Below are 115,343 nucleotides of genomic sequence, written 5' to 3' on the forward strand. Positions count from 1 at the left end.
CGAGGCGCTAGCCCCCCTGCACATCCCGAAGCACCCGCTCGACCTGGCTCGGTTTGGGCTCTCGGCCTTGCAGCCGGCCACGTTGCTCGCCAAGCGCTTTCAGGGGGAAAAAGCGAAAGGCCTCTTCGCTGGCATGGCTGCCCACGCCATTCAGCCGCTCAATAACGTGGCTACGTCGGCCATCGGGTTGGTGCTACTGCTGGCGGCGCACAGCCAGGGCTGGCCGCTGGCGCAGGGCGGCTCGCAGGCCATTGCCGATGCCCTAGCGGCCCACTTTCGGGCGCTGGGCGGCCACATCGAAACCGACACCTACGTGCGCTCGCTAGCCCAGCTGCCCGCCGCTCGCGCCGTGCTGCTCGACGTGACGCCCGCCCAGCTTTTAGAGATAGCCGGGCACCGCCTGTCGAGCCTCTACCAGTGGCAGCTGCGGCGCTACCGCTACGGCATGGGCGCCTTCAAGATAGACTGGGCGCTGGCCGAGCCTATTCCGTGGACGGCCCCCGAGTGCGCGCAAGCGGGCACCGTGCACCTCGGTGGCACCCTGGCCGAGATAGCCGCCGGCGAGCAAGCCACGGCGCGGGGCCAGCACCCCAACCAGCCCTACGTGCTGCTAGCCCAGCAAAGCCCGTTTGACCCCAGCCGGGCCCCGGCCGGCAAGCACACCGCCTGGGCCTACTGCCACGTGCCCAACGGCTCGCCCTGCGACATGACCGCCGCCATTGAGGCACAGGTCGAGCGTTTCGCGCCCGGCTTCCGCGAGCGCATCCTGGGTCGCCATACCTTCAACCCGGCGCAGATGGAGGCATACAACCCCAACTACGTGGGCGGCGATATCAACGGCGGCCTGCTGGATATCAAGCAATTATTTACTAGGCCGGTGCTGCGAGCCTCACCCTATCGCACGTCGGCGCAAGGTTTGTATTTGTGCTCGTCGTCGACGCCGCCCGGCGGGGGTGTGCACGGCATGTGCGGCTACTGGGCCGCTCGCCGCGCGTTGCGCGACGTGTGGGGGCTAGCGGCGTCGCCACTTTATCGGGGTGAGTAGCTACGAAGGTTTGTCTTTATTATTTTTTATAAAAGCTATGCTCCGTTTGTCATTGCGATGGCTGCACTCGCAATGACAAACGACTATTATTTACCTGAATGCTTATTCAACAAAAAGGCCTCCTAGCAACTAGGAGGCCTTTTTAATTTAGTAAAAACGAGTAGCTACACCAGCTCGCGTAGCGCTACTTTGGTGCTCATTTCGCGCACGGCCTGTGCTATGCCATCGGCATCAAAGCCGCACTCTTTATAAAGCTGGTCCTGAGTGCCGTGTTCGACTACGCGGTCGGGGATGCCCAGGCGGCGCACCGGCACGGCCAGGCCGTGTTCGCTCAAAAACTCGAGCACGGCCGAGCCGAAGCCGCCCGGCAGGCAGCCGTCTTCTACCGTCACGATGGCGCGGTAGCGACGAGCCACGGCCAGGAGCATTTCCTCATCGAGCGGCTTGCAGAAGCGCATGTCATAGTGACCCACATTGAAGCCTTCGGCGGCCAGGGCCTCGCTTGCTTTCACGGCGTAGTTGCCGATATGACCAATGCTGAGGATGGCCACGCCACCTGCCTCGCCCTCGCGCACCACACGGCCGGTGCCAATGGCCACGCGCTGCAACGGCGTGCGCCAGGCCGGCATTACGCCTTCGCCACGCGGGTAGCGGATGCTGAACGGACCCGCGTTTTCGGGCAGTTGGGCGGTGTACATGAGGTTGCGCAGCTCCTGCTCATTCATGGGGGCAGCCACCACGATATTGGGGATGCAGCGCATGTAGGCTAGGTCGTAGCAGCCGTGGTGCGTGGGGCCGTCGGCCCCGGCAAAGCCGGCGCGGTCGAGGCAGAACACCACGTGCAGGTTTTGCAGGGCCACGTCGTGCACCACCTGGTCGTAGCCGCGCTGCATAAACGACGAGTAGATGTTGCAGAACGGCACCATGCCCTGCGTGGCTAGCCCCGCTGAAAACGTGACGGCATGCTGCTCGGCAATGCCCACGTCGAAGGCGCGCTCGGGCATGGCGGCCATCATGATATTCAACGACGAGCCGCTCGGCATGGCCGGGGTCACGCCCATGATTTTGTCGTTGGCCTGGGCCAGTTCCAGCAGCGTGTGGCCAAATACATCCTGGTACTTGGGTGGCTGCGGGGCGGTGTGCGTTTTGGTGAAAATCTCGCCCGTAATCTTGTCAAACAAGCCCGGCGCGTGCCACAGCGTCTGGTCCTTCTCGGCCAGGGCATAGCCCTTACCCTTCACCGTGACGCAGTGCAGCAGCTTGGGGCCGGGGATGCTCTTCAGGTCATTGAGCACCGCCACCAAGTGCTGCACGTCGTGCCCATCGACGGGGCCGAAATAGCGAAAATTCAATGCTTCAAACAAGTTACTCTGCTTCAGCAGGGTAGCCTTCATGGCGGCCTCGACTTTGCGGGCAATCTGTTGGGGGTTGGGGCCAAACTTCGAGAGCTTGCCGAGCACGTTCCAGAGCTCGTCGCGCACTTTGTTGTAGGTGCGCGAAGTGGTGATGTCAGTGAGGTATTCCTTGAGCGCGCCCACGTTGGGGTCGATGCTCATGCAATTGTCGTTGAGCACGACAATCATGTTGTTGCGAATGTCGCCGGCGTGGTTGAGCGCCTCGAAGCTCATGCCCGCCGTCATGGCCCCGTCGCCGATTACGGCAATATGCTGGCGGTCAAACTCTTTCTTGTAGTCCGAAGCCACCGCCATGCCCAGCGCCGCCCCGATGCTGGTGCTGCTGTGCCCCACGCCAAAGGCATCGTACTCGCTCTCCGAGCGCTTGGGAAAGCCCGACATGCCGCCGTAGCGGCGGTTGGTAGGAAAGCGGTCGCGGCGGCCGGTCAGGATTTTGTGGCCGTAGGCCTGGTGGCCCACGTCCCACACCAGCTGGTCGTAGGGCGTGTTGAAGACGTAGTGCAGGGCCACCGTGAGCTCGACCACCCCTAGCGAAGCGCCGAAGTGCCCGCCGTAGATGCTCACCGTGTCGATGATGAACTCGCGCAGCTCTTGGCTGACTTGCACTAACTGCTCGGGCGCGAGCTTCTTAAGGTCGTCGGGCGAGGCTATCGTCGCCAGGAGCGGGCCGGGTTCAATCATCATCGGGGCAGGCAGAGAAGAGGGGGTGGTAAGCAACCACCGGGCGGGCTAAAGAGTTGGCCGGCCGACCTCAAAGGTACGACAACGCGGGCCAGGCGGTTGTGGGCCAAGCCGGCAAAATACGAGCCGAAGCGGATTAGCGCAATCGGCACTGTAGGGGGCTTAGTCGGCAGAAGCGGGGTTTCGGCCGACCATTTGCCGGAAATATAGCCTAGCAGTGCAACTATTGCGGGCCATTTGCGCACTTTGGCCGTTATGAATTTTATGAGCAAGTCTACTTTTCCGGCCAGCCTGGTCCTGGTCGGAGCCCTGGCCGCCAGTCCGCTACTAGCCCACAGCCAGGCCGGCCAGCGGCCGGCAGCCTCTACAGCGCCTCGCGCTACCGGCCGCATCAGCGGCACCGTGACCGATGCGACTACCGGCAAGCCAGTATCATACGCTACTGTCAACATAATTAACCCAACCACCAACAGCCCCGTGAATGGCGGCGTGGCCGGCGACGACGGCAAGTTTGTGCTGCCCGTACCGGCCGGCTCTTACCGCGTCGAAATCAGCTTTATTGGCTACACCACGCAGGTGAAGAACGATGTGGCCGTGGCAGCCGGAGCCAACGTGGCGCTGGGCAGCGTGGCCCTGCGCGGCGAAGCTCAGAAGCTGGGCGAGGTAGTGGTAACCGGCAAGAAGCCTCTCATCGAGGAGCGTGTGGACCGCACCATCTACAACGCCGACGTGGACAAGACTACGGCCGGCGGCGATGCTACCGACGTGCTCAAGCGCGTGCCGCTGCTGAGCGTGGACCTCGACGGCAACGTGAGCCTGCGCGGCAGCCAAAACATCCGGGTACTTATTAATAACAAGCCCAGCACCATTGCGGCCAGCAGCGTGGCCGACGCGCTGAAGCAGATTCCGGCCGACCAGATTCAGACGGTAGAGGTAATCACTTCCCCTTCGGCCAAATACGATGCCGAGGGCTCGGGTGGCATTATCAACATCGTTACCAAAACCAATAATCTGAAGGGCGGCTCGCTGGGCATCAATACCAGCGCGGGCCTGCGGGCCAGCAACCTGGGCCTGAATGGCAACTACCGCAACAACAAGTTTGGGGTGAGCCTCGGCGGCTTTGGGCGGGCTAGCTACAACCAGCCGGGCAGCTTCGAGAACTCGCAGACCAGCACCAACCTGGCCACCGGCAACCGCACTACCACCGCGCAAAATGCGAACACCCGCCGCAACGACGCCTTCGGGCGCTACACGCTGGGCCTGACCTACGACTTCGACAAGCATAACTCGCTGGCCGGCTCGCTGGCCTACGGCATCCGCAACTCGGACAACTACCAGGATGGCCTGCTGAGCCGCATCGCCACCAACGGCGGGACCCTGACGCCCAGCTCCTTGCGCGATGTGCACTCGACCAACAACTCGAATACCATCGACGCCAGCCTCAACTATACCCACACCTACCAGGTAGAGCAGCGCGAGCTGAGTGTGCTGACCCTGTTCAGCCGGAACAACCAGACCAACAACTTTACCAACAACAACTACGACCCTAGCGACTTGTCGAAGAGCCGCTACCTCGGCCAGCTGGGCAACAACAACGACAGCTACAATGAGGAATACACGGGCCAGATTGACTACCAGACGCCAACCGTGAAAAACCAGCTGCTGGAGCTGGGCGCCAAAGACATTGTGCGCCGCGTGAACAGCGACTACAGCTACTTCTACGACGCCGCGCTGGCACCGCCGGCCGGCTCGCCCTCGCTCAATAACTCGTTTCGCTACCGCCAGAACGTGGCCGCCGGCTACGCCACTTATACCATCGGGCTGCCCAAGGGCTTCACCGTGAAGCCGGGCGTGCGCTTTGAGTACACCTCCATCTCGGCCGATTTTACCAACGGTGCGGGCATTGTTACCCAGCCCAACATTCCGAACTACGGTATTGTGGCGCCGAGCATCAACCTCTCGCGCAAGCTGGAAAACGGCAACGTGCTGAAGTTCTCGTACAACCTGCGCATTCAGCGCCCGTCGCTGCAATTCCTGAACCCCAACGTGCAAGCCAGCAACCCGCTGAACGCCTCGTCGGGTAACCCCGAGCTGCGGCCCGAAAAAACCAACAACTTCGAGCTAGGCTACAGCACCACCGTCAAGCAGAAGGTGAACCTGAACCTGACGGCTTTCGTGCGCAACACGAACAATGCCATCCAGACGGTGCGCGTGCCGCTGCCCGACTCGCTTAACCCCAACCGCGTGCAGGGCGCGCTGCTGAGCACCTTCCGCAACGCGGGCACCGAGAACGCCTACGGCGGCAGCCTCTTCGCGGGCGCCAATACCGGCAAGCTCTCGCTGAATGGCAGCGTGGACGTGTACTACGCCGTGCTGCGCAACAACGACGCCACCACCATCTACAACTCCAGCAACCAGGGCTTTGTAACCAATGCGCGGGTGTTCGGCTCCTACGACCTGGGCAAGAGCTACTCGTTGCAGGCCTTCGGCTTTTACCGCGGCCAGCAAGTGCAGCTGCAAGGCTACCAGACCGGCTTCGGCATTTACAGCCTGAGCCTGCAAAAGAGCTTTGCCGAGAAGCGCGGGAGCATCGGGTTTGGCGCTGAGAACTTCTTCACCGGCTCCATCCGCATTCGCACCGACGTATCGACGCCCTACGTGGACAGCTACAACGGCGTGCCCCTCAACGGCCCAGTGCTGAGCCAGAACAGCACCAACGTCATTCATAACCTGAACTTTAAGATTAACTTCAGCTACCGCATCGGCAAGCTGACGGCCGGCGACACCGGCCGCCGCCGCAAGGGCGTGAACAACGACGACCTGAAAGAAGGCGGCGATGCCGGTGGTGGCATGGGTGGCGGGGGCGACATGGGCGGTGGCGCAGGTGCCGCCGGCGCCGGTGGCCAGGGTGGCGGCCAGCGCCCGGCCGGTGCGGGCGGACAGCGCCCCGGTGGCTACCCCGGCGCGGGCCAGCGCCCCGCCGGCGCTCGCCCGGCCAGCGACTCGACGCGCCGCGCCATCCCGGCCGACTCGCTGCAGATGCTGCGCAACCAGGCGGCCCCGGCCGCCACGCCCGGCACCAACACGCCGGCTAGCCCCGGCCTAGCGGCTCCTGGCCAGCAGCCCGCCGATAGCTCGGCCACCAAGCCTGCCACTTCGCCAGCGGTGAAGCCGGGCAGCACCACCTCGCCGGTGGGCCCGCCCTCGCCGGGCACTACCTCGCCCAGCGGCATCACGCCGGCCGGCAGCCCCGGCGGGCGGCCCTAGTCCGCTAGGGGGTCGTCGCTAGCCGGAGTTGAATTAAACGGGGCCTGCCGCGCTTGTCGTGGCAGGCCCCGTTTCACTTCACGCAATAGCCACGGTCGGCGGCGGTTGCTGGAGGGGCAGCTTACTTTTGTGCTATCCTTTCCGCGTTCTATGCCGCTAGCCTCTCCTCCCCCAGCCCCGGCCCGCCCCGAAGCCGACCTGCTGCACCAGCTACGGCCTTCGCGCATCGTGGTGCCGGCGCTCATTGGCCTGAGCGTGGTGGCATTCCTGTTCTGGCGCTCCTACAAGCCCGGCGACCTGGCCCCGCTGCTGCACGCCAAGTGGCAGTGGCTGCTCATCACGCTGCTTGTGCTGTGGGCCCGCGACCTGGGCTACATCTACCGCATCCGCAGTATTGCGGAGAAAGAGTTGAGCTGGCGCCAGGCCTTCGGCGTAATTGTGGTGTGGGAATTTGCCTCGTGCGTGCTGCCCTCGGCGGCGGGCGGCACGGCGGCGGCCCCGGTCATCCTCACCCGCGAGGGCATTCCGCTGGGCAAGGCCATTGCCTACACCATCGTCACGGCCTTTCTCGATAATCTGTACTACGTGCTGATGGTGCCCCTGGTGGTGTGGCTGGCCGGCGATGGCCTCTATCCCCACGGCCTGCAATCGGCCTTCGTGCAAACACTGCGCATCTTGTTCATCGTCAGCTACCTGGCGGTATCGGCCTACGCTGGCCTGCTCATCTACGCATTGTTTGTAAACCCGCGCTCGGTGCGGCGGCTGCTGGTGCGCCTCACCTCGGTGCGGGGGCTGCGGCGGTTTCGGCGGCTAGCCTACCGGCAGGGGCAGGAGATGGTGCTGGCCTCGGCGCACCTGCGGGGGGCGGGCGCGGCCTACTGGTGGCGCGCCAGCCTCAGCACCGTCTTTGTGTGGACGGCCCGCTACGCCGTTATCGGCTGCCTCATCGGCGCTTTCACGCCCATGACCACGGGCACGTTTCTGTTCATTTTCGCCCGCAACATCACCTACAAAGTGGTGCTGCTGCTGGCCATCACGCCCGGCGGCGCGGGCATTGCGGAGGGCGCGTTCCCCACATTCTTCGGCCGCTTCATGGGCTCGGCATCCATGACGAGCTTCCTGGTGCTGCTCTACCGCATCGTCACTTACTACTTCTACCTGGCTCTTGGCGTGGCCTATCTGCCGCGCTGGCTGGCCGGCTCAGCTAGCCCTGCCCACACGCAAAAAGGCCCCGCTCCGATACCGGAGCGAGGCCTCTAGCCGGGCATAGGCCCTCTTATAAACGCGGGGTTATTTAGCCTTCAGCATCAGCTTCGACTCGGGGCTGTTGGGGTTCACGAGCGTCAGCTTGCTGTCGGTCAGGGTTTCAATATTGAAGGTGTTGCTGGTAGTGCTGCCCTCGGGCGTCATCGTGATGGTTTTGGCCGTTTGGTCAAATACGTATTTGCCGCTCTGGGTGCCCGAGTAGGTACCGTTTGAGGCAAAGCTGATTTCCTGGTCTTTGGCGGCAGCATCCTGCTTCACTTTGTCGCCCGCAGCGTTGGTTTGCTTGTCGGTCACCCACACTTTGCTGCTGGAGCCATATAACATATTAACGCCTTCAACCTTGCCTTTGTCGCTGCCGCACGACGATACAATGAACAGCAAAGCAACTACGCTGAGCAGCGAGGCGAAGTAGGACCGGAAAGAAACTGGTGAAAGGTTCATGAGGAGAAAAGAAAGAATGTGAAAGAAAAGCCCGATAGCTTCGGCCCTGCTTACGCACACATTTTTTTTTAGTTATCGGCAGCAACCCTGGCCAAGCGGCACCGTAAAAGGCTCAAAAGCACTCCGCTTCACAGCGCAGCTTTTCTTTCACACTTTAACCGCACTTATCACATGGGCTTGCTCGATTTTTTGAATAACGAGGGTGATAAAAAGCCCGCCGCACCGGCTCAACCTGCCGCTGGTGGTACCGACTTTTTCGGTAACAACAACAATGCAGCTGCTGACTCTACTGCCGCCGGCTCTACCTACACGGTAGTTAGTGGCGACTCGCTCTCCAAGATTGCCAAAAACCACTACGGCGACGCTGCCAAGTGGCACCAGATATACGAGGCCAACAAGGCCATCATCGGCTCTAACCCCGACCACATTGAAGTAGGTCAGGAGTTAACCCTACCTAGTATCTAGGTACTTTTTGCAGAAAAAAGGTGAGAAAAGCCACTCCAATATTGGGGTGGCCTTTTTGTGTGTAGTGGCCAGCAGTGAGAGGGCTAGTCAAAAAATATTTTCGCATTTAGTAGTGTTTTCTTGCGCATTCAAGGCGCGGCGCTATCTTTGCCCTTACCAATCCGGTACTCCCCCGCAGCAGGCAGGGCAGTTTTAGTAAGTTTTATACAGAAGCGGCGAGAGATTAGGCTCTTTGACCCGCTGGCAACCTTCACCCGCTGAAAGGTGCCAATTCCTACCCCGGTAGCCGCCACGCGCCGCCCGGGGGTCTATAAATCGAGTACCCATGGCACATTCCGTTTTCTTCGCTATCCCTTCCACCTCCGCCACCACTGTGCGCGGCTTCGGAAAATTTTTGCTAGCCCCCACGGCTAGCCCGGCCCCCGCGAGCCTGCGAATGCGAATGTGCTGTTGTTGCCAAGGCTAAGCCTTCTGGCGCTTTTCAATTTTCTCCTTTTTGCGGGTAGTACAAGTGCAGCCGGCCTAGCCGCTGCTGCACTACACTAATGCAAGCACAGCAAACTCAACCTGCTGTTTAGCAAACGCTTGCAAACCAGCTGCTACCTGAGCAGCAACCCCGGAGAACGCGAAAAGCCAACAGCACGGAGTTTACCCAAACTTTTCTTGTCGCTATTTCTCGCTTCGCATGTCCGCTTTCATTCAAGATTCTGCTACCGCTTTTCAGCAAGAACTGGCCGCTACGGCCCAGCACCTAGCCACCGTATTGCCCGCCCCGGCGGCCCACACTATCGACGCGGGTATTGCCCACGTTGCAGCGGCGGGCCTCACCCGCCACGCCTTGGCCGCCGGCCAGCTAGCCCCCAATTTCACGCTGCCCGACGCCAACGGTGCGCCGCAAACCCTGACTGGCCTGCTGCAGGAGGGCCCGGTGGTGCTCACGTTTTACCGCGGCAACTGGTGCCCCTACTGCAACGTGCAGCTGCGCGCCTACCAGCAAGTGCTGCCCGAGCTAGCCCGCTACGGCGCCACGCTGGTAGCCGTATCGCCCCAAACGCCCGAGCTTACCAGCCTCACGGCCAGCGAGAAGGAACTGAGTTTCCCCGTACTCAGCGACGTGGGCAACACCGTGGCCCGGCAGTATGGGCTAGCCTATGGCGTAGGCACCGAGGTAGGCGACGCACTGCGCAGCGTGGGCATCGACCTGGCTGCTTTCAACGGCACGACCGATGACGAGCTACCGCTTACGGCCACCTTCCTCATCGGTACCGATGGCATCATTGCCTGGGCTGAGGTGGACGCCAACTTCAAGCAGCGCCCCGACCCCACGGCCATCTTGGCAGCCCTAGCCAAGCTACCCACCGCTATACCGGCCTAGCAACCAGCCTATTTACTCGATTTTCAATAACAATTTTTAAAATTTTCAGCCTCATGGCCACCCAGAACCTGCACTTCGAAACCCTGCAACTCCACGCCGGCCAGCAGCCCGACCCCACCACCGGCTCGCGCGCCGTGCCCATTCACCAGACCACCAGCTACGTGTTCAAAAACGCGGAGCACGGCGCTAACCTCTTTGCGCTGAAGGAGTTCGGCAATATCTACACCCGCCTGATGAACCCCACCACCGACGTATTCGAGCAGCGCATTGCGGCGCTCGAAGGCGGTGTGGCGGCCCTAGCGGTGGGTTCGGGCCAGGCGGCGCAGTTCATTGCCCTGAACAACATCTTGCAGCCCGGCGACAACCTTGTATCGAGCTCCTACCTCTACGGCGGCACCTACAACCAGTTTAAGGTGGCGTTCAAGCGCCTGGGCATCGAGGCCCGCTTTGCTGATGGCGACGGTGCCGACAGCATTGAGGCGCTGATTGACGACAAAACCCGCGCTATCTACCTCGAAACTATTGGCAACCCCAGCTTTAGCGTGCCCGATTTCGAGCGTATCGCGGCCGTAGCCAAAAAGCACGATATTCCGCTGGTAGTGGATAATACGTTTGGCGCGGGTGGCTTCCTGTTTCAGCCCCTCAAGCACGGCGCCAACATCGTGGTCGAGTCGGCTACCAAGTGGATTGGCGGCCACGGCACCAGTGTGGGCGGCGTAATCGTGGACGGCGGCACCTACGACTTCGGCAACGGCAAGTACCCCCAGTTTACGGAGCCTAGCGAGGGCTATCACGGCCTGGTTTTCAACGATGTATTTGGCAAGAATGGGCCGTTTGGCAACATTGCCTTCATCATTCGCGCCCGGGTAGAGGGCCTGCGCGACTTCGGCCCGGCCATCAGCCCCTTCAACTCGTTCCTACTGCTCCAAGGCCTCGAAACCCTGAGCCTGCGCGTAGAGCGCACCGTCGAAAACGCCCTCAAAATAGCCCAGTGGCTGGAGCAGCACCCGCAGGTGGCTAGCGTCAACTACCCCGGCCTGGCTAGCAGCCCGCACCACGCCACGGCCGCCAAATACCTGAAGCGCGGCTTCGGCGGCGTGCTGTCGTTCACGCTGCACGGCACCAAGGAAACTGCTGTGGCCCTGATTGACAACCTCAAGCTCATCAGCCACTTGGCCAACGTAGGCGACGCCAAGACGCTCATCATTCAACCCTCGGCTACCACCCACCAGCAGCTCAGCGAGCAGGAGCAGGCGGCTTCGGGCGTGACGCCCACGCTGCTGCGCCTGTCGGTCGGCATCGAGCACTTCGATGACATCAAAGCTGACCTGGAGCAGGCCCTGGAGGCGGCACGCAGCGCCGCCCCCAAAGGCGCCGACGAAGCTACCGATACCATTCCGGAGCCCGAGCGCGAGCATGCGCAGCCGCTGGAGGTATAAGTATAGCAAGTAGTTAGCAAATGGTGCCCCGGCCGCTGGCCAGGGCACCATTTTGTGTTGTAGCCCGTGGGTAGCCCGGGCCAGTCGTTCTGCCTTCCGCTTTTACTTTATTCTACGCTCGTTATTTTTTAGCCTGTTATGCCCGAGTTATTCTTTTCCCTGCCCGACCCATTGCCACTTGAAAGCGGCGAGCTACTGGCCGGCGCTAGGGTAGCCTACCGCACCTGGGGACAGCTCAACGCCACCCGCGACAACGTGGTGTGGGTGTGCCACGCCCTCACGGCCAATGCCGACGTGCTCGACTGGTGGCCCGGGCTGTTTGGGGAAGGCTGCTTTTTTGACCCGGCCGATTGGTTTATCGTGTGCGCCAACGTGCTGGGCTCGTGCTACGGCAGCACCTGCCCACTCGATGCCGACCCGGCCACCGGGCTCGGGCGCTTCCAGGATTTTCCACTGCTCACCATCCGCGACCTGGCGGCCGCCCACGAGGCCCTGCGCCAGGAGCTGGGGCTAGCCCACATTCATACCCTCATCGGCGGCTCGCTGGGCGGGCAGCAGGCCCTGGAATGGGCCGCCAGCCAGCCTGATGCTATTGGCCACCTGGTAGTTATTGCTACCAGCGCGCGGCATTCGGCCTGGGGCATCGCCTTCAACGAGGCGCAGCGCCTAGCCATCGAGGCCGATGCTACCTACCACGAAAACCGGCCCGGCGGCGGCGATGCCGGGCTAGCAGCGGCCCGCGCCGTGGCCCTGCTCAGCTACCGCGGCTACGAGGCCTACGCCAACACCCAGACCGAGCCCAGTGACGACGTGCTGCGCGACTTTCGGGCAAGCAGCTACCAGCGCTACCAAGGCAACAAGCTCGTGGCCCGCTTCGACGCCTATAGCTATGTGGTGCTCTCGCGGGCCATGGACTCGCACAACCTCGGCCGGGGCCGGGGCGGGGTAGCCGCAGCCCTAGCAGGCATTCGGGCGCGCACGCTGGTGCTGGGCATTACTTCGGACGTGCTGTTTCCGCTCAGCGAGCAGCATACCCTAGCCGAGGGCATTCCAGGCGCGGTGTATGCCGAACTGGATTCGAGCTACGGCCACGACGGCTTTTTGCTCGAAACTGCCAAAATCACGCAGGCCCTAGAGGCCTTTTACGCCGCGGCGCTGGCTGAGTAGCACGGTAGCGCTTACAGCAGTGAGCCATAAAAATAGCCCTAGCCGTACGGCTAGGGCTATTTTTATACCCTCTTTTCTACTTACTCCTTAGAATATCAGGCGCACATCTACCTCAGTAGAAATAAGCTGCGTGCCGTCTTCTAGTGTAATAAGGAAGAAAAAGCGTAGCTGATTGGGCGTCTGGGGGTTACTGTTGGGCGTGAGCGTGCCTTTACGCCGGGCCAGGTTTTCGGTAAAGGCATAGGCGGCTGTTTTGGTAGAGCCGGCCGGCAGGGTTGGAAAGGCCGCGTTGAGGCGCGTCACGTAGTTGCGCACCGCGTTCAGGTCTGAGCTGAAGGTAATCGTGTTGGAGCCGTTGCCTGCAACGGGAGTGGTCAGATAGTTGGGGTAGAGGTTGCTTTGTAGGTACTCCACGCCGCTGTTGCCGGTCGCAACCTTGGTAATTTCCTTAATCTTACCCTTATCGGCCGGAATGCTCAAGGTGATAGAAAAGCTCCCGGTGCTATTGGCCAGGCCATTAGTTGTGTCCACTTTGGCCGTTACGACGGGGAAGCGCTCGAAATATACTTGATTAGTGACCGTAATCGGGATGGCCGCCACACTGTCTTGCAAGGGGCCTAGCTTGTTGCCATAGTCCTTTTTGCAGCCCGCAAAGCCGGCAACTAAGACCAGGAGAAACAAGAACTGAATAGCTGATTTTTTCATGATAGAAAGCAGTAGAAAGTAAAAATCCGCCGGCCTAGTTGCTGGCCCACCACACTGGTTTGTCAATGGTCACATTCGTCTTCGGCATCACGTCGCCGTTGGCGGCTACCTCGGAGGGCGGGTACAGCAGGCGCTGCGGAATGTTGGGCGTGAAGGACACGTTCAGCGCCGGCTGCAGATGCGGCGAGCCCGTGCGGCGGTAGTCGTTCCAGGCTTCGTAGCCATTGCCCACCCAGGCTATCCATTTCTGGAACAGAATCTGATTTAGCTTGTGCGTGTCGGAGCCGCTAAGGGTGACGATGGTCGGATTGGCCGCGAAGTAGGTGTCGATATCATTGGTCGAAAGCCCTGTTAATTCCATTGACCGCCGAATACCTTCTTGATAAAGTGCGTTGGCATCGCCCGCAGTGCCTAGCCGAACGGCCATTTCAGACAGGATGAATGCGCGCTGGAAATTGGTGAGCAGGCGCACTGGTGCCTCGCCTACTGCCCCTAGCACGTAGGTGCTGTATACCGACCGGTTGGCTATTGCGGGAGCTGTAGCATTACTGCCGTTCTCAAACCCGGTGAATTTACCAAACGGGGTATTGTGGGTAGAAGTGGGGTTGCTGTTGGTGGTCGTGAAGAATTTGGGCAGGCGGGGGTCTTTGTATGCCGTCAGCGAGTCCAGAAAGCGCGTGCTAGCCATCTGGTCATTGGGGCGGTTCGTTATGTTATAGGCATAGAACGGGTTGGTGTTGCCCACCGCCGTGCCGAAAGGCACGGAGAAATCTTCCGAGTTGGCGGCGATAGCCGCGCTACCATTGGCGCCCTTGGCCAGCACCTCGTTTATCACTTTGGTGGCCAGAGCGGGGTCTTTGCGACTTACGGTACAGGCAAACTTGAGCAGCAGCATATTGCCTACTTTCCTCCACTTAGTGAGGTCGCCTTTGTACACAAAGTCGTCGCCGGCCGGCTTGAGCACGCTAGGCTTGTCGAGGTCGGCCAGCCCCTCGCGCACCAAGTCAAACAGGCTCTGGACGCCGGTAGCGCCCTCGTAGATATCCTGCTGGCGGTCGAAGGCGGGGTGAATATTATTCAACCCCTGCAAGGCCTGTGAGTAGGGCACATCGCCCCACATATCGGTAACCAGGGCAAAGTTGTAGGCTTTCAGCAGCTTGGCAATACCGGTGTAGGCGGGGTTAGCGGCGTTGTTGTTGATGAGCGTTTGGGCGCCGTTCAGGTTGTTGCCGTAGAGGTCGCCGCGCCACTCGTTGTCGTAGTTGCCGCTGATGGCGTATTTGTCTTCCGTAAACGGCTGGTTGGCAATACCAGCGTAGTGCTGAATAAAGAGGTCGCCGTCGCGGCCCAAGGTGTTGCCCACCACGAAGGCAGTGCCTACGGTGATGGTCGGCAGCTGCACCGACGGCTGCACCACTACCGGGTTGTTAGGGCTGACATTGACATCCAGAAACTTATTAGGCGAGCAGCCGGCGGCAGCCCAGCCCGCTAGGGCCAGCGCGGCGTAGCGCAGACGAGGAAGGTGCGATAGCGATAAAGTCATGACAGGAAAAAGGCTGAATTAGAAAGTGAGCCGCAGGTAGGCGCCGTAGCTGCGCACGCTGGGCGGGCCTTGCAGGTCGAGGCTGCGGATGTTGCCGGCACCCTGGGTGTTCACTTCGGGGAAGAAGTTGGCGTTGGGCGCGTAGTAAAACAGGTTGCGGCCCGATACCGAGATGGAGGCACTACCGAAGGGCGTGCGCGCGAGGAAGTCTTTGGGCAGGGTGTAGCCTAGCGACACTTCGCGCAGCGTGTAGTGCGTGCCGTCGAAGATGTTGAGGTCGCTCTGCAGGCCCTGGTTGCTCCAGTAGCTCTGGGCATCAACCTGGATGTTGTTAGGGCGGTAGGTGCCGTCGGCGTTCTGAATCACGCCCGGAATAACGCGCGGCTGGTCGCGGGCCACGCCGGTTTGCTGCAGCATACCAGCCGACTTATACGCCGCCTGCGTAAACGAGAGGATATCTCCTCCCACGATGGCATCGACGAGCACCGACAGGTTGAAGCCTTTGTAACCGAACGTGTTGGTGATGCCGCCCTGCCAATCTACGTTGGGGTTAGCCGTTACTTGCGAGCTCAGCTCCGTCACCCAAAGCCCGGTTTTGGGGTTAATCAGGTACTGGCCATCGGGAGCGGTAGCCTTCTTCTGGCCCAGAATAACACCGTAGGGCTGGCCCACCACAAACGAGGGTACCGAGCCGATAAACGAGCTACCGGGAATAGACGAGCTAACGACGCCTGGGTAAATCGACACCACTTGGTTGCGGATGCGCGTGTAGTTAGCCGAAATATCCCAGGTGAAGCCCCCGGCGCTGCGCACGGGCGAGGCCGTGAGCAACAGCTCAATGCCCTTGTTGTCGAGCTCGCCGGCATTAGTGTAAAAGCTGCTGTAGCCGGTGGTCGGCGCTATCGTAACCGGAATAATCTGGTTCGAGCTCACGGTCTTGAAGTACGTGGCGTCCAGCGTCACACGGTTGTTGAAGAAGCCCAGGTTCAGGCCGACTTCGGCCGACTTCGTAAACTCGGGCTTTAGCGTATTCAACACGTTTACGCCGCCGATAGTAGTGCTCGGCCGGAAACCCACCACGTTGTTGAAGGGGAAGGTTACGTTGGCTACGTTGTTGCCCTGGCCACCGGGCACAAAGTAGGTTTCCAGCACGTAGGGGTCAGCGTCGCGGCCCACTTTGGCGATGTTACCCCGGATTTTACCGTAGGAGAAGATGTCTGAGTCGATATTAAACGCATCCGTGAACACGAAGCCGGCCGACACTGAGGGGTAGAGGAAGGTGCGGTTGCTGGCGGGCAGCGTTGAAGACTGGTCGACGCGGGCGGTGCCTTCCAAAAAGAGGTAATTGTTGTAAGCCAGCGACAGGTCGGCGTAGTAGCCTAGCAGGCGGCGCGTATAGTTGGTTTCGCCGCTGCCCGTGAATACGGCCGCGTTGATGGTGTTGTAGAAGCCCGGCTGTGAGAGCGTAGCCGCCGACACGTACGTCTCGTTGCGCTTGCGCTGGTTGGTTTGCTGCCCGAGCAGCAGCGTCGCGTTCAGCTTGTCGAGAAAGATATTTTCCTTTTTGGCCGTAATCAGCAGGTCACCTGTAAACTCAGCGTACTGGATATTGTCTTGAAAAATAAGGCCTGTGGGGTTGCGCGCCGAGCTAATGGCCGCAATCTGCTTGCGGCGGTCGGCGTAGGTATCGAGGCCGGCCCGGTACACCACGCTCAGCCACGGAAAGAAATCATACCCCACGCTTGCCACGTTGATAAAGCGCGTGACATTGCTGGCTGTATTGCTGTTCAGCAGGTTATAATTCGGGTTATCGAGGCCGGGAAAATAGAGGTTAGCGCCGGTAGCCGTCTGGTAGGTCTGGTTCTGCAAATCGAAGCTACGTGGCACCGAGGACAGCGTGCCAAAGGCACTGCCACCGTTGCCGGTTTGGGGGGCTAGCTGGTCGGTTTGCGAAAAATTGACCGAGCCCGTCAGGCGGATTTTATTCTGCAACGTAGTGCCGCCGCCCAGCTGGATGTTGGTGCGCTGCAATTTTGACGACTCGGTGATGCCCTTCTGGGTCGTGCTGTTCACATTCAGCGAGAAGTTGGAGGTGCCGTTGTTGCCGGCCAGCTGCACGCCATTGGTCCACAGCGTCCCCGTTTTAAAGAAATCGCGGATGTTGTTGGGATAGGCCTGGTACGGCAGGTTGGTGCCATCAGCCAGCAGCAAGCCATTGGCGCGGGTGGGCGTAGTGCCAAAGCGCGGGCCCCACGAGTTGGTGCTGCCCGTGAAGATGTTACCGAGCCCGTTGGCGGTCGTAATCACGCCGCCCGTGCCCTGGCCGTAGTCGTTCTGAAAATCGGGCAGGCCCATCACCGTCTGGAAGTTAAAGCCGGTATTCAGCACCACTTCGAGCTTTTTGTTCACGTTAGCGCCCGATTTGGTCGTAATCAGAATGGCGCCCGACGAAGCACGCGAACCGTAGAGAGCGGCCGCCGCCGGGCCTTTCAGGATGCTGATATTGGCAATGTTCTCGGGGTCGATGTCGGCCGCGCGGTTCGAGGTTTGAGCGCCGTAGAGCGTACCGGCCGCGCCGCCGTTGGTGCGGTCGGTGTCGTTGCTCACCGGAATGCCATCCACCACAAACAGCGGCTGGTTGTTGCCGGTGAGCGAGGTAATGCCCCGGATGTTGATGTTGGTCGAGGTGCCAGCCAAGCCGCTAGCCCCCGTAATATTTACGCCCGACACCTTGCCTTGCAGCGTGTTCAGTACGTTGGGCTCCGACTTCTGGGCCACCGCGCCACCCTGGATTTCCTGGGTAGCGTAGCCTAGCGTGCGCTTGTCTTTCTCAATGCCCAAGGCCGTCACCACTACCTCACTCAGCTCACGTGAATTTGCAGTCAAGGCCACATTGAACGTACTGGCACTGCCCACGGCCTGCTCCTGAGTGTTCATGCCCACCGAGGAAAACACCAACGTGGCCCCGGCCGTTGGTACAGCCAGCTGAAACGAGCCATCAGCGTTGGTCGAGGTGCCATTAGTAGTGCCTTTCACAAGCACTGTCACGCCCGGCAATCCCTCGCCGGTTTTCTGGTCCGTAACCTTACCCGTTACTGTTTTCGTCTGTGCCAGGACTAGCTGGAACACCGATATCAGCAAGAGACAGGTTAGTAGTATGCGTCTTTTCATGCAAGTACAATCCTTTAGTTGATGAAAATTATGAGAAAAATCCAGACGCAAACTACTGCTTGTTAGTCAGTCATTTATAGTGAGAACTCAGCATCTACCCTAAAAAAGCAAAACGGCGCTCCTGTACAGGAGCGCCGTTTTGCATAAATTAACTGATTATCAAGGGCTATCACACCCTATCCTCCTCCTTTTTTTCCTCTATGAAATATTTGCACAGCCTATTCTTTTCAGGAATACATTAGTTTCTCAAATACTTCACTAACAGCATATTAACTGCTAAGGGGCAAAAAATACAGAATTCCATTTGGTAAACAACACCCCTTAACACATCGCCCTACTAAACACGTCCTTACGCGCAACCTACCGGTTTACGGGTCCGGCGTGCGCTATTCAAACACGACGCGCGCCGGCGCATAGCCAGCAAACTGGAGCAGGTAGACGCCGGCGGCCAGCCCATTGCGCGGCAGCGGCACTTGCTGGGCCAGCGGCGTGAGCCGGCGCACCACGCGGCCGGTCAGGTCGAGCAGCTGGGCATCGCCCAGTTCGCGCCAGTTGGCGGGCAGGGCTAGCTGCACGGCCTCACGGGCCGGGATGGGGTAGGCCAGCCCCACGGGGCTAGTGGCCAGCGCGGCACGGGCTGCCAGCGGGGTGCCGGCCTGCCGCAGCAGGGGCCGCAAAAAGTCGCGAATAGTCCAGAATGTGGTGTCGGCATACTGCGCATTGCTTTCGAAGGGAATGTGACCGGCCTTGCTGAGGCGCCGCAGCGTGTTGCGCACGCCCACGGCCGTAGCGCGCGGGTTGAGGCGGCCGCTGCCATACACATACTTGGGCGGCAAAAGCCCCCCTCCTATTTTGCCCTGCAGGTAGGGCACCGTAGCATCGGCCGTGCCGTGCACGCTGCACAGCGGCGCATTGCCGGCCTCAATAATGCTGGGGCTCTCGGTGGCGCCGCTCAGGTTGAGCACAGCGGCCACGGCGCTGCTGTAGGCAGCATTGCCGCCGGTGCCCTCTATGCCGCCCAGGGCCGCTAGCCCCACGTAGGCGGGCACTTCGCTGGGCTTGTCGAGGTAGCCGATTTCGAGGGCGATGAAGGCGCCCGCCGACGAGCCGCCGGCCACAATGTAGTTGCTATATATGTGGTAGGTTTTGGTGCTGGCCGCGTCGTTGCGGAAGAAGCGCACGGCGGCGCGCATATCCTGCATACCCCGAATGGCGGCCTGCGCCACCCCCACCGTGTCGGCCGGCTGCGCAACACCCGTAACCGAAAAACCCAGCCGGTAATCGATGCTGGCCGCCACGTAGCCGAGCCGAGCCATGCGCGTGCAGATGGCCACCATATACGGGTCGGTTTTTGAGCCCAGAAAGAAGCCGCCCTGATGCGCAAAAATGATGAGCGGCCGGCGCTTCACTGTGTCGCCGGCGGGCTGGTAAATGTCCATCGTCAGCACCTGGGCCGCGCCCGTGTAGCTAGGTGCCGTGGCGTAGGCCACACCGCTAGTGACGGTCACATTGGCAAAAACCGGCTGGTAATAGCGCCCGCCCGTGGTGTCGATGGGGGCTAGCTGAGCCGAGGCCAGCCCGGGGCTGGCCAGCAAGCCCAGCACAGCCAGGAAGCGGAAAAGTGCTTTCATAGGGGTAAATCCAGGCTGCTGTGACGCAACCAGTTGCGTGAGAGTTGCTTGTGCCAACGCGTTTTGGCGCGTAAGGTTAGTGCCGGGGCTATGGTTTCTTTGTGAACTTTCACCGCTAGCCCCCGCCTACCGCTTTATGCCCTCTATCGCTCCTCCTTTTTTGCAAGCCGGCCAGCGCGTGGCCATTGTGGCACCCGCCCGCAAAATCAGCACCGCCGAAATCGAGGTGGCCCGCCAAACGCTGCAAGGCTGGGGCCTGGAAGTGGCGCTGGGCGAAAGCATCGACGCCGCGCACCACCAGTTTGCGGGCGAAGATGCGCTGCGCCGCCGCGACTTTCAGCGCCAGCTCGACGACCCCGGCATCCGGGCCATCTTGTGCGCGCGCGGCGGCTACGGCACCGCCCGCCTGGTCGATGAGCTGGATTTTAGCGCCTTCGCCGAAAGCCCCAAATGGGTGGCGGGCTTTTCCGATATCACCGTGCTCCACAGCCACCTGCTGCGGCTGGGCTACCAAAGCATTCATGGCGTGATGCCGGTGCTCTTTTGCCAGGAAAACGGCGAAGCCGCCCTGACGAGCCTGCACCACGCACTGTTTGGCGAGCCGCTGGCCTGCGCGGCACCGGCCCACCCGCTCAACCGCCCCGGCACCGCTAGTGGTGAGCTGGTGGGCGGCAACCTGAGCTTGCTCCAGACCATTACGGGTACGCGCTCGCAGGCCAGCTTTGCGGGGCGCATTCTTTTCCTGGAAGACCTGGATGAGTACCTCTACCACATCGACCGCATGCTGCTGCACCTGCACCGCAGCGGGCAGCTAGCCGGGCTGGCCGGGCTTGTGGTGGGCCACTTCTCGCAAATGCGCGACAACGCCGTGCCCTTCGGCCAAACGGCCTACGAGATTATCGACCACTATGCCCAGCGCTACAGCTTTCCGGTGGGCTACGGCTTCCCCATCGGCCACAAGGCCACCAACGAGGCCGTGGTGGTAGGCCGCCACGTGACCCTTACCGTAGGGCAGGCCGGCAGCCGACTGGGCTAGTAAGCTACTGATTGACGATTACTTACGGCGCTGGCGCAGGGCCTGCGACACAGCGCCGGCCACCAGGCCGCCTACCGTGTACCAGGCTACGGTCATGGCCTGGGTCTGGGGCGTGCGGTTGCTGGGTGCCTCGCCCAGGCCCATCGGGCCAGGCAGTACCACGCCGCCCACGCCCGCCGTGACCCCTAGCAATAGGCCGCGCCGCAGGCTGTGCTTGCCGCTGCCCACTACCGTGTAGTAGAGGCCATTGCTGAGTATATCGCCGAGCATAGTAGCGGTGTAGAGTTCGCCTTCACTAGGCTGCGGCAAGTCGGCCAGGTTCAGTATTTTGCGCAGGCCGCGCTCACCCAGCACGTCCATGCGGGGTGCATCCTGGGGGCGCAGGCGGCGCGCCGCTTCGTGGAGCGCAGTGAGGGCAATGGCCCCGGCAAAGCCGGCAGCCAGTGAAGGTAGTAGTTTCATCTGGGCGTCTTTCGTGTCTGCTTTCAGACGCAAGCGGGGCGCTGGGGTTGCGCAATTTTTTTGCAAGCATTGCGCCGCGTTGGTCGGGCGGCGTATATTTGCAGCCCCAATGGCTACAAGCCACTGCGGAAAGCGCCGATTTAGCTCAGCTGGTAGAGCAGCTCATTCGTAATGAGCAGGTCGTTGGTTCGAGTCCAATAATCGGCTCTCCTAATACCCGGAAAACCGCCTCTTACCTTGTAAAGGCAGTTTTCCGGGTTTTTTGCGTCTGGCGGTATGAGCTCTTTCCGACGCGAAGCCGAGGGTTTGACGCAAGCGCCGCCCGTTACGCCCCTTGCCTAGCTGTTCAATATGGATTGCGCCGCAACAAGCTAGGCAAGGCCAAGCGCTGCGCTGCGCATCTGGCAGTGTGCTTTCATAGCACGAGCAGGGGCAATCTTACCCGCTGGAGACGAAGCGGCTACTATCAGGCACATAGCTAGGTCGACCAGGCAGCAGCTAGCTTCGAGGGCGGCGCAGCCGTCGCAGGCCGTAGGCAAGGCTGCTGGCGAGCAATAGCCCCGCTCCACCATCGAGGGGCACGGCAGTAGGGGCTGCCGGGGCGCCGGGGCCCCCGGTGGTGCCGCCATTGCCGGGTTGTGCTGTCGCCGCCCGGCCGGCAACCAGCAGGCTGCCCAGTACTACTGCGCGCAAAGCGAACGAAAACCAAGACATCTTCATGGTAGTGATTTAAAGTAAAAGCGAAAGGGAATATTTGCCGATAGGGGCCGGGCACCGAGGGCGGCCCGGCCCCGTCGGGCCTAGCGTAGCACTAGCCGCTGCGTGGGGAGTGTGCCCGTGGCCTGGCCCTGCGCATTGCGAGTGGCCAGGCGCAGCACGTACACGCCGCTTGGCAGTTCGGCCGTGGGCACGTGCAACTGCCCCGCGCCTTGGCGCACGGCTAGGGTATAGTTCCCGACCAACCGCCCCAGGATGTCGAGCAGCTGCACCTCGAGGGCCGCGGTGAGGGCCGGCAGCCCAGTTACGGCCAGCGTTACCTCGGCCGTAGTCGCGGCGGGGTTAGGGTACAGGGTGGCCTGGGCGCTGGCCAGGCTCGCACTGGCCGTAGCCAGCGGGCCAGCCGGCCGGAACACCAGCTCAAAGCGCCCGCTCGTGGCCGCGCCCGCTGCCACGCTGAAGGTGTAGCTTGGCTGCTGGCCAAGGTCGGTGAGGGTGCCGGCCAGGCCGTCGCGCAGGTACACGGTGGTGCCGCCGGCCAGGCTAGTGAAGTTAACCAGCTCGGTAGCGGTGAGCGAGTAGGTGCCCGCCGGCACTTGCAGCCACACCGGTATCACCTCATCGGCAGTCGCGCCGGCGGCCAGTGGAGCACGGCCATCCACCGATACCCCTACGGCGGGGCTAGCGGCGGGCGTGATGGCCGTAGCCAGGTAGTACCCATTGGAATTGAGCAGCTTGTAGGCGTCGAACCGGCTATCGAACCCGGCCGTGGCGCCCGCCTCAAAGTACACAAAAGTTTCGTCCTGGGCCGTGGCGGGGGTGGCGGGGGTGGCACCCAGCCCTAGGCTCAGGCGCAGTAGTGGGCGGGTGCTGGCCGTGCGCTGCACGGCGGGCTGGCCGGCCGCATAGCTGGTGAGGCGGTTAGCATTGGTGAGGGTGAGGGTGCCGGGGGTGCCCGCCGCACTGGTGCGCACGAAGAAGCCTTGCCCGGCGGCCAGCACGCCCGTGCCCGCCCCTACCCCATTCACGAAGGACCGGTAGCGGCCGGCATACGCACTGGTGCTCTGGAAGACGTAGGCCGCCGCATCGAGGCCCGCTAGGCCCGAGCCGCCGGTATTGGGGGCACCCACCGTGCCCCAGTCGAGCGGGGCCGGGTAAGGGTTGCCGAGCAGCTGCCAGCCGGCATCGGGGTCGGTGCCGCGGCTGAGGCCGGCCAGCGTGATGGGGCCATTGTTGAAGCTGCCGCGGAAATCGACCAGCTCCTGGTTGCCAATCTGCACGGTGTAGCCCCGGCCCACGGCTAGGGGGTCGCTGAGCGCGGCCGGCGAGAAGTACCCTTTATCAAACGCCGAGATGCCAGCGGCCGGCGAAGTAGCCAGGCGGGTTTCGTCGTAGCCAAATACGTTTGGGTAAGGCGTGACGCTGGGCGGCGTGGCGCTGGTGTTATAGGCCGGGTTCACGACGGGCGTAAAGGCGCCGCCGGTGGCCGTAGTGGCCAGGTCGGCCACGGTCGAGTTGCTGACCGGGGCGCTGTAGTGGCGGTAGCCGCTGGCGCCGGTGTTGCCGCTGGCGTCGATGTAGCGCTGCATGGTACCAGTGCCCACCACCGTGCCCGTGCCGCTATTGACGACGAGCGCCGTGCCGGCAGCCGACGACAGCAGCGTGAGCGACTGGCCATTGAGCACAAGGTTGCCCGCCCCGGCCACGGCCACTACCTGCGCCACTGCCACTGGGGCCGTAAGCGTGACGGTGGTGCCGCTGATGGTGCCCAGGTTGCGTACCTGGCGCGGCAAAGCGTCGCCGGTTACCTGCGCCGCCTTGCCAGTATATACGTAGCTGGCATCGGTCGAAAAGGTGCGGGTACCGGTGGTTTGCACGGCCCCCTGGCCGGCGGTCGTGCTCAGGCCCAGCGGGTCGCAGATGGCCAGGGTGCCACCGGCGGCCAGGGTGAAATCAGCCGTGCCGGTCAGCGGCTGGCAGTTGGTGTCGAATGCCCCATTGATGACGATGCTACCCGTCACGCTGGTGCTACCCACCAGCTGCGCCACGCCTGTGCTGGTGACGGTAATGGAGTGGTAGGTGCCCGCCGCCACGGCCGTGGGGCTAGCCTGCGTGCCGGTGCTAATGACAAGGTCAAGAGGGGCGCTGCCCTGGCCCAGGAGCACGGCTACCGAGTTGGTCCCCTGGCCAGTCGCGGCAATGTCCAGGCGGCCATCGCCATCCACGTCTCCTAGGGCCACGTCAAACGCTTGCGTATTAGCGGTGTTGAAATTCGTCTTGTTGCCGAAGGTACCGGTGCCGGTACCTAGCAGCACCGAAACGGAGCTGGCCGCATTGTTAGTCGTGACCATATCCAGGCGGCCATCGCCGTTCACGTCGCCTAGGGCCACGCCGCGGGGGCCGGCCGCAGTAGGGTAATCCGTTTTGGGACCGAACCCACCCGAACTCAACCGAAGCATGACGGAAGCCGAATTGCCATACTCGTTCGTTACGACGACGTCGAGCAGGCCGTCGGCATTCAAGTCGCCCAGCGCTACGCCAAAGGGGCTGCTACCAGCCGCATAATCCGTCTTGGGGCCGAAGCTGCCCGTGCCCGTGCCCAGCAGTACGGAAGCAGTATTGCTGCTTGCGTTAGCGGTTACCATGTCCAGGCGGCCGTCGCCGTTCACGTCCCCTAGGGCCACGCTCAGGGGGATGCCGCCGGTAGCAAAGTCCGTTTTGGCTCCGAAGCTGCCAGTGCCCGTGCCGAGCAGCACCGAGGCAGTGCTGGCATACGAGTTGACGGTCACTATATCCAGGCGGCCGTCGCCGTTTACGTCGCCTAGGGCCAGATGGTAGGGACCGATTCCGGTCACAAAATCGGTTTTAGCCCCGAAGCTGCCCGTGCCCGTGCCGAGCAGCACCGAAACGGTATTGACGCTGATGTTGCAGGTAAGCATATCCAGCAATCCGTCGCCATTCACATCGCCCAGAACAATGCCATCTGGGGCGCTCCCGGTCGCAAAGTCGGTTTTGGCCCCGAAGCTGCCCGTGCCAGTACCTAAAAAAACCGAAGCTGTGTTGCCGCTCCCCGTGACGCTGCCATAGTTGGCAGTCACCATATCCAGATGCCCGTCACCATTTACATCGCCCAGTGCTACTCCATCCGGGTATGGACCGCTGGAATAGCTTGTTTTACTTCCAAACGTGCCCGTGCCCGCCGCCGTGGCGGCCGTGAACTGAAAGACCAATGGTGTAGTCAGCGCTGCTCCACCAGCTGTAGCCGCCGTTGTCACCGTGCTGAACACCGTCTCACCCGGCTGAAAATTATAGGCTGAGGGGGAGAAAATAAGCGTGCTGCCACTCACCGTAGCAGAGGTGGCGGCGGTGCGCAGCCCGCCCCTCTGGCTGCTGAATACTTTCAACGCCGAGGCAGCGCTGGCATCCAACGCCTGATTGAACGTCACAACAACTGGAGCACTCGATGAGGCTGATGCGGTGTTGGCCGCCGGGCTGGTGCTCGCGATGGTAAGCGGGGCTGCCACCGTGAAGGTCACGCCATTGCTAGTGCCACCGGGCGTAGTCACGGTTACGTTGCCGGTGGTGGCGCCCGTAGGCACAGTAGCCGTTACAGTCGTGGCGCTCACCATCACCACATTGGTTGCGGCCGTGCCGTTGAAGCTCACGGCGGTGGCCCCTGTCAGGTTGGTGCCCGTCAGCGTCACGCTGCTGCCCACGGGTCCACTAGTCGGGTTCAAGCTAGTCAGCACGGGGGCGGCAATAACGGTGAACGGCAGCCCATTGCTGCTCCCGCCGGGCGTAGTGACGGTTACGCTGCCAGTCTGAGCACCGCTAGGCACTACTACACCGGTTATCTGTGTGCCGGTGGCGTTCACCGTAAAGCCGGTGGTTACGGTGTTATTGCTTGTGCCGGCAAACGTGATGCTGGACGTGTTGGTCAGGTTGGTGCCCGTAATCGTCAGGCTGGTGCCTACGGGCCCACTCAAGGCCGACAGGCTGCTCAGGGCCGGGGCCGGCGGGCTAGTGGGGCCGGTCAGGGTGAAGGGCAGCACCACGCTAGGGTCGGTGGTGCTGGCAAAGCCGGGGCCAGTGCCCGTAACGCGCACCGCTACCGCGCCGGGGCTGAGGCTAGCCGGCAGGTCGGCCGATACGGTCTGCTGGGTGCCGCTGGTGCTGGCCGTGAAATTCTGCCCGGCCACGCCGTTGAACGTCAGGCCCGTGGGGTTATTGCCGCCAAACAGCCAGCTGCCCGTCACGGTGACGCGCGTACTGGCCGGACCACTAGTCGGGCTCAGGCACGAAGCAAAAGGGCTGTCAATCTGCGGATTGAAGAAAAAGGCGTTGCCATTGTAGCCCTGCGGCGTCTGGCTGCCGAGCGTGGTCGTGATATTGACACCCGTGGTGAAATAGCCCAGGCCCGCCAGGTTATACTGAAACGGCACGTAGAGCATCGAGTCGTTCACAATAGTGGGAGTGGCCGCTAGGGTCATGGTCGAGCCGCAGCCGGTAGAGGCCCCGGCCACGAACGCCGCGCCGGTGGCACCCAAAAACCCGGAGCCGCGCACGTACACCTGGTCGCCGGTGTGCAGGCGGTAGAGCCCGCCCACCACCTGGCTGGGCGGCGTGTTATAACCCTGGGCGCCATCGTAGTAGCCCGTCACGTTGAATATGCGCAGCTTGGTAGCGCTGGCCGCCGAGCCGCCGGGGGTGGTCACGGCAATGAGCCGGCTGGTGAGCGGGTACGTAGTGCCGTTCACCATGTAAGAGGCGCCGGGCACGGTAGTCGTAATTTGAGTGCCGGCCACGTTCACCGTGAATGAGGACTGCACGGCCCCGCCAATTTTGAGCTGGGTCAGGCCCTGGAGGTTCTGGCCCGTAATGGTGAGCGCATCGCCGGGCTGCACGTAGGTCGGGCTGAAGGCGCTAACAACCGGCGCAGCAGTTACGCTGAATGTCAGGCTATTGCTGGTACCGCCGGGCGTGGTTACAGTCACGTTGCCGGTGCTAGCCCCCGTGGGCACGGCTACCGTCAGCTGCGTGCCCGCGCTGTTCACAGTATAGCCCGTTGCCGCCGTGCCGTTAAAGGCCACGGCCGAGGCACCGCTCAGGTTCGTGCCCGTCACCGTCACGCTGGTGCCCACCGGCCCGCTGGTCGGGTTCAGGGCGCTGATAGTCGGCGCGGGTGTGAGGGTAAAGACCACGCCGTTGCTGGTGCCGCCGGGCGTAGTCACGGTTACATTGCCGGTAGTTGCACCGCTAGGCACCACTACGCCGGTTATCTGCGTGCCAGCGCTATTCACTGCAAAGCCAGTGGTCACGGTATTACTACTGGTGCCAGCAAACGTGATGGTAGTGGCCCCCGTCAGGTTAGCGCCATTCAGCACAATGGTGCTGCCCGCCACGCCGCTCGCGGGCGCCAGGCTAGCCAGCGAGGGCTGCGCGGTCACCGTGAAATTGACGCCGTTGCTGGTGCCATTGGCGGTCGTAGCGGTCACATTGCCAGTCGTGGCGCCGCTGGGCACCACCACGCCCGTAATCTGAGTGCCATCGGCGCTCACCGCAAAGCCGGTGGTCACGGTGTTGTTGCTGGTGCCGGCAAAAGTCAGCTGTGTCGTGCCCTGCAGGTTGGCCCCGGTCACGGTGAGGCTGGTGCCCACCGGGCCGCTATTAGGCGTGAGGCTGGTAATGCTGGGCGTCAGGCACTGAAAGTTGAAGGCGCCTGCGCCCGATACCACCACGTAGTAGCTGCTATTTGAATTCTGAAATTGCAGGCGCAGCACCCGCGCCGACACCGGCGTGGCCAGCTTGCGCGCCACGAGCAGCGTCGTATTGGCCACGAGCGGCGCCACGTAGGTATCAATAGTCGTGAACGGCCCGGCCGCGCTGGCCGCCGTTTGTAGTTGAATTGTGGTCGAGTTGGCCGCGCTCACGGCCGTGAGCCGCACCCGCACCTCGCTGATAGTCTGAGTCGTACCTAAATCAGCCTGGAGCGTTCCAGCCGTGGAGAAATACGGCGAGTTACCGGTGCTGGGGCTAGCCGGGTCGGTGTTGAAGGCCACGCTGGGCTGGCTGCTGAGCGTACCGCTAGTGCTGGTGCCCACGTAGCTGGCGGCGGGCAGGCTAGCGGCGAAGTTGGCCGAGCTGGCGCAGCCGCTTTTCGTAAAGGCCGCGTTGCTCACCAGGCTCCACTTGCCGTTGGCATCGCGCGAGCGGATGAACAGCCGGTGCGCGCCATCGGCCAGGGTGTTCAGGTCAACGGCAAAGCCCAGGTTGGCCACGTCGGGGGCCGGCGTGGGCACCGGCACGCTGGTGGCGCTGCCAAAGCCGGGGTCGGTGTCGAAGTAATATTCGACGCGGGTAATGTTGGCCGGCGCCGGCGTGATAGCCGAAGCCGGCTGATAGTAAAAGCTACGCGTGGTAGTGAGACTCCACGTACCATTGACATCGCGCGAGCGGGTGCTGAGGCGGTGAAAGCCTACGGTCAGTGGCGTCAGGTCGACGACGAAAGCTAACCCGCTCACATCGGTAGCCGGGGTGGCTATCGGAATGTTCACCCCATTACCCAGGCCCGGCTCGGCGTCAATGAAATACTCGGCCTTGGTGATGTTGGCCAGCGTGGGCGAGCTGGTGGGGGCTAGCGGTAGGTAGAAGCTGCGTGTATTGGTGAGGCTCCACACCCCACCCACATCCTGCACGCGGGTCGAGAGGCGGTGGAAGCCCGCCGTTAGCGCGGCCAAATTGACACTGAAGGTGATGCCGCTCACGTCGGTGCCCGGTGTGAACGGCACGGCGGTGCCATTGCCCAGGCCGGGGTCGGCATCCACAAAGTATTCGAGGCGGTTGATGTTGCCCTGCGTAATGCGGGCGGTGCCAGCCGGTACAGGCTTGAAAGTTAGGCTAGTAGCGGCAGCCGGGTGGCCGGCCAGGCTGCCCAGCAGCCATAGCAGCGCTAACCCGACCCAGCGACTGGGGCGAAAAGTAACTAGTTGCATGACGAATAGAGACTAGGGCCGAATACCTTAATTATTGGCGCGGGTGCTCAGCGTCACGTTCAGCGAATTGCCCGAAATGGTCAGCGCCTCCTGGTAGATGGCCGGGATGTTGGGCAGCCCCCCTAGCTTGTAGGGCGTGGTGCCCCCGAAAGCGCCCACATCGATGCCGCCCTGCCCGGTGCCGCGCGCCGGGTTGGTGCCAGCTTTGAGCTGGTACCACGCATCAAAAGCCGTGGCGCCGGGCGCCAGCACGAACACCGAGCTTTGCGGCACATTGGCCAGGTTGCCGTTCACGTTAGGGTAAGCGGTGGTAAAAGCCTGCGCGCTGATGTTGTTGTTGAATGTATTCCCTGCCCCCCCTGGGCTAGCGGTGAAGTAGTTGTTGGTGACAAAAAGATTATTTAAGGTAGCGCTGGCTAATAATACGTTATTATAAAATCCCCCATTATAACTGGCAGGGATATTAATGCTACTAACAAATATATTATTAGTGAAAAGTATGTTATCCATACTGTAGTAGGCGTACACTTGATTGATATAGTTCTGCCTAATGATGACGTTGGTCAACGTCTGAGGGGTGCCTATTTGATTACTTCCATTCACGTATAAAGTACCAATGTTGCAGCGCTGTACCGTAACGTTACTGGCTTCAATATAAAAGGTACCCGATATCGTCAGCCCGGCTATATAGGCGTTAGCCCCACCAGCTTGCACTTCAATAGTGCTCACCGTCGCTGGCAACGGATTTGCCTGCAAGCCTGCATTCTGACTAGGGTCGAGGAAGTAGCCTGGCCCGACGATGGTCACGTTCTTATTGACGGCGATACCGCTGTAAGCCGTCCCCGACGGCTCGACCTGAATAATATCACCAGCCGCGGCGGCGGCGTAGGCGGCAGGCAGGTCGGCGTAGATGTTGGTGCCTGTAATACCGGTATTATTCACCCGGCGAATGGTTTGGGCCGCAGCCGGGGCCAGGCCGACCAGCGTCAGCAGAAAGCCCAGGAGCGAGAGAAAGGAGAGCTTGTTCATGGCAAAAAACGGGAAAGGGTGAAAAAGTAAAGGGGTCAAACAATGGAGCGTAGTGAAGCTGGCGGCTCAGTGCGGGGCGGGCGCCGGGCTAGCGGGCGGCGTTTCGGCCGGTGGGGCTGGGGTGGCCGGCGGTAGGGCTTCGGCCGGGGTGGCGGGGCTGGTGGTTTCGGGCGCAGCAGGCGGGCCGGCTGGCGCGGGGGCGGCGGGCGGGGCTACCTCGGTGGGTGCGGCGGGCGCCGGGGGCGCTGTTTCCACCGGGGCGGCGGGCGTGGGGGCTAGCGGCGGGGCGCAGCCACGGGTGGCCCAGGTGCCTTTTTCCTTGGGGCACTTGTCGTAGGCGTTGCTCACGCCGTCGCCATCGCGGTCGCGGCGGCGGTGGCGGCGCAGGGCCAGGGCCAGCCCGAAGTACACATCGGCCCCGGTGGCCGACTCAATACCCAGCAGCCCGCCCAGGTTGTCGGAGCCCACCACCAGCGGCCCTAGCCGCAGCATGGCGCCCACTTGCAGCTGCCGGTAGCCATTGGCCAGCAGCACCGGCACGGCCAGCTCGACCTTGCTAAACTCGACGCGCGGCGTGAGGGCCAGCAGGCTGGGCGTGCGGGCGCCGACGGTGCTGGGCGGCAGCACACTTTGCACCCACAGCAGGCCGGCGTAGAGGTGCCCGGCCAGGCGGTAGTCGGCCGTGAGGCGCAGCGCGGCAGGCAGGTAGGTCGTAAATGAGCGCGCCGTGCTGCTGAGGCCCACCGTGCGCTGCAAGGTATTTTCGACCGATTGTAAGGTGCTGAATTTCAACGTATCGAGCTGACCCAGGCGCACGGTACCGCTGCTAGCCACCTGGCCCTGGCGCACCCGCTGATTGTTGTTGTAGCCAATGGCCCCGATGTCGGTGAGGGCTAGCCCCAGGCGCAGGCGATACTTGTTGCGGCTGTCGTCGGGGCGACGCTGCCCGTCCATCTCGTAATCGTATGCTTCGTAGTCGGGGCGCCACTCGTAGGTCAGGCCCAGGTCGGCGCCGTAGCCGCGGCCTAGCTGCTGGTCGCCGTAGAGCGAGCCCAGCGAAAAGCCGTTTTCACCATACAGCTTGTAATCAGTAAGGCCGTAGCTGAGCTGGCGACTTTGCACTTCCAGCGTGTTCTTATCCAGCACCTTAAACTGCGTACCCTCGTTGCGCACGTAGCCGCCGCCCAGCCCCACCAGGTACTTCAGCGTGAGACCGCCCTTGAAGAAGTGCGTGGTGTTGGGCGTGAAGGTGCGGGCGTAGGTGAAGGCAAATTCGTGGTAGGCGCTGGCCTCCAGGTTGAAGCTGTTGTCGGTGAGCAGCTGGTTGGCTAGCCCCAGCTGGCTGGCCTGGCCCAGCCCGTAGCGCGCCAGCCGGGCCAGGCTGTAGCTCACGCCGCTAGCCTGCGCAAAGCCCCGCACCCGGCTGCTAAAGGCCACCGCTGAGCGCGGCCCCAGCGTTAGCAGCAGCGAAGGCAGACGCACTTCGGCCGTGGCGCTGGCGTATTGCAGGCCGGCTCCGCCTTGCTCCGTCAGGTTGTCTTTGCTGAGGCTAAACCCCGCCGACCACGGTTTCTGGGGCAGGTTGAGCTGCAGGTAAGTATTGTAGAAATTAAGGTTGGCCCCGCCCAGGTTGAGGTAGGCACTCAGGCGCGAGTCGGCAATGGCACTGGGGTTGACGTAGGCGCTATTAGTGCCGCCGTAGTTGCTTTGGGCCAGCCCCAGCCAGCCCTGGGCCGCGGCGGGGCTGGCAGCTAGTAGCCAGAGGCTGGGCAGCAGGCACGCGGCTGCCCAGCCCCGGCAGGGGGTAGAGGTTGTTTTCATAGCTCAGAGGAGTGGGTGAGTAACTAGCTGGCCAAGCACGAGGCAGGCGGTAAGTCAAGTAAGGGGCGGGCCGTTAAAAGCGTGTGTGGGAGCTGGCAGCTTGTTCGGGCGCTATATCTTTTTCAGATATTCGTGGATGTCGTAGCGGGCGCTGCGCAGCACCGGGCCACCTGCTTTGGGCAACGCGGCAAGCAGCAGGCTACTGCCGACGAGCCTGCTCGGGCAGGGGGCAGGGAGGCGCCCCCCTTTCCGTGCGCGGGCATGGCCGTAAACTGATAGGAAAACGTTTTTCATAAGGCAAAAAGCGAAGGGCGGCGGGGTATGCAAAAGTCCTTGGGGAAGGCGCGCCCGGCAATACCTATTTGTAGGTAGAAACAGTTGGTTTTCAGCTGCCCAGTGCACTACTCCGCAAGCCAATAGCTTACTTGCCGCCCTAAGCCGCTATCCCGGCGCAGTGGGCGCCCGCGCTGGCTACTGCTTGCATTTGTTTTACCAGGCTGCTGTTTGTGCTATGTCTGAGTCTACCCCTCCCACCGATGTCTTGGTGCTGAGCCTGCCCCAGGCTAGTGCACTGCCGACGCGGGCCCTGCAGCAGCAGCTGGCGGCTATTTTGCTCACCAGCCAGTTTGCCTATGTGTACGACCTGCCTAGCCAGTCGCTGGTGTTCGTTAGTGCCGGGGTAGAGGTGCTGCTGGGCGAGCGGCCGGCCCCCGACGAGCTGACGCTGGACTGGTTTGCCGCCCGCCTGCACCCCGACGATGCCGCCGCCGTGGCGCAGGCGCAGGCCCTGGTGCACCAGTATTTGCACGAGCGCACGCACGCTAGCCTGCCCAATTTTCTTTTTTCGCTCGACTACCGCCTGCGCCACGCCGACGGGCACTACCGGCGGGTGCTGCACGAGTGCCTGCTGCTGGAGCGCGCGCCGGGGCCGGGCCTCATTCAGCGTACGCTAGCCCTCTTCACCGACCTCTCGCCGCACAAGCTCACGCAGGAAGTACGCTACCACGTCAATCAACCCGACTTTGCGGCTTTTGCGGCCCGGCAGCAGCCCGCGGCTCCACTGCTCACGACCCGCGAAAAGCAGATTCTGGCCCTGGTGCTGCAAGGCCTCACCAGCCGCCAGATTGCTCACCGCCTCAAGCTGAGCGAAGCCACCGTGAAAGCTCACCGGCGCAACTTGTTGCGCAAGGCCGGCACCCACAACCTACACGGGCTGTTTTTGCGGTTAACTCCAGCGGATACTAGCATATAGCACACTAGCCGTCAGTAATTTGCCATTCATTCCTACACTTCGGCTATGCCCCCACCAGTACTGCCATCTGCTACCCCGCCCGTTGTGCGCCAGATACTGGACTCTAATCCACCGTCTGTCTATACTCAGCCGGAGGAATGCGACGCCAATCAATTTATCAGCGATATGGCCGCGCAACTTGCCCGGACGCCGCTTATTGGTCGTTTTTCGTACATCTACGATTATCGGGTTCGCGCGCTACTATTTGTAAGCCAAGGCATCGAAGAAGTTCTGGGCGCTAGCCCTCCCAGCGACCGGCAGACCGTAGAGTGGCTCTATGACCGGGTGCACCCCGATGATGCCCCCCAGGTAGCGCAGGCGTCTGTGCTTGTCAATACCTACATCCGGCAGTGCCCGCCGGAGGAAAGCTTTAGCCAGTTTGTTATGGCCATCGATTACCGCCTGCGCCATGCAGCGGGCTATTACCTACGTGTGCTTCGGCAGAACCTCATTCTGGAGCGCGACCTGACGGGAGCGGTTATTACAACAGCCGCGATTTATACCGATATCAGCCATCATAAGCTAACCCAGGACGTGCGGCTGCATGTCAACCGGCCTGATTTTTCGGCCTTCGTCATGCAGCAGGCCCGCACTAACATTACCGCCTATAAAGCGCTTTCCTCGCGCGAGCAGCAAGTGGCTTCCTTGGTGCTGCAAGGGCTTACCAGCTCGCAGATTGCCGCTAAGCTGCACACCAGCGTGCATACGGTGAATACCCACCGACGCAATATGCGGCACAAGCTTAGCGCGCCCAGCTACTACGACCTGCTCTGTCAGCTTGACAAACAGGATTTTGGCTGATTTACAAGTACTCTTAACGGGTACGTACCGCTTCTACCGGGCTCGTAGCGGCGGCAAAGTCCAGTACTAGCTGATTAAACACCGTCGGATTTTCCAGAAATGGCGAGTGCCCACTGCCCGGCACTACGTGCAGCACCCCGCCCCAGCGGCTAGGCGCGGCCAGGTCATCGAAATAAGCAAAATTGATGGCGTGGTCAAACTCCCCTACCGCCAAGGCTAGCGGCACCAAGGTCTTGCCTACATTGCCTACCTCATCGCGCATTTCGCCCGCCCCGATGCTAACCAGCAAGTCAGCGCGGGCGCGGCCATCGGCGCGGGCAATAGCCGCCGCCAGCAACGCTACCTCAGCAGGTGCCGGGTCGGGGCGCAGGCAATAGCGGGCCAATGCGTCTACCTGCGTTGCCGATAAAGAGGCTACGTAGAACAGCTTTCCGGTTTCACTGAGTTGAAATGCGGCCTGCATTTCGGCGGGCGTGCTCACCGGCGGTGCGCCAATAGTTAGCAGCCCCCGCAGGTTTGGCAGGTCTGGCAGTAGCTCCAGCAGCAGATTGCCGCCATAAGAATGCGCTACCACCAGCGCGTGCTCCAGCCGTAGGGCGCGCACGGCCTCCAGCACTATCGTTCGCATGGCCGCCACGCCATAGTGGCCCGGCGCGGGCGGCGACTGCCCGTGGCCCGGCAGGTCGAAAGCGACCAATCGGAAGCCTTGCAAGGCCGGCGCCTGCCACTGCCGCTCAAATACGTCGGCCGCTAAAGAATTGCCATGTAGCAATAGTAACGGCGGGCCGGCCGGGTCACCGGCTTCGTAGGCGGCGAGGCTCAGCCCGGCGGCCGGCAGTAAAAACGGTACGGGAAGCATCGTTAGCAGCTATTTTTAAACGGGTTAGCAACTTAAAGACAGCACATGTACGATTTATGAAGTCGAATATTGACTACTTATCCTAGCCGCTTATTTTTTGCACTGCCGGCAAGGCCGTGGGGCCTCCCAGCGTGGTGGGTGCAGCGAAGTAGATGGCCCACCCAATAGTTTTTTGATAAGCAGCAGACGGCGGCTACTGGCTGTGGCTGTGTGTAATAAGCACTTATGCCGGCTAGCGGCTGTGCCGGGCCGCCCAACCCCCGCCCGCCGGTAGCGTACATGTACGTTGCCTATGTCTGCAAACTCTTCCTCTAAGCTCTCGCTCTACGGCGGTATCGCCGCCAATGTGGCCATCGCGGTCAGCAAATTCGTGGCCGCCTATATCACCGGCTCGTCGGCCATGCTCTCGGAGGGCATCCACTCCTTAGTCGATACCGGCAATGGCGGCCTGCTGCTGTATGGCATGAGCCGCAGCCAGCGCCCGGCCGATGCGCAGCACCCCTTCGGACATGGTAAAGAACTGTATTTCTGGGCCTTGATTGTGGCCGTGCTCATCTTTGCCATTGGCGGCGGCATGTCGTTCTACGAAGGCGTGAAGCACCTCGACCACCCCGAGCCGCTCGAAGACCCCATGTGGAACTACATCGTGCTAGGGGTGTCCATCGTGTTTGAGGGGGCGGCGCTGGTGCTGGCGCTGCGGGCGCTGCTCGAAAAGCCCACGCCCGGCGTGAGCTTCTGGACCACGCTCACTACGAGCCGCGACCCGGCCGTTTTTGCCTCGGTGCTCGAAAATGCCGCCGCCGTGGCTGGGCTACTTATCGCGCTGCTAGGGGTGTATTTCGGGCATTTGCTGAATAATCCGCTTTTCGACGGCGGTGCCTCTATCATCATCGGCTTGCTGCTGATGGGCGTGGCCGTGCTGCTGGTGAGCCGCACCCGGGCGCTGCTCATCGGCGAGGGGGCTAGCGAGGCCACCACGCAGCAGGTGCAGGAGTTGGCGCGCCGCATACCCGGCGTCGCCACCGTGCGCCCGCCCCTCACCATGTACCTGGCTCCCGACGATGTGATGCTCGCGCTCGACGTAGAATTTGAAGACCACCTTACGGCTACTCAGGTGGAAGAAGCCGTGGAGGCCGTACAAAACAGCATCCGGGCGAAGTACCCCGAGTTTAAACGCATTTTTATCGAAGCCAAGTCGCTAGCCGGGCGCGCCTAGCGCTAGCCCCGGCAGGGCGACAACGGCAACCCTACCCTTACACCTATGAAATATACTCCGACTGATTCTCCGTTTGCTTCGTTTTGGTGGGGCGGCTACGAATGCACCGACCAGCTCAACGCCTTTGGCAATCGGGTTGATTTTCTGCCCCTTACCGGCCACCTGCCGCTCCTCGACCAAGACTATGCCGACCTGGCGCAGTTCAACGTGCGCACCGTGCGTGAGGGCATCCGGTGGGCGATGATTGAGAAAACGCCCTACCAGTACGACTGGAGCACCGTAAAGCTGATGCTCGACGCGGGCGAGCGCCACGGCATTCAGCAGGTGTGGGACATCTGCCACTTCGGCTACCCCGATGACCTCACGCCGCTGCATCCCATGTTTGCCCGGCGCTTTGCGGCGGTGTGCCGCGCGTTTGTCGATTTTTACCGCTCGGTGCGGCCCGAGGGCACGCTCATCGTCACGCCTATTAATGAGGTCAGCTTCATGTCGTGGCTAGGGGGCGATGTGCGCGGCACCTCTCCCTACTGCGTGGGCCAGGGCTGGGAGGTGAAGTACGGCCTGATGCGCGCCTATATTGAAGGCAGCTGGGCGCTGCGCGAGGCTGACCCCAGCATTCGCTTTCTAAGCACCGAGCCGCTCATCAACATCGTGCCGCCGCCCAACCCCTGGGTGAGCCACGTGCGCGAGGCCAAGCGCATGCACCGCGACCAATTTCAGGCCATCGATATTCTGTCGGGCCGCATGTGCCCCGAATTGGGCGGCCACGAAAGCCTGCTCGATATTATCGGCTTCAATTACTACTACGACAACCAGTGGCAGCTGCACCCGCACCGCCACTTGGGCTGGAACGACCCCGTGATGGACCCGCGCTGGGTGCCGCTGAGCGAGCTGCTGCGCCAGGCCCACAAGCGCTACAAGCGGCCCTTTGTGGTCACCGAAACCAGCCACCCCGGCGTAGACCGGCCGCTGTGGTGGAACATGATTGGCAAGGAATGCGCCAAGGCCCTGCACATGGGCCTGCCGCTGCTAGGGGCCTGCATCTACCCCATGGTAGACCGGCCCGACTGGGACCACCTCGACCACTGGCACCGCTCGGGCCTCTGGGATGCTGAGCTGCGGCCCGATGGCCCGCCCCGCCGCATCTTGCACGAGCCCAGCGCCCACGCCCTGCTAGAGGCCCAGGCCTTGGTGCAGGCTGCCCAGCCGCAGCCCAAAGTGCCCCGGCGGCGCCCGGTGCTGGTGGGCTAGGCAAGGACACGTTGAAAACGCCCGACAAGCTGTGCTTGCCGGGCGTTTTCATTTAGGGGCTAGTATCTTGCTGAAGTAGCCACCCTTCTTCCTCTGCCTATGCCAGCCGTTGCCCACCTGTACTCGCCCATTGGGATGCTGGCGCTGCATGGCTCCGATGCCGGGCTGCACGCCGTGCAGTTTCTCGACCACGACGTGCCGCCGCCCACGGCCCCGGCCGACCTGCCCGCCTGCCTGCAAGAGCCTCACCGCCAGCTCCATGCGTACTTCAACCGCGAGCTGCGCGACTTCGACCTGCTGTGCGTGCCCCTAGCGGGCACCGACTTTCAAAGACAGGTGTGGGCGGCGCTGGCGGGCATTGCGCACGGGCGCACGGCCTCGTACCTCGACGTGGCCAAGCTGCTCAATAATCCTAAATCGGTGCGGGCGGTGGGTGCGGCCAATGGCCAGAACCCGCTAGCCATTGTGTGGCCCTGCCACCGCGTGATTGGGGCTAGCGGCGCGCTCACGGGCTACGCGGGCGGGCTGGTGCGCAAGCAGTGGCTGCTGGCCTTCGAGCAACCCGAGCGCCAGGGCGCGCTCTTTGGGTAAGCCAAGCTGCTTACTTTAGCGGCGCTTACTTCTTCCTTTTCTTATGAAAAACCTTTCCATTCTGCTAGCCCTGCTGGCGGCCGGGCCCGCTGGGGCCCAAACCATGGCTGCCATTAAGCCCCTGCCCTACCCCAATACCCGCAAGGTCGATACCATAACGACCTATTTCGGCACCAAGGTGGCCGACCCCTATCGCTGGCTCGAAAACGACCAGGCTGCCGATACCAAAGCCTGGGTGCAGGAAGAAAACAAAGTAACGCAGGACTACCTGAGCAAGATTCCGTACCGCGAGGCCATTCGCCAGCGCCTCACCAAGCTCTGGAACTACGAGAAATATACCGCCCCGCAGAAGGAAGGCAAGTATACGTACTTCTCCAAGAACACCGGCCTGCAAAGCCAGTATGTAATGTATCGGCAGCTGGGCACGGGCGCACCCGAGGTGTTTCTGGACCCTAACACCTTCTCCAAAGACGGCACGACCTCGCTGGCCGGCCTGAGCTTCACCAAAGACGGGAGCCTGGCCGCCTATTCGATTTCGGAGGGCGGTTCCGACTGGCGCAAAGTCATCGTGCTACGCACCGACACCAAGGCTATTGTGGGCGACACGCTCAAGAACGTGAAGTTCTCGGGCCTAGCCTGGAAGGGCAATGAGGGTTTCTACTACAGCTCCTACGACAAGCCCAAAAGCGGCAGTATGCTAGCCGGCCAGAACCAGTTGCATCGACTGATGTACCACAAGCTGAGCACCCCGCAAAGCGCCGATGTGCTGGTGTTTGGCGGGGAGAAAACGCCGCGCAGCAGCATCAGAGGCTATCTGACAGAAGACCAACGCTTCCTGATTATATCGGCCAGCAACGGCGGCAACCGCAACGAGCTCTACCTCCAGGATTTGAGCAAGCCCGGGAGCGGGATTGTGACCGTTGTGGACAACATGAATAGCAGCAACCAAGTGGTCGACAACGTGGGCAGCAAGCTTTACATCATCACTAACCTCAACGCGCCCAACAACCGTGTAATTACCGTTGACGCTGCCACCCCCAAGTCCGCCAACTGGAAAGACCTGATTCCGGAAACCAAAAACGTGCTGGAAGTGAACACCGTGGGCGGCAAAATCTTTGCCCACTACCTCAAGGATGCCACTTCGCTGGTGGAGCAGTACGACATGACCGGCAAAAAGGAGCGGTCCATCGCCCTGCCCGGCCTCGGCACGGCAGGCGGTTTCAATGGCAAGCGGGAGGAGAAGGAAACCTACTACACCTTCACGTCCTACATCTACCCGCCCACCATTTTCAAGTACGACATCGCCACGGGCAAATCGACGGTGTTCAAAAAGGCCGGGGTGCAGTTCGACCCCACCAAGTTTGAGTCGAAACAGGTGTTTTATAATTCGAAAGACGGCACGCGCATTCCGATGATTATCACCTACAAAAAAGGCGTAGTGATGAACGGAAAGAATCCCACGTACCTCTATGCGTACGGGGGCTTCAATATCTCACAAACTCCTGGCTTCAACCCCGCCAACATCGTGTTGCTTGAGAATGGCGGCGTGTATGCGGTGCCCAACATCCGAGGTGGCGGCGAGTACGGCGAAAAGTGGCACCTAGCCGGCACCAAGCTGCAGAAACAGAACGTGTTCGACGATTTTATTGCGGCTGCTGAATACTTGAAAACCAATAAGTACACCGACACCGACCACTTAGCCATTGCAGGCGGTTCCAACGGTGGCTTACTGGTAGGGGCCGTGATGGCCCAGCGCCCCGACCTAGTAAAAGTGGCTTTCCCCGCCGTGGGCGTAATGGACATGCTACGGTACAACAAGTTCACCATCGGTGCCGTCTGGGCCCCGGACTACGGCACGGCCCAGGACTCGCCCGAGATGTTCAACTACCTCTATAAGTACTCGCCCTACCACGCCCTGAAGCCGGCTAGCTACCCGGCCACGCTCATCACCACTGCCGACCACGACGACCGCGTAGTGCCCGCCCACTCCTTCAAGTTTGCCTCCCGCCTGCAGGAAGACCAGCGCGGCCCGGCCCCGGTGCTCATCCGCATCGAGACCAAGGCCGGCCACGGCGCGGGCCGCAGCACCGCCCAGGTCATCAGCGAGCAGGTAGATAAGTGGGCCTTTATGTTTGAAAACATGGGCGTGAACTACAAGCCGGTGATGTAACGGGGCTAGCCATTTAGCGCCTGCAAGTATATAGTTTTATAAAAGCGAGATTGAAGCCTGCTATTGGCTTCAATCTCGCTTTATTTTTGAGTATGAAACACCTGATACTTCTATCTACTTTATTAGGCTTGGCTGCAAGCGAAGCAGCTGCGCAACAAGCCATTCCGCCGCTAAAGAAGGACTTTCTCGACTCGACGTGGCGCGTATTGCCTTCTGCCACTGGCGCTTTTTACCGCCGCGAAACTGAGTACACTGACAGCACGGCCGGCGTAGTGCGCGACTATTTTATGAGCAACGGCCAGTTGCAAAGCCGCATAGAGATGGACAACATTCGCCGACAGCGCCACCACGGCGTAAGCGAATACTTCACTAAGGATGGCCACTTAAAGACGCACGCCGAGTTTGACCACGGCCGACGTACCGGCGAGTTGGTGCTTTACTACCCTAGCGGGCAACTCAAGCGCCGCGAGCGCTACACCGATGCATTGCACGGCACCGGCGAGTGCTTTGCGCCCGATGGCACGCCGGTGCCGTTTTTTGAATACGAGGTAACGCCCCGCTACTCGGAGGGCGATGGCGGCTTTGCGGCCTTGGTCGGGGCTATTGGCCGCAATTTTAATTACACGAAGGAGGCCCGGCGAGCGGGTATTCAGGGTCGTATGCTCGTGACGTTCAGTGTAACGGCCCAGGGCTTGGTTGATGATGTAAAAATCATGCAGCCGCTGCACCCACTGGTCGATGCCGAGGCTATCAAGGCAGTGTACCGGCTCAAACGCTTTACGCCCGGCCTGCAAGACGGCAAGCCCGTGAAAGTGAGTTTCACCGCGCCCATTAACCTTAAGCTACAGTAGGCTAGCCAGCGTTACTCCGCTAGCCGCTTCAACTCCGCATACAACTCATTACCAGCCCAAAACAGCTGCGTGACCATGCCCACGTGCTTTTTGCCGGGCAAAATGGTGTACTTCGGCGCCTCGCCCAGCTGCGTGAGGCGCTGCCGAAATCTCTCGCTGCTTTCCTTGATGCTCGGGTAGGTATCGCCGCCAATGTAGATGCTCATGGGCGGTGCGCCGGCCCGCACATGGTAGAGCGCCGAGGCCTGCCGCCACACCGCCGGGTCTTTGCTGAAGGGCACGAGGTACTTCTCATCGCCCGCATATTGCATTTTGGTGAGGTAGTCGAGCATGTCGAGGCCGGCCGGGTCGTCGAGTAGCACCGCGTGCACAGCCCTAGCCGGCAGGCCGTGGCGCGCCAGCAAGGTGTCGGAGCCAGTGGCCAGCAGCGCGGCTAGCCCCCCGCCTGCCGAGTGACCCATAAGCACGAGACGGCCAGGGTCGCCGCCGTACTCCGCGATGTGGGCTACCGTCCAGGCCAGGGCGCGGGCGCAGTCGTCGGCTTGCTGGGGCACCAGCACCTGCGGCGCCAGCCGGTAGCTGATGACCACGCCCACAAAGCCATTTTTAGCCAGCCGCCGGCCGATGGCTTTATACAGAATATCGTCTTTGCTGCCGCTGTTCCAGCTGCCGCCGTGGATGAACAGCACCACCGGGCGCGGGGCGGCCGCTTTGGCACGGGGCTGATAAATATCGAGGCGGTGCCGCTTGTTGTCAAAGTCGGGCGCCGAAGCGGCCACGTAGGGCACGTCGGCCACGCGGCGGCTAGCCTGGGCCACGGCCCATTCGTTGGCCAGCAGCACGGTGGCGGCGGCCAGCAGCAGCCCGAGCGGCGGCAGGGCCAGCCAGCGAAGAATACGCATCATAATGAGGAGCTTACGCAGCTGGCACTAGCCTCGGCCCGCTGTAGCGAGCTGATACTTAACGGCACGATAATGGGAGCTGTCGCGTTTTCTACGTAAATTACCCTAATCCGGCCCGCTTATGAGGCCCACTATCCTATGCAACACTACACCGCCTCCCCGCAATCGTTTGTTACTACCGCCCGCACCCGCACCCACGAGCTGCAGCTCTGGACGCCCTGCTTCACGGCCGTGGCCGCCGGCACCAAGCCGTTCGATGTGCGCGAAAACGACCCCGATTTTCAGGTCGGCGACGCCTTGCTTATCCGAGAATACGACCCCGATACGAGTACCTACAGCGGCCGCACGCTGCTGCGCTGGGTCAGCTACGTAATGCCCGGTGGCGCTTTTGGCGTAGAAGAAGGCTGGTGCGTGCTGGGCCTCGGCAACGTAGCGCCGCTGCCCGCTGGCATCACCGATACGCGCCTCTGGTAGAGGCCGCTAGGCCCTGGGCGGGCGTCTAGCTTGCCGCCCCGGTATTTCAACCGGGGCCTTGCGTATTTTTGCCATTCCCAGCGGGGATATTCTTTTTACTCCGGCTTCTTAATCTCCTATCTGCGTGTTTTTTCGGCTACCTCCCCGCGTGCAGCGGGGCGCGTTTCTTTTTCTGCTAGGGGCAGCGCTCGCGCTGCCTGCTCATGCCCAAAAAGGTAAAAAAGATAACAAGAACACCCCGCCCCCCAGTGGCCCGCAGCGCTTGCAGCCACTGTACGGCGGCCTCACGGCGGCTCAGGCACAGCAGGCCGTGGGGGCAAACGTGCTGGCCGATGTAGACCGCAGCTTTGCGTCGCGGCCCGAGGCCAGCAAGTTTTTCAGCAACAAGGGCTTTGAGTACCTGCAAGAAAATCAGCCCGATACGGCTATCGTGCGCTTCAACCTGGCCTGGGTGCTCGACCCCCAAAACCCCGACCCCTACCGGGGGCTAGCGGTGCTGCTGAGCCGCCGCCCCGATGCCTCGCCCGAGGCCGTTCAGGCGCTGGTGCTGCAGGGCCTGGCGGTGGCGCCCACCAACCCGCTGCTGCTCGTCGACGCCGCCAATACGGCTCTGGGCCGCTACGAGCTGAGCAAGAAGAAAAAAGAGCTGCAGCAAGCCAACGACTACGTGCAGCGCGCTTTGCTGGCCGACAGCACCAGCGCCAGCGCCTGGCAAACCCAGGCCCACATCCACTATTACCAAGAAAACTACGCCGAAGCCTGGAAGGATGTGCGCAAAGGTCAGAGCCTCAGCCTTGCTAGCCTCGACTTTCAGTTCCTGACTGAGCTCATGGCCAAGATGCCCGACCCGGAAGGGAAGTTTAAATAGTGGTTAATTGACTGATGGTCAATTAACCATTAAAATAGCCCGGCTGCCACGCGCCGTATTGCTTCGGCCTTGCCCATGCTGTAGTAGTGCAGGCAGGGCACGCCGTGGGCCATCAGCTCGCGGCTTTGATTGAGACACCATTCAATGCCGATTTCGCGGGCGGCGGCGTTGTCCTTGGCCTGGTGAATGGCCTCGGCCAGCGCCTCGGGAATGCTGAGAAAGAAAGCCCGTGGCAGGCTGCTAAGCTGGCTCTTGGTAGTCAGGGGCTTAAGGCCCGGAATGATGGGCACCGTAATGCCGACCGCCCGGCAGCGCTTCTCAAACTTGAAAAACTCTTCGTTGTCGAAAAACATCTGGGTCACGATGTAGTCGGCACCGCGGTCGATTTTTTGCTTTAGAAAGCGGATATCGGAGCCATGATTGGGCGCCTCGAAGTGCTTTTCGGGATAGCCGGCCGTGCCGATACAGAAATCGGTGCAGAGCACGGGCTCAGCACCCTCGGGCTGGTACTGCTCGTCGTGGTCGTGGTAGCGGCCGTGGTTGAGCGAGTCAATCTGGCCGATAAGGTCGCAGGCGTAGGTGTGGCCATCGGGGTGCGGCTGGAAATGGCCTTCGCTCTTGATGGGGTCGCCACGAAGGGCTAGCACGTTGTCGATGCCCAGAAAGTGCAAGTCAATCAGGGCGTTCTCGGTTTCTTCCTTGGCAAAGCCGCCGCAGATGAGGTGCGGCACGGTATCGACATCGAAGCGGTTTTTGATGGCCGCGCAAATGCCTACCGTGCCCGGCCGCTTGCGCACGGCCTTGCGCTGCAAGAGCCCGCCCGGCCGCTCACGCAGCACAAACTCCTCGCGGTGGTAGGTGACGTCGATAAATGGCGGCTTGAACTCCATCAGCGGCTCGATATTGGAGAATAGGCTATGGATATTCTCGCCCTTGCGCGGCGGTAGCACCTCGAAGGAAAAGAGGGTTTTGCCCTCGGCGCGGCGCAGATGTTCGGTTACTTTCATTTTTTCAGCTATTTGCTAGTAGCTGCTAGCTAGTAGCTTTTAAGACAAAAACCGGTTGTCATTGCGAGCAAAGCGAAGCAATCGCCCCAGAACGAAGTTGTTCGGGTGTTGTGCAGATGCGATTGCCGCGCTGCGCTCGCAACGACAGATGAAATGGGTGACTGGGCTAGGCCGGGTCATAGTTCAAATTGGGCATCAGCCAGCGCTCCAGCTCGGCCAGGGGCATGTGCTTGCGCTCGGCAATATCGGCCACCTGGTCGCGGCCTATCTTGCCCAGGCCGAAGTACCGGGCCGCCGGGTGCGCGTAGTAGAGGCCGCTCACGGCAGCGGTGGGGTACATGGCCAGGTTTTCGGTGAGCGTGATGCCGGTCTGCTTTTCAGCATCTAGCAGGCGGAAAAGCGTGACCTTTTCGGTGTGGTCGGGGCAGCCGGGGTAGCCCGGCGCCGGCCGGATGCCCCGGTATTGCTCCTTGATAAGCTCCTCGCCGCTTAAGTTTTCGTTGGGCGCGTAGCCCCAGAACTCCTCGCGCACGCGCTGGTGCAGGCGCTCGGCAAAGGCCTCGGCCAGGCGGTCGGCCAGCGCCTTTATCATGATGCTGGAGTAGTCGTCGTGGTCGGCTTCGTACTTCTCGATGAGCTTTTCGATGCCCAGCCCGGCCGTGACGGCAAAGCCACCGACGTAGTCGGCGCGGCCGCTGTCGCTAGGGGCCACGTAGTCGGAAAAGGCCACATTGGGCACGCCGGGGCCTTTTTCGCCCTGCTGGCGCAGCGTAAAGAAGGCATCGCGCACCTGCTGGCGGGTGTCGTCTTCGTAAATCTCGATGGTATCGTAGCCTTTCGTATTGGCCGGCCAGAAGCCCAGCACGGCCCTAGCGGTGAGGCTTTTATCGGCGATAACTTCGGCCAGCATTTTCTGCGCATCGTCGAAAAGCCTGCGGGCAGCTTCGCCCAGGTTCTCATCTTCCAGAATGCGCGGGTAGCGTCCCTTCAGCTCCCAGGTGTGGAAGAAGGGCGTCCAGTCGATATACTGGGCGAGTTCTTCCAGCGGGTAGTTATCGAGCACCTTGGTACCCAAGAAGCTAGGCTTGATGATGGGCGCGGTCTCCCAGTCGGCGTGGTAGCCGTTCTGGCGGGCCGCCTCGATAGGCAGGTAGCTTTTCTCGCGCTGGCGGCTGGCGTGGTCGTCGCGCAGGGCCGCGTATTCATCCTTAATAGTTTGGCTGTATGCCACTTTTCCCGAGCCGAGCAGGCTAGCCGCCACGCCCACCGAGCGCGACGCGTCATTGACATAAACCGCTGAGCCCGAGTAGGCCGGCGCGATTTTTACGGCCGTGTGCAGGCGCGAGGTAGTGGCCCCGCCAATGAGCAGCGGCACTTGCAGCTTGCGCCTTTCCATTTCGCGGGCCACGTACACCATCTCATCGAGCGAGGGCGTAATGAGGCCGCTGAGGCCGATGATGTCAGCGCCCTGTTTCTGGGCTTCGTCCAGGATGCGCTCCAGCGGCACCATCACGCCGAGGTCTACTATCTCGAAGTTATTGCAGGCCAGCACCACGCCCACGATGTTTTTGCCGATGTCGTGCACGTCGCCTTTCACGGTGGCCAGCAGTATTTTACCGGCCGTTTGGCGGGCGGCGCCGGCCTTCTCGGCTTCGAGATAGGGCTGCAGGTAGGCTACGGCCTTTTTCATGACCCTAGCCGACTTCACCACCTGGGGCAGGAACATTTTGCCGGCCCCGAAGAGGTCGCCCACTACGTTCATGCCGGCCATCAGGGGGCCCTCTATCACGTCGAGCGGGCGGGCCAGCTGCTGACGCACCTCCTCGGTGTCCTGGTCGATAAAGTCGGTGATGCCGCGCACCAGGGCGTGCTGCAGGCGCTCGGCTACGGGCAGCGAGCGCCAGGCATCGGTTACCACCTCCACTTTGCCCTTTTGCTTCACCGTTTCGGCAAATTCGATAAGGCGCTCGGTGGCGTCGGGACGGCGGTCGAGCAGCACGTCCTCACAGAGTTCGAGCAGGTCTTTGGGTACCTCGTCGTACACGGCCAGCTGGCCGGCATTCACAATGCCCATGTCGAGGCCCGCCGCAACGGCGTGGTACAGAAAGGCCGCGTGCATGGCCTCGCGCACCACGTCGTTGCCCCGAAACGAGAACGAAATGTTGCTGACGCCGCCGCTGGTGCGGGCGCCGGGCAAATTTTCCTTTATCCACTTCACTGCCGCGATGAAGTCGAGTGCGTAGCGGCGGTGCTCCTCCATGCCCGTGCCTACCGTCAGGATGTTGGGGTCGAAGATGATATCTTCGGCTGGAAAGCCAACTTCTTCGGTCAGAATGCGGTAGCTGCGCTCGCAGATTTCGATGCGGCGCTCGTAGTTATCGGCCTGGCCATTTTCGTCGAAGGCCATCACCACCACGGCCGCACCGTATTGGCGCACCAGCCGGGCGTAGTGCTTGAAGCGCTCCTCGCCTTCTTTCAGCGAAATCGAGTTGACGATGCTCTTGCCTTGTGTGCACTTGAGGCCAGCCTCGATAACGCTCCACTTCGAAGAGTCTATCATGAGCGGCAGGCGCGCGATGTCGGGCTCCGAGGCAATGAGGTGCAGGAAGGTCGTCATCACGGCCTCCGAGTCGAGCATGCCCTCGTCCATGTTGATGTCGAGCACCTGCGCGCCGCCCTCCACCTGGGCGCGGGCCACCGCTAGGGCCGCCTCGTAGTCGCCCGAGCGAATAAGCCGCGCAAAGGCCCGTGAGCCGGTCACGTTGCACCGCTCGCCGATATTGACGAACAGGCTGGCGGGCGTGATGTTGAACGGCTCCAGGCCCGCGAGGCTCAGCGACGAGTGCGGGTTCAGGGCCGCGGCATCGACGATGCCATCCACGGCTACCTCGGCAGCTGCGGGCTCAATGGTACGCGCTGGGTACTTGTCAGCCAGCTTCTTGAGCTCGGCAATGTGCTGCGGCGTGGTGCCGCAGCAGCCGCCCACCACGTTGAGCAGGCCTTCTTTGAGGTAGTCTTCGACCACGCCGGCAAACTGCTGGGCGCTCTCGTCATAGCCGCCAAAGGCGTTGGGCAGGCCGGCGTTGGGGTAGGCTGACACGGGCACATCGGCGAGCCGGGCCAGCTCGCGCACGTAGGTTTTGAGCTGGTCGGCCCCTAGCGCGCAGTTGAGACCCACGCTTAGCAAGGGCAAGTGCTTGATGCTGTGCCAAAATGCCTCTACCGTCTGCCCGCTCAGGGTGCGGCCCGAGGCGTCGGTGATGGTGCCCGAAATCATAACGGGAACCACCCGGCCGCCCTCGTTGAAGAACTGCTGCACCGCGAAGAGCGCGGCCTTGGCATTGAGGGTGTCGAAAATGGTTTCGATAAGCAGGGCATCGACGCCGCCCTCCACGAGGCCGCGGGTTTGCTCCAGGTAGGCAGTGGCCAGCTCATCAAACGTCACGGCCCGGAAGCCGGGGCGGTTGACATCGGGCGAGAGTGAGGCGGTGCGGTTGGTGGGCCCAATGGCGCCGGCCACGAAGCGCGGCTGCGCCGGATTCTGGGCCGTGAACTCGTTGGCCACCTCGCGGGCTAGCCTGGCCGACTCATAGTTGAGCTCATACACCACGCTTTCCAGCCCGTAGTCGGCCTGCGCAATGGTGGTGCCCGAGAAGGTATTAGTCTCGACCATATCGGCCCCGGCCGCGAAATACTCGGCATGGATGGCCCGGATGATGTCGGGCCGCGTGAGGCTCAGCAGGTCGTTGTTGCCGCGCAGCGGGCGCGGGTGGTCAGCAAAGCGAGTGCCCCGAAAGTCTGCTTCCTCCAGCGGGTAGCGCTGAATCATGGTGCCCATGGCCCCGTCGAGGATGAGCAGGCGCTGGCGCAGCAGCGCAGGCAGGGGCGAAATACAGGCGGGGTCGGTGGCGACGGGCAAAGGGGCGGCGGACATATCTAATCTGGTAGCAAAAGCACGGAGCAAGTAGCTCCTATCCAGAAAGAAAGCCACGCCGGGCGGCGCGAGTTCCGGCTGATATCTTCTTCGACCTAACACAGTGGCCGAACAGGAGTTGGCACCTACTCGAGGTAGGTTGCCAAGACGTCATCGGGCCTGGTCCCTCGGTCTTTCTGGATAGCAGCAAGGGCGAAGATACAACGGCTAGGCCCAAAAAAAGCGCCTTCCCGGCGGGGAAGGCGCTTTTCAGTAAAAACAGCTGGGCTGGCTAGGGCAGCAGCACGCCGCGGTAGAGGTTGGGGTCTACCTGCGGCACGGTCGAACCGTAGTAGTTATTAATAACTCGAATCCACTCGTTGGCAATAATGGCGTAGCCGCGGGGCGAGGGGTGCACGCCGTCGAGGCCAAAGGCGTTGCCGCTGGCAAACGTGGCGGTGTTGTTTACGGCATTGGTTGCAATGCCGCTGTTGGCCAGGCGGGTCAGGAACGAGTTGGCATCCACTACCGGCACCTTAAAGCGCTGGGCCGTTTTGGCGATAATGTTGTTGAGCTGCGTGGTGCGGGCGGTTACGCTGGCTATCTCAGTGGCATCGAGCACATACTGATTCGGAACCGGGTTGGAAGGCAGGCTACCCGCGCCCGCAGCTACAAGGGGCTGCGCAGTGAGTGTGAGCAGGTCAGCGCTGGTGGCCAGGCGCACCACCGGAGCCGCAGCGGTGCCGGTTTGGATGAATACGCCTGGCGAAGCAGCATTCGCAGCCTTAAAGGCCGCCGCTACCGCCGCCACGGTTACTGTATTAAAATACGGTACGCTGGTCACGTTCGGGATGTTAGCCACGGCGCCTTTCACCGTGCCGCCCTTCGAGATAGTGCCCACGATGGCGCGGTACCCGATGCCAAAGCGCGTCGTATCGGTGAGGTCGCCGAAGGGGTTGGTAGGCTGCACCACCCCGCCGGCCGTGGCGTAGGCCAGCACGTCGTTATTGCCCATCCAGCAGGTGAAGAAGGTCGCCGACTTCTGGCCGATGTAGGTCACGTAGTCTTTGGTAGGCTTCTCGGCCGGCGTCAGCAGGCGCTCATAGAAGGGGTTGATGAGCCCGTAGGGGGCTAGCCCGCCCGTAAGGGACGACACGCTGCTGAGCACCGAAATGCCCGGCACGCCCAGGTTGTCGGGCTGATTGCCCGAGTAGGCTTCCAGCTGCGGGCCACCGGGCAAGGCATTTCCCGTCACGGCGAGCTGCTCGCTCAGGTAGTTGTTGGCCGCCGAGGGCACTACTGGCGCTAGGGCACCATTTACTACCTGCAATTTGATATAGCCCGAGCCGTCCTTTTTAGTGCTCGAAAAAGCGGGCTGCACGAAGTTGGCCGGCCCCTTGCCGGTTTTGGCAAACTGCTGGGCCAGGATGGCCGGGTAAGACGTGGCCTGCCCCTCATTATAGAGGCCACCATCGGTGTAGCCCGAGGTGAGCGAGTTGCCCACGGCCACGTAGCTCGTAAAGTCGAGGCCATTGGCCGAAGGCGAAGGGTTGGCAGCGTCGAGCTTGGGCTGGCAGCCCGCCACCCCGAGGCCGAGCCCTAGCAGCGCGAGCGCCGGGCGGGCAGTTTTAGGAAAAGATAACGTCGTCATTGGGTAGGAGAAAAGGCAGGGTTAGAACTTCACGTACAGCTGCACGCCGGGCACGGCGATGGTCGTTTTGTAGGTGCCGGCCACGCGGTCGGTAGTGCCGTTGCTGATGAGGTCATCCTGGCTCTGGCTGCGCTTCATGAAGTCTTCGAACAGGAACGAGGCATCGATGCCAAAGCGCTGGGCAAACTCGTAGCCAATGCCCGCCGTGAAGCCAATGCGGTCGGCATCGGGCGTTTCGGGGGTCACGAAGCCATCGCGCACGCACGCCATGTCGTAGAACGTGCCGGCGCGCAGCGAGAAGCCATCGGTCACTTTATACTGGGCGCCTACGCGGAAGGCCAGCGCATCCTGGTACTGGCGCTTGGACGACGACGACGCGTTGCCGCCGAGCACGCCGCCCGAGTACGTGAAGTCGAGCGACTGGTAGCGGCTCCAGCCCACCAGGTTGGCATCAAAAGCCAGCGTCAGCTTGTCGTTAGGGCGCACCCCGATGCCGAAGCTATACACATCGGGCAGCGGCAGGGTCACGTCGAAGCTCTTGGCCGTGAAGCTGCCCGCGGCCGAAGCCGGAATGCCGGTGAGGGCAATGTCGCCGCCGCTCACGTGGGCATCTACTGCCGAGCGGTAGCTGAGGCCTACGCTCAGCTTTTCGCTTGGCTTAAACATCACGCCCAGGTTGTAGCCCACTTTGTGGTCGGCCTTGCCCGTGAGCTGCGCGTGCGCCGGGCTGGTGCTGCCCTGGGCCTGCACCGGAATATCGCGCTGCAGGTCCACGTCGCCGTAGAGCAGCGTGGTGACGCCCGCACCAATGCTGAACTGCGGAGTGATGGCGTAGGCGGCCGTTACCTGCCCAAAAACTGAGCGCAGGTTGATGTCGGTAAGCGCATAGCGGCCTTCCCAGCCCTGCTGGTAGTGCAGCTCGCTGCCGAAGGGCGTGTATACGCCGGCACCCAGGCGCCATTTGCCCTCCTTGGGGCCAAAGCCCACAAAGCCGCTAAACGGAAAAACGTTGGTATTCTGCAGGGTGCGCTGGCCGCTGTCGGCATCGCCGGGCCGGAACGAGATGCGCGGAATAGCCATGTTGCCACCCACCTGAAAGCCAGTAGGGGCGAAGGCAAACGCGCCGGGATTGAAAAACTGCGAAGCCTGGTCGAGGTAGAGGCCGGTGCCCGTGCCGCCCATGCCAACGTTTTTGGCGCCGGTAAGGCCAACCTGGAAGCCGCTGGCCAGTGCTCCCGACGTGGCCGCTAGCAGCGCCCCGCCCGTGAGGAGGATAGATTTAGCTTGCATAAATGCAAAAAATTAGGTGGGGAACAATGAGGGGTTAAATGTAAGCCCAATTTTGAAATAAGTAGTAGGCTTGCCTACTACTTGGGTGGGTGGAGCTTTTTTTGGCCATCGTGGTGTCTTTCACCACGTTTGCCTGCCACCGACCTAAACTAGTTCATTTAGAAACATTAAGATAACGTGAACATCGGGATGGCGGCACTTATTTTTGTTCTTTAAAATACCATTTCTTCTTCATTCTCTTCTACAATCTTTCCGTATTCCACATGATAAAACAACTCCTCACGCTGGGTTGGGTAGGCCTGCTGGCATTTGCCACGCTGGAAACCCGTGCTCAAACGGCGGTGACGCTCACCACCAGCCCCTATGTTGAGAATTTTGACGGATTAACCAATGGCCTTCCTGTTGGCTTTAGTGTGTATACCAACGCCTCGGCTACTAGCTTAGGCACCGCCCCAACCACTACGCAGCTCATCCTGGCGCCGGGCGCCACCACGGCCTGGGCCGCCACGGGTGCTGGCTTCAAAAACTATGCATCGGCGACGGGCCTGAGCAGCAAGGCCAGCGTGGCCACGCAAACAGCCGCCCCCAACCGGGCCCTGGGCGTGCGCCAGACCGGCTCGTTTGGCGATGGCACCAGCACCGCTACCCCGCCCATTGGCGCGGGCCCAGCCTTTGTATTTCAACTGGCAAACACTACCGGCAAAGCAGACTTCGCCCTGAGCTTTAAGCTGCAATCGCTTGATAGCACCATTGTTACGTCTTCTGCTACCGGCCGCACTACTACCTGGCAGGTAGACTACGGCACCGGGACCACACCCACCGCCTTTACGCAGGTGGGCTCGACGGCCACTACGGGGCCGTTTTTTGCCAACGCCACCGTCACTGCCAGCTTCGGCACCGCGCTCAACAACCTGGCTGGCCCGGTGTGGATTCGCATTGTGGCGCCCGCCAACACAACCGGTGGCGGCAGCCGGCCCAGCTCGGCCATCGATGATTTCTCGCTGAGCTGGAACACGCCCACCGCCAGCACCCCGACGCTTACTGCGGCCCCCAACACGTTATCCTTTGGAAGCCAGAATCTTACCACTACCTCGGTCGCCCAAACGTACACCCTGACAGGCGGCAACCTGACTGCCGCTACCACCGTCACGGCCACCGGGCCTTTCACCGTATCGAAGGATAATACCACCTTTGCGGCTTCGGTGAGCTACACGGCTGCCGAGCTGGCCACCGCCCAAACGGTGTACGTGAAGTTTACACCCACCACTACCGGCACCTCTACGGGCACCATTACCAACGCCAGCACGGGCGCCGTAGACCGGACCGTGGCCCTGACCGGCATTGGCTCGGACCCCAACCAGACTACGTTTAACTTCAACACCTGCACCACAGCCTTATCAGACGGCTGGAGTCATTATAGTGTAACCGGCGCCCAGGTGTGGGCCTGCACCACCTTTGGCCGCGACCCCAACGCCCCCACTGCTACCACCGCTACGCCCTATGGCGTGCAAATAAATGGCTACGCCAGCGGCAACCAGCTAAACGAAGACTGGTTTATCTCGCCGGCTTTCGACCTGAGCACCTACACCTATCCGCTGTTCTCGTTCTGGAGCCGCACCGCGTTTAGCGGCCCTGGCCTGAAGCTGCGCGTATCGACCAACTACAGCGGCACTGGTGCCCCTAGCGCCGCCACCTGGACCGACCTGAACGCCCAGTTTCCGGGCTTGGGCTCGGACACCTGGACGCAGACGGCCAACCTCAACCTGGTCGCCTTCAAAGGCGCGAAGGTGTACGTGGCCTTCGTTTATACCTCCACTACGGCTGGCGCCGCCCGCTGGACGCTCGACGATATTTCGCTCACCAACTCGACGACGGCCCCCGCGCCTAGCTTCTTCACCGATGTGAACAGCTTGGCGTTTGGCTACCAGGCCGTGGGCACCAGCGGCACCCGCACCCTGAACGTGTCGGCCAACGACCTGACCGGCGACGTAACGCTGACTTCGCCCAGCCCCGCCTTCACGCTCTCGAAAGATGGCACCACCTTCGCCAGCACCCTGGCACTGACCAAGACCGAAGTAAGCGGCACCGTGAAGCCGGTGACCGTGCGCTTTAGCCCCACCGTGGCTTCGACCAACTACTCGGCTACGCTAGCCCTGGCCTCGGCCGGTGCTACCAACCAGACCGTGACCGTAACCGGCGACACCTACGACGTGGCCAAAACGCTGGAGGTCGTAAACTGGAACATGGAGTGGTTTGGCTCGGCCGACGCCACTCTCGGGCCGACGGACAAGAACCTGCAGTACACCAACGCGCTCACCGTGCTCAGCGCCCTGAAAGCCGACGTGTACGCCCTGGAAGAAGTAGTAGACACGGTGCGCCTGCGTACCCTCACTACTCAGCTCTCTACCGCCAGCGGCTTCACCTACGCCTATAAGATTTCGGAATACGGCTCGTATGCTGATGATAAAAATGACGCCGACTACGCCGGCGACCAGAAGCTAGCCTTCCTCTACCGCACCGACATCGTGAAGAACCCCTCGTTTCAGGGGTTGCTGCGCTGCTCGCAGGCCCAGGCTTGCGCTGCCTATACGCCGTGGGCCTCGGGCCGCTTCCCCTACCTGATGCGCGCCGACGTGACCCTCGACGGCATAACCAAGAAAGTGAATTTCATTGCGATTCACGCCAAGGCCAATGCCACTGCGACCTCGGCCAACGACTATGCCCGCCGTAAAACCGGGGCCGACCTGCTCAAGGCCGAGCTGGAAAAGACGTACCCAGACGACAACACGCTCATTGTGGGCGACTACAACGACGTGCTGAACGGCACTATTGCCACGGGCGTAACGCCGGCCATTACCTCGTATTCGTCTTTCACCCAAGATGCTAACTATCTGTCCATCACGCTGCCGCTGGCCCAGGCCGGCCTGCGCTCGACGGCCAGCTACCCCACGGTGATTGACAACGTTATCGCCAACAAAGGCATGGCGCCGTACTACATCGCTGGCACGGCGGCCATCCGCACCGATGTAACGGCGGCTATCACGAATTACGCTAACACGACGTCGGACCACTACCCGGTGTTCTCGCGCTACTCCTTTACGAACACTACGCTGGCTACCAAGGCTAGCCGCACTGCCTCGCTAGGCCTCTACCCCAACCCCGTAGCCAACAGCGTGCGCTTCGACGTGCCCGAGACTGGTAAAGACCTGAGCCTGCAGGTATTCACTACTACCGGCCGCCTCGTGCTGCAAGGCAAGGGCTCGGTAGAGCAGCTCAACCAGCAGCTAAGCCAGCGCGTGGGCGGCCTCGGCGCCGGCCTGTACGTGGTGCGCGTTATCGGCGCGCAGCAGACGTACACCGACCGCTTCGAGAAGCAATAACCCAGGCCAACGGCGGTAAGCCGCTAGCCCCTCACTACGCAAAAGGCCCCGACCGCTTGGTCGGGACCTTTTTTGTGCGTCGTTTTGCGACTGGCCAGCTGCGCCGTGCAACGCTAGCGGGCGCCGCCGCTACCTTGCCTTAGCTATTAGTACCCACACGCTTACTTTCCCCGCTTTGCTAAAACACTACTTAACCCTACCGCTGCTGGCGGCGGCGCTGCCGACCCTGGCCGCGCCGCCCGCCGCCCTCCCCTATTTTTCGGAGCCCGCCGTATCGCCCGACCGTCAGGAAATCGCCTTTGTCTCGGGCGGCGATGTGTGGACGGTGCCCGTGGCCGGCGGCGAGGCGCGCCTGCTCGTGGCCCACCCCGCCACCGAGAGCCGCCCGCTGTACGCCCCCGATGGGAAGTCGCTGGCTTTTATTTCTACGCGCACCGGCAACGGCGACATCTACCTGCTGACCTTCGCCACCGGCGAGCTGAAGCGCCTGACTTTCGACGACGGGCTCGACCAGCTCGACGGGTGGAGCGCCGATGGCAAGTACCTCTACTACTCGAGCACCAGCCGCGACATCTCGGGCATGAACGACATCTACCGCGTGCCGGTGGGTGGCGGCACGCCCACCGCGGTGAGCGCCGACCGCTACGCGAATGAGTTCTTTGCCGCCCCTAGCCCCGATGGCAAGGCGCTGGCCTTTGCCGCGCGCGGCGTGGCTTCGAGCCAGTGGTGGCGCCACGGCCATAGCCACCTCGACGAATCGGAGATATGGCTGCGGCACGAGGGCAAAAATGGCCCTAGCTACACCGGCCTCACCAGCGGCGGCGCTAAGGCGCTGTGGCCCATGTGGGGGCCGGGCGGCCAGAAGCTGTTCTACACCTCCGACCAGGGCGGGGCCGAGAACATCTGGACTACGGGCCTAGCGAAAGGCACGCCCCAGCAGGTTACCAACTTCAAGGATGGCCGCGTGCTGTGGCCCAGCGCCTCGGCCGATGGCAAGCTCATTGTGTTTGAGCGCGACTTTGGTATTTGGACCCTGAATACCGAGAATGGGCAGGCGCAGCCCGTGCGCATTCAGCGGCGCGGTGCGCCCGCTAGCCCCACCGTGGAGCGCCAGCGCTTCACTGACCGCTTACAGGAACTAGCCCTCTCGCCCGATGGCAAGAAAGTGGCCTTCATCGTGCACGGCGAGGTGTTTGCCGCTTCGGCCGCCGATGGCGGCGACGCTACGCGCCTCACCAGCACCGTGCCGGCCGAAAGCGACCTGACCTGGGCGCCCGATAGCCGCCGGCTCATCTACGCCTCGGCCCGCGACGGCGCCAAGCACCTGTATAGCTACACCTTCGCCACCGGCCAGGAAACGCGCCTCACCAACTCGCCGCTCAGCGACGCGCAGCCGCGCTTCTCGCCCGATGGCAAGCTGCTGGCCTTCGAGCGCGACGCTAAAGAATTGCGCATTCTGGACCTGGCTACTAAGCAGGAGCGCGTGGCTGGCACGGGCCGCTTTGGCCGACCGCCGCTGGCGGCCGAGCGCTCGTTTGTGTGGTCGCCCGATGGGCGCTGGCTGGCCTTTGCGCCGGCCGGGGCACGCGGCTTTACCAACGTGCAAGTGGTGCCCGCAGCGGGCGGCCCGGCCCGGGCCGTCAGCTTCCTGGCCAACTCCAACAGCAACTCGCTGTCGTGGAGCCCCGATGGCAAGTACCTGCTCTTTGACACCGGCCAGCGCACCGAAGATACCCAAGTGGCGCGCATCGACTTGCAGCTGCGCACGCCGCGCTTCCGCGAAGACCAGTTCCGCGACTTATTTAAGGAAGCCGTACCGGGCCCGATTTCACCCGATAAAAACCAGAGCCCGCCCCTGACGCCAGCCAAGCCGGCTAGCCCCGCCCCGCTGCCCGTAGCGGCCGCAGACTCAGTACGCACCAAAAGTCGCACGGTGACAACCAAACGCAAGGGTAAAAAGGGCGCCGTGGAGGTAGTAACGACCACGCCCGCCAAGCCGCCGGTCAACATTAACTTCGACGACATTCGGCGGCGCCTGAGCCTGGTGCCGGTGGGCGTAGACGTGCGCAGCCAGCGCATCAGCCCCGATGGTAAGTGGCTGCTGCTCACGGCCACGGTATCGAACCAAACCAACCTGTATATCTACCCGCTCGATGAGTTGAGCAAGGACGCGCCCACGGCCCGACAGCTTACTTCTACGCCCGGCGCCAAGCGCGAGGCGCAGTTTTCGCCCGACAGCAAGGAGGTATACTACCTCGACCAGGGCCGCATTCAGGCGGTGCCGGTGGAGGTGGGCAAAGGCCCCGCCGCCCACCCGGTGGCCGTGGCCGCCGAGCTCGACGTGGACTTCGAGCAGGAAAAGATGGTGGTCTTTGACGAGGCCTGGAGCTACCTGCGCGACTTTTTCAACGACCCCACTTTCAACGGCGCCGACTGGCCCGCGCAGCACGACAAGTTTGCGCCCTACATCGCCGGCGCCCGCACGCCCGACGAGGTGCGCCGCCTCACCGGCCTCATGATTGGCGAGCTCAATGCCTCGCACTCGGGCATTGGGGCGCCCGCGCCGCCCACTGGCACCGTAGCCCCGGCTACCGGCCGGCTCGGGGTGCGTTTCGACCCTAGCGAATACGAGCAGAACGGCCGCCTGCGCCTCACTACGGTGCTGCCGCTGGGCGCCGCCGCGCTGGCCGGCCTCAAGCCCGGCGACGTGCTGCTGGCCGTAGATGGCCGCCCGCTGAATGGCAGCACCAACCTCGACGAGCTACTGCAATACAAGGTGGGTCGCCGCACCACGCTGCGCGTCTCGTCTGATACTAAGGAGCGTGAGGTAGTAGTGCGCCCCCTCAGCCGCGAAACGGAGAAAGGGCTCGACTACCGGCAGTGGGTAGAGGAGCGCCGCGCCTACGTGGCCCAGGCCAGCGGCGGCCGCCTGGGCTACGTGCACATGTTTGACATGAGCGCGGCCTCGCTGGCCCAGCTGTACGTGGACCTCGACGCCGAAAACATGACCCGTGATGGCGTGGTGGTAGACGTGCGCAACAACAACGGTGGCTTCGTGAACGTGTACGCCATCGACGTGCTGGCCCGCCGCAGCTACCTCAGCATGATGAGCCGGGGCATGGCCGCGCCGGTGCCGGCGCGCTCGGCCCTCGGCCAGCGCAGCCTCGAAGTGCCCACGGTACTCGTCACCAATCAGCACTCGCTCTCTGATGCCGAAGACTTTAGCGAAGGCTACCGGGCTAGCAAGCTGGGCAAAATAGTAGGCGAACCGACCGGCGGCTGGATTATCTTCACCTCGGGCACCAGCCTGCTCGACGGCTCCAGCCTGCGCCTGCCCACCAGCACCATCCGCTCGACCCGCGATGGCCAGGTGATGGAAATGAACCCCCGCCCCGTGGATGTACCCGTGACGCGCCCCATCGGCGAAAGCTACACCGCCCACGACACCCAGCTCGACGCAGCAGTAAAAGAGCTGCTAGGGCAGCTTGGCAAGTAAAAGCTGAAAAATTATTGCACTCTAGTATGATACGACAAGAGCCAGGCAGTTAGCTGCCTGGCTCTTACTATTTCGCTACCAGCGTTGATACTTCCGCGCTGCTGCCACTGGCCAGCAGCTGCACGTCGAACGCCACCTTGGCTGTTTCAGGCAGCTTCGGAATTAACACGTAGTACACCACGCTTACGGCCTTGGGAGACGCGTCGGGGGCTAGCTGCACGGCGTAGGTGTAGCCGGTGCAGGTCTGCACCACTTGCTGGGCCAGCAGGTGGTAGCTGCTGGCGGTGCGGGTCTTGCCGGCCAGCAGCGTGTGCGTAGTGAAGTCGATGGCTGGCAGCTTTTTACCCGCAAAGAGCTCGTGGTATTCGGCTGCTGAGTTGATAATGTATTCGTTAGTTTGGCCCACGTAGGGCACGGGCTCGCTGATGCTGGCCTTGAGGCCGGCCAAGGGTAGCATTGTCACATCGGCCGAGGCGTTGCAGGGCACCACGTCTTCTTTTTTGCAGCTGTTGCTCATGGCCACCAGGCTGAGCACGGCCAACGCCAGGAGTTGACGTATCTTCATAAAAACCAGGGTACTCGGGTGGGAAAAGGAGAGCGGGCAAGAAATATAGCGCCCAGCGCGCGATATCCAAGCACCGATTGAGATATGCCAGGTCTGGTTGAGCACTGGCCGCGCTTTTTTGCGGGCCTAGGCAGACAACCACAGTTTCGCCCATTGCCGCTTGGCTAGGGCATTCGCTAGTTAGTAGCTCAGCAAAATGCGGGTACGGAAATTTACAATAATAGATTTTCCAGCTTCAGGCAGAAAAAGGCTAGTCAGTGCTGCAACGCCGAGCAAGTGGGTATGTCTTTTTCGTGAAAAAGGTGCATCTTGCCAGTCGGTTTTTGCCCATTGCCTTTAATTTCTTGCTGTTTTGAAACGACGTGACTTTGTAGGCCTCACGGGCCTGGCCACCGGCGCCCTGCTGCTGCCCAATTTTCCAGGCATGGGCGGTACCCTCGTAGACCCCGCCCGCCTGCTCGAGCCCGGCCTCGACGTGGCCGCCAAAAAGCGCCTGGCCGATGCGGCCCTGAACACGGCCAAAAGCGCCGGCGCCTCTTACGCCGATGTGCGCATCGGCCGCTACCTCAACCAGAGCATTTTCACCCGCGAAAAGCAGGTGCAGAACATCGCCAGCGGCGAGAGCTTCGGGGCCGGCGTGCGCGTCATCGCTAACGGCAGCTGGGGCTTTGCGGCCACCAACAACGTGAGCGAAGTCGGGCTGGCCCAGGCCGCTAAGCTGGCCGTAGCCATGGCCAAGGCCAATGCCAAAACCCAGAAGCAACCCGTGCAGCTAGCCCCCCAAAAGGGCTACGGCGAGGTGAGCTGGAAAACACCCATCAAGCAAAACGCCTTTGAAGTGCCCGTAGCGCAGAAGGCCGAGCTGCTGCTGGCCGCCAACGCAGCGGCCCAGGCCAACGGCGCCAACTTCGTCAATTCCAGCCTCTTCCAGATAAACGAGCAGAAGTACTTCGCCAGCACCGACGGCTCGTATATCGACCAGGACGTGCACCGCATCTGGCCTACGTTCTCGGTCACGGCCATCGACCGGGCCAGCGGCAAGTTCAAAACCCGCGACGCGCTGAGCTCGCCCATGGGCCTGGGCTATGAGTACCTCTCGCCCCAGGCGGTTGATAAGGTGGCTGGCCCTAGCGGCACCGGCCTCGTGGGCTACCGCAACAGCTACGACATTCTGGAAGATGCCGCCCTGGCCGCCCGCCAGGCTAAGGCCAAGCTCACCGCCACCTCGGTGCTGGCCGGCAAATATGACCTCGTGCTCGACCCTAACCACCTGGGCCTCACCATTCACGAAAGCATCGGCCACCCGCTGGAGCTCGACCGCGTGCTGGGCTACGAGGCCAACTACGCCGGCACCAGCTTCGCCACGCTCGAGTGGCGCAAGAAGAACATTCCGTATGGCTCGAAGAACGTAACCATCGTGGCCGACAAGCTGCAGCCCGGCTCGCTGGGCGCGGTGGGCTACGACGACGAGGGCGTGAAAACCAAGGAGTGGACGCTCATCGACCAGGGGAAACTAGTTGATTACGAGAAGATTCGCGACCAGGCGCACATCGTGGGTCAGAAAGAGTCGGATGGCTGCTGCTACGCCGACTCGTGGGGCACGGTGCAGTTTCAGCGCATGCCCAACGTGAGCCTACGCCCCGGCACCGCCAAAATGAATGTAGACGAGCTCATAAGCAAGGTCGATAAAGGTATCTATATTGCCGGCCGCGGCTCATACTCTATTGACCAACAGCGCTATAACTTTCAGTTTGGCGGGCAGGTGTTCTACGCCATCGAGAAGGGCAAAATCGCCGGCATGCTCGACGACGTGGCCTACCAAGCCAACACCCAGGAGTTTTGGAACTCGTGCGCGGCCGTGTGCGACCAGAGCGACTACCGCCTCTTCGGCTCGTTCTTCGACGGCAAGGGCCAGCCCTCGCAGGTGTCGGCCGTGAGCCACGGCTCGGCCACCTCGCGCTTCAACGCAGTGAACGTCATTAATACGGCCCGCAAGATTGGCTAGGCCTCTCCGCGGCGCTAACGTGGCGCCTCACCCCTAGCCCCTCTCCGCAAAGAAGAGGGGAACTAGTGCTAGTTTTAGAATAGCCGTTTTCTAAAAACCAGAACTAGAATTAGCAGCTAGCCCCCTCTCCTTTTCGGATAGGGGCTAGGGGTGAGGCAACATCAGCAAGACTCATCTTCAACACTTTCTATTTCTCAAACCTTTACCTGCCCTCCCCTTGAACAGACGCGACTTTACTGCCCTCACCGGCCTGGCGGCCGGAGCCTTGTGGCTCCCCAGCTTTCCGAGCCTGGCTGGCAACATTATTGACCCTAGCCAGCTGCTGGAGCCGGGCCTCGACGTGGCCGCCAAAAAGCGTATGGCCGATGTAGCTCTGAACGCCGCCAAGGCCGCCGGCGCCACCTACGCCGACATCCGCATTCAGCGCACGCTCAACCAGAGCATTTTCACCCGCGAAAAGCAGGTGCAGGGCATCTCCAATATCGAGAGCCTGGGGGTAGGAATCCGGGTGATTGCCAACGGCACCTGGGGCTTTGCCTCGACCAACAACATGACCGACGCGGGCATCGCCAAAACCGCCCAGCACGCCGTGGCCATCGCCAAGGCCAACTCGAAGGTGCAGAAGGAACCCGTGAAGCTAGCTCCCCAAAAAGGCTACGGCGACGTGTCCTGGAAAACGCCAATTGAGAAAAACGCCTTCGAGGTACCCATCAAGGAGAAGGCCGATTTGCTGCTGGCGGCCAATGCCGCAGCTACCGACAACGGCGCTTCGTTCGTGAACTCGGCGCTGTTTCAAGTAAACGAGCAGAAGTACTTTGCCAGCACCGACGGCTCGTATATCGACCAGGATATTCACCGCATTTACCCCACCTTCGGCGTAACGGTAGTAGACCGGGCTAGCGGCAAGTTCCGCTCGCGCCAGAGCCTGAGCTCGCCCATGGGTATGGGCTACGAGTACCTCACGCCCAAGGCCGCCGACAAGATGGCCGGCCCCACCGGCTCGGATGTAATCGGCTACAAAAACAGCTACGACATTCTGGAAGACGCCACCCGCGCCGCCAAGCAAACCAAGCAGAAAATAACCTGCAAGAGCGTGGTACCGGGCAAGTACGACCTCATTCTGGACCCCCACCACCTGGGCCTGACCATTCACGAATCGGTGGGCCACCCCACCGAGCTCGACCGCGTGCTGGGCTACGAAGCCAACTTTGCGGGCACCTCATTTGCCACGCTGGAGTGGCGCAAGAAGAACATTCCGTATGGCTCGAAGAACGTAACCATCGTGGCCGACAAGCTGCAGCGCAACTCACTCGGGGCAGTGGGCTACGACGACGAAGGCGTGAAAACTAAAGAGTGGACACTCATCGACCAGGGCAAGCTCATTGATTACCAGAAGATTCGTGACCAGGCGGGCATCGTGGGCCAGAACGCTTCGGATGGCTGCTGCTACTCGCAGTCGTGGCGCGATGTGCAGTTTCAGCGCATGGCCAACGTGAGCCTGCGCCCCAGCGCCACCAAGCGCAGCGTAGATGAGCTGGTGAGCGGTGTGGAAAAAGGCATTTACATCGCTGGCAACGGCTCATTCTCGATTGACCAGCAGCGCTATAACTCGCAGTTTGGCGGGCAGGTGTTCTACGCCATCGAGAAGGGTAAAATCACGGAGATGCTCGAAGACGTGGCCTACCAGACCAACACCCTCGAATTCTGGGGCGCCTGCCAGGGCTCGTGCGACCAGAGCGACTACCGCTTCGCGGGCTTCTTCAACGACGGCAAGGGTCAGCCTTCGCAAAGCTCGGCCGTGAGCCACGGCTCGGCCACCACGCGCTTCAACGGCGTGAACGTGATTAACACGGCCCGCAAAATCGGATAAATTATTAAGCTGTTAGCTTTTAGCTACTGGCTGTTAGCTTCTCAAGGGAGGCGCAGGGCAGTACAAAAAGCTAACAGCCAACAGCTAAAAGCTAACAGCTCATCCCAAAATGGCAATTCTTTCCCAGACCGAAGCTCAGGACATTCTCAAGAAGGTCATCGGCTTCAGCACCGCCGACGAGTGTGATGCGACGCTCAACGGCAGCCTCGAAGGCAACGTGCGCTCGGCGCGCAACTCCATTAGCACGGCCGGCGCCGTCGACAACGTGTCCTTGGCCGTGACGTCGTACTTCGGCAAGCGCTCGGGCACGGCAACCTGCAACCAGTTTGACGACGCCACCCTGCGCCGCTGCGTGCAGCGCGCCGAGGAAATAGCCCGGCTAGCCCCCGAAAGCCCCGAGTACATGCCGCTACTCGGGCCCCAGACGTATCTGTCGTCGCCCCAGTCGTTTGCAGCCAGCACGGCCGGCATCACGCCCGATTACCGGGCTAGCCAAATGGCAGCCAGCATGCAGTACTGCGACCAGAAGAAGCTGACTTCGGCCGGCTTCCTCAACGACCAGGCAGGCTTTGTGGCCAAGCGCAACTCGAAGGGCCTCGAAGCCTACCAGCGCACCACCAACCTCGATTTCAGCATCACCGTGCGCACGCTTGATGGGCAGGGCTCGGGCTACGCGGCTACGGACTTTACGGATATCAAGAACTTTGACGCGGCGCGCCTCACGGCGGTGGCGGCCAGCAAGGCCGCGTCGTCGGTGGGCGCCAGGGCCATCGAGCCGGGCAAGTACACCGTTATTCTGGAGCCCAACGCGCTGGTATCGGGCACCGATGCCTCGCTGCTGGCCGCGCTCATGCGCTCGTTTGACGCGCGCTCGGCCGACGAAGGCCGCAGCTTCCTCAGCAAGAAGGGTGGCGGCAACCGCAAGGGCGAAAAGCTATTTGATGAGCGCGTTACGATTTACTCGGACCCCACCAACGCCGAGGTGCCCGACCTCACGTTCTCGGGCGATGGCCGCCCGCAGCAGCGCACCACCTGGATTGAAAAAGGCGTGGTGAAGAACCTTTACAGCTCGCGCTACTGGGCCCAGAAAACCGGTATTCCGGACCTGCCCGGCCCGGGCGGCTTCATCATGGAAGGCGGCACCCAAAGCACCGCCGACCTCATCAAGAGCACGGCGAAAGGCATTCTGGTGACGCGCCTGTGGTACATCCGCCCCGTTGACCCCCAGACGCTGTTGTTCACGGGCCTCACCCGCGACGGCACGTTCTACATCGAGAACGGCGCTATCAAGTTCCCAGTCAAGAACTTCCGCTTCAATGAGAGCCCGATTATCATGCTCAACAACCTGGAGGCCATCGGCCGCCCAGTGCGCCTGAATGGTAACCTGGTGCCCCCGCTCAAGATTCGCGACTTCACGTTTACGAGCTTGTCCGACGCTGTGTAATCACGGCTGGCGCCTCCCCTCCGAAGCCCCCGAACCTGATTGGTTTGGGGGCTTTTTGGTGGAAAGCAGGCTAGCCAGACAAACGCCGGTAACGGAGCGGCATCCTGGCCGGTAGTCGGCCACAACTGACTGCCATCAGCCGACTATCCAAAGTTTTAGCTTAACTAGCAACGCCTTTTGCTACCTGGGCCAGCTTTTGTGGGGGCTAGCGCTTTCTTCTTTCACTCCTCCTTTTTTCTGCCATGAACAGACGTGACTTTGTGGGCCTTACCGGCCTGGGCGCCACGGCCCTGCTGCTGCCGAGCCTGCCCGGCTTCGGGGCCAAACAAGTGGACCCTAGCCGGCTGCTGGAGCCCGGCGCCGACACCATCCTTAAAAAGCGCCTGGCCGACGCGGCCCTCAACGCCGCCAGGAGCGCCGGGGCCAGCTACGCCGACGTGCGCATCGGGCGCTCGCTCAACCAATACGTCTTCACCCGCGAAAAGCAGGTGCAGAATATTGTGAGCACCGAAAGCTACGGCGTAGGCATTCGGGTGCTGGTGAATGGCTGCTGGGGCTTCGCCTCCACGAGCGTCGTGACCGAGGCTAGCCTGGCCGCCACGGCTCGCCTGGCGGTGGAAATCGCGAAGGCCGACAAGCTGGTGATGAAGGAGCCCGTGCAGCTAGCCCCCCAGCAGGGCTACGGCGAGGTAAGCTGGAAAACGCCCATCGTGCAGAGCGCCTTTGAGGTGCCGGTAAAGCAAAAGGCCGAGCTACTGCTGGCCGCTAATGCGGCGGCACTCGATACTGGCGCTAGCTACATCAGCTCGGCGCTGTTTCAAGTAAATGAGCAGAAGTACTTTGCCAGTACCGATGGCTCGTATATCGACCAGGATATTCACCGCCTCTGGCCCACCTTCACGGCTACGGCCGTCGATACCAAATCGGGCAAGTTCCGCTCGCGCGAGGCGCTGAGCGCGCCGGTGGGGCTGGGCTACGAATACCTGACCCCTAGCGCCAGTGAGCAGGTGCGCGGCCCGCAGGGCACCGATACCGTGGGCTATAAGCTGCGCTACGATATCCTGGCCGACGCGGCCCTGGCCGGCAAGCAGGCCAAGGCCAAGCTGACCATGAAATCGGTGACGCCCGGCAAGTACGACCTCGTGCTCGACCCCGGCCACCTGGGCCTCACCATACACGAAAGCGTGGGCCACCCCACCGAGCTCGACCGGGTGCTGGGCTACGAGGCCAACTTCGCGGGCACCTCGTTTGCCACGCTCGAGTGGAAGGCGAAGGGCCTGCCCTACGGCTCGCCGCAGGTCAACATTGTGGCCGATAAGCTGCAACCCGGCGCCGTGGGCACCGTGGGCTACGACGACGAGGGCGTGAAAACCAAGCAGTGGGATATCATCAAAGCCGGTAAGCTGGTTGATTACCAGAAAATCCGGGACCAGGCGCACATCGTGGGCCAAAAGGCTAGCGACGGCTGCTGCTACGCGCAGTCGTGGGAGGATGTGCAGTTTCAGCGCATGGCCAACATCAGCCTCAAGCCCAGCCCCACCAAAATGAGCGTAGACGAGATGGTGAGCAAGGTGGACAAGGGCATCTACATTGCCGGAGCTGGCTCATTTAGTATTGACCAGCAGCGGTTTAACTTTCAGTTTGGTGGCCAGCTGTTTTACGCCATCGAGAAGGGCAAAATAACGGAGCCGCTCGAAGACGTGGCCTACCAGTCGAACACCCAGGAGTTTTGGGGTGCCTGCCAGGGCTCGTGCGACCAGAGCGACTACCGCCTCTTCGGCACCTTCTTCGATGGCAAGGGCCAGCCCATGCAAAGCTCGTCGGTGAGCCACGGCTCAGCCACCACGCGCTTCAATGGGGTGAACGTGATTAACACGGCCCGCAAAGTTTAATTTTCAAGCTGTTAGCTTTTGGCTGTTAGCTGTTAGCCCCTTTCGGTAGGCACAGTTAAAAAGCTAACCGCTAACAGCCAAAAGCTAACAGCTCAAAAAATGGCTATTCTCTCCAAAGACGAAGCTCAGGCTTTACTTAAGAAAGTCCTCACCTACAGCACTGCCGATGAGTGTGAGGCCTCGCTGCGCGGGCGCACCAGCGGCAACATCCGCTACGCCCGCAACAGCGTGAGCACGGCCGGCGCTCAAGACTCCGTATCGTTGGCCGTGGAGGCGCGCTTCGGCAAGCGCGCGGGCGTGGCTACCTGCAATGAGTTTGACGACGCTACCCTGCGCCGCTGCGTGCAGCGCGCCGAGGAAATAGCCCGGCTAGCCCCCGAAAACCCCGAATACGTGCCCCTGCTAGGCGCCCAAACCTACCTGAGCCCGCCCTCGGCGGCCACGACGGTGCTTACGCCCGCGTTGCGCGCCCAAGCCGCGGCCGATAGCATGACCCTGTGCACGGCCAAAAACCTGACCTCGGCCGGCTTCCTGGATGGCGGCACGCGGTTCACGGCCATACGCAACTCAAAAGGACTGGAGGCTTACCAGCAGTCGACCAATACCGATTTTTCGGTGACGGTGCGCACGCCCGACGGGCGCGGCTCGGGCTACGCTATTGCCGATGTGACCGACCCAGCCAAGCTCAATACCAAGGCCCTGACGCAGCGCGCCGCCGATAAAGCGCTCGGGTCGGTGGGTGCCAAGGCCATTGAGCCAGGCAAGTACACTGTGATATTGGAGCCAGCCGCGCTCATGGCCGGCGACGACCTCTCGCTGCTAGGGGGCCTGGTGAGCGGCCTCGACGCGCGCTCGGCCGACGAGGGCCGCAGCTTTATGACCAAGAAGGGCGGCGGCAACCGCAAGGGCGAAAAGCTCTTCGATGAGCGCATCAACATCTACTCCGACCCGCTCAACGCCGAAGTACCCGGCAATGCCTTCGACGGCGACGGCCTGCCCACGCAGCGCATGAGCTGGGTCGAGAAAGGCGTGGTAAAAAACCTCTACTACTCGCGCTACTGGGCCGAGAAAAACAAGGTGGCGCCCACGGCCTACCCGAGCGGCTTTATCATGACGGGCGGCACGCAGAGCACCGCCGAGCTTATCAAGGGCACGCAGAAAGGTATTCTGGTGACGCGCCTGTGGTACATCCGGGAAGTAGACCCGCAGACGCTGCTTTACACCGGCCTCACCCGCGACGGCACGTTCTACATCGAGAATGGGGCCATCAAATTCCCCATTAAGAACCTGCGCTTCAACGAGAGCCCGATTATTATGCTCAATAATATCGAGGCCATCGGGCGCCCGGTGCGGCTGGCCGGCTGCCTGGTGCCACCGCTCAAGATTCGCGACTTCACCTTCACGAGCTTGTCCGACGCGATTTAAGCACTGGGAGAATGAGAGAAAGGGTGAATGGCTGAATGATAGTACGTTCATTCAGCCATTCACCCCTTCTCTCATTCTCCCAGTGCCTAGAGCTTGGGCAGCTGGAAGGCGGCGTAGAACTGAAACACCCGGTTGTGCAGTTGGGGGTCGTTCACGCCCACCAGATATTGCGTGTTATTGATGTCGTTGAGGCCGGCTACGAAGCGGCCACCCACCCGCACGACGGGGCCCAGCTTAAGGCCTAGCCCGGCGCACAGCGCGAAGTCACTGCGCTTGTAGTTGTCGGTCGAAGTCTGGCTGGCGCTTACAAACAGCGGCTGGCCGCTGGCATTGCGCACCTGGATGGTGCCATCTTCATTGGCGGCTACCAGGTAGCTAAACTGCGGGCCACCCTCTACATACAGCGGCCCGAACGTGGCTTTCAGCAGCAGCGGCACCGATATGTAGTTGAGCTGCGTGGTGTAGTTAGTAGCGGTAGTCAGGCCCTTCAGCTGCGAGCCTTGCAGCGAGTAGAGCACCTCGGGCTGAATGGACAGCGGCCCAATCAGCTTGGCTTGGTAGAAAATACCGGCGTGAAAATATGTTTTGTAGGTAGCATCTTCGCCGACGCGGCCCGAGAGCACTGCCTCGTTGATGCCGCCTTTAATGCCAAACTGGGCGTGGGCCTGGCTAGCCAGGAGAAGCAGCAAAGCTGCCAGCATAAAATTCTTCATGTGCATTGGGTATGAATAGTTTAGCGGGTTGATGAGGCAGGAGTATTTAGGCCGTGATGGCCCCGGCTAGCCCCCTAACGCATGACAAGGGGCTTTTGGGGTGCGCAAAGGTTGCAGCCGCAAAGGTTGTTTTGGGTGCCGTGAATGCGGAATGAACCGCTTTTAGGTGCAACCTTGCCGCTTCGCTTGCCGCCCTTTTCCGCAATTATGCCCGCTCCTTTCACCTTCGTGCGCCTCAGCTACCACTCCGGCGATTGGGATGCTGTGGACGAGCGCATGCCCGCCAATCTGCTGCACTCGCTGGTGCAGTACACCACGGTACCCGTCGAGGCCAAGGAAAAAGTGGTGGCCCTCGACAGCCCCGAGCTGTTCAACTATCCCTTTTGCTACCTCAGCGGGCATCGGCTGGTGCAGTTTTCGGCCGCCGAGAAAAAGAACTTCACCCAGTACGTGCGCAACGGCGGCTTCGTGTTTGTGGACGACTGCAACCACGATATCGACGGCCTCTTTGCCCGCTCTTTCGAAGAGCAGATGCGCGTGTGCTTTGGCACCAATGCGCTGCAGAAAATCCCGAAGACGCACCCCATCTACAGCCAGTTTTTCAAGTTCAAGGATGGGCCGCCCAACACCGGCTTCGAGCTCAACGGCTGGGGCGACGACCTGGTACACGACTACCTCAAGGGCATCACCATCAACAACCGGCTAGGGGTGCTTTACTCCAACAAGGACTACGGCTGCGAGTGGGACTACGACTTTCGCAATAAGCGCTTTCTAGCTGAGGACAACACCAAGTTTGGCGTCAACATTCTGCTGTACGCGCTGAGCTAAAACCACTTGCCTTACTGCGCTCGCAAGGGCAACGACTTATCTGCTTGCAACAACTTTACATGACCGAACAAGACGTAAAAACGCTCCTAGCCAAGCTGCCGACTTTGAAAGCCGAAATCGGCAAGGTCATCGTGGGCCAGAGCCAGGTGCTCGATGAGGTGCTGGTGGCGCTGCTGGCCGGCGGCCACGCCCTGCTGGAGGGTGTGCCGGGGCTAGCCAAAACCCTGCTGGTGCGCACGCTGGCCCAGGCCACCGACCTGCCGTTTCGCCGCATCCAGTTCACGCCCGACCTTATGCCGACCGACATCCTCGGCACCGAGGTGCTGGAGGAAGACCACGGCACCGGCAAGCGCTCGTTCAAGTTCAACCCCGGCCCCATCTTCGCTAGCCTCGTGCTGGCCGATGAGATAAACCGGACGCCGCCCAAAACCCAGGCGGCCTTGCTCGAAGCCATGCAGGAAGGCCACGTGACCTACGCCGGCCAGGAGCACGCGCTGCCCAAGCCATTCTTCTTGCTAGCCACCCAAAACCCGATTGAGCAGAGCGGCACCTACCCGCTGCCCGAGGCGCAGCTCGACCGCTTTTTGCTGTACGTGCGCATCGGCTACCCCACCGAGCAGGAGGAGATGGCGGTGCTAGGGGGCACTACCGGCACGGCCCGCGCCGAAGTACGGCCCATTTTGGGCGGCGATGATATCCGGCAACTGCAGCAGCTGGTGCGCCAGGTCAGCCTCAGCCCCGAGCTGCTCAGCTTCGTGAACCGGCTGGTGCGCGCCACTCGCCCGGCTACGTCGGAGGTGAAATTTATCAAAGACTACGGCCGCTGGGGTGCCGGCCCGCGCGCCGGCCAGGCGCTCATTTTGTGCGCCAAGGCGCGGGCGCTGCTGCAAGGCCGCTTCGCCGCTACGCTCGATGACCTCAAGGCCCTGGCGCCGCCCGTGCTGCGCCACCGCGTGCTCTTGAATTTCAACGCGGAGGCCGAAAACCTCACACCCGACGATGCGGTGCGCGAGCTGTTGAAAGCCGTGGCCGTGTAGCGCGGACTTTTAGTCCGCGAGTATGCAAAATACTGGTAAACTATTGAACTAGCGGACTGAAAGTCCGCGCTACTGTATGCTCACTCCCGAACTCCTTTACGCCCTGCGCAACCTGCCGCTGGCCGCCCGCCAGGCGGCCGAAGGCTTCCTCGCGGGCGCTCACGCCAGCCGGCGGCACGGCGCGGGCATGGAGTTTAGCCAGTACCGGCCCTACCAGCCCGGCGACGACCTGCGCCGCCTCGACTGGCGCCTGGCCGCGCGTTCGGACCGCTACTACTTGCGCGAGTCGGAAGTTGATACCAGCCTCGTTGTCAACCTCGTGCTCGATGCCAGCGCCAGCATGAACCACCGCGACGACAACGGCCTCACCAAGCTCGACTACGCCCGGCTGCTGCTGGCGTCGCTAGCCTACCTGGCCCAGAAGCAGGGCGACGCCGTGGGCCTTACCATGTTGAGCCCGAGTGGCTTGCAGCATTACCCCGCCCGCGCCGATACGCGCCAGCTGCCGCGCCTCTACCACGCCCTCGAAGCGGCCGAGGCTACCGGCACCTTTCCTGATACCGCTACCCTAGCCCCGCTCACGGCCCGGCGGCAGCGCGCCCTCACCGTGTGCGTGAGCGACTTATATGAGGAAGCCGGCGAAATAAACCACCTGCTAGCCCGCCTGCGCGCCACCAGCGGCGACGTGCTGCTGCTGCACCTGGTGGCGGGCAATGAGTTGAATTTTAGCCACAAAGGCCCCCTCACGTTCCGCGACCTCGAAACCGGTCAGACCATTCAGCTCAATGCCGACGAGCAACGCGCTGCCTACCAGCAGCAGCTGCGCCAGTGGCTGCGCGACACCGCCCAGGCCGCCCGCCAACAGGGCCTCGACTACCACCAGCTCAGCACCGCCGACCCGCTCGACGGCGCCCTACGCGAGTTTTTGAAACGGAGGCAGTTGATGAGTTGACATCACACGTGCATCTGTCCTTGCGAGTCCGCGAAGCAATCACACCTAAACGATACCCGAACGACGACGTTCTGCTGCGATTGCTTTGCAGGCTCGTCATGACATACGTAAAATATTGTAATAAATAACGTTACACAGTTGTTTACCCTCACCAATCCATCTGCGCTGCTCGCCCTGCTGGGCCTCCTGGTGCCGCTGGCCATTCACCTCTGGAACCGTCGGCCGGGCCGCGAGGTAGCGGTGGGCAGCCTGCGCTGGCTGGCGGCCGGGGCCAAACGCCGCCTGCGCAACCTGCGCCTCGAGCAGGTGTGGCTGCTGCTGCTGCGCGCCGCCCTGCTGGCCGGGCTAGCCGTGGCGCTGGCCGGGCCACAGTGGCGCCAGCCCCGGCCCGCCGGCCGGGGCCAGGTGCTGGTGAGCCGCGCCCTCGCCGATGGCAGCAGCCTAGCCGCCGTGCGCCCCACCCTCGATTCGCTGCGGCGGCGCGGCTATGCGCTACGCTGGCTGGCGGCGGGGCTGCCCGCCATCACCAGCGCCGAGTGGCAGGCTGATTCGCTGGGCCGCAAAAACTTAACAAGCAATGCTTTGGCCGACAAGCTCTACTGGGCACGCATCCAGCAGGCGGCCGATTCTTTTCCGGGCCAGCCGTTGTATGCCGTCACGCCGGCCGCGCTTCGTGGGGTGGGCGGGCCGCACCCAGCACTGCCGGCTAGCCTCACCTGGCAAACCATTCCGCCGCGCACCGCCACTACCTGGCTGCAAGCCGCGGCCGCCAGCGCCGACAGCCTACGCCTGCTGCTAGGCCACAGCGATGAAAAGCAGACCACCTTTCGAGTAGTGCGGGTGGCCCGGCCCCGGCCGGGTGCCACCCTGGCGGTGGCCGGCTTGCCGCCCCTGCGCTACGAAATTGCGGCCGGCCAGCCGCGCCTGCGCCCCACCGCGGCCGATTCGGCGCAGCCCCAGCCCGGGGTGCCGGTGCGTACCGGGCCGGTGCGCGTGGTACTTTATGCCCCGGCCGGCGCCGCCGAGGAGGCGCGCTACCTACGGGCGGCGCTGCGGGCGGCGGCCGTGGGCCTGCCCGCGCCGCTAGCCCTCACCGTCAGCACGACGGTGCCCGATGCGGCCAGCGCGCCCGACTGGTTGTTTTGGCTGAGCGACCAGCCGGTACCGGCCGCCTGGCGCGCGCAAGTGCCTCGTGGCCTGCACCTCTGGCAAGAAGCTACGGGCGCTGGCCTGGCGGATACGGCTACCCTAGCCACCGCCGAAACGGCGGACGCGCCGCCTATCTTGCTGACGCGGCGCACCCGGCTAGCCTTGCCCGCCGGCAGCCAGCCGCGCTGGGCCGATGGCCGGGGCCGGGCCGTATTAGCGGAATTAACTCAGGCGAAAGGTGCCAGCTACCAGCTCGCTACGCACCTGGCGCCCGGCTGGAGCACCCTAGCCGCAAGCCCCGCGCTGCCGGCCTTGCTGCTTGACCTGCTGGCCACCAATCCGCAGCTCGGCATCGATTCGCTGCTGACGGCCTACGACCAGCGCCGCCTCGACCCGGCGCAGCTGCCGGCGCGCCCGCTACGGGCAACCGCTAGCCAAACGCCCGCGCCGGTGGCCTACCGCCTCACCGACCTGCGGCCCTGGCTGGTGCTGCTGGTGGCGGTGCTGTTTGGGCTGGAGCGCTGGCTGGCGCAGCGGCGGGTTATTTCTTCTAGTCCTTTATCGCCCTCGCTATGAGCCAGGTAGTCCTTCATTCGCCCGCTGGCCTGGGGGCCGCCCGGCAGCAACTGCGGGCGGCCGGCCGCAGCTATGCCGGGCGGCGGCTGGCCGCGGTGGGGCTGCCCACGCTGGCGGGCTTGCTGCTGCTTGGGCTGCTGGCGGCGCGCTGGCCGGGCGGGCGCCCGATGCTGCTGGCCGGCATGGTGGCGGTGCTGGCCGGGGCTGCCTGGCAGCTGTGGCCGCTGCGCCGGCTGGGGCCGCCCGCCGTGGCCCGGCAGCTCGACCGGCTATTTCCGGAGTTGGAAGACAGTGTGGGGCTATTATTGCAAGACGCTGAGCACTTGTCCTTTCTGGGCCAGTTACAGCAGCAGCGGGTGGCTCACCGGCTGGAAGAGCTCGCGGCCACGCAGTCGCCACTGCTCCCGGTTTCCTTTAAAAATTCGCTGCTTATCAGTGCTTTACTATTGGCAGGAAGTGCGCTGGCCTGGTGGCTGCCCGCCCGGCAGTCGGCAGTGGCTAGCCCGGCCGCCGTGGCCGTGCACTTCTCGCCCGATGCCGCGCGGCCGGTACCGGCCGCCGCGCCGCGCATTACTAAAGTCGAGCTGCTCGTGACGCCGCCGGCCTACACCCGGCGGGCCGCGTTTGCGCCGACTGCGGCTACGTTTCAGTGCCCGCAGGGCGCGCGGGTGCGCTGGCTGGTGCACGTCAATCGCACGGCCGGGGCGGCACCCACGCTCGAAATCGGCAGCCAAAAAGTAGCGCTGCGGCCCGCAGCCGGGCTAGCCAATCAGTTTGAGGCCACGCAGGTGCTCAGCGCCTCGGCGCTCTACCGGCTGCGGTATGCGGGGCAAACGTCCGATGACTACGCCATCGACGTGCGGCCCGACCAGGCACCCACCATTCGCCTGCAAACGCCTAAGCCTTACACGCTTATTGCGGCTAGGGGTACCCGGCCAGAGGTACCCATCAAGGCCACGCTGCGCGACGACTACGGCCTGACCCGCGCCGAGCTGGTTATCACGGTGGCGCAGGGCCAGGGCGAGGCGGTGAAGTTTCACGAAGTGCGCCGCGACCTGAGCGCCGGCCTGGGCGGGCAGCCCAGCGAAACCACCGTGGCTAGTCTCCTGAACCTGCCCAAGCTCGGCATGACCTACGGCGACGAGCTGTATTTCTACGTGCAGGCCCGCGACAACAACGGCCACGGGGCCCGCTCGGATGCCTTTATCGTGCAGTGGCAGGACACGGCTGCCGCGGCCAGCGCCCTCGATATGGGCATGGGCGTGAACACCGCGCCGGCTTACTTCCGCTCAGAGCGCCAGATTATTATCGACACCGAAAAGTTGATTGCCGAGAAGCCCAAGCTCACCGCCGCCGAATTTAGCAACCGGGCCAATGCGCTGGGTTTCGACCAGCAGTCGCTGCGCCTGCGCTACGGCAAGTTTTTGGGCGAAGAAGCCGAAAAAGGCCTCGGCGTGACGGCCGGCCCACCCACGGCCGACGAGCCAGCCGCCCCGACTGCCGACGCCCCCACGGCCGACGAAAAGCCGGCCCCCAAAGCCGAGGCGGATGACCACGACGACCATCATTCTGAGGCACCGACCGGCCGCAATGCCTCCCCCACCGCCACCGATGCACTGATGGACCCCTACATGCACAAGCACGACGACGCCGAAACCGCCGACTTTCTGGAGCCCGCCGTGAAAGCCAAGCTGTACGCCGTGCTCGACGAGATGTGGGCCGCCGAGCTGCGCCTGCGCACCGGCCAGCCCGCCGCCGCCCGCCCCTACGAGTACCGTGCCCTGCGCCTGCTCAAGCAGGTGCAGCAGCAAACGCGGGCCTACGTCAAGAAAGCCGGGTTCACGCCCCAGCCTTTTCCCGAGTCCACCCTGCGCCTCACCGGCGAGCTGAGGGGTGCCGCGGCCCCGCGCCTGCAAGCCACGGTGCCAGCCCCCAATGCCCAGCCCGCCGTGCGCGCCGCCCTGCGGTGGCTAGCCACCGCGCAAGCTGCCCCTAGCCAGCCAGCCAGCCCCGCCGATGCCGCGGCACTCGACCAAGCCGGCGCCGCGCTGGCCCAGGCCGCGCTGCAAAAGCCCGGCCTTTACCTGCCGGCGCTACGAGCGCTGCGCCAGTTAGCCACCGATGCCCGCGCCAGCCGCGTGCCCTGCGCCACCTGCCTAGCCCCCGCCCAGCGTGCCCTCGCCGACCTGCTGCCTGCCCCCGTGCCCACCGCCGCCCCGCCCGCCGCGCCCAACCGCCTGGCCCAGCGCTACTTCCAGGAGCTGAGCCGGTAAGCGGGCTGGGGCACCTCTGAAAATTGATTTATTACCGCTGACTAACCCTGCGTGGAGCCTCATTCACTACTTTTTTACGTGCTGGCGGCAACCTGCCTGCTGCTTGGGCTAGGGCTCTTGCTGATGACCGGGCGGCGGCCGGGCCACCGCCCGGCCCGGCTACTGGCCAGCCTCCTAGCCCCCCTGGCACTGTGGTTCACGGCCTACCCGCCGCTGCGCGCCGTGCCCGCCACCCGCGCCGAAGCCATCGTGCTCACGCCAGGCTATCAGCCCGACACGTTGCGCCAGCTGCTGCGCCGCCTGGGTGCCGGCACGCCCGTGTGGAGCTATGGCACCCCGCCCCTGGCCCGCGCCAAAGCGCTCGGCAGCCTGCTGGCGCTGGCCGAGCAGCGGCCAGCCCTGCGCCGGGTGCATCTGCTGGGCCAGGGGCTGCCTGCTGCCGAGCTACCCGCGCTGGGCTCGCTGGCGGTAGTGCCGCACGCAGCGCCCGCCTACATCGGTATGCAAGCGGCGGGCTGGAGCCAGCAGCTCACGCTCGGGCAGCGCTTCGAGGTCGAAGGCAGCGTGACAGGGGCTAGCCCGGCCTGGGTGAGCCTGCAAGCGGAAGGCGCGGGCCGCGACTCGCTGCGGCTGCCCGCCGGCAATGGCTCTTTCCGGCTGAGCTACCAGCCCAAAGTGGCCGGCCTGGCGCGCTACGCCCTGCGGTTGCGGCGCGAGGGCCAGCCCACCGCCAGCGAGCCGCTGCCGCTGCAAATAACGCCCGCCACCCTGCCGCCCGTGCTGCTGCTAGCCGCCGTGCCGGGCTTCGAATTCAAGTTTCTGAAAAATAACCTGGCTGCTGCTGGCCGGGCCGTAGCCCTGCGTACTACTGTGAGCCGGGGCCTGGTCCAAACTGAGTTTCTCAACCAGCCGGCCCAGCCGCTCGACCGCCTCACCCCCAGCCTGCTGGCCCGCTACGCCGTGGTAGTAGCCGATGCCGCGACCCTGGCTAGCCTGCCCGCTGGCGAAAGCCAGACCCTGCGCGCCGCCGTGCAGCAAGGCCGCCTGGGCCTCGTAATACTGGCCGAAGCTACGGCCCTGCCCGCCGCCACGCCCGCTCGCACCGATTTTGTGGTGCAGGCGCTGCCCACGGCCGGCGCCGTAGCCCAGCCCCTCACCTGGCCCGATGCGCCTGCTCCGGTGCGGGCGTTGCTGCCGGCCCGGCTGCGGCCCGGCGGCGCGTTGCAACCGCTCATTACGGCGCCCGGCGGGGCAGTGGTGGCGGCTAGCCGGCGGGTGGGGCTAGGGGCTACCGTGGTCTCGGTGGTGACCGAAACCTTTCGCTGGGCCTTGCAGGGGCAGGCTGCCACATACAGTTCGTTCTGGAGCCAGCTGCTGACGGCGGCCACTCCGCCGCCCGCCCCGGCCGCCACCTGGCTGGCCCTTAGCCGGTGGCCGCGCCCGCAGCAGCCGCTGATGCTGCGGCTGGCGGGCGCCCGGCCGGCTAGCCTGCCCACCGTGCAGCCGCTGGCCGGTGGCCCGGCCGTGGCCCTGGCGCTAGCTCAGGATGCACGCCTGCCCGAGTGGAGCACCGCCGAGTACTGGCCCGCCCGGGCCGGCTGGCACCAGGTGCGCGGGCCGGGCCGCACGGTGCACAGCTTCTACGTGTACGACTCGGCAGCCTGGCGCGGGCCCGAGCTGGCGGCGCGCCAACAGGCGCTGGCCGCCCGCGCCGCGCTGGCTAGCCCTGCCCCAGCGGCCGAGGTAGCTACCGTGCAGCAGCCGTGGCCAGCCGGTTGGTTTTTCGGGCTGTTTTTGCTGGCGGCGGGCTTTCTGTGGCTGGAAGAGAAGCTCTAGCGTACTAGCCATCGCATTTATTCAGACTGCCTGCTTGTCCGAAGCAGGCAGTTTTTTTAGGGGGCTATGCAACGGTTAGCTGGGCCTGCCGGTCAAGCCCTCAACTACCGGAAACCAGCTTCCGGTGCTTGTGCCGCTTGCGTATGGCTACTTCTGTTTCTGCGGTTTCTGAGGCTCTGCTGGCGGCATGTCGCCGGGGCGAGGAAGCGGCGCAGTTTCAGCTCTACCAGCTGCTCTCGCACCAGCTCATGGGCGTGTGCCTGCGCTACTGCCCTAGCCGGGCCGAGGCCGAGGATGCGCTGCAAAACACGTTCGTAAAGCTCTTTACCCGCCTCGACCAGTACCGGGCCGAGGGTCCCTTCGAAGCTTGGGCGCGGCGCGTGGCGGTGCGCACTTCGCTGCACGCGCTGGCGCAGCACCGCCTGCGCTACCCTGGTGGCCACGGCCCTAGCGACCTCGACGACCTGCCCCCCGACTTACCCAGCCCCGAGCCCTCGGCCCTCGACGAGCTCGCCGTGGCCGACCTGCTTCAGCACTTGGCGGCCCTGCCGCCCGGCTACCGTGCCGTGCTCAATCTCTACGCCATCGAAGGCTACTCGCACCCCGAAATCGCGCAGCTGCTGGGTATTGCCGAGGGCACCAGCAAATCGCAGCTGGCCCGTGCCCGCCAGCTGCTGGCCCAACGCCTGTGTGTAGCCAAACCCAAGCTCTGTCAATCATGAACGAACCGGTTAACCTTCCGCCCAATGCCCCCCGTGACCCGCTGCTGGATGCCCTGCGCGAGCGCCTGGGCGACTACGGGGCGCCCCCGCCGCCCGGCGCCTGGGCAGGCATCCGGCAGCGCCTGCCGGCCCCGGTGCGGCCGTGGTGGCGCCGGCCGCGCCGCCTGCTGCCCTTGCTGGCGCTGCTGCTCGGACTTACGGTCACGACCGTGGCCGTGCGGGTGTGGCGAGGGCCGGCGAACTTATTGTCTTCATTAACAACGCCGAAGCCCGAAGCCAAGCCTTCTACTCATAGCCCCGGCAGCATACAGGTTGCAGGGCCTTCAACTAAAGCAACGAGTCACTCTACAAGCCTTTCGAAAACGTCGGCTATCATCCAAGGCAAGTGGAACCAGTCACGCAAGGCAACAAAAGGGCCGGCCGGGGATACTACTGTCTGCCGCTTAGCGACTTCTAACAGGTCTGCGAAGCGCGAGCCTCACGCAGCAGAATTAACGAACGCTTTGCCAGTCGCATCCGACGCTTCTGCTAGTACTTCCAGGCCTTCGGCAGCAGCCGCATCGCAGCCAACCCACGGTCGACGTCTAGTAAGCAAAGCAATTACAGCCAGGTCATTATCTAAGCCTGAAACCACAAATCGCACGATGCTCCCGGCGAGCAGGCAGCTAGCCCAGCGTTCGAAGCGTCGTACCAAACTGGCAGTAGCAGCTACTACCAGCTCAGCAGGGGCTAGTCGCTTCGTCGGAACCACTGCCGGGCGACATGCGCAGAAACGCCGAGTGATTATTAGAGAACCTCGGGGCAGCTTGTTGGCTATTGCCAATCACCGTTATCAGCCAGTAGCTGCCCGGCCTCGCCAACGGGTGGAGCCAGGCTTGGGCCCAATGGCGCCCATTATTTTAGCAAAGCAAAAACGCTCTTTCGGACTAAGCTCCCCTCATCCACGCGCCGTTTCTACGCCCAGAGACCGTGTCGCGTCCACCCAGGCAATACAAACGGAAGAAGCCTTGCAGCCCGTTCGAGCCGCGGAGGAACTGGCGCTAAACCCTGTAGTGCTGCGGCAGCCGCTGCCAGCTTCACTACCGCCCCCTTTAGCTGGGCTGCCTGACTCCCTACCTCCCCCGCCCGCCTTGCGGCGCTGGGCACTGCTGGCGATGGCCGGGCCTACGCTTAGCTACCGCACTCTGGGTGCCACTTCGCCGCCTGCAACTACGGCCACCCGGCCCGATTTTGCCCACCTTGAGCGGCCGGCACTGGGCTTCGGGGCCCAAGTGCAGGTGCAGCGGGTGCTTTCGGGCCGCTGGGTGCTGGCCATGGGCCTGGGCTACCAGGAGTATGCTACACGCTTAGCGCTGCAAGTCCATACTGACTCTACTGCCATGAGCGTGCACCAGCGCGATACCTACCGGCTGCTCACGCTGCCCATGCAGCTAGGCTATGCCCTGGGCGTGCCTCGCGGTCAGCTAGCAAAGGCGTTGCTTATGGGTGTCGAGCTAGGGTGGTATCAGGGTGGCCGCAGCACCGAAGGCAATGCCTGCGGCTGCGAGCAAACTACTTACGCCGCCAGTGCTAGGCCCTATCGGCCATTGACATTGGCCCTAAGCCTCGGCCTCGACCTGCGCTACCGCTTGGCTGGCCCAGCTGGGCGCTGGCGGTGGGTAGTGCAGCCTACTGGGCGCTATGTGCTCACGCCTTTTACGCAGGCTAATGTGGCGGGCTTCACCGCTCGCCAGCCCTTCAGCTTAGGCCTGCTCACGGGCTTTTCCTGGGATATCCGCTAGAACCGAAGCAGACCGGCCGGCTGCTTCGATTTAGGGGAAGCTTCCTCACATTTTCTCCTCTCCTGACTCACTATGACTCGTTTAGTTTTTTTACTTGGCGCGGCTGGGCTACTGCTGGCTGCCGGCTGCCGTAAAGACGATTTGGTAGACTGCGCACCCGCCACGTCAACCTCTCATCTCTCCCTTGCCGATTTTACCCGGCGCAACAGCGTAATCTCCCAATCGTTCAGCTTGAAGCTGGACAGCAGCCGCACCATTACTACCGCGGGCAAGGCGCAGTTTACATTTCCGGCAGCCAGCTTTTTGCTGCTTACCGGAGCCGTGGCGACGGGCACGGCACGGGTACAGATACGCGAAATCTATACGGTGCCCGACATGGTGCTGGCCAACATGCCCACCGATGTTGTGCGGCGTGGCGACATGCTGGTATCGGGCGGCGAGTTTAACATTCAGGTATGGCACAACGCAGAGCGTCTGCGCCTTGCTGCCGGGCAAACCGTTAGTGTCCAGTCGCCTATCCCGACAACCCAGGATACTACGCGCCAATACGTGTGGAAGCAGCCGGCTACTGTGCTGGCCTCCGACAGCGCCGGCTGGCAGTGGGCTAGTGCTCAGCGGGTGCAAAGCCTGCCCGGCCTCTACCGGGCCTCGCTGCCGCTCGATTCTATTGGCTGGTGGAACATCGACCAGTTTTGGCACGCGTACAAGGTGGCCGGCGTGACCACCGTAACAGTGAAAACGACTGCCACGGCCGCTGGCGAAACCCGCGTGTATCTGCGGCCGGCAGGCTACAATGGGCTTATGAAGCTGTGGCCAAATACCACGACGGGCACCGATTGGCAGAAAAACGTGCCAGCCGGCGCCGACATGGTCGCCGTAGTGCTGCAGTCAGTCAATGGGCAGCTCTACTATGGCACGCAGCGCTTTACGGTCAGTACCGGGCTTACCGTCACCCCACCCGTCGCGGCCGTGAGCGAGGCCGAAGCTGTGCGGCTCATCCGGCAGCTATGAGCTTACTCGAAGAGGTTGACAATAGGGCTAACCGAAAAGCCCTCCTTTTTCTGCGCAGCATCCTGTTGATACCTGCAAAGCCGCTCTAGGCTAAAAACGCACTTCTCGCTTCGTTGCCAGACCCTTTTACCTCTTTTCCTACTCAGCTATGCCTCATTTATTTCCTTTTCGCTCAAGTGCTTGGCTCAAGCTTACTCTGGCCTTGCTACTGGTTAGCAGCCTAGCCAGCAAGCCACTGCTGGCCCAGACCATCTATGGCCTAGAAGTAAGTTATGGCAATAAAAACGTAAGTCTATTCTCCTTCAAGGCAGCAAACCCCGGCACTATTCTCACGCAGCGGCCTATTACGGGCGTGGCCCCAGGACAAGTGTTAGTAGGGATTGACTTCCGTCCAGCTACTGGCGAGCTGTATGCGCTCGGCTATGCCGCTGATATACAAGAGGCTCAACTATATACGATTAACCTAGCCACCGCAGCAGCCACACCGGTGAGTGCCAGCAGCTTTGTACTAGCGCTAGGGGCAGGCACTACGGCCTTGGATGCGGCCCGCATTGGCTTCGATTTTGACCCCGTGGCCGACCAGGTGCGCATTACCAGCAGCGTAACGCAGGCTAGCTTGCGCCTATCGCCGGCCTCGGGCAATGTGGTAGCTGCTGATGCCGGCTTGGCCTATGCTCCCAACGACCCTTATGCAGGTACTAAGCCTGGAGTAGGCACAGTGGCTTATACCAATTCGTACGCGGGAAGCCGTAGCACGCAGCTATATGCTGTAGATGAGTCGGTTAATCAACTGTTGCAGTTGGAGCCAGGTACTGGCGCCCTCCGAACGGTCGGGGCAATCGGCTCCTTCTCGTACGCCTACAACCCTAATAAAGACCTTGATTTTTACTATGACCCCACCACATCGACCAACGCAGGTTATTTGTCCTTTTCAGGCAATGACCCTTCCGGCGGCTTTGCCACCCTGTACCGCGTAGATGTAGCTACGGGGCGGCCTTCGCTCATTGACTGGATTGGGCCGACCGGGGGACGTTACGAAGTGTACGACATTGCGGTAGTGCCCGCCGCCGTTACCTTGGCCACGCACCCAGCCGAGCTGGCCACCAGCCTCACGCTCTTTCCCAATCCGGCAGTTGGCACTGTCAGGCTGCGTTTTGAATTGCCCCATACGGCTCATGTGCAGCTCACTGTGCGTGATGCCTTTGGCCGCACTACTGATACGCTCGATGCAGGCTTGCTAGCCCCCGGCACGGAGGGCCTAACTTGGCAACGCCGCCAGCTGGCATCCGGTGTGTACTTCTTTCAACTAAGCTTTGATGGCCAGCCGGCAGGCACCCGCCGGGTGCTGTTAATAGAATAGCTAACCAGACATAAAAAAGCCCTCCGTGCTAAGACGGAGGGCTTTTTTAAGCACTCTCTACCATCCTAAACGCTACTAGTAGGCCCTAGCAAACCAGGCGCGGCGCTGGCTGGGCCGGCCGGTCACGATGCACACGCCGTCCTCGTCGGGCTCGTTGAGGGGCAGGCAGCGCACGGTGGCTTTGGTTTCGTCCTTGATGCGCTCCTCGGTTTCGGAGGTGCCGTCGTAGTGGGCCACCACGAAGCCGCCTTTGCCGTCGAGCACCGCCTTAAACTCGTCGTAGGTTTCGACGCGGGTAGTGTGGGCGGCGCGGTAGTCCTTAGCTTTTTCGTAGATGTTCAGCTGAATGTCATTCAGTAGCTTATCTACGCTGTCTACCACGTCGGTTAGGGGCAACTGCAGCTTCTGCTTGGTATCGCGGCGGGCAGCCTCTACGGTGCCGGCGTCGAGGTCGCGGGCCCCGATGGCCAGGCGCACGGGCACGCCCTTCATCTCCCACTCGGCAAACTTGAAGCCGGGGCGCTCGGTATCGCGGCTGTCCACTTTCACCGAGATGCCGCGCTGGGCTAGCCCCTGCTGAATGGGCCGGATGCGTTCGAGCAGTGCATCCAATTCGCCGGTCTTGTATATCGGAATAATCACGACCTGAATCGGCGCCAGCTTGGGCGGCAATACCAGCCCCTCGTCGTCGGAGTGGGCCATAATGAGTGCGCCCATCAGGCGGGTGCTCACGCCCCAACTCGTGCCCCATACGTACTCCAGCCCGCCCTCTTTGTTGGCAAACTGCACGTCAAACGCCTTAGCGAAATTCTGGCCCAGGAAGTGGCTAGTGCCAGCTTGCAGGGCCTTGCCATCCTGCATCAAAGCTTCGATGCAATAGGTGTCTTCGGCACCGGCAAAACGCTCATTGGGGGTTTTTACGCCCTTCACCACGGGCACGCCCATGTGCTCTTCGGCAAACTCGGCGTACACGTCGAGCATCTGGCGGGTTTCGGCCACAGCCTCGGTAGCGGTGGCGTGGGCGGTGTGGCCTTCCTGCCACAAAAACTCGGCGGTGCGCAGAAACAGGCGCGTACGCATTTCCCAGCGTACCACGTTGGCCCACTGGTTGATGAGCAGCGGCAGGTCGCGGTAGCTTTGAATCCAGTTTTTGTAGGTGCTCCAGATGATGGCTTCCGAGGTGGGGCGTACAATCAGCTCTTCTTCGAGCTTGGCGTTGGGGTCAACGCGCAGCTTGCCCGGCCGGTCGGGGTCGGTCTGGAGGCGGTAGTGGGTTACCACGGCGCACTCCTTGGCGAAGCCTTCCGCGTTTTTTTCTTCGGCCTCAAACAGGCTTTTGGGCACAAACAGCGGGAAGTAGGCATTTTCGTGGCCGGTGCGCTTAAACATATCGTCGAGCTGGCGCTGCATCTTCTCCCATATGGCATAACCATATGGCTTTATGACCATGCAGCCGCGCACGGCAGAGTTTTCGGCGAGGCCGGCGCGCTTCACCAGCTCGTTGTACCAGGCCGAATAATCTTCCTGGCGGGTAGGCAACTTTTTGCTCATAATTGCATCTAAAGACCAGCAGCCGGGGCTAGCCGACTGTGGTATGGGTTTTGTATCAGTAACTTTATCGGGGAGGCACCGTTTTGGGGCGAAATTACGTTATAGTAGTGCGCGCCCGCGCGGAGGGCTTCAGATTTAGAGTTGAGCGGTATCTTTTCGGGCCAGTTGCCAGGCCCTGGTGTTCACCTAGCCTCCATTCGCTACGCAGTTATTTTACTAACCCACTCAGCCCCGCGCTGACTTCTCATTTTTCAGCCATGAAATCCCTGCTCACCGCTACTTTGCCGGCGTTAGTGCTTCTCGCTTTGGGCGGATGCGCTACCTCCGGGGCGCTGACGACCTCCACGGAGAACGACGGCGTGTATTACTCTTCCAGCGACCACACGACCAGCTCGGCCCCGTCGTACGTCGGCAACTCGGGCACTATCCCGGCCCGTGCCCTCGACGACACAACGCCCGCCACGGCCGCTACCACCGACGATGCCAACCCCGACTACCAGGGCGGCACCACGCAGGGCGGCTATGCCGCCAGCACCGACTACTACAGCAATACCTACAACAGCGGCCTGAGCTACTATACCCCTAGCGGGTTTAACCAGCCCTACACCGGGCCGGGCGTAAGCTCCTACAACTACACGCCCGCCGTGTCGGTGTCGCCCTATGGCTACGGCTCGCCCTTCGGCTATGGCGCCGGGCTAGCCATGGGCTACGGCTATTCGCCGTTCAGCTATGGCTTTGGCTCGCCCTTCGGCTACGGCTACCCCTACGGCGGCTTTTATAATCCCTTCTACTCGCCCTTTGGCTACGGCGCGGGCCTGAGCATTGGGTTTGGCTACGGCTTCGGCGGCTTTGGCTCGCCCTATGGCTTTGGGTATTCGCCCTTTGGCTATGGCTATGGCTATCCCTACGGCTACTCGTCGTTCTACGGCCGGGGCTATGGGTATGATGCCGGCTATGCTCGGCCAGTTATTTATACCCGGGGTGCGGGCGTAAGCTCGCCGGGCACGAATGCCGTGCTGTACGGCTCGCGCAACAACCGCGGCGGTGCCGTAATGAACGCGGCGCCCAACCCCAACGCCGTGAACATTGGCAGTGGCCGGGGCTCTTACACCGGCAATGCCGTGGCGCTGCCCGGCAATGGGGCCGGTGCCCCGGTTATGGCTGCGCCTACGGGCCGGGGCGGCCGGGCCGTTACGTTTGGCGATGCCACGGGCCAGCCCACCTATTCTACTCCGGCTAGCCCCGGCAGCCCGACTGGCAATGCAGTGCCCACTACGGCTCCGGCGGCCGGGCGCCGTGGGTTCTTCAGCGGCTTCTTCGGAAACGGCAGCACCCCTAATCCGGCGGCCCAGCCCGCCACGGCCGGCCAACCGGCCAACAACGGCGGCTACGGCAGCCGGCAGCGCAGCTACGGCCAGCCCACGTATAGCAATGGGCAGCCCAGCTACAACCAGCCGCAACGCAGCTATAGCCAGCCCACGTATAGCCAACCGACTTACAGCCAGCCCAGCCGCTCGTATGGCGGCAGCTTCGGCGGTGGCGGTGGCGGCGGGGGAAGCTTCGGCGGCGGTGGCCGCGGCCGCCGCTAGGCCCGCTGGCAGCACGCTTGTTGCTCTTACTGCTTGATTTTACTCGAGCCGGCCCGCCGGGCCGGCTCTTTTTTGCCCCTACTTTTTTCTTATGAAGCACGCATTTATGGGCCTGGCTGCTATGCTGGGCGGTTTTCTGACGATTAGCCACGCGGCCCACGCGCAGGGCGGCTACGCCAACGATGCCCTGCTTTACATGCGCCAGAACCCGGCCGGCACGGCCCGTACGCTAGGGCTGGCCGGGGCCAACGTGTCGCTAGGGGCTGATTTTGGCAACCTGACCAGCAACCCGGCGGGCCTGGGCTTCTTTACTAAGTCAGAGGTGAGCCTGACGCCGGGCGTGGGCTTTGGCACCACTAACGCCGTGCAGGCCACCAACTCGGCCGCCGTGGGCAACAACTTTCCCTCACTCTCTCAAACGGCCAACAGCTTTCACATTGCCAGCGCCGGCCTGGTGTTTGCCAACCGCCGGCCCGACAGTGACAACACCAGCGACTGGCGCGGCGGCAGCTTCGCCCTCGGCTTCACCCGGCTGGCCGACTTCAACCAGGGCCTGCACTACCAGAACTCGACCGACGATAATCACTCGTTCTTTCAGCGCCTGCGCGAGCCCTACAATAACGGCGACTATACCAGCGCTGAGTACCAGAGCAACGTGCAGGATATTTATAATCAGTACAATACCCACACGTATACCAATATCGACGGGCTAGCCTACGGCACGGGGCTCGTGGACCAGGTAGAGGTGCCCAACCCCGGCACGGGCTCGGCCTCGACCCAGACTGTTTTTCGGGTAGGCAGCCCGGCGCCTACCAATGACCCCAAGGCCTCGGCGGCCCTGCGCGCGGCGCGCAAAGGCGCCATCACCCAAACCGAGGACATTCTGACCAAGGGCTCGCTCTCGCAGTTTGACCTGGGCTACGGCGGCAACTACCGCGACCGGCTCTACATCGGGGGGGGCGTGGGCATTGTGTCGCTCAACCGCACCCGCAACAGCACGTTCAGCGAAAGCTCGGCCGGCCAGCAGGATTTTATGTCGACCGACTACCTCAAAACTACCGGCACCGGCATCAACGCCCGGCTAGGGGTCATTGTGCGGGCAGCCGATGCCCTGCGCTTCGGCGCCTCTATCCAGACGCCCACCTACATCCGGCTCACCGAGCAGTACAGCACAAGCCTTACTGCTAATACACTATACGCCGCACAGGGCACCACGGCTTCGCTCAGCACCCAGCCGGGCACGTTTGAGTATAGCGTCACCACGCCGTTCCGGGCCAATGGCGGCGCCACCGCAGTGCTGGGCAAGGTGGGGTTCATCACCGCCGACGTGGAATACGTGGGCTATGCGCAGGCTAAGTTTAACACCACCGATGGCAGTAGCGACCAGGGCCTGAACGATGGTAACGCCAACATTGCCAACAACTACCGCAGCGTGGTCAATTTTCGGGTGGGTGCCGAAGCCCGCCTCGATGTTTTCCGCCTGCGGGCCGGCTACGCTTATTATTCTTCCCCCTACCAATACAACGCCATCGACCGCAGCCAGCAGTACTATTCCGTTGGCGCGGGCGTGCGTACTAAGAGCTTTTTTGTAGATGTAGCCGGCCTCTACCTCACCGGCAAAGACCAATACCAGCCCTACTCGCTAGCCTACGTGGCGCCGCCCACCGTGAACCAGACTACCAACCGCTTCACGGCTAGCCTCACTGGCGGGCTGCTTTTCTAAGGCAATCGGATTGACCAGCGGCTATCAAAAAAAGCCTCTCCTTGCAAAAGGAGAGGCTTTTTTTGATAGCTAGCGGGCTTTTGTTAGTAGCGCCGCCGCTGCTTGGCTAGCCGCACTTCGAGCTGCAAGCCCACGCTGCTGGTGCCATTGGGCACACTGCGCACCAGCAGCAGGCCATATACGTATAGCGGCCGGACGCCCTGGGGCCGGGTAGCCCGGAAGGCGTAGACCTGGTTGAGGGCCAGCGCCGGCAAGTAGGCGCGGCCCGCGCCCGTAAACTGACTCTGAATCGTAATGGTATCCTGAGCGCTCGTAAAATCGGTGGCCGAGAGGGCCGTGAGGCGAAAGCGGGTGCTGCTACGTCGGGCCGCGGGCCAGCGGGTGTCATTGAGGAGCTTACCCAGCGTATCGGGCGATGCCAAACGCAAGCCGTCGGGCAAGACCACGACGTCCGTCTTCTGTTGCAGCTCGGCATTGGGCGCGCTGCCTACCACGGAGTAGGCTGGCAGGGCTAGCCCCGATTTGAGGTCGATAAACCGCCGGGCACCCACGCCGCTAGCCGGCACGCGCAGCTTGAGCGTGTAGTCGTGGTAAACGGCCAGCGAATCGGAGCGGCGCACCGATAGCACAAACGCGCGCGCCGACGTATTGCCGTCTTTGTCAGTGGCCGTGAACGTCCAGCGCTCGGTGCCCGCGGTAGTGCGCACGCCAAACACCGGCGTGTACAAAAAATCGGTGCCCGTGAAGGTCGAGTCGAGGTATGTCACCTCGGGGTCGGCCGGCACGTTGTTGAAAAATGCCGTAATGGGCGTGGGGTACGCAAACGGCTCGCGCTGCGGCGTATACGTCACCGTAGCCCGAAAATGCTGCAAGGTATTGCTGCCGTTGGCCAGGGCGTAGAGGTTGGTGGCCAGGGTATCGCCGGGGGCCACGTTGGTTTTATTGCCCGTGGTGAAGCGCGACGAGCCCACAAAATAGAGGGCTAGCGGGCCATTGGTTTTGGCCCCGCAGCCCGCCAGCAAACTCAGCCCTAGTACCACAAGTAGCAAACGCATACGCACACAGCAAAAACAGAAAGTTTGGCAAAGGTCGGCAGGCGCGCCCACCCGTGGGCTAGCCCCGCCCTGCGGCCCCTAACGTTCAGCCCTCGTTACTTATTCCGCACTGCGCTGGCTTTCTGCCGGGGTAGCTTTTCACAACTAAAAAGCGCGCCTGCGGCTAAGGCCACAAGCGCGCTTTTTTGTGTGTTACTGCGCAGAAGCCTACTTGGTAGCCGCCGGGTAGTCGATGTAGCCTTTGGGGCCGGCCACGTAGAAGGTGTTGCGGTCGCCAGGGGCTAGCGGCACGTGCTGGGCAAAGCGCGCCACGAGGTCGGGGTTTGAGATAAAGAGTGTGCCGTAGGCCACTAGGTCGGCATCGCCGTCGGCGATTACCTTGTTGCCCTTGTCTTGGTCAAAGCCGCCGTTGATTATGAGCGTGCCCTTGTACAGGGGGCGGTAGCGCTTGGCAATGTGCTGCTCGGCAAACTCGTTCTTACTCACATCAGTAAAGGGCTCCGACAAGTGCAGGTAGGCTAGCCCATAGTCGTTGAGGCGCTTGATGATGTAGTCGAACGTAGGAATAGTTTCGGCGTCGAGGGTCATGCCAAACAGGCCGTCGAGCGAGGGGTTGAGGCGGGCGCCCACCTTGCCCAGGTCCACGCCGGCCGCCTTGATGCCGTCGAGCACTTCAAACAGCAGGCGGGCGCGGTTCTCAATCGAGCCGCCGTACTCGTCGGTGCGGTGGTTGCTGGTGCCGTTGAAAAACTGGTGAAACAGGTAGCCGTTCGACGAGTGAATCTCCATGCCGTCGAAGCCGGCTTCGAGCGCATTCTTGGCGCCCTGCACAAAGTCCTGCACCGTTTTCTTGATTTGGGCCACCGTCATTTCGGCCGGGGCCACGGTGTCTTTCATGCCACTAGGGGTGTATACCTGGGCGTGGGGGTTGAGCGCCGAGGCCGAGAGCGGCAGGTTGCCATCGAGCAGGTCGGGGTGCGAGATGCGCCCCACGTGCCAGAGCTGCACAAAGATTTTGCCACCGTGCGCGTGCACGGCGCTCGTAACATTCTTCCAGCCAGCTACTTGCTCGGGCGTGTAGATGCCAGGCACATTGATGTAGCCTACTGCTTCGGCGCTCACATACACGCCTTCCGAGATGATGAGGCCGGCCGTGGCGCGCTGGGTGTAGTACTCCACCATCAGGTCGTTGGGCACGTTGCCGGGGTTGTCGGCGCGGCTGCGCGTCATGGGCGCCATCACCACGCGGTTGTTCAAATTCAGCTTATCGGAGTGATAAGGGGTCAGGAGCGGTTGCTCAGTCATAAGTCGGGTCAGAAAAATTGGCAGATAAATGCCTTCCGTTGGAAAGCGCTTTATAAGCCCCTGGCCCACCCGTTTGTTTGATGTTGCTACACTATTTCTGCACTCCCTCAGCGCCGCACGGCCCGCACGAAGCGCGGCCGCCCCAGAAAATCGTCCACCACCACCACCTGCTCAAAGGCATCCGGCTCATACAAAGCGGCGGTTTCGGGCCCTAGCGCCTCGTTGATTTCCAACCACATACTGCCACCCGGTTGCAACAGCTGCCGCCCCACTCCGGCCAGCCGCCGGTAAAAAAGCAGCGGGTCATTATCGGGTACAAAGAGCGCGGTGGCCGGCTCCCAGGCCAGCACGTTGTCGCGCATCAGCGGGCGCTCGTTTTCGCGCACATAAGGCGGGTTGCTCACCAGCAAGTCGAGGCTGGCCGGTGCCAGCCCCGCTGGCAGTGCCTGCAGAATATCGACCTGCTCAAACCGCACGGCCGGCGCATAGCGGGCCGCATTGCGCCGGGCCACGGCTAGGGCCTCAGCCGAAATATCCACGGCCAGTACCTCCGGCGCCGCGAGCTCGCCAGCTAGCGCAATGGCCAGGCAGCCGCTGCCGGTGCCCACATCGAGCAGGCGCAGACCCCGGCGGCCGGTGTGGGCGCGGGCTATCAGCTGCACCAGTTCCTCGGTTTCGGGGCGCGGAATGAGCGTGGCGGGCGTCACCTCCAGCTCCAGCCCGGCAAAGTGGGCCATGCCCAACACGTACTGCACCGGCTCGTGGGCCAGCAGGCGCGCTTGCAGGGCCGGCAGCTGGGTCAGCACGGCGGCCGGCACCGGCGCGGCAGCCTGCATGCGGAGCTGCAGTGGCGAGAGGCCCAGCAGGTGCTCAGCTACCAGCGCCGCCACGGCCTGGGCCTCAGAGGCTGGGTAAATAGCCTGCAGGGCGGCGGCGAGGCTAGCGGTGAGTTGCTGGGTAGTCATGCGGGCGCAAAGATGGCCGGTTGACAGTGGAGATGCGGAAGGGCCAACCGCGAAATATCCTCTGCCGGCCGTCAAATTCCTCCCTGGCGAATAGCTTTACGGCTAGAACCGCGCCGTTTTTATCCTGCTCTATGGCTTTGCTCGACGACTCGTTTTTTATGCGCCGCGCCCTCGACCTGGCTATGCTGGGCCGCGGCCGCACCCGCCCCAACCCGCTCGTGGGCTGCGTGGTAGTGGGCCCCGGGGGCGATATTATCGGCGAAGGCTACCACCAGCAGTACGGCGGCCCGCACGCCGAAGTAAATGCCCTGGCCAGCGTGGCCGACCAGGACCTGCTGCGCCAGAGCCGCGTGTTTGTGACCCTGGAGCCCTGCGCCCACCACGGCAAAACGCCGCCCTGCGCCGACCTGCTCATTGCCAAAGGCGTGCCCGAAGTAATAGTCTGCAACGACGACCCCAACCCCCTGGTAGGCGGCCAGGGCCTGGCCAAGCTGCGCGCCGCTGACATTAAGGTGAGCACTGGCCTGCTGGCCGACGAAGGTCGCTGGCTCAACCGGCGCTTTTTCACGTTTCAGGAAAAGCAGCGCCCGTATTTGGTGCTGAAGTGGGCTGAGTCGGCCGATGGCTTTTTAGCTGGCCCACACTTTCAGCAGGTGCAGATAAGCGGCCCGCAGGCTCAGCTGCTCACCCACCAGTGGCGCACCGATGAGGCGGCCATCCTGGTAGGCACGCGCACAGCCCTGCACGACAACCCCCGCCTGAGTGCCCGCGAGTGGCCCGGCCCCCAGCCCACGCGCCTCGTCATCGACAAAAACCTGGCCCTGCCCCCAAGCCACCACGTGCTCGACGGTTCGCAGCCCACCATCATCTACACGCACCGCGAGCGGGCCAGCCGCCCCAACCTCGACTACGTAAGGCTGCCCTTTGCCCCGGCCGGCGCCCCCCCCTCGCCCGACCTGCTGCCCGCCGTGCTGGCCGACCTCCATGCGCGTACTATTCAGTCGGTGCTGGTAGAAGGCGGCCCCACCGTACTCAACGCCCTCATCAACAGCAACGTATGGGATGAAATCCGGGTTTTTCGCAGCACCAAGCGCCTCGAGCGCGGCGTATCCGCGCCCCGGCTAGGCCTGCGCGGCTGGCAAAGCCACGAAAAGGTGGGCGCCGACGACCTCTTCACCTACCGCAACGCCTAACAAAAAGGCCCTGGCTATACGTCAGGGCCCTTTTTGTTAGGCGTTGACCAAGGCAGGCCTAGCGGCCAAACAGGCCGCCGAGCAGGCTACCCATGCCGCTGCCAAAAATACCGCCACCGCCCGCGCTGGCCGGCTGGGCATTGGGCCGGCCACCCAAGCCGCCGAGCACCGACATTATGGACCCTAGCCCGCTGCCGCCCATCGAGCCCTGCTGCGGGTATTGGCTGGTATCAACGCTTTGCTGCTGACTATTACCGCCACCCAGCACGCCGCTCAACAGGCCGCCGCCGAGCAAGCCGCCCAGCATACCCCCTAGCGAGCCGCGGCCTCCTAGCGTACCCATAGCCCCGCTCAGCAGGCCGCCCATCGAGCCGCTGGGGCTTTGCCCCTGGTTGCTGCCGCCGCCCATCACCCGCGAAATCACCATCGGGGCCACCACGCCCAGCAAGCCCGCCATCAGGGCGCCCTTCGGGATGCCTACGTTGCTGAGCTTGTCGCCGATGCCGCTCAAAAATCCTTGTTTATTGGGGTCCTGGGGGTCATGAGGCACGTTAGCGGCCTGGTCTACCACGTTTTCCAGGGTTTGCTTCTGCTCGGGGTTGATGCCGAGGTAGGCAGCCATTTTGCCCACCATCTCTTCCTCGCCGGGCGAGTACGTGCCATCGGCGCGGGCCAGGCTGATGAGGTCGGTCACGAGTGAGTAGCGCAAGTCGCTGCTCTTGAGCTGGTCGAGGCTCTGCTGCACGGTCTGATTATTGGCGCTGTCGGCGGCGGCCAGCACCTGCCGGGTAGCGTTTTGCGACAAGCCTGCCTGCTGCGCCAGGCGCTGCAAAAACTCGGCCTCGGGGGCCGTGGCCTGGCGGTCGGCCGTGGCCAGGGCTGCAATGGCGCTGAGGTAAGCGGTTTTTTCGGGCTCCGAATAATTTTGAAGCAGCTGCGTTTCCATGAAAGAAAAGGATAAAGTGAGAGAAGAAAAAGGACCTTGCCGGCTGCCCGCCAAGTCGGGTCTGCTAACGGCTCCGCGCCTTTAGTGTTGCCCAAGTAGCCCCCAGCTCCGCTTGCAGCTCTCTTTTTATAAAATTTTTATGGCTGACTGCTAATTTTTTATCCCTTCCGCCCCGCACAGCAGGCGTCTTTTTTCAACACTGCGCTTGGCTATTCCGAAAAAAGCCCTCATCTTTGTACCACCAAAACGGCAATTGCCGCTTGGCAAAAAGGGAGATTAGCTCAGCTGGTTCAGAGCATCTGCCTTACAAGCAGAGGGTCACTGGTTCGAACCCAGTATCTCCCACCACTGGTAAACAGCCACTTAGTAGCAATACTGAGTGGCTGTTTTGTTTTTGGTGCATACAAGATTCTTACAGCTTTACGCTAGCGGCCATATACTCGGTCGTACACTACCCCTCCGACATACTGGCCGGGTTGGGTTGCGGGTCTGGTTAGAGACCTGTAAATGCCCTTCGCCCGCGCCACGTGCGAGGCAAGCTCGGCTCTAGTGCCACGGACCGGCGGCACCCCTGACGCGGGAAACGCTGCCAGCGATGAGTGCGCGACCCTAGCGGAATTGCCACCCGCCAGTCCTATTAATGTCGTAGCTTGGACCCTATCAACCGGAAGACAGCCCTGTGAAAATCCTTATCGTGGAAGACGAGCCTACCCTGCGCTCCTCGCTGGCCGACCACCTGCGGCGCGACGGCTACCGCTGCGAGGAAGCCAGCACCTACGCGCAGGCCCACGAAAAAATCAAGCTCTACCACTACGACTGCGTGCTGGTGGACTTGACCCTGCCCGGCGGTACCGGCCTGGGCCTGGTGCGCACGCTCAAGGCCGATAACTCGCCCGCCGGGGTGCTCATCCTCTCGGCTCGCGGGGCGCTCGATGACAAAGTCAAGGGCCTGGAACTCGGGGCTGACGACTACCTGACCAAGCCCTTTCACCTGGCCGAGCTGACGGCCCGGCTCCACGCCATTCTGCGGCGCCGGCAGTTTCAGGGGCACAACGTCGTGCGCTTTCGGGATTTGACCGTGCTGCCCGACCGGGCTCAGGTGCTGGTGGGCGGAAACCTGGTGCCGCTGACCCGCAAGGAGTACGAGCTGCTGCTTTACTTTCTGACGAACCCCAACCGCCTGCTCACCAAGGAGAGCATTGCCGAGCACCTGTGGGGCGACGCCGCCGACACGGCCGACTCGTTCGATTTTATTTACAACCACCTCAAAAACCTGCGCAAGAAGCTCCAGGAGCAGGGCGCGCCCGACTATATCCGCACGGTGTACGGCCTGGGCTACGAGCTGCACAGTGAATGAAGCTGCTAGCTACCACCACCCGCTACTACCTGCTGCTAGCGGCCCTGCTCTGCGCCGTGGGCACGGCCGCGCTCTACGCCGGGCTGGTGTGGGCCTTGCGCACGGAAACCGAGGAAAAGCTCGTGACCGAGCAGGGCTACCTGACGCCCATCCTGCAGCGCACCGGCCGGCTGCCCCCGCCGCTGGGCGACCAGCGCCGGCTGAGCCCCCGCCCCCGCCCGGCCGGCTTTGACGACACGCTCGAATTTGACCCCGTGGGCCGCCGCTGGGAGCCGTTCCGGCAGCTGCATTTTCCGGTGCAGGTGCGGGGCGTGACGTATTGGGTGACGCTGCGCAAGTCGCTGCTCGAAAATGACAGCCCGCTAGGGGTGGTGCTATTGGTCATGGCCACGGTGCTCCTCGGCCTGCTGCTGAGTCTGGTAGCGCTCAACCGCTGGCTGTCGGGCCGGCTCTGGCAACCTTTTCACCGCACGCTGGCCGCCCTGCGCGGCTACGAATTGCAGGGCCAGCCCGCCGCCCTTGTGCTGCCTGCTACGCCCATTGAGGAGTTTACCGAGCTAAACCAAGCCCTGACGCAGCTGAGTGAACGGCTGGCGGCCGAGTACCAGTCGCTGAAAGAGTTTACTGAAAATGCGGCCCACGAAACCCAGACGCCCCTAGCCATCCTGCAAGCCACGCTGGAGCGGTTGCTTCAGCTAGGGGCGAGCGACGCCAAAATGGCCCCGCTGCTGCGCGATGCCTACGGAGCCACACGGCGCCTCTCGCGCCTGCACCAGGGCCTGACGCTGCTCAGCAAGATTGAGAACGGCCAGTTTCCGGGGGCGGTGGCGCTGCACCTGGCCGACGTGGTGACCGAGCGGCTGGCGCTGCTGGAAGAGCTGCTCAGCGGCAAGGAGCTGCGCCTCACCGTGGAGGCCGCCGACCCGCTGCCGGTGCGGATGCACCCGGCCCTAGCCGAGTCGCTGGTCGGCAACCTGCTGCAAAACGCCTTCAAGCACAACCACGTGGGCGGCTCCCTGGCGGTGCACCTGCGCGGCGGCGTGCTGGAAGTGCGCAACACCGGCTCGGCGCCCACCGGCGACCCGGCCCGCTACTTCGAGCGGTTTCAGAAGCAGCAGCCCGGCTCGGCTTCGCCAGGCCTGGGCCTCTCCATCGTGCAGCAGGTGTGCCGCTACTACGGCTTCGGGCTGCGCTACACCTACGAGCCTACGGCAGGGCTGCACGTGCTGCAAGTGAGCACCCGGCCGGTTGCGCCATAGGCTCCGCATAGAATTGGCTTGTAGCCTTGCACCGGCAAGGGCCGAGCCGGCACCTGCCCACGGGGCATCACCCCGCTGCCACGAACTGCCGCGCGCATGTTTGATAGAATCATTCACTTCTCCATTCACCATAAGCTGCTTATCGGCTTTCTGGTGGTGCTGCTCGTGGCCTGGGGCGGCTACGCTCTCACGCAGCTGCCCATCGACGCGCTGCCCGACATCACCAACAACCAGGTGCAGGTCAACACCCTCTCGCCTGCATTGGCAACGCAGGAAATCGAGCAAACCGTCACGGTCCCCATCGAGCTGGCGATGGCCAACGTGCCCGGGGCCATCGAGGTGCGCTCCATCTCGCGCTTTGGCCTCTCCAACGTCACCATCGTCTTCCGCGAGGACGTGGACCCTTACCGGGCCCGCCAAATGGTGAGCGAAAAGCTGCAGGAAGCCATTCAGCAGATTCCGCCCGGCTCCGGCACGCCCGAGCTGGCGCCTATCAGCACCGGGCTGGGCGAAATCTACCAGTACGTGCTGCACCCCGCGCCGGGCTACGAGCGGCAGTTCAGCCCCATGGACCTGCGCACGCTGCAGGACTGGACCGTGCGCCGGCAGCTGGCCGGTATCCCCGGCGTGGCCGAAATCAACGGCTTCGGCGGCTACCGCAAGCAGTACGAGGTGGCCGTGAACCCGCAGCGTCTGCGCCAGGTAGGCATCACCATGAGCGAGCTGCTGACGGCCCTGCAGGGCAACAACCGCAACACCGGCGGCGCCTACATCGAGAAGGGGCCTCGGACCTACTTTATCCGGGGCCTGGGCCTGGTCAAAAGCCTGAACGACGTGGCGCGCACGGTGGTAGTAGTGCGCGGCCGCACGCCCGTGCTGGTGCGCGACGTGGCCCAGGTGCGCTTCGGGTCGGCCGTGCGCTACGGGGCCATGACCCGCAACAATGAGGGCGAAGTAGTGGGCGGGGTAATTCTCATGCTCAAGGGCGAAAACTCCAACCAGGTGGTGAGCCGCGTGAAAGAGCGCATGGCGCAGGTGCAGCGGTCGCTGCCGAAAGGCGTTATTATTGAACCGTTTCTGGACCGCTCCGACCTGATTAGCCGGGCCATTCACACGGTTACCAAAAATCTGGAAGAGGGCGCGCTGATTGTGCTTTTCGTGCTCATCCTGTTTCTGGGCAACTGGCGGGCCGGGCTGGTGGTAGCCTCAGTCATTCCGCTGGCCATGCTATTTGCCATCAGCCTGATGAACTTGTTCGGCGTGTCGGGCAACCTTCTCTCGCTCGGGGCCATCGACTTCGGGCTGATTGTAGACGGGGCCGTGATTATCGTCGAAGCCATCGTGTCGCGGGTGGCCCACGGCCGCCCCGCCGGCTCGCCCGAGCTGACGCGCGACGAGATGAACGCGGCCGTGTACGAGTCAGCCAGTCGCATCCGGCACTCGGCCTCATTCGGCGAAATCATCATTCTGATGGTGTACCTGCCCATTCTGGCGCTGGCCGGCATTGAGGGCAAGATGTTCCGGCCGATGGCCGAAACGGTGGCCTTCGCCATCGTGGGGGCGCTGCTGCTCTCGCTGACCTACGTGCCCATGATGGCCGCGCTAGCCCTGAGCCGCAAGGCCGACACCAAGGAAACCTTCTCCGACAAGCTCATGGCCCGCGTGCAGCGCAGCTACGCGCCGTTGCTGGCCCGCGCGCTGCGCCACCGCTCCCTTGTACTCGGGCTATCCGGCGTACTGCTGGTGGGAGCTTACCTGCTGTTTCGTACCCTAGGTGGGGAGTTTATCCCGACCCTGGATGAAGGCGACCTGGCCATCGAGATGCGGATGCCCAATGGCACGGCCCTTGGCCAGACGGTAGCCGCCACGGGGCAGGTGGGGGCCATCCTGCGCCGGCAGTTTCCCGAAGTCACGGGTGTGGTGAGCCGCATCGGGGTGGCCGATATTCCTACCGACCCCGACCCCATTGAAGTAGCCATGGTCACCATCCTGCTTAAGCCCCGCGCCGAGTGGACCTCGGCTGCAACCCGCGACGAGCTGGCTACCAAGATGAAAGAAGCCCTGGAGGTATTGCCGGGCGTAGACTACCAGTTCTCGCAGCCCATCCAGCTGCGCTTCAACGAATTGATTTCGGGCGCCCGGCAGGATGTGGCTGTCAAGATTTACGGCGAGGACCTGGCCCGGCTGGCGGCGCTCGGCCAGCAAGCCGCCGCGCTTATCGCCACCGTCCCGGGCGCGCAGGACGTGGCGGCCGAGCGTACGGCCGGCCTGCCCCAAATCACGGTGAACTTCAACCGCGACCGGCTGGCGCAGTACGGCCTGCCCGTGAGCGAGGTCGCCGACGTGCTGGCCACGGGCTTCTCCGGGGCCACGGCCGGCACGGTGTACGAGGGGGCCAAACGCTTCGACCTGGTGCTGCGCCTCGACTCGGCCCACCGTACCAGCATCGACGACGTGCGCGCCCTGCCCGTGGCCCTGGCCGACACCAACCAGGTGCCGCTGAGCGAGGTGGCCCAAATCGAGCTGAAGGATGGCCCAGCCCAGATTTCGCACGAGGACGGCAAGCGTCGCATTACGGTAGGCCTGAACGCGCGGGGCCGCGACGTGCAAAGCGTGGTGCAGGACATCCAGCGGGTGCTGGCCCAAAAGCTGCCGCTGCCCCCTGGCTACTACCTCACCTACGGCGGCCAGTTCCAGAACCTGGTCGAGGCGCAGCAGCGGCTCAGCATTGCCGTGCCCGTGGCGCTGGCACTGATATTCAGCCTGCTGTTTTTCACCTTTAGCTCCTTGAAAGAGTCGCTGTTGATTTTTACGGCCATTCCGCTTTCGGCCATCGGCGGCGTGGTGGCGCTGTGGGCGCGGGGTCTGCCGTTCAGCGTCTCGGCCGGGATAGGCTTCATTGCCTTGTTCGGTGTGGCCGTGCTCAACGGCATCGTGCTCATCGGCGAGTTCAACCGCCTCGAAGCCGAAGGCGTGCACGACGTACTGGAGCGCGTGCGCCTCGGCACGGCGGCCCGCCTGCGGCCGGTGGTGATGACGGCCGCCGTGGCCTCGCTGGGCTTTTTGCCGATGGCTTTGTCCAACACGGCGGGGGCCGAAGTGCAGCGCCCGCTAGCCACGGTGGTTATCGGCGGGCTGGTCACGGCCACGCTGCTTACGCTGGTGGTGCTGCCGGTGCTCTACAGCTTGTTTCTGAAAGGTGGGCGGGGCACTCCGCCTGCCCCTACCCCTGCTGAGGATGCTGCCGTTCCGCCAGCTCCCGGCGGCGGGCTAGCGGCGGGCGGAATGGTCCTACTGCTGGTGGTGGGGAGCGCGCTGCTCGCCCAGCCGGCGGGGGCGCAAACCCTACCTAGCGCGCCGGCCGCAGCAACACCCCTGACGCTGGATGCCGCCCTCGGCCAGGCACTGCAGCGCAACCCCGGTCTGCAGAGCGCCACCTACTCGGTGCAGCAGCAGCAGGCCCTGCTCGGTACGGCCCTGGAGCCCGGCCGCACCAGCCTCAGCTACGGCTACGAGGACAACGCCGCACTGCCCGGCAATAAAACCTATGGCGTGGGCCAGAGCCTGGAATTTCCTACCGTGTACGCGCGACAGGCCCAGGCCCTGCGCCAGCAGGTGACCCTGAGCGAACGTAGCCGCGCGCTCACCCAAGCCAGCCTACGCCGCGACGTGCAGGCGGCCTACCTGCAGCTGGCCTACGGGCTGGCCCGGCTGCGGCTGCTGACTAATCAGGACAGCCTCTACCGCGACTTTGCCCGGGCCGCCGCCGTGCGCTATAAGCTCGGCGAGGCGTCCTACCTGGAGCAGGTGTCGGCCGCCGCTAGGGCCCGCGAAGTCGAAGTGGCCCGCCGCCAGGCCGAGGCCGACCGCCGCATTTTTGAGCGGGAGCTGCAACGCGTGCTGGGCGCGCCGCAGCTAGTAGCCCTGCCGGCCAATGCCCTGGTGCGGCTGCCGCGCCCCCCGGCCCTGGCTGATACGGCCCAGGGCCGCGACAATCCTACTATTGCCCTGAGCCAGCAGCAACTGGTGGTAGCGCAGGCCCAGCAGCGAGTGCTCAAAGCCCGCAACCTGCCGGACTTCTCTGCCTATTACAACCGCCAGACCCAGGCCGGGGAAGGCGGCTTCTATGGCTACGGCGTTGGCCTGAACGTGCCCCTCTTTGCCCGGGCCCAGCGCAGCCGCACCCAGGCCGGCGCGCTGGCCATCAAGGTGGCCGAAGCCGACCTGGCCAACGCCCGCAACAACGTGCAGGCTGCCCTGGCCCAGCAGGTGCAGCAGGTGGAGAAAGCCGACGAGGCCCTGCGCTACCTGGAAAGCGCCGGCTTGCAGCAGGCCCGCGAAATCGTGCGCGTGGCCAAGAAAAGCTACCGCGCCGGCGAAGTTGGCTACGTGGAGTACGTGGCCGCCCTCACTCAGGCTTACGGAATTCGCGGCCAGTACCTCGAAGCGCTGAATCAGTATAACCAAAGCATTATTACCCTGACCTATCTGCTGGGCGCCAACTAACAACGGGCCGACCTTCCGAATCCACCATGACGCCTTCTCACTTTCCGTTTTTTTTCTTGCTCGCCCTGAGTCTGTTGACGGGCTGCGGCAAAAAGGGCGCCGATGACGACGACCATCCCACGGCCACGCAGGCGGCCGACCCGCCGCTAGCCCCCAACCAAGTGCAGCTGTCGGAAAACCAGGTGCGGGCCATCAATCTGCGGCTCGGCCGCTTGACGACGCAGGACGTGAGCAATGTGGTCAAGGCCACTGGCACGCTCAGCCTGCCGCCTCAGCGCCGGGCCAGCGTGAGTGCCTACCAGGGCGGCATTATCCGCGCGCTACCCGTCACCGAAGGGCAGCCGGTGCGCCAGGGCCAGGTGCTGGCCGAGTTGGAAAACCCCGATTTTGTGCAGCTCCAACAGGACTACCTCACCCAGCGCGACCAGTTCGCGTTTCTCGAAGCCGACTACAACCGCCAGAAAGCTCTCCTTGCCGAGCAGGTGGGCGTGGCCAAGAACGTGCAGCAAACCGCCGCCAACTACAATGCTGCCCGCGCCACGCTGCGCAGCCTCGAAAGCCGCCTCACGACCCTCGGCATTGCCCTAGGGCCGCTGCGGGCCGGCCGCCTCGTCAGCCGCATCCCCGTGAAATCGCCGCTGGCCGGGCGGCTGCGCTACCAGCCGGGCCTAGCTATAGGAGCCTCCGTGTCGCCGGCCGGGCCCTTATTCGAGGTGCTGGACACGCGCCGGCTGTTTGTGGAGCTGCAGGTGTTTGAGCAGGACTTCGGCAAGGTGCACGTGGGGCAGGCCGTGCACGTCACCTTGCCCAGCCTGCCCGACCGGCCCGCTACTGAGGCCCTAGTAGCTTACATCGACCCAGCCTTCAACCCTGCCACTAAAACCGTGAAGGTGCGCGCCATTATCGACCACAACCACGATGAGCAGCTGCTGCCTGGCCTGTTCGTCAACGCCGTCATTGACGTAGACCCGGCCGCCGCGCCGGCCGCCGTCGCCACCGTGCCCGATGCGGCGCTCGTGCCGGAAGGCGAGTCGAACTACCTCTACACGCTGGTCAGCACCCGCCACGAAGCCACCGGCAACGAATACGTCTACGAAAAGCACGAGGTGCGCACCGGGGCCGCCGCCAGGGGCTTCACCGCCATTACGCCCGTAGATAAGCTGCCCGCCAACGCCCAAATCGTCATTAACGGCGCATATTATCTGCAGGCCCAGCAGGGCAAGAGCAGCGGCGGGCAAGGCGACGACGACTAAGGCGTTGTCGATACTCATTTTCTGTTTTCCAACCCGCGCTGCGCGCTGCCTGCAACGCCTATTTATTCTGTTTCTTCATTTCATGCCAACTACGTCGGACTCCTGGCTGCAGCGCGGTATTTACCTCGAATACGCCACGCTGGGCGGGGCCGTCGACTACGTGGCCATCCAGTATTGTGCCCGGCTCCATGCCCTCGTGGTCTGCGTCGATTATACTATACCCTGGCCCCGAAGGCCAAGTTGGACGAGTCGAGCCAGGAAGTCTTGGCGGCCTACCGGCAACTGGTCACGGAGAATGCCCATAGGAAACTACTGATTGACGGTGGCTCTGTGGGCAGCTACTACGTGGTCAACACCATTCTGCAGGCCCGCGATGCCCACCTCAAGTTGCCCGTCGCCGCGGCCATCAGCACGCCCTCTACCGATGCCACGGGCGCAGGCGACTCGTACGTGGCCAACGATGGCCGCGACCTGCTCGTCTGGAAAAACTTTACGCAGCGACTGACCACAGACCACGTCATTGTTTCCCCGGGCACGGGCCTTACAAAACCGTCCGTCTCCCTGATTCAGGCCGATTACAGCAAAGGGTTCGTCCCATCGGTCATCGCGACCGGTACGCGAGACCTGTTTCCAAGCAACAGCGTCCGCTTGCATCAGGCGTTAAAGACGGTCCATGTATCAGCCGAACTGCTGGTGTTTGAAGGCATGTGGCATGGGTTTAACGCGACCCCGGACCTGCCTGAGGCAGAGGCCTGCACGACGCAAGCCCTTGACTTTTTGACGAAATACATCAACTAACACGCCGGTCCGGTCGCGGGTGGGCATCGGCCGGCCGGACTGCACACTGGATGCGGCCGTAAATGTTTAGAGCAGAGTAGTCCGCTCGGGCACCGTGCCATCGGGGCGGGCCCAGGGCTCCAGCGGAGCTAGCGGCAAGGCCAGCAGTTGAGCCACAGTCTGGCGGGCCGGGTCGGGGTAGGCCGGCACGCCGATGGTGAGAGCTTGCTGCGGCACATTCAGGCGCAGGGTGCGGTGCAGGTGGTCCCAGAGCGTGAGCACGACGCCAAAATTGCTTTGCGATTCGCGGTGCACCACCGAGTGGTGGATGCCGTGGGCGCGCGGGGTCACGACCAGCCGCACCAGCTGGCGCTCCAGGGCCAGCGGCAGCCGCCAATTGCTGTGGTGAAAGGCGGTGCCGGCTTCAAACACCGCCTCGTAGGCCAGTACCGTGGCCGGCCGAATGCCCAGCAGCGCCGGCAGCCCCGCCCGGTACGGAATGCTGGCCAGCATCTCGCCAAAGTGAAACCGCCAGGCGGTGGTAATGTCCATGTCGAGGTCGTTGTGGTGCACGCGGTGCAGCCGCCACAGCAGCGGCGCGTGCAGCAGCCGGTGCCAGCTATAAGCCAGATAATCAAGCACCAATAGTTCGAGGCCGAGGCGTAAAGGAGCCGGCAGGCGGGCTAGCTGCCTGGCCGGGTAGCGTGGCGCTGCCACCTGCGCCAGGCCCACCATGGCGGGTAGCAGCGTGAGGCGGGCAGCGGGCAGCGAGGGGGCCGCCAGCAAGGCATTACGGCGCCAACGCTCGGGGCGCGGGCGGGTGCGCCGCCGCAGCGGGTGGCGGGCTTCGAGCAGCAAAAGCCCCAGGCCCACGAGGGCCAGAGCCGGCGCGGCCCAGCGGTCGAAGCGCTTGAGAAGAGGATGCGAAACCGGAAAAATCGGCATGGAGGCTAGGTGCGTAAGTAAGAAAAAACAACGGGTAAGCAACGGCCGAGCGGCTTGCTTACGCAACGCCCCCCTGGCCCCGGCGTACCTACTGGCGCCGGGCGGGCAACCAGTGTCGCCGGGGCTAGCGGCTATACGTATGTTTTTTCCTTTGATGCTGACCGGCAGTGTAGCCAGTCCCAGCCAGCTGCCGGCTGCCGGACTGACAGTCAGCATCATCATTCCGACCTACAACGAGGCCGAGGCCATCGCGGACCTACTAAGCTACCTAGTGCAGGCCGCGGCCAGCGGGCCGGCCGTGGAAATCCTGGTTGTGGATGGGGGCAGCACCGACGGCACCGTGCAGCTGGCCAGTCAGGCCGGGGCTACGGTGCTTGCCAGCCCCCATAAAGGCCGCGCCGCGCAGCTCAACTATGGCGCGCAGCAGGCAAGGGGCGAGGTGCTGTATTTTCTGCACGCTGACTCCTACCCGCCGCCCGGCTTTTTGGCCGATGTGCGGCAGGCCGTAGCGCAGGGCTCTGGGGCGGGCTGCTACCGGCTGGCCTTCGACCATCCGCACTGGTTTTTGCGGTTCAGCGCGTGGTGCACCCGCCTGCCCCTGACAGCCGTGCGCTTTGGCGACCAAAGCTTATTTGTGCGCCGCGAGCTATTCGAGCGCCTGGGGGGCTACCGCGAGGACTTGCTGTTGATGGAAGACCAGGAAATAGTGGGTCGCCTGCGGGCGCGGGCGCCGTTTCGGCTGCTGCCCCGCGCCGTGACTACCTCAGCGCGCAAGTACTTGGTAAACGGGGTTTTTCGGCTCCAAGGGATTTTCACGCTCATCGTACTACTCTATAAGATAGGCCTGTCGCAGCGGCGCCTGGTGCAGCTTTACCGCCGGCTCATTCGGCAGGGGAAGCTGTAGCGACAGTTTTGAGGAGGCAGGCCGTAGCTTGCCGCTCTTCTTTTGCTAGTAACCTATCTGCGTATGTCCACCGCCCTACCCGCTGCTCACCTGTTAGTCTTTGCCCGCGAGCCGGAGCTGGGGCGCGTCAAAACCCGCCTGGCGGCGGGCATCGGCGCCGAGGCGGCCCTAGCCGTGTACCGCGAGCTGCTGGCCCTGACGGCGGCGGCCGTAACGGCGGCCCAGGTGCCCGCCACCGTTTGGCTGGCCGAGGCCCCGGCCGGGGCCGACCCGACCCAGCCCCGGCCCGAGTGGCCCGGCCTTCCCTGGCGCGTGCAGCCGGCCGCCGGCTCGCTGGGCGAGCGCATGGCGCAGGCCTTCGGTCAGGCATTTGCGGCGGGCGCGAGCCGGGTCGTCATCATTGGTACCGACTGCCCCGGCCTGAGTGCCGAGCTGCTACAGCAGGCTTTTGACCAGCTGCTAAGCCACGAGCTGGTGATAGGGCCGGCTGACGATGGCGGCTACTACCTATTGGGCATGAATAAGTTAGAAACCGAGCTATTCGCCAATAAAGACTGGAGCACGGCTACTGTGCTGCCCGATACCCTAGCCGATGCCGCCCGCCTGGGCTTGCGCGTGGCGCAGCTACCTACCCTGCACGACGTGGACTCGGCCCAGGACCTGGCTCGCTGGCGCCACCCGGCCAGGGGCCAGTAGTAGCGCTTGGCCGCTGCCAGCGCCCCAGGTAGTACTCACCGATGGCCCAGGCCAGCACTACCCCGTACTCAAGGGTCAGTAGTACGCCACTCTCGGTGTAGGCTGAGGTGCGGTAAGCGGAGTAGGATAGCACGGCCAGCCCTGCCCACACTCGCGCATAGTGTAGCCGGGAAAAGCAACTTAGTGCCACCAGTGGCACCAGGTACCAGGGGTGCACAGTAGTAGCCAGCATAAAGTACCCGCTGAACGTGAGCAGCAGCCAATGCGGCAGCGCCGATAGCGCTGGCCGCCCGGCCCGCCGCGCTATCAGGAAAATCAGGCAGATGGTTGCCGCGCCTAGCAGTGGCCCTAGCCCACCCACTAGGTCGTAGCCCGTAAGCCATTTGCCCAGCGCCAGCAATACATAGAATACGCTGGCATTGAACTCAAAGCGTTGAAAATAAAGGCCGATACTCAAGCCAATATGCAGAAAGAGACGCCAGGAAAGAAAAGGCGCAAAAAGCACCCCTAGGCAACCTGTCAGCACACCTACAAACTGCCACAACCGGCGCGGGCTGAGGCACCGGGCCAGCAGCGGCAGCGCTAGCAATGGAAGCAGCTTGGTGGCCACGGCTAGGGCAAACGCCCCGGCAGCCAGGCGCAGCCTACGGCGGGCCAGCAGCGCCCCTGCCAGCAGCAGCAGGCAAACGACTGCTCCCTCCATGTGCACATTGCCCACCACTTCGACTACCACTAGCGGGTGTAGCAGGTAGGCCAGGGCGCGGCGGGCGGGCCAGCCGGCGAGCGGCAGCAGCCACAGCAGTAGCACTGCCGCGCCCGCATCGGCCAACAGCAGCGCTAGGCGCACCACTATCAAAAAGCCAGTTTGGGAAGTGGGAAAAGCCTTCGTGGCGGCTCCATACAGCGCCTGGCATACGGGCGGGTACACCGAAAAGTAGGCTGGCGAGTTGAGGTGCGGCAGCAGGCGCCGCAGCTCAGGCATGGGCAGGGTAGCCGAGTCGGCGGGTGGCCAAGCCAGGAGCTGGCGGGGTGTTTCGGCAAAGGGATTGTGGCCGTGGCTAACCAGCAGCCCATCCCAGCGGAAGCGGTAAAAATCGTCGCTCAGCGCGGGAGTGGCCGGCAGCCAGAGCAGGCGAAACAGCAGCGCGGCCCCTAGCCCCCAGCGCAACGGCAACTGCGTGCGCAGCAGCCATACATAGGCTACACCCGCCACCGCCAGCAGCCCGAGCAGCTGCCCAAACTGCGGGCGCGGCGTAGCATAGGCTAGCCCCCAGTAGGCGGCCCCCGTCAGCAGGAGCGCCCCTAGTTGGCCCGCACGTAGCCAGGAGGCAGGAGATGGCGAAGTTGGCAAGAGGAAGCGCTGAAATTACCAGTATTTAAAGATTGTCCACAGGATTTTATAGCCGGCCCCCACCGTGCCGCGCACCGTGCCCGACACCTTGCTCACGCCGATGCGGCGGCGGTAGCGCACGGGCACTTCGGCCACGCGCAAACCAAGCCGGGCAGCCTTTACCTGCATTTCGACCGTCCAGCCGTAGTTGGTGTCGGCCATGCCCAGGCGGGCCAGCGCGTCGGCCCTGATGGCCCGGAAGGGACCCAGGTCGGTGTGGGTGCCGCCGTAGCGCAGGCGCAATAAGCGCGACGCCAGCCAGTTGCCGAAGCGCTGCTGGGGCAGCAGGGCTCCGCGCTCGCGCTGGCCCAACGCCCGCGAGCCAATCACCATCTCGGCCTCACCTCTCAGGAGGGGGGCTAGCAGCGCGGGCATCTCTTCGGGAAAATCGGAATGGTCGCCGTCGAGAAACACAATAATTTCGGGCGTGCGGGCGGCGGGCTGAGCAGCATAGTAGGCTAGCCCAGCCAGGCAGGCCTGGCCGTAGCCGGGACGGGGCTCGGCCAGCACCGTGGCCCCGGCCGCGCGGGCAGCGGCGGCGGTGTTATCAGTTGAGGCATTGTCGACTACCACTACTTCCTGCACCAGGTTAGCCGGGATTTCACCCAGCACCAGCCCGATGGAGCGCTCCTCGTTGTGAGCCGGAATAAGCACGCCAATGCGTGGAAGAGTAGTCAAGGGGAGCAGCGAAGGGGGTTGCGGCTACAAAGAACGACCGGGGCCGCGCAATCGGGTAGCTGGGGTAGCTACGTAGGTGGTACCCCGGCCGGGTTGGCTAGCCCTGTTTTGGGCGTTCATTTGCGACTTATGCATCTCGTTATCATTGGCAACGGCATCACGGGCGTCACGGCGGCCATCACGGCACGGCGGCTCTCGCCCGAGGCCCGCATCACGCTGGTGTCGGCCGAAAGCGCCCACCACTACTCGCGGCCTGCCCTGATGTACTTGTACCTGGGGCACTTGCGCTACACTGACGTAAAGCCCTACGAAGACTGGTTCTGGCTTGAAAACCGCCTGGAGCTGGTGCACGCCGAAGCCACTGGCCTGGACACCGTCGCCCGTACCGTGCAGCTGGCCACCGGCCACGCCTTGGCCTACGACTGCTTGCTGCTGGCTACGGGCTCGGTGGTGCGCACCGCTGGCTGGCCGGGCCAGCAGTTGCGCGGCGTGCAAGGCTTTTATGGCCTGCCCGACCTCGAAAGTATGAGTCGCACCACCCAAGGCATTCGCCACGCCGTGGTGGTGGGTGGGGGCCTAGTTGGCGTAGAGCTGGCCGAAATGCTGCACTCGCGGGGCATAGCCGTGACGTGGCTGGTGCGGGAGGCGCGCTACTGGCAATCGGTGCTGCCGCCCGAAGAATCGGCGCTGCTGGCGGCGCACATCAAAAGCCACGACATTAATTTCCAGGCAAATACCGAGCTACGTGAAGTGCTCGGCGATGCGCAAGGCTGCGCCCGCGCCATCGTCACGACCACCGGCCAAGAGCTGCCGGCCGAGTGGGTGGGCCTAGCCACCGGCGTGCAACCCAACCTGACGCTGGCCCGCGCCGCCGGCCTCGAAACCGACCGGGGCATTCTGGTCAATACCTTGCTCGAAACCAGCGCGCCGGGCGTGTATGCCGCAGGCGACTGTGCCCAGCACCGCCAGCCCGCCCCCGGTGAGGTGGCCGTAGAGCAGCTCTGGTACACCGGCCGGATGCAGGGCGAAACCGTGGCCCACACCATTTGCGGCCAGCCTACTCCCTACCAACGTGGTCAGTGGTTCAACTCGGCCAAGTTCTTTAACCTTGAATACCAGACGTACGGCCGCGTGCCTGCCCAGCTCGCCGCCGACACGGCGAGTTTTTGCTGGCAGCATCCGGCAGGCAAGCACTTGCTGCGCATCAACTTTCGCCAGGCTAACCACGCCGTGACGGGCGTGAATGCCATTGGCTTGCGCCAGCGCCAGGATGTGTGGGAGCGCTGGCTACGCGAGCAAACCCCTATCAACGAAGTGCTTACCCAGCTGGCGGCCGCCAATTTTGATGCGGAGTTTTCGCGTCAGCACGAGCCGGCCATCCGGCGCGAGTTTGCCCGGCAGTTTCCTGACTTGCCAGTGGCTCCGGCTACCCGTCGGCGGGGCCTGTTCGGCGTGCGGCTAGGGTAGCTTTTTTACTACATTCAGTTATGCAAGACGTTTCGATTTCCTCGCTAGCCCTGGCTCCTGCCCCTCCGGCCGCTAGCCCCCCTGGCGAGAAGCCAGCCCTGGCGGCAGTGGCTCTCGGCCTGCTGACGCTGCTGGCCGCTGCGGCCGATGCCGACGTGGCCCGCGCCCGGCTGAGCTTGTACTGTGCGCTTGCACTGCTGAGCGGTGGGGCGCTGGGCTGGGCCTGGCTAGCCTTCGGCAAGCGCGAGGCCGGCTGGCACCCGCACGACCTGTGGCGCCGGCCTAGCACCAGCCGGGGAGCCGTGGCCTGGGCCACCGGCGTGGCCCTAACGGGCTTCTACGTGGTGGTGTATTGGTTTCCGTGGCTACTGACAAACCTAATTCGGGCGCTCGACCCGTTTAGCCAGTGGGCCCGCCACCGGGCAGCCGACCAGTGGTTTCTCTACGGCACGTTTTACACGATGGCGGTGCTGGTGATGGGCGGCCGGGCGCTGTGGAAATACCGTTTTTCGCGCTACCACCTGGCGCGCACCGCCTCGGTTATGTTCTTTCAACTGGGGTTTGGCTTTCTGCTGCCGGGGTTGCTGCTGGCGTTGCAGCGGCCCGAGTTCTACTTCACCTATTTCTGGCCGCTGAAGTACGACTACCTGTTTCCGGGCACCGTGAGCCAGCTGCTGCACAATGGCGGGCTGGGCGTGTTCATGGTATTTTGGGGAGCGGCGATGTCGTTTTTAGCTACGCCGGTGCTCACGTATTTCTTCGGCAAGCGCTGGTACTGCGCCTGGGTTTGCGGCTGCGGGGGCCTAGCCGAAACTGCCGGCGACGCCTACCGCCATCTCTCCGATAAAAGCCGGCAAGCGTGGCGCTGGGAAGTACGCCTGGTGTACCCCATTCTGGGGCTGATAACGCTGCTCACGGTGCTGCTGTGGCTAGGGGCATCGGGGGCGGTGCCAGCGCTGGGAGTGGTTACGGGGCCGCTGGGGCAGTTTTATGGCTTCGCGATTGGTAGCGTGTTTTCGGGTATCGTCGGGGTAGGGTTTTATCCGCTGCTGGGCTCGCGGGTGTGGTGCCGCTTTGGCTGCCCCATGGCCGCCTACCTGGGCCTGCTGCAAAAGCATTTCTCGCGCTTCCGTATCAGCACCAATGGCGGGCAGTGCATCTCGTGCGGCAACTGCTCGAATGCCTGCGAGATGGGCATCGATGTGAAGCAGTACGCCCAGCGGGGCGAACCCATTGTGCGAGCGGCCTGCGTGGGCTGCGGCCTCTGCGCCACGGCTTGCCCGCGCGGCGTGCTCAACCTCGAAAACGGCCCTAGGGAGGGGCGGCTCACGGGCTCGGCCTTCATTCACGCCGATTCGTTGCGAATTTTGTAAGGCAAGGGCGTGCTGCCTATGGGGTGTCTTGGCCCTGCTCCACTTTCTCACCCCACATGCTTTTTCTTGAAACTGGGCTGGTTGTCCTCTACGGGCTGTGCCTGGTATTTATGCTGGGCTTTAGCCTCACGCAGTGGCAGCTGACGCGGCTGGCGCGCCGGGCTGTAATCGCCCCCGCGCCGCTCGCCCCGGCCGAGTGGCCGCTGGTAACGGTGCAGCTGCCGCTCTATAACGAGCCCAATGTGGTGGCCCGCCTCCTCGATGCCGTGGCCGCCCTCGACTACCCGGCCGACCGCCTGCGCATCCAGGTGCTTGACGATTCGACCGACGAAACCGTGCCCCTAGCGGCCGCCCGCGTGGCGTACTATCAGGCCCGGGGCATTGGCATTAGCCACGTACGCCGCCCCAGCCGCCAGGGCTATAAAGCCGGGGCACTGGCCCACGGCCTGTCCCAGACCGACAGCGAGTTCATTGCCATCTTCGATGCTGACTTTCTGCCCGAGCCCGACTTTCTGCGGCGCGTACTGCCGTATTTCGACAGCCCCGACATTGGGATGGTGCAAACCCGCTGGGGTCACCTCAACGAGGACGCTTCGCTGCTCACGCGCCTGCAGGCATTTGGGCTGAACGCGCATTTTCTGGTGGAGCAGGTGGGCCGGCAGGCGGGCGGACACTTCCTCAATTTCAACGGCACGGGTGGCGTGTGGCGCCGCGCTTGCATCGAAGACGCCGGCGGCTGGCACGCCGACACCCTCACCGAAGACCTCGACCTCAGCTACCGCGCCCAGCTGCGCGGCTGGCGCTTCCGGTACCTGCCGCAGGTAGTAGCTCCGGCCGAACTGCCAGCCCGCCTAGGGGCACTTCAATCGCAGCAGTACCGCTGGAACAAGGGCGCCGCCGAAACCGCCCGTAAGCACCTCGGCCGGGTGTGGCGGGCCCCTGGCCTGCCCCTAGCCACCAAGTGGCACGCCACGTTTCACCTGCTCAATAGCTCGGTGTTTGCCGTAATTCTGCTCATGGCGCTGCTGAGTGTGCCCTTGGTATTTGTGCGGGCGCAGCGCCCCGAGTTTCGGCCGGTGTTTCGGCTAGCCTCGGTTTTTGTGCTCACCCTGCTGCCGCTTACCGCTTATTACTACGGGGCTTGGCGGCGGAGCGCACAGCCGGCGGGGCGGTGGTTTGCGCCCACTTTCGTGCTGTTTATAGCGTTGTCAATGGGCTTGGCGCTGCACAATGCCCGGGCCGTCGGGCAGGGCTGGCTACGCCGGGCGTCGCCTTTTGTGCGCACGCCCAAGGTGGGCACAACCGGAGCTTCTACTGCCACTAGCACGCCAGCCAGCCCCTGGCCACTGGCCGAGGGGCTGCTAACGCTCTACTTTGCGGCGGGGCTAGCGGCCGGAGTTTATTATGGCGACTATGGGCTGCTGCCGTTTCAGGGGCTGCTGGTGGTGGGCTTTGGCACTCTCACGGGCTATGCCTGGGGGCAGCGTCTTAGCTAAGGAACCGGCCAGCCGCTTTCCCGCGTATCTATTGCCATGACTGCCTCCACCTTTGGGTTGCGGCTGGGTGTCGTGCTGGTGCTGGCGGGCCTAGTAGCGGCCTGCCACGGCCGCCACGCCGACGCCCCGGCCACCACCAGCCGCCTTTACTCCACTATGCTTAATGGCTTGCTCAAAGAGTCGGTGCCCTTCGTGAGTGTGGCGCAGCTTCGGCAGCAGCCGGGCCAGGTGCTGCTCGATGCCCGCGAGCCCCACGAGTTTGCCGTCAGCCACCTGCGCGGCGCGCGCCTGGTAGGCTACGACACGTTCTCCTTGGCCGAAGTGCAGGACATACCCAAAAATACGCCTATTGTGGTGTATTGCTCAGTGGGTTTGCGCAGCGAAAAAATAGGGGCGCGGCTTCAGCAGGCCGGCTTCACTAATGTGCGCAACCTCTATGGCGGCATTTTCGAGTGGGTCAATGAGGGCCAGCCGATAGAGGGGGCTAGCGGCCAGCCCACCGACCAGGTTCACGCCTACTCGCCCACCTGGGGCATCTGGCTGCAGCGGGGGCAGAAGGTGTACTAGCTTTAAACCGACGGCCCTGTGCAGCTTACTCGCTTTTAGCCGAGCTGGGCAAACCGGCGGCCATTGAAGCGTCGTAGCTGCCCTAGCTGTGCGCCCTTCTTTTTGAGAGGCTAAGTGACTTTCCTACCCACCTCAAACTCCTTTTTCATGCTTGTACTGCTATTCCTGGCCGTCATCCTGCTCACGTATTCCAATGGAGCCAACGACAATTTCAAGGGCGTAGCGACGCTGTGGGGCAGCGGCACCCTAGCGTACAAGCCGGCGCTGTGGCTAGCCACAGTTGCCACATTTGCCGGCTCCGTGTGCTCGTATTTCTTTGCCACCGAGCTGGTTAAGAATTTCTCGGGCAAAGGCTTAGTGCCCGACGACATTATTCATTCGCTGGCCTTTGTGCTGGCGGTGGCCCTAGCGGCGGGCATTACCGTGCTGCTGGCTACCAAGCTCGGCTTTCCTATTTCAACCACCCACGGCCTGGTGGGCGCCCTGATTGGGGCGGGACTGGTAGCGGTGGGCGGGGCCGTCAACTTCGCTAAACTCGGCACGACCTTTTTCCTGCCCTTGCTGCTAGGGCCCGTGCTGGCCCTAGGCCTGAGCACGGCGCTGTACGTGCTGTTCCGGCGCGGGCGCCAGGTGGCGGGCATCACGGAGGCCTCGTGCGTGTGCGTCGGCCAAGAGTGGGTGCCGGTGGCCACGCAACCAACGGCTGCGTTCACGGCGCTGCCTACGCTGCAAGCTGGCGCAGGCACCCTAGCCGAGTGCCAGAGTCGCTACCAGGGTCGCTTTCTAGGTCTGAGCTTTCAGCCGCTCATCAACAACCTGCACTACGTGAGCGCGGCGGCCGTCAGCTTTGCCCGTAGCCTCAACGACACGCCCAAGCTGGCTGGCCTGCTGCTGGTCTGCCATTTTTTCAAGATGCCCGTCAACGTCTTGCTGCTGGCCGTGGCGATGGCCATTGGCGGCCTGCTCAATAGCCGCCGGGTAGCCGACACGATGAGCAAAAAGATTTCCAAGCTCAATCACGGTCAGGGCTTTACGGCCAATCTCGTGACGAGCCTGCTGGTTATTGTGGCCAGTAAGTTTGGCCTGCCGGTTTCAACTACCCACGTCTCGGTGGGCAGCATCTACGGCATCGGGCTGGTCAATAAAACGTCCAATTCCCGCGAGATTGCTAAAATTGGGCTTTCGTGGCTGCTTACCCTGCCGGTAGCGGCGGTACTCAGCGCCATCTTCTACGCAGGCATTCGCGCAACCGGCCACTAGGCCCCTTTTTCAATCGTCAAACCACGGCAGCGCACCTAACGACCAGCCGCGTTTCGTATTTTGCGTGCCGTATCAATCGAGCGTGACTGTACTTCAATGCAAAGTTACGCAATGAATAATCGGTTTATTGTTACCAAATTATTGATTTAATGTTACCATTTTCAGCCCGATACCTCCGGGCACCCTCTTGCCGCTTATCTACTGTTCTGGGGCTAGGGGTGCTCCTACTCGCCGCCCGCCCAGTAGCCGCGCAGATTACGCCGCCGGCTGATTTTCCGCTCAAAGACGGCCTGAAAACCTACCTCTCCAAGGACAGCACTACGTTTCTGCGGCTCAACTTTGTGGCCCAAACCTGGGTGCGCCTCAACGAAAACAACCCCGGCAGCACCGTCAATGGCGAGCTAGCCAGCAGCACCGGCGATGTAGGCCTGCGGCGCGTGCGCCTCGTGCTGAGCGGGCAGCTTACCAAGCGGGTGTTTGTGTACGTCCAGTTTGGCCAAAACAGCTTCTCATACCTGTCGCCCCGCAAAACCGGGTCATTTTTCCACGATGTCACGGGTGAGTATGCGATAGTTAAAAGGGCCCTGAGCCTGGGCGTGGGCCTCAACGGCTGGAACGGCCCCGGCCGCTACTCCAACTCGGCTGCCTCGTCGATTCTGGGGCTCGACCCGCCGGTATTTCAGGAAGCTACCAACGACGTGAACGACCAGTTGCTGCGCCAGCTAGGGGTGTATGCCAAGGGCAAGCTCGGCAAGCTCGACTACCGGATGGCCATCGGCAAACCCTTTGTGACGCAAACGGCGACGGCCACTCCTGACCCGCTCTCGCACAACTCGACTTACACCGTGGGCAACCCACGCGCGCAGTACCACGGCTACTTCATGTACCAGTTTCTCGACCAGGAGAGCAACGCCGGGGCGGGCACCGTCGGCTCGTATGTGGGCCGCAAGCGCGTCTTTAACATCGGGGCCGGCATGCTCTACGAGCCGCAGGGCGTGTGGCACACCACCCTGGCCGGCGATACCGTGCGCCAGGCGCTCCAGCTGTTTGGCGTCGATGTGTTTTACGATGCGCCACTCAACCCCGCCAAGGGCACCGCTCTGACGGCCTACGGCGGCTTTTTTCACTACGATTTTGGCCCCGGCTACCTGCGCAACAATGGCGTGATGAACCCCGCCAACGGTGTGCGGCCCGGCCAGGGCTCGTTCAACGGCCCCGGCAACAGCTACCCCTTGCTAGGCACCGGCAACATTGTATACGCCCAGGCGGGCTACCTGCTCAAGCGCAACCTGCTGGGTGAGCACGGCACCTTGCAGCCCTATGCCTCGACGCAGGTGGCGCGCTACGACCGCCTGGCCGACCCGCTGGTGGTGGCCAATTTCGGCATCAACTGGCTTATTGTGGGCAATAGCAGCAAGGTCACGGCCAACTACCAGAGCCGCCCCATCTACACCGCCCAGCCCAACGGCGACCTCGCCGCCACCGGCCGGCGCGGCGAGTACGTGCTGCAATACCAGGTGGCCTTTTAAGCACCCGCTTACTTCTCCAAGCGGATGATGAAGTTCTTGAGCGGGTTCTTCTTGATGATGGTCACCAACTGGCCATCAGCGTATTGATACTCGTCCTCGCGGCCGTCGCGCACGGCGTGCCAGATGCCTGGCTTCGCGCGGCTTAAGGCGAAGTAGTCGCCGAAATATTCAGCAAAGGCTCGCGCCTGCCCGGCCGGTGGCTCACCGAAAAACATGTTGGTTACCGCATAGCGGATGGGCTGCGTTTCAGTAGCCTTGTAGTGGTACTTGTATTGGTCGGCCACGATGTCGTAGTGGTCGCCCTTCCACTCGGCCCGCGAGGCAAAATCGCCCTGATTGGTGTGCGCTTCCACGGTCGAGAGCAATAGCTGCCCGTTGCGGAAGTGGTTGGTTACCTGGTAGTAAATCTTGAGGTGGTAGAATAGAAAATTCACTTTCACGTCGCTCACCAGCGAGTACGTCACATCGGGCCCCACCGGGGCTTGGCGCGTGGCCGTCATCGTGCCCACCCGGATGCCCGCCACCTCAATGCCATAGCGCCGCACCTCCGCCGCCGGCTTGGCAGCTTGCGCCGACGCCGCTAGGGGTAGTACGCTGAAGAAAAGTAAGACAAGTGACTTCATGAGGTTGACCAGCGTGTAAAACAGAAACAGCACGTCATGCTGAGCTTGCCGAAGCATCTCTACCGCACCGCTAGGGTGTCGTTCGGTAGAGATGCTTCGGCAAGCTCAGCATGACGGTCTGTTTTATTCATTCAGCAAGCAGCCTAGCAGCAGCCGCCGCCGTCGTAGTGGTAAGTCGAGGGCGAGATGAAGATGTCGTCGCGGCCCAGGTTAGCCAGGTTGCCAGCGGTTTTATCGCACACGGCTAGGGGCTGATTTTGCATCAGGACGTGGCCTTTGTGGTCGTCGAAGTACTCTTCACCGCCGTAGTAAATGGCGGTGCGACCCGTGAAAATGCAGGGGCCATCGGCCGGCATGGGGTCTTTGATGGCGCACACTTCTACGCTCTCAATGAATATCACCTCATCGGTAGCGTAGTGCTGGGGCGAGAGCACGCGGTAGGCGCGCTTGGCCCGCACCTCAATGGTGCCAAAGCCCACTTCAGCAATCATGTCGAGGTACTGCTGCAGGGGCAGCGAGCCCGTGAGGCAGAGGGCGCGCAGGCGCTCGTCGGCGCGCAACTCGTCGCTCATGGGCTGCTCGCAAGTAGGGTCCGACATCACGAGGCGGCCGTGGGGCTTGAGCACGCGGTAAGTTTCCTGCAGGGCGCGCTTGAGGTCGTCGAGCTTGAAGATGTTGAAAAGGCAGTTTTGGGCGGCCACGTCCACGCTTTCGTCCGCTACGGGCAGGTGCAAGGCGTCGCCAGCGCGCAGGTCGATGAATTCGCTTTTAAACCAGTCGTTCTGCTCTTCGGCCGTTTGCATGTTTTCGCGCGAAGCGTCGAGCATTTCGCTCACCACATCGACGCCGATTACGGCGCCCGGCCGGCGGCTGAAGTAAGCAAACTGCAGCAGCTCCATGCCGCCGCCCACGCCCACATAGAGCACAGTGGGCGAGTTGGTGAGGTCGCGCGGGTTCACGGTGCTGCCGCACCCGTAGTTCATGCTCAGCATGCGCTGCGGAATGCTTAGGCCGGGCAGCTGCCACACGGGGTTGGTGGTGCAGCAGAGGCCCACCTGGGGCTCCTGGGCCGCCTGGCGGTACACGTCGGCGGTGGTTTCGAGGTAACTCATGAAAAGGGGGATGGGAAAATAGCGAGTAAACGAAGCTAAGGCCCGCTTACTGCTTGTTCAGGTTCCAGTTGTAGTCCAGGTAAGTAATCTTGGTATTATCGTCGATTTTGACGTTGGAGTAGCGGTTTACCCACTTCACTACCGACTGGCTATTCTTCTGCCAATCGCCCTTGTACCAGTCAAAATACTTCGAAAGCTGGGCTTCCGACTTACCGATTTTGTTCTTGGCGGGGTTGTTCAAAAAATCGCGACCCTGGTCGTCCATCTGCTTTTCGAGCTGGGCGGCGGTGTAGGCTTCGTTGCGCAGGCGCGGGCAGGAAATGGACGCGCACACCAGCGTGAAGTGGATGCGCGGGTCGTCGTATTTCTTGCGCAAAATGCCGTGCTCGATATTGTCGAGGCTCATTTGCTGGCCGCCAATGCTGAAAAACTTGGCCGCCCAGGGCGTGGTCACGAAGGGAATCTTGATTTTCGAGCCAATATCCTTGATGCTCTGCACCGGGTAGTGGTCGAGAATAAGGCGGATGGTGTAGGCGTTATAAGCGTTTATCCAGTAGGCCATCTGGTCGGCCTTGCTCCAATTGGCGGCCGGCGGGTTTTTGCTCAGCATGGCCAGATACTGATTGAAAGTTGCCTCATCGGCCTTAAAGCCTTGGTAGTCAACTAAACCCTGAGCAGTCACGTGCTTTTTAAGTAGCCTGTCGTA

Annotated in this window: 81 protein-coding genes, 2 tRNA genes and 2 riboswitches (2 of these 85 cut by a window edge); of the genes, 52 read left to right on the forward strand and 31 right to left on the reverse strand. The window is 62.8% G+C overall.

The window, feature by feature from the left end:
- Positions 1-1,045 carry the 3' portion of a phytoene desaturase family protein gene (locus tag J4D99_RS00250; protein ID WP_208129691.1) on the forward strand. The gene continues 407 nt to the left of window position 1, outside the view, so only the last 1,045 of its 1,452 coding nucleotides appear in the window; its start codon lies beyond the left edge, outside the window; its stop codon occupies positions 1,043-1,045.
- A 164-nt stretch (positions 1,046-1,209) separates the two neighbouring features.
- Here J4D99_RS00250 and dxs read toward each other — a convergent pair whose 3' ends face one another.
- The gene (dxs, locus tag J4D99_RS00255; RefSeq protein WP_208129692.1) at positions 1,210-3,144 is read right to left on the reverse strand and encodes a 1-deoxy-D-xylulose-5-phosphate synthase; all 1,935 of its coding nucleotides are present in this window, start codon (positions 3,142-3,144) and stop codon (positions 1,210-1,212) included.
- 261 nt (positions 3,145-3,405) lie between these two features.
- Between dxs and J4D99_RS00260 the strand changes: the two genes are divergently transcribed.
- Positions 3,406-6,408: a TonB-dependent receptor gene (locus J4D99_RS00260; protein WP_208129693.1), complete on the forward strand. Its 3,003-nt coding sequence runs from the start codon at positions 3,406-3,408 to the stop codon at positions 6,406-6,408.
- Positions 6,409-6,558: 150 nt separating this feature from the next.
- A complete protein-coding gene (locus J4D99_RS00265) occupies positions 6,559-7,668 on the forward strand; it encodes a lysylphosphatidylglycerol synthase transmembrane domain-containing protein (protein WP_208129694.1) in 1,110 nt (369 codons plus the stop codon).
- 30 nt (positions 7,669-7,698) lie between these two features.
- Here the strand turns inward: J4D99_RS00265 and J4D99_RS00270 are convergent, their stop codons facing one another.
- A complete protein-coding gene (locus J4D99_RS00270) occupies positions 7,699-8,115 on the reverse strand; it encodes a hypothetical protein (RefSeq protein ID WP_208129695.1) in 417 nt (138 codons plus the stop codon).
- 171 nt (positions 8,116-8,286) lie between these two features.
- Between J4D99_RS00270 and J4D99_RS00275 the strand changes: the two genes are divergently transcribed.
- The 4 genes from J4D99_RS00275 (at position 8,287) to J4D99_RS00290 (ending at position 12,561) form a co-directional block, all read left to right on the forward strand.
- Positions 8,287-8,580: a LysM peptidoglycan-binding domain-containing protein gene (locus J4D99_RS00275; RefSeq protein ID WP_208129696.1), complete on the forward strand. Its 294-nt coding sequence runs from the start codon at positions 8,287-8,289 to the stop codon at positions 8,578-8,580.
- Positions 8,581-8,779: 199 nt separating this feature from the next.
- Positions 8,780-8,897, forward strand: a riboswitch (SAM riboswitch).
- A 368-nt stretch (positions 8,898-9,265) separates the two neighbouring features.
- Complete coding sequence (locus J4D99_RS00280; protein ID WP_208129697.1) at positions 9,266-9,955, forward strand: peroxiredoxin-like family protein; 690 nt, start codon at positions 9,266-9,268, stop codon at positions 9,953-9,955.
- A 53-nt stretch (positions 9,956-10,008) separates the two neighbouring features.
- Positions 10,009-11,394, forward strand: a complete 1,386-nt coding sequence (locus J4D99_RS00285; RefSeq protein WP_208129698.1) for an O-acetylhomoserine aminocarboxypropyltransferase/cysteine synthase family protein — start codon at positions 10,009-10,011, stop codon at positions 11,392-11,394.
- Positions 11,395-11,532: 138 nt separating this feature from the next.
- On the forward strand, positions 11,533-12,561 hold the full coding sequence (locus J4D99_RS00290) for a homoserine O-acetyltransferase family protein (protein ID WP_208129699.1): 1,029 nt from the start codon (positions 11,533-11,535) through the stop codon (positions 12,559-12,561).
- Between the two features lie 87 nt (positions 12,562-12,648).
- On the opposite strand, the gene J4D99_RS00295 is transcribed toward J4D99_RS00290, so the two are convergent.
- The 4 genes from J4D99_RS00295 to J4D99_RS00310 all read right to left on the reverse strand — a co-directional run bounded on the left by J4D99_RS00295 (position 12,649) and on the right by J4D99_RS00310 (position 19,611).
- Complete coding sequence (locus J4D99_RS00295) at positions 12,649-13,266, reverse strand: hypothetical protein (protein WP_208129700.1); 618 nt, start codon at positions 13,264-13,266, stop codon at positions 12,649-12,651.
- Between the two features lie 34 nt (positions 13,267-13,300).
- Positions 13,301-14,809: a SusD/RagB family nutrient-binding outer membrane lipoprotein gene (locus J4D99_RS00300; RefSeq protein ID WP_208129701.1), complete on the reverse strand. Its 1,509-nt coding sequence runs from the start codon at positions 14,807-14,809 to the stop codon at positions 13,301-13,303.
- 18 nt (positions 14,810-14,827) lie between these two features.
- Positions 14,828-17,938, reverse strand: coding sequence for a SusC/RagA family TonB-linked outer membrane protein (locus tag J4D99_RS00305; RefSeq protein ID WP_309509602.1), 3,111 nt, complete (start codon positions 17,936-17,938; stop codon positions 14,828-14,830).
- Between the two features lie 428 nt (positions 17,939-18,366).
- On the reverse strand, positions 18,367-19,611 hold the full coding sequence (locus tag J4D99_RS00310) for an alpha/beta hydrolase (protein WP_208129703.1): 1,245 nt from the start codon (positions 19,609-19,611) through the stop codon (positions 18,367-18,369).
- A 136-nt stretch (positions 19,612-19,747) separates the two neighbouring features.
- Here J4D99_RS00310 and J4D99_RS00315 point away from each other — a divergent pair, with 136 nt between their 5' ends.
- Positions 19,748-20,647 (forward strand): S66 peptidase family protein, encoded by a 900-nt coding sequence (locus J4D99_RS00315; RefSeq protein ID WP_208129704.1) that lies wholly within the window; start codon positions 19,748-19,750, stop codon positions 20,645-20,647.
- Positions 20,648-20,665: 18 nt separating this feature from the next.
- Here the strand turns inward: J4D99_RS00315 and J4D99_RS00320 are convergent, their stop codons facing one another.
- Positions 20,666-21,109: a hypothetical protein gene (locus J4D99_RS00320; protein ID WP_208129705.1), complete on the reverse strand. Its 444-nt coding sequence runs from the start codon at positions 21,107-21,109 to the stop codon at positions 20,666-20,668.
- A gap of 134 nt (positions 21,110-21,243) precedes the next feature.
- Between J4D99_RS00320 and J4D99_RS00325 the strand changes: the two genes are divergently transcribed.
- Positions 21,244-21,316 (forward strand) — tRNA-Thr (locus J4D99_RS00325).
- 291 nt (positions 21,317-21,607) lie between these two features.
- On the opposite strand, the gene J4D99_RS00330 is transcribed toward J4D99_RS00325, so the two are convergent.
- The 5 genes from J4D99_RS00330 to J4D99_RS00350 all read right to left on the reverse strand — a co-directional run bounded on the left by J4D99_RS00330 (position 21,608) and on the right by J4D99_RS00350 (position 31,962).
- A complete protein-coding gene (locus tag J4D99_RS00330) occupies positions 21,608-21,823 on the reverse strand; it encodes a PID-CTERM protein-sorting domain-containing protein (RefSeq protein WP_208129706.1) in 216 nt (71 codons plus the stop codon).
- A gap of 86 nt (positions 21,824-21,909) precedes the next feature.
- Positions 21,910-28,818 carry an FG-GAP-like repeat-containing protein gene (locus tag J4D99_RS00335; protein WP_208129707.1) on the reverse strand — a complete coding sequence of 2,303 codons (6,909 nt, stop codon included), beginning with the start codon at positions 28,816-28,818 and terminating at the stop codon, positions 21,910-21,912.
- Positions 28,819-28,845: 27 nt separating this feature from the next.
- Entirely contained in the window at positions 28,846-29,847 is a 1,002-nt protein-coding gene (locus J4D99_RS00340; RefSeq protein WP_208129708.1) for a hypothetical protein, read from the reverse strand.
- 66 nt (positions 29,848-29,913) lie between these two features.
- Positions 29,914-31,668 (reverse strand): DUF5723 family protein, encoded by a 1,755-nt coding sequence (locus J4D99_RS00345; RefSeq protein WP_208129709.1) that lies wholly within the window; start codon positions 31,666-31,668, stop codon positions 29,914-29,916.
- Between the two features lie 111 nt (positions 31,669-31,779).
- Positions 31,780-31,962: a hypothetical protein gene (locus tag J4D99_RS00350; protein ID WP_208129710.1), complete on the reverse strand. Its 183-nt coding sequence runs from the start codon at positions 31,960-31,962 to the stop codon at positions 31,780-31,782.
- Positions 31,963-32,179: 217 nt separating this feature from the next.
- Here J4D99_RS00350 and J4D99_RS00355 point away from each other — a divergent pair, with 217 nt between their 5' ends.
- Both J4D99_RS00355 and J4D99_RS00360 read left to right on the forward strand, forming a co-directional pair.
- Complete coding sequence (locus J4D99_RS00355) at positions 32,180-32,920, forward strand: helix-turn-helix transcriptional regulator (RefSeq protein WP_208129711.1); 741 nt, start codon at positions 32,180-32,182, stop codon at positions 32,918-32,920.
- 165 nt (positions 32,921-33,085) lie between these two features.
- Positions 33,086-33,760, forward strand: a complete 675-nt coding sequence (locus J4D99_RS00360) for a helix-turn-helix transcriptional regulator (protein ID WP_208129712.1) — start codon at positions 33,086-33,088, stop codon at positions 33,758-33,760.
- Between the two features lie 13 nt (positions 33,761-33,773).
- Here J4D99_RS00360 and J4D99_RS00365 read toward each other — a convergent pair whose 3' ends face one another.
- On the reverse strand, positions 33,774-34,619 hold the full coding sequence (locus J4D99_RS00365; RefSeq protein WP_208129713.1) for an alpha/beta fold hydrolase: 846 nt from the start codon (positions 34,617-34,619) through the stop codon (positions 33,774-33,776).
- A 292-nt stretch (positions 34,620-34,911) separates the two neighbouring features.
- On the opposite strand from J4D99_RS00365, the gene J4D99_RS00370 reads away from it, so the two are divergent.
- The 5 genes from J4D99_RS00370 to J4D99_RS00390 all read left to right on the forward strand — a co-directional run bounded on the left by J4D99_RS00370 (position 34,912) and on the right by J4D99_RS00390 (position 40,698).
- Entirely contained in the window at positions 34,912-35,835 is a 924-nt protein-coding gene (locus J4D99_RS00370; protein ID WP_208129714.1) for a cation diffusion facilitator family transporter, read from the forward strand.
- Between the two features lie 45 nt (positions 35,836-35,880).
- Positions 35,881-37,086 carry an amine oxidase gene (locus J4D99_RS00375; RefSeq protein ID WP_208129715.1) on the forward strand — a complete coding sequence of 402 codons (1,206 nt, stop codon included), beginning with the start codon at positions 35,881-35,883 and terminating at the stop codon, positions 37,084-37,086.
- 99 nt (positions 37,087-37,185) lie between these two features.
- Positions 37,186-37,677: a methylated-DNA--[protein]-cysteine S-methyltransferase gene (locus J4D99_RS00380; RefSeq protein WP_208129716.1), complete on the forward strand. Its 492-nt coding sequence runs from the start codon at positions 37,186-37,188 to the stop codon at positions 37,675-37,677.
- A 43-nt stretch (positions 37,678-37,720) separates the two neighbouring features.
- Complete coding sequence (locus J4D99_RS00385; protein WP_208129717.1) at positions 37,721-39,847, forward strand: prolyl oligopeptidase family serine peptidase; 2,127 nt, start codon at positions 37,721-37,723, stop codon at positions 39,845-39,847.
- A gap of 92 nt (positions 39,848-39,939) precedes the next feature.
- On the forward strand, positions 39,940-40,698 hold the full coding sequence (locus J4D99_RS00390) for an energy transducer TonB (protein WP_208129718.1): 759 nt from the start codon (positions 39,940-39,942) through the stop codon (positions 40,696-40,698).
- 11 nt (positions 40,699-40,709) lie between these two features.
- On the opposite strand, the gene J4D99_RS00395 is transcribed toward J4D99_RS00390, so the two are convergent.
- Positions 40,710-41,603 carry an alpha/beta hydrolase gene (locus J4D99_RS00395; protein ID WP_309509603.1) on the reverse strand — a complete coding sequence of 298 codons (894 nt, stop codon included), beginning with the start codon at positions 41,601-41,603 and terminating at the stop codon, positions 40,710-40,712.
- 135 nt (positions 41,604-41,738) lie between these two features.
- Here J4D99_RS00395 and J4D99_RS00400 point away from each other — a divergent pair, with 135 nt between their 5' ends.
- Together J4D99_RS00400 and J4D99_RS00405 are read left to right on the forward strand one after the other, a co-directional pair.
- Positions 41,739-42,074 carry an ASCH/PUA domain-containing protein gene (locus J4D99_RS00400; RefSeq protein WP_208129719.1) on the forward strand — a complete coding sequence of 112 codons (336 nt, stop codon included), beginning with the start codon at positions 41,739-41,741 and terminating at the stop codon, positions 42,072-42,074.
- A 124-nt stretch (positions 42,075-42,198) separates the two neighbouring features.
- On the forward strand, positions 42,199-42,942 hold the full coding sequence (locus tag J4D99_RS00405; RefSeq protein ID WP_208129720.1) for a tetratricopeptide repeat protein: 744 nt from the start codon (positions 42,199-42,201) through the stop codon (positions 42,940-42,942).
- 29 nt (positions 42,943-42,971) lie between these two features.
- On the opposite strand, the gene metF is transcribed toward J4D99_RS00405, so the two are convergent.
- The 4 genes from metF to J4D99_RS00425 all read right to left on the reverse strand — a co-directional run bounded on the left by metF (position 42,972) and on the right by J4D99_RS00425 (position 50,803).
- On the reverse strand, positions 42,972-43,949 hold the full coding sequence (gene metF / locus J4D99_RS00410) for a methylenetetrahydrofolate reductase [NAD(P)H] (RefSeq protein WP_208129721.1): 978 nt from the start codon (positions 43,947-43,949) through the stop codon (positions 42,972-42,974).
- A gap of 166 nt (positions 43,950-44,115) precedes the next feature.
- Positions 44,116-47,883, reverse strand: a complete 3,768-nt coding sequence (gene metH / locus J4D99_RS00415) for a methionine synthase (protein ID WP_208129722.1) — start codon at positions 47,881-47,883, stop codon at positions 44,116-44,118.
- A gap of 78 nt (positions 47,884-47,961) precedes the next feature.
- Positions 47,962-48,070, reverse strand: a riboswitch (SAM riboswitch).
- 84 nt (positions 48,071-48,154) lie between these two features.
- On the reverse strand, positions 48,155-49,513 hold the full coding sequence (locus tag J4D99_RS00420) for an SGNH/GDSL hydrolase family protein (RefSeq protein WP_208129723.1): 1,359 nt from the start codon (positions 49,511-49,513) through the stop codon (positions 48,155-48,157).
- Between the two features lie 21 nt (positions 49,514-49,534).
- Complete coding sequence (locus tag J4D99_RS00425) at positions 49,535-50,803, reverse strand: OmpP1/FadL family transporter (RefSeq protein ID WP_208129724.1); 1,269 nt, start codon at positions 50,801-50,803, stop codon at positions 49,535-49,537.
- 263 nt (positions 50,804-51,066) lie between these two features.
- On the opposite strand from J4D99_RS00425, the gene J4D99_RS00430 reads away from it, so the two are divergent.
- Both J4D99_RS00430 and J4D99_RS00435 read left to right on the forward strand, forming a co-directional pair.
- On the forward strand, positions 51,067-54,183 hold the full coding sequence (locus J4D99_RS00430; RefSeq protein ID WP_208129725.1) for a T9SS-dependent choice-of-anchor J family protein: 3,117 nt from the start codon (positions 51,067-51,069) through the stop codon (positions 54,181-54,183).
- Between the two features lie 175 nt (positions 54,184-54,358).
- On the forward strand, positions 54,359-57,679 hold the full coding sequence (locus J4D99_RS00435; RefSeq protein WP_208129726.1) for a S41 family peptidase: 3,321 nt from the start codon (positions 54,359-54,361) through the stop codon (positions 57,677-57,679).
- 67 nt (positions 57,680-57,746) lie between these two features.
- Here the strand turns inward: J4D99_RS00435 and J4D99_RS00440 are convergent, their stop codons facing one another.
- Entirely contained in the window at positions 57,747-58,244 is a 498-nt protein-coding gene (locus J4D99_RS00440) for a hypothetical protein (protein WP_208129727.1), read from the reverse strand.
- A gap of 352 nt (positions 58,245-58,596) precedes the next feature.
- On the opposite strand from J4D99_RS00440, the gene J4D99_RS00445 reads away from it, so the two are divergent.
- The 5 genes from J4D99_RS00445 to J4D99_RS00465 all read left to right on the forward strand — a co-directional run bounded on the left by J4D99_RS00445 (position 58,597) and on the right by J4D99_RS00465 (position 66,880).
- Complete coding sequence (locus J4D99_RS00445; protein WP_208129728.1) at positions 58,597-60,249, forward strand: TldD/PmbA family protein; 1,653 nt, start codon at positions 58,597-58,599, stop codon at positions 60,247-60,249.
- 217 nt (positions 60,250-60,466) lie between these two features.
- The gene (locus J4D99_RS00450; protein ID WP_208129729.1) at positions 60,467-62,119 is read left to right on the forward strand and encodes a TldD/PmbA family protein; all 1,653 of its coding nucleotides are present in this window, start codon (positions 60,467-60,469) and stop codon (positions 62,117-62,119) included.
- Between the two features lie 109 nt (positions 62,120-62,228).
- The gene (locus J4D99_RS00455; RefSeq protein WP_208129730.1) at positions 62,229-63,563 is read left to right on the forward strand and encodes a TldD/PmbA family protein; all 1,335 of its coding nucleotides are present in this window, start codon (positions 62,229-62,231) and stop codon (positions 63,561-63,563) included.
- 242 nt (positions 63,564-63,805) lie between these two features.
- Positions 63,806-65,455 carry a TldD/PmbA family protein gene (locus J4D99_RS00460; protein ID WP_208129731.1) on the forward strand — a complete coding sequence of 550 codons (1,650 nt, stop codon included), beginning with the start codon at positions 63,806-63,808 and terminating at the stop codon, positions 65,453-65,455.
- A gap of 99 nt (positions 65,456-65,554) precedes the next feature.
- On the forward strand, positions 65,555-66,880 hold the full coding sequence (locus J4D99_RS00465; protein ID WP_208129732.1) for a TldD/PmbA family protein: 1,326 nt from the start codon (positions 65,555-65,557) through the stop codon (positions 66,878-66,880).
- Between the two features lie 86 nt (positions 66,881-66,966).
- On the opposite strand, the gene J4D99_RS00470 is transcribed toward J4D99_RS00465, so the two are convergent.
- Positions 66,967-67,593 (reverse strand): porin family protein, encoded by a 627-nt coding sequence (locus tag J4D99_RS00470; protein ID WP_208129733.1) that lies wholly within the window; start codon positions 67,591-67,593, stop codon positions 66,967-66,969.
- A 207-nt stretch (positions 67,594-67,800) separates the two neighbouring features.
- Here J4D99_RS00470 and J4D99_RS00475 point away from each other — a divergent pair, with 207 nt between their 5' ends.
- The 10 genes from J4D99_RS00475 (at position 67,801) to J4D99_RS00520 (ending at position 81,118) form a co-directional block, all read left to right on the forward strand.
- Positions 67,801-68,421, forward strand: coding sequence for a DUF4159 domain-containing protein (locus J4D99_RS00475; RefSeq protein WP_208129734.1), 621 nt, complete (start codon positions 67,801-67,803; stop codon positions 68,419-68,421).
- Positions 68,422-68,480: 59 nt separating this feature from the next.
- A complete protein-coding gene (locus J4D99_RS00480; RefSeq protein ID WP_208129735.1) occupies positions 68,481-69,458 on the forward strand; it encodes an AAA family ATPase in 978 nt (325 codons plus the stop codon).
- Between the two features lie 76 nt (positions 69,459-69,534).
- On the forward strand, positions 69,535-70,410 hold the full coding sequence (locus J4D99_RS00485; protein ID WP_208129736.1) for a DUF58 domain-containing protein: 876 nt from the start codon (positions 69,535-69,537) through the stop codon (positions 70,408-70,410).
- A gap of 138 nt (positions 70,411-70,548) precedes the next feature.
- Entirely contained in the window at positions 70,549-72,135 is a 1,587-nt protein-coding gene (locus J4D99_RS00490) for a BatA domain-containing protein (RefSeq protein WP_208129737.1), read from the forward strand.
- Positions 72,132-74,408, forward strand: coding sequence for a DUF4175 family protein (locus J4D99_RS00495; protein WP_208130159.1), 2,277 nt, complete (start codon positions 72,132-72,134; stop codon positions 74,406-74,408). The genes J4D99_RS00490 and J4D99_RS00495 overlap by 4 nt, the downstream gene beginning before the upstream one ends.
- Positions 74,409-74,459: 51 nt before the next feature.
- The gene (locus tag J4D99_RS00500; protein WP_208129738.1) at positions 74,460-76,244 is read left to right on the forward strand and encodes a hypothetical protein; all 1,785 of its coding nucleotides are present in this window, start codon (positions 74,460-74,462) and stop codon (positions 76,242-76,244) included.
- A 143-nt stretch (positions 76,245-76,387) separates the two neighbouring features.
- A complete protein-coding gene (locus tag J4D99_RS00505) occupies positions 76,388-76,966 on the forward strand; it encodes an RNA polymerase sigma factor (protein ID WP_208129739.1) in 579 nt (192 codons plus the stop codon).
- A 1,130-nt stretch (positions 76,967-78,096) separates the two neighbouring features.
- Complete coding sequence (locus J4D99_RS00510) at positions 78,097-78,747, forward strand: hypothetical protein (protein ID WP_208129740.1); 651 nt, start codon at positions 78,097-78,099, stop codon at positions 78,745-78,747.
- Between the two features lie 72 nt (positions 78,748-78,819).
- The gene (locus J4D99_RS00515) at positions 78,820-79,758 is read left to right on the forward strand and encodes a hypothetical protein (RefSeq protein ID WP_208129741.1); all 939 of its coding nucleotides are present in this window, start codon (positions 78,820-78,822) and stop codon (positions 79,756-79,758) included.
- A 148-nt stretch (positions 79,759-79,906) separates the two neighbouring features.
- Positions 79,907-81,118 carry a DUF4394 domain-containing protein gene (locus J4D99_RS00520; protein WP_208129742.1) on the forward strand — a complete coding sequence of 404 codons (1,212 nt, stop codon included), beginning with the start codon at positions 79,907-79,909 and terminating at the stop codon, positions 81,116-81,118.
- Between the two features lie 75 nt (positions 81,119-81,193).
- Here the strand turns inward: J4D99_RS00520 and proS are convergent, their stop codons facing one another.
- Positions 81,194-82,669, reverse strand: a complete 1,476-nt coding sequence (proS, locus tag J4D99_RS00525; RefSeq protein WP_208129743.1) for a proline--tRNA ligase — start codon at positions 82,667-82,669, stop codon at positions 81,194-81,196.
- A 257-nt stretch (positions 82,670-82,926) separates the two neighbouring features.
- Between proS and J4D99_RS00530 the strand changes: the two genes are divergently transcribed.
- Together J4D99_RS00530 and J4D99_RS00535 are read left to right on the forward strand one after the other, a co-directional pair.
- Positions 82,927-84,258, forward strand: a complete 1,332-nt coding sequence (locus J4D99_RS00530) for a hypothetical protein (protein ID WP_208129744.1) — start codon at positions 82,927-82,929, stop codon at positions 84,256-84,258.
- 91 nt (positions 84,259-84,349) lie between these two features.
- Positions 84,350-85,981, forward strand: coding sequence for an OmpP1/FadL family transporter (locus J4D99_RS00535; protein WP_208129745.1), 1,632 nt, complete (start codon positions 84,350-84,352; stop codon positions 85,979-85,981).
- A gap of 83 nt (positions 85,982-86,064) precedes the next feature.
- Here J4D99_RS00535 and J4D99_RS00540 read toward each other — a convergent pair whose 3' ends face one another.
- From J4D99_RS00540 to prmC, 3 genes are all read right to left on the reverse strand, one after another.
- Entirely contained in the window at positions 86,065-87,036 is a 972-nt protein-coding gene (locus J4D99_RS00540) for a hypothetical protein (protein ID WP_208129746.1), read from the reverse strand.
- Positions 87,037-87,243: 207 nt separating this feature from the next.
- A complete protein-coding gene (locus J4D99_RS00545; RefSeq protein WP_208129747.1) occupies positions 87,244-88,341 on the reverse strand; it encodes an alkene reductase in 1,098 nt (365 codons plus the stop codon).
- Between the two features lie 107 nt (positions 88,342-88,448).
- Positions 88,449-89,306, reverse strand: coding sequence for a peptide chain release factor N(5)-glutamine methyltransferase (gene prmC / locus J4D99_RS00550; protein WP_208129748.1), 858 nt, complete (start codon positions 89,304-89,306; stop codon positions 88,449-88,451).
- A 131-nt stretch (positions 89,307-89,437) separates the two neighbouring features.
- On the opposite strand from prmC, the gene ribD reads away from it, so the two are divergent.
- A complete protein-coding gene (gene ribD / locus J4D99_RS00555) occupies positions 89,438-90,499 on the forward strand; it encodes a bifunctional diaminohydroxyphosphoribosylaminopyrimidine deaminase/5-amino-6-(5-phosphoribosylamino)uracil reductase RibD (protein ID WP_208129749.1) in 1,062 nt (353 codons plus the stop codon).
- Between the two features lie 58 nt (positions 90,500-90,557).
- On the opposite strand, the gene J4D99_RS00560 is transcribed toward ribD, so the two are convergent.
- The gene (locus J4D99_RS00560; RefSeq protein WP_208129750.1) at positions 90,558-91,445 is read right to left on the reverse strand and encodes a TerB family tellurite resistance protein; all 888 of its coding nucleotides are present in this window, start codon (positions 91,443-91,445) and stop codon (positions 90,558-90,560) included.
- Between the two features lie 270 nt (positions 91,446-91,715).
- Here J4D99_RS00560 and J4D99_RS00565 point away from each other — a divergent pair.
- From J4D99_RS00565 to J4D99_RS00590, 6 genes are all read left to right on the forward strand, one after another.
- Positions 91,716-91,793 (forward strand) — tRNA-Val (locus tag J4D99_RS00565).
- 331 nt (positions 91,794-92,124) lie between these two features.
- Positions 92,125-92,802, forward strand: coding sequence for a response regulator (locus J4D99_RS00570; RefSeq protein ID WP_208129751.1), 678 nt, complete (start codon positions 92,125-92,127; stop codon positions 92,800-92,802).
- Positions 92,799-94,061, forward strand: a complete 1,263-nt coding sequence (locus J4D99_RS00575; RefSeq protein ID WP_208129752.1) for a sensor histidine kinase — start codon at positions 92,799-92,801, stop codon at positions 94,059-94,061. The genes J4D99_RS00570 and J4D99_RS00575 overlap by 4 nt, the downstream gene beginning before the upstream one ends.
- A gap of 96 nt (positions 94,062-94,157) precedes the next feature.
- Positions 94,158-98,567, forward strand: coding sequence for a CusA/CzcA family heavy metal efflux RND transporter (locus tag J4D99_RS00580; protein ID WP_208129753.1), 4,410 nt, complete (start codon positions 94,158-94,160; stop codon positions 98,565-98,567).
- Between the two features lie 26 nt (positions 98,568-98,593).
- Positions 98,594-99,820, forward strand: a complete 1,227-nt coding sequence (locus J4D99_RS00585) for an efflux RND transporter periplasmic adaptor subunit (protein WP_208129754.1) — start codon at positions 98,594-98,596, stop codon at positions 99,818-99,820.
- A gap of 174 nt (positions 99,821-99,994) precedes the next feature.
- Positions 99,995-100,618: an alpha/beta hydrolase gene (locus J4D99_RS00590; protein WP_255554886.1), complete on the forward strand. Its 624-nt coding sequence runs from the start codon at positions 99,995-99,997 to the stop codon at positions 100,616-100,618.
- 66 nt (positions 100,619-100,684) lie between these two features.
- On the opposite strand, the gene J4D99_RS00595 is transcribed toward J4D99_RS00590, so the two are convergent.
- Positions 100,685-101,542, reverse strand: coding sequence for a sterol desaturase family protein (locus tag J4D99_RS00595; RefSeq protein WP_208129756.1), 858 nt, complete (start codon positions 101,540-101,542; stop codon positions 100,685-100,687).
- A gap of 139 nt (positions 101,543-101,681) precedes the next feature.
- Between J4D99_RS00595 and J4D99_RS00600 the strand changes: the two genes are divergently transcribed.
- Together J4D99_RS00600 and J4D99_RS00605 are read left to right on the forward strand one after the other, a co-directional pair.
- Complete coding sequence (locus J4D99_RS00600; RefSeq protein ID WP_236018442.1) at positions 101,682-102,446, forward strand: TIGR04283 family arsenosugar biosynthesis glycosyltransferase; 765 nt, start codon at positions 101,682-101,684, stop codon at positions 102,444-102,446.
- A gap of 63 nt (positions 102,447-102,509) precedes the next feature.
- Entirely contained in the window at positions 102,510-103,142 is a 633-nt protein-coding gene (locus tag J4D99_RS00605) for a TIGR04282 family arsenosugar biosynthesis glycosyltransferase (RefSeq protein ID WP_208129757.1), read from the forward strand.
- Here the strand turns inward: J4D99_RS00605 and J4D99_RS00610 are convergent.
- Both J4D99_RS00610 and J4D99_RS00615 read right to left on the reverse strand, forming a co-directional pair.
- Complete coding sequence (locus J4D99_RS00610) at positions 103,075-104,493, reverse strand: MptA/MptB family glycosyltransferase (RefSeq protein ID WP_208129758.1); 1,419 nt, start codon at positions 104,491-104,493, stop codon at positions 103,075-103,077. The genes J4D99_RS00605 and J4D99_RS00610 overlap by 68 nt on opposite strands.
- A 15-nt stretch (positions 104,494-104,508) precedes the next feature.
- A complete protein-coding gene (locus J4D99_RS00615) occupies positions 104,509-105,210 on the reverse strand; it encodes a glycosyltransferase family 2 protein (RefSeq protein WP_255554888.1) in 702 nt (233 codons plus the stop codon).
- Positions 105,211-105,339: 129 nt separating this feature from the next.
- On the opposite strand from J4D99_RS00615, the gene J4D99_RS00620 reads away from it, so the two are divergent.
- From J4D99_RS00620 to J4D99_RS00645, 6 genes are all read left to right on the forward strand, one after another.
- Positions 105,340-106,677 carry an NAD(P)/FAD-dependent oxidoreductase gene (locus J4D99_RS00620; protein WP_208129759.1) on the forward strand — a complete coding sequence of 446 codons (1,338 nt, stop codon included), beginning with the start codon at positions 105,340-105,342 and terminating at the stop codon, positions 106,675-106,677.
- Positions 106,678-106,697: 20 nt separating this feature from the next.
- A complete protein-coding gene (locus tag J4D99_RS00625; protein ID WP_208129760.1) occupies positions 106,698-108,050 on the forward strand; it encodes a 4Fe-4S binding protein in 1,353 nt (450 codons plus the stop codon).
- A gap of 56 nt (positions 108,051-108,106) precedes the next feature.
- Positions 108,107-109,546: a cellulose synthase family protein gene (locus J4D99_RS00630; RefSeq protein ID WP_208129761.1), complete on the forward strand. Its 1,440-nt coding sequence runs from the start codon at positions 108,107-108,109 to the stop codon at positions 109,544-109,546.
- A 36-nt stretch (positions 109,547-109,582) separates the two neighbouring features.
- Positions 109,583-110,113: a rhodanese-like domain-containing protein gene (locus J4D99_RS00635; RefSeq protein ID WP_208129762.1), complete on the forward strand. Its 531-nt coding sequence runs from the start codon at positions 109,583-109,585 to the stop codon at positions 110,111-110,113.
- A gap of 147 nt (positions 110,114-110,260) precedes the next feature.
- Positions 110,261-111,373: an inorganic phosphate transporter gene (locus J4D99_RS00640; RefSeq protein WP_208129763.1), complete on the forward strand. Its 1,113-nt coding sequence runs from the start codon at positions 110,261-110,263 to the stop codon at positions 111,371-111,373.
- Between the two features lie 218 nt (positions 111,374-111,591).
- A complete protein-coding gene (locus J4D99_RS00645) occupies positions 111,592-112,902 on the forward strand; it encodes a hypothetical protein (RefSeq protein WP_236018443.1) in 1,311 nt (436 codons plus the stop codon).
- 8 nt (positions 112,903-112,910) lie between these two features.
- Here the strand turns inward: J4D99_RS00645 and J4D99_RS00650 are convergent, their stop codons facing one another.
- The 3 genes from J4D99_RS00650 to J4D99_RS00660 all read right to left on the reverse strand — a co-directional run.
- The gene (locus tag J4D99_RS00650; RefSeq protein ID WP_236018444.1) at positions 112,911-113,582 is read right to left on the reverse strand and encodes a DUF6134 family protein; all 672 of its coding nucleotides are present in this window, start codon (positions 113,580-113,582) and stop codon (positions 112,911-112,913) included.
- Positions 113,583-113,668: 86 nt separating this feature from the next.
- On the reverse strand, positions 113,669-114,637 hold the full coding sequence (gene arsM / locus J4D99_RS00655) for an arsenosugar biosynthesis arsenite methyltransferase ArsM (protein WP_208129764.1): 969 nt from the start codon (positions 114,635-114,637) through the stop codon (positions 113,669-113,671).
- A 46-nt stretch (positions 114,638-114,683) separates the two neighbouring features.
- Positions 114,684-115,343, reverse strand: the 3' portion of a protein-coding gene (locus tag J4D99_RS00660; RefSeq protein WP_208129765.1) for a DUF547 domain-containing protein. Its footprint extends 141 nt past the window's final position; 660 of the gene's 801 nt are visible here — the last part of the coding sequence; its start codon lies off the right edge, out of view; it ends in the stop codon at positions 114,684-114,686.

It is taken from the genome of Hymenobacter sp. BT559 (assembly GCF_017571525.1).
In the GTDB taxonomy this organism is placed as follows: Bacteria; Bacteroidota; Bacteroidia; order Cytophagales; family Hymenobacteraceae; genus Hymenobacter; species Hymenobacter ginsengisoli.

Bases quoted from the DNA above. Each gene is read 5' to 3' on its own strand.
- J4D99_RS00300 (WP_208129701.1), bottom strand. From the start codon at position 14,809: ATGACTTTATCGCTATCGCACCTTCCTCGTCTGCGCTACGCCGCGCTG.
- J4D99_RS00650 (WP_236018444.1), bottom strand. From the start codon at position 113,582: ATGCTTCGGCAAGCTCAGCATGACGTGCTGTTTCTGTTTTACACGCTG.
- metH (WP_208129722.1), bottom strand. From the start codon at position 47,883: ATGTCCGCCGCCCCTTTGCCCGTCGCCACCGACCCCGCCTGTATTTCG.
- J4D99_RS00395 (WP_309509603.1), bottom strand. From the start codon at position 41,603: ATGATGCGTATTCTTCGCTGGCTGGCCCTGCCGCCGCTCGGGCTGCTG.
- dxs (WP_208129692.1), bottom strand. From the start codon at position 3,144: ATGATGATTGAACCCGGCCCGCTCCTGGCGACGATAGCCTCGCCCGAC.
- J4D99_RS00285 (WP_208129698.1), top strand. From the start codon at position 10,009: ATGGCCACCCAGAACCTGCACTTCGAAACCCTGCAACTCCACGCCGGC.
- J4D99_RS00280 (WP_208129697.1), top strand. From the start codon at position 9,266: ATGTCCGCTTTCATTCAAGATTCTGCTACCGCTTTTCAGCAAGAACTG.
- J4D99_RS00270 (WP_208129695.1), bottom strand. From the start codon at position 8,115: ATGAACCTTTCACCAGTTTCTTTCCGGTCCTACTTCGCCTCGCTGCTC.
- J4D99_RS00320 (WP_208129705.1), bottom strand. From the start codon at position 21,109: ATGAAACTACTACCTTCACTGGCTGCCGGCTTTGCCGGGGCCATTGCC.
- J4D99_RS00505 (WP_208129739.1), top strand. From the start codon at position 76,388: ATGGCTACTTCTGTTTCTGCGGTTTCTGAGGCTCTGCTGGCGGCATGT.
- J4D99_RS00375 (WP_208129715.1), top strand. From the start codon at position 35,881: ATGAAATATACTCCGACTGATTCTCCGTTTGCTTCGTTTTGGTGGGGC.
- J4D99_RS00340 (WP_208129708.1), bottom strand. From the start codon at position 29,847: ATGAACAAGCTCTCCTTTCTCTCGCTCCTGGGCTTTCTGCTGACGCTG.
- J4D99_RS00600 (WP_236018442.1), top strand. From the start codon at position 101,682: ATGTTTTTTCCTTTGATGCTGACCGGCAGTGTAGCCAGTCCCAGCCAG.
- J4D99_RS00635 (WP_208129762.1), top strand. From the start codon at position 109,583: ATGACTGCCTCCACCTTTGGGTTGCGGCTGGGTGTCGTGCTGGTGCTG.
- J4D99_RS00520 (WP_208129742.1), top strand. From the start codon at position 79,907: ATGCCTCATTTATTTCCTTTTCGCTCAAGTGCTTGGCTCAAGCTTACT.
- metF (WP_208129721.1), bottom strand. From the start codon at position 43,949: ATGAAAGTAACCGAACATCTGCGCCGCGCCGAGGGCAAAACCCTCTTT.
- J4D99_RS00575 (WP_208129752.1), top strand. From the start codon at position 92,799: ATGAAGCTGCTAGCTACCACCACCCGCTACTACCTGCTGCTAGCGGCC.
- J4D99_RS00260 (WP_208129693.1), top strand. From the start codon at position 3,406: ATGAGCAAGTCTACTTTTCCGGCCAGCCTGGTCCTGGTCGGAGCCCTG.
- J4D99_RS00330 (WP_208129706.1), bottom strand. From the start codon at position 21,823: ATGTCTTGGTTTTCGTTCGCTTTGCGCGCAGTAGTACTGGGCAGCCTG.
- J4D99_RS00380 (WP_208129716.1), top strand. From the start codon at position 37,186: ATGCCAGCCGTTGCCCACCTGTACTCGCCCATTGGGATGCTGGCGCTG.
- J4D99_RS00455 (WP_208129730.1), top strand. From the start codon at position 62,229: ATGGCAATTCTTTCCCAGACCGAAGCTCAGGACATTCTCAAGAAGGTC.
- J4D99_RS00595 (WP_208129756.1), bottom strand. From the start codon at position 101,542: ATGCCGATTTTTCCGGTTTCGCATCCTCTTCTCAAGCGCTTCGACCGC.
- ribD (WP_208129749.1), top strand. From the start codon at position 89,438: ATGGCTTTGCTCGACGACTCGTTTTTTATGCGCCGCGCCCTCGACCTG.
- J4D99_RS00310 (WP_208129703.1), bottom strand. From the start codon at position 19,611: ATGAAAGCACTTTTCCGCTTCCTGGCTGTGCTGGGCTTGCTGGCCAGC.
- J4D99_RS00480 (WP_208129735.1), top strand. From the start codon at position 68,481: ATGACCGAACAAGACGTAAAAACGCTCCTAGCCAAGCTGCCGACTTTG.
- J4D99_RS00275 (WP_208129696.1), top strand. From the start codon at position 8,287: ATGGGCTTGCTCGATTTTTTGAATAACGAGGGTGATAAAAAGCCCGCC.
- arsM (WP_208129764.1), bottom strand. From the start codon at position 114,637: ATGAGTTACCTCGAAACCACCGCCGACGTGTACCGCCAGGCGGCCCAG.
- J4D99_RS00295 (WP_208129700.1), bottom strand. From the start codon at position 13,266: ATGAAAAAATCAGCTATTCAGTTCTTGTTTCTCCTGGTCTTAGTTGCC.
- J4D99_RS00580 (WP_208129753.1), top strand. From the start codon at position 94,158: ATGTTTGATAGAATCATTCACTTCTCCATTCACCATAAGCTGCTTATC.
- J4D99_RS00495 (WP_208130159.1), top strand. From the start codon at position 72,132: ATGAGCCAGGTAGTCCTTCATTCGCCCGCTGGCCTGGGGGCCGCCCGG.
- J4D99_RS00605 (WP_208129757.1), top strand. From the start codon at position 102,510: ATGTCCACCGCCCTACCCGCTGCTCACCTGTTAGTCTTTGCCCGCGAG.
- J4D99_RS00370 (WP_208129714.1), top strand. From the start codon at position 34,912: ATGTCTGCAAACTCTTCCTCTAAGCTCTCGCTCTACGGCGGTATCGCC.
- J4D99_RS00265 (WP_208129694.1), top strand. From the start codon at position 6,559: ATGCCGCTAGCCTCTCCTCCCCCAGCCCCGGCCCGCCCCGAAGCCGAC.
- J4D99_RS00400 (WP_208129719.1), top strand. From the start codon at position 41,739: ATGCAACACTACACCGCCTCCCCGCAATCGTTTGTTACTACCGCCCGC.
- prmC (WP_208129748.1), bottom strand. From the start codon at position 89,306: ATGACTACCCAGCAACTCACCGCTAGCCTCGCCGCCGCCCTGCAGGCT.
- J4D99_RS00385 (WP_208129717.1), top strand. From the start codon at position 37,721: ATGAAAAACCTTTCCATTCTGCTAGCCCTGCTGGCGGCCGGGCCCGCT.
- J4D99_RS00350 (WP_208129710.1), bottom strand. From the start codon at position 31,962: ATGAAAAACGTTTTCCTATCAGTTTACGGCCATGCCCGCGCACGGAAA.
- J4D99_RS00465 (WP_208129732.1), top strand. From the start codon at position 65,555: ATGGCTATTCTCTCCAAAGACGAAGCTCAGGCTTTACTTAAGAAAGTC.
- J4D99_RS00345 (WP_208129709.1), bottom strand. From the start codon at position 31,668: ATGAAAACAACCTCTACCCCCTGCCGGGGCTGGGCAGCCGCGTGCCTG.
- J4D99_RS00425 (WP_208129724.1), bottom strand. From the start codon at position 50,803: ATGCAAGCTAAATCTATCCTCCTCACGGGCGGGGCGCTGCTAGCGGCC.
- J4D99_RS00460 (WP_208129731.1), top strand. From the start codon at position 63,806: ATGAACAGACGTGACTTTGTGGGCCTTACCGGCCTGGGCGCCACGGCC.
- J4D99_RS00355 (WP_208129711.1), top strand. From the start codon at position 32,180: ATGTCTGAGTCTACCCCTCCCACCGATGTCTTGGTGCTGAGCCTGCCC.
- proS (WP_208129743.1), bottom strand. From the start codon at position 82,669: ATGAGCAAAAAGTTGCCTACCCGCCAGGAAGATTATTCGGCCTGGTAC.
- J4D99_RS00545 (WP_208129747.1), bottom strand. From the start codon at position 88,341: ATGACTGAGCAACCGCTCCTGACCCCTTATCACTCCGATAAGCTGAAT.
- J4D99_RS00470 (WP_208129733.1), bottom strand. From the start codon at position 67,593: ATGAAGAATTTTATGCTGGCAGCTTTGCTGCTTCTCCTGGCTAGCCAG.
- J4D99_RS00390 (WP_208129718.1), top strand. From the start codon at position 39,940: ATGAAACACCTGATACTTCTATCTACTTTATTAGGCTTGGCTGCAAGC.
- J4D99_RS00640 (WP_208129763.1), top strand. From the start codon at position 110,261: ATGCTTGTACTGCTATTCCTGGCCGTCATCCTGCTCACGTATTCCAAT.
- J4D99_RS00630 (WP_208129761.1), top strand. From the start codon at position 108,107: ATGCTTTTTCTTGAAACTGGGCTGGTTGTCCTCTACGGGCTGTGCCTG.
- J4D99_RS00585 (WP_208129754.1), top strand. From the start codon at position 98,594: ATGACGCCTTCTCACTTTCCGTTTTTTTTCTTGCTCGCCCTGAGTCTG.
- J4D99_RS00530 (WP_208129744.1), top strand. From the start codon at position 82,927: ATGAAATCCCTGCTCACCGCTACTTTGCCGGCGTTAGTGCTTCTCGCT.
- J4D99_RS00560 (WP_208129750.1), bottom strand. From the start codon at position 91,445: ATGGAAACGCAGCTGCTTCAAAATTATTCGGAGCCCGAAAAAACCGCT.
- J4D99_RS00360 (WP_208129712.1), top strand. From the start codon at position 33,086: ATGGCCGCGCAACTTGCCCGGACGCCGCTTATTGGTCGTTTTTCGTAC.
- J4D99_RS00475 (WP_208129734.1), top strand. From the start codon at position 67,801: ATGCCCGCTCCTTTCACCTTCGTGCGCCTCAGCTACCACTCCGGCGAT.
- J4D99_RS00515 (WP_208129741.1), top strand. From the start codon at position 78,820: ATGACTCGTTTAGTTTTTTTACTTGGCGCGGCTGGGCTACTGCTGGCT.
- J4D99_RS00485 (WP_208129736.1), top strand. From the start codon at position 69,535: ATGCTCACTCCCGAACTCCTTTACGCCCTGCGCAACCTGCCGCTGGCC.
- J4D99_RS00365 (WP_208129713.1), bottom strand. From the start codon at position 34,619: ATGCTTCCCGTACCGTTTTTACTGCCGGCCGCCGGGCTGAGCCTCGCC.
- J4D99_RS00430 (WP_208129725.1), top strand. From the start codon at position 51,067: ATGATAAAACAACTCCTCACGCTGGGTTGGGTAGGCCTGCTGGCATTT.
- J4D99_RS00420 (WP_208129723.1), bottom strand. From the start codon at position 49,513: ATGACGACGTTATCTTTTCCTAAAACTGCCCGCCCGGCGCTCGCGCTG.
- J4D99_RS00335 (WP_208129707.1), bottom strand. From the start codon at position 28,818: ATGCAACTAGTTACTTTTCGCCCCAGTCGCTGGGTCGGGTTAGCGCTG.
- J4D99_RS00620 (WP_208129759.1), top strand. From the start codon at position 105,340: ATGCATCTCGTTATCATTGGCAACGGCATCACGGGCGTCACGGCGGCC.
- J4D99_RS00290 (WP_208129699.1), top strand. From the start codon at position 11,533: ATGCCCGAGTTATTCTTTTCCCTGCCCGACCCATTGCCACTTGAAAGC.
- J4D99_RS00540 (WP_208129746.1), bottom strand. From the start codon at position 87,036: ATGCGTTTGCTACTTGTGGTACTAGGGCTGAGTTTGCTGGCGGGCTGC.
- J4D99_RS00315 (WP_208129704.1), top strand. From the start codon at position 19,748: ATGCCCTCTATCGCTCCTCCTTTTTTGCAAGCCGGCCAGCGCGTGGCC.
- J4D99_RS00440 (WP_208129727.1), bottom strand. From the start codon at position 58,244: ATGAAGATACGTCAACTCCTGGCGTTGGCCGTGCTCAGCCTGGTGGCC.
- J4D99_RS00535 (WP_208129745.1), top strand. From the start codon at position 84,350: ATGAAGCACGCATTTATGGGCCTGGCTGCTATGCTGGGCGGTTTTCTG.
- J4D99_RS00625 (WP_208129760.1), top strand. From the start codon at position 106,698: ATGCAAGACGTTTCGATTTCCTCGCTAGCCCTGGCTCCTGCCCCTCCG.